This window comes from Streptomyces sp. NPDC058052 (genome assembly GCF_042885515.1).
Lineage (GTDB): Bacteria > Actinomycetota > Actinomycetes > Streptomycetales > Streptomycetaceae > Streptomyces.
Genome location: NZ_JBHVRX010000011.1, coordinates 1 through 113767, shown reverse-complemented (window position 1 = coordinate 113767; position 113767 = coordinate 1). Strand labels below are relative to the sequence as shown.

The 113767-nt window shown below is 74.3% G+C and carries 96 protein-coding genes and 1 riboswitch (1 of these 97 cut by a window edge); of the genes, 64 read left to right on the top strand and 32 right to left on the bottom strand.

Annotated elements, in window-relative coordinates; all coding sequences use genetic code 11:
- The 12 genes from ACFVU3_RS17730 to ACFVU3_RS17675 form a co-directional block, all read left to right on the top strand.
- A protein-coding gene (locus tag ACFVU3_RS17730; protein ID WP_390067104.1) for a dihydroorotase crosses the window boundary here: on the top strand, positions 1-450 show its end. It extends 837 nt beyond the left edge of the window; 450 of the gene's 1287 nt are visible here — the last part of the coding sequence; the start codon falls outside the window, past its left edge; the stop codon is at positions 448-450.
- Positions 447-1019: a hypothetical protein gene (locus ACFVU3_RS17725; protein ID WP_390067102.1), complete on the top strand. Its 573-nt coding sequence runs from the start codon at positions 447-449 to the stop codon at positions 1017-1019. The genes ACFVU3_RS17730 and ACFVU3_RS17725 overlap by 4 nt, the downstream gene beginning before the upstream one ends.
- Entirely contained in the window at positions 1016-2155 is a 1140-nt protein-coding gene (gene carA / locus ACFVU3_RS17720) for a glutamine-hydrolyzing carbamoyl-phosphate synthase small subunit (RefSeq protein WP_390067100.1), read from the top strand. Before ACFVU3_RS17725 ends, carA begins: the two co-directional genes overlap by 4 nt.
- Positions 2148-5456 carry a carbamoyl-phosphate synthase large subunit gene (gene carB, locus ACFVU3_RS17715; RefSeq protein ID WP_390067098.1) on the top strand — a complete coding sequence of 1103 codons (3309 nt, stop codon included), beginning with the start codon at positions 2148-2150 and terminating at the stop codon, positions 5454-5456. Before carA ends, carB begins: the two co-directional genes overlap by 8 nt.
- 55 nt (positions 5457-5511) lie before the next feature.
- A complete protein-coding gene (locus tag ACFVU3_RS17710) occupies positions 5512-6624 on the top strand; it encodes a quinone-dependent dihydroorotate dehydrogenase (RefSeq protein ID WP_390067096.1) in 1113 nt (370 codons plus the stop codon).
- On the top strand, positions 6621-7457 hold the full coding sequence (pyrF, locus tag ACFVU3_RS17705; RefSeq protein WP_390067094.1) for an orotidine-5'-phosphate decarboxylase: 837 nt from the start codon (positions 6621-6623) through the stop codon (positions 7455-7457). Before ACFVU3_RS17710 ends, pyrF begins: the two co-directional genes overlap by 4 nt.
- A gap of 309 nt (positions 7458-7766) precedes the next feature.
- Positions 7767-8090: an integration host factor gene (locus ACFVU3_RS17700; protein WP_014157387.1), complete on the top strand. Its 324-nt coding sequence runs from the start codon at positions 7767-7769 to the stop codon at positions 8088-8090.
- 73 nt (positions 8091-8163) lie between these two features.
- A complete protein-coding gene (gene gmk, locus ACFVU3_RS17695) occupies positions 8164-8727 on the top strand; it encodes a guanylate kinase (protein WP_390067092.1) in 564 nt (187 codons plus the stop codon).
- A gap of 28 nt (positions 8728-8755) precedes the next feature.
- Complete coding sequence (gene rpoZ, locus ACFVU3_RS17690) at positions 8756-9028, top strand: DNA-directed RNA polymerase subunit omega (RefSeq protein ID WP_030810584.1); 273 nt, start codon at positions 8756-8758, stop codon at positions 9026-9028.
- A 119-nt stretch (positions 9029-9147) separates the two neighbouring features.
- The gene (coaBC, locus tag ACFVU3_RS17685) at positions 9148-10362 is read left to right on the top strand and encodes a bifunctional phosphopantothenoylcysteine decarboxylase/phosphopantothenate--cysteine ligase CoaBC (RefSeq protein WP_390067090.1); all 1215 of its coding nucleotides are present in this window, start codon (positions 9148-9150) and stop codon (positions 10360-10362) included.
- A gap of 240 nt (positions 10363-10602) precedes the next feature.
- Positions 10603-11811, top strand: a complete 1209-nt coding sequence (gene metK / locus ACFVU3_RS17680) for a methionine adenosyltransferase (RefSeq protein WP_390067088.1) — start codon at positions 10603-10605, stop codon at positions 11809-11811.
- 94 nt (positions 11812-11905) lie between these two features.
- A complete protein-coding gene (locus ACFVU3_RS17675) occupies positions 11906-14053 on the top strand; it encodes a primosomal protein N' (RefSeq protein WP_390067086.1) in 2148 nt (715 codons plus the stop codon).
- 72 nt (positions 14054-14125) lie between these two features.
- Here ACFVU3_RS17675 and ACFVU3_RS17670 read toward each other — a convergent pair whose 3' ends face one another.
- Entirely contained in the window at positions 14126-14641 is a 516-nt protein-coding gene (locus ACFVU3_RS17670) for a hypothetical protein (RefSeq protein WP_390067085.1), read from the bottom strand.
- A gap of 224 nt (positions 14642-14865) precedes the next feature.
- Here ACFVU3_RS17670 and fmt point away from each other — a divergent pair, with 224 nt between their 5' ends.
- The 7 genes from fmt to ACFVU3_RS17635 all read left to right on the top strand — a co-directional run bounded on the left by fmt (position 14866) and on the right by ACFVU3_RS17635 (position 21814).
- Positions 14866-15798, top strand: a complete 933-nt coding sequence (gene fmt, locus ACFVU3_RS17665; RefSeq protein WP_390067083.1) for a methionyl-tRNA formyltransferase — start codon at positions 14866-14868, stop codon at positions 15796-15798.
- Positions 15799-15885: 87 nt separating this feature from the next.
- A complete protein-coding gene (locus ACFVU3_RS17660) occupies positions 15886-17298 on the top strand; it encodes an RsmB/NOP family class I SAM-dependent RNA methyltransferase (protein ID WP_390067081.1) in 1413 nt (470 codons plus the stop codon).
- Positions 17299-17394: 96 nt separating this feature from the next.
- A complete protein-coding gene (gene rpe / locus ACFVU3_RS17655; protein ID WP_390067079.1) occupies positions 17395-18078 on the top strand; it encodes a ribulose-phosphate 3-epimerase in 684 nt (227 codons plus the stop codon).
- A gap of 121 nt (positions 18079-18199) precedes the next feature.
- Positions 18200-19258, top strand: coding sequence for a sugar-binding transcriptional regulator (locus ACFVU3_RS17650; protein ID WP_390067077.1), 1059 nt, complete (start codon positions 18200-18202; stop codon positions 19256-19258).
- A gap of 237 nt (positions 19259-19495) precedes the next feature.
- On the top strand, positions 19496-19951 hold the full coding sequence (locus ACFVU3_RS17645; protein ID WP_390067075.1) for a ribonuclease domain-containing protein: 456 nt from the start codon (positions 19496-19498) through the stop codon (positions 19949-19951).
- Positions 19938-20306 (top strand): barstar family protein, encoded by a 369-nt coding sequence (locus ACFVU3_RS17640; RefSeq protein ID WP_390067073.1) that lies wholly within the window; start codon positions 19938-19940, stop codon positions 20304-20306. Before ACFVU3_RS17645 ends, ACFVU3_RS17640 begins: the two co-directional genes overlap by 14 nt.
- 65 nt (positions 20307-20371) lie before the next feature.
- Complete coding sequence (locus tag ACFVU3_RS17635) at positions 20372-21814, top strand: GuaB1 family IMP dehydrogenase-related protein (protein ID WP_390067071.1); 1443 nt, start codon at positions 20372-20374, stop codon at positions 21812-21814.
- Between the two features lie 139 nt (positions 21815-21953).
- Here ACFVU3_RS17635 and ACFVU3_RS17630 read toward each other — a convergent pair whose 3' ends face one another.
- Positions 21954-22949, bottom strand: a complete 996-nt coding sequence (locus tag ACFVU3_RS17630; protein ID WP_390067069.1) for a GDSL-type esterase/lipase family protein — start codon at positions 22947-22949, stop codon at positions 21954-21956.
- A 344-nt stretch (positions 22950-23293) separates the two neighbouring features.
- Here ACFVU3_RS17630 and ACFVU3_RS17625 point away from each other — a divergent pair, with 344 nt between their 5' ends.
- Positions 23294-24760 carry an amino acid permease gene (locus ACFVU3_RS17625; RefSeq protein WP_390067067.1) on the top strand — a complete coding sequence of 489 codons (1467 nt, stop codon included), beginning with the start codon at positions 23294-23296 and terminating at the stop codon, positions 24758-24760.
- A gap of 10 nt (positions 24761-24770) precedes the next feature.
- Complete coding sequence (locus ACFVU3_RS17620) at positions 24771-25226, top strand: Lrp/AsnC family transcriptional regulator (protein ID WP_043223665.1); 456 nt, start codon at positions 24771-24773, stop codon at positions 25224-25226.
- Between the two features lie 10 nt (positions 25227-25236).
- Here ACFVU3_RS17620 and ACFVU3_RS17615 read toward each other — a convergent pair whose 3' ends face one another.
- Positions 25237-25785 (bottom strand): Repetin, encoded by a 549-nt coding sequence (locus tag ACFVU3_RS17615; RefSeq protein WP_390067065.1) that lies wholly within the window; start codon positions 25783-25785, stop codon positions 25237-25239.
- A 286-nt stretch (positions 25786-26071) separates the two neighbouring features.
- Here ACFVU3_RS17615 and ACFVU3_RS17610 point away from each other — a divergent pair, with 286 nt between their 5' ends.
- The 3 genes from ACFVU3_RS17610 (at position 26072) to ACFVU3_RS17600 (ending at position 30570) form a co-directional block, all read left to right on the top strand.
- Positions 26072-26878, top strand: coding sequence for a carbon-nitrogen hydrolase family protein (locus ACFVU3_RS17610; protein ID WP_390067063.1), 807 nt, complete (start codon positions 26072-26074; stop codon positions 26876-26878).
- A gap of 53 nt (positions 26879-26931) precedes the next feature.
- A complete protein-coding gene (locus ACFVU3_RS17605) occupies positions 26932-28632 on the top strand; it encodes a flavin monoamine oxidase family protein (protein WP_390067062.1) in 1701 nt (566 codons plus the stop codon).
- 306 nt (positions 28633-28938) lie between these two features.
- Positions 28939-30570: an alpha/beta hydrolase gene (locus ACFVU3_RS17600; RefSeq protein ID WP_390067060.1), complete on the top strand. Its 1632-nt coding sequence runs from the start codon at positions 28939-28941 to the stop codon at positions 30568-30570.
- On the opposite strand, the gene ACFVU3_RS17595 is transcribed toward ACFVU3_RS17600, so the two are convergent.
- The 3 genes from ACFVU3_RS17595 to ACFVU3_RS17585 form a co-directional block, all read right to left on the bottom strand.
- Complete coding sequence (locus ACFVU3_RS17595; protein WP_390067058.1) at positions 30548-31255, bottom strand: DUF5995 family protein; 708 nt, start codon at positions 31253-31255, stop codon at positions 30548-30550. The two genes, ACFVU3_RS17600 and ACFVU3_RS17595, sit on opposite strands and share 23 nt — an antisense overlap.
- A 73-nt stretch (positions 31256-31328) precedes the next feature.
- A complete protein-coding gene (locus ACFVU3_RS17590; protein WP_390067056.1) occupies positions 31329-32735 on the bottom strand; it encodes a uracil-xanthine permease family protein in 1407 nt (468 codons plus the stop codon).
- A 129-nt stretch (positions 32736-32864) separates the two neighbouring features.
- Entirely contained in the window at positions 32865-34085 is a 1221-nt protein-coding gene (locus ACFVU3_RS17585; protein WP_390067054.1) for an MFS transporter, read from the bottom strand.
- 137 nt (positions 34086-34222) lie between these two features.
- On the opposite strand from ACFVU3_RS17585, the gene ACFVU3_RS17580 reads away from it, so the two are divergent.
- Positions 34223-35347 carry an ROK family transcriptional regulator gene (locus ACFVU3_RS17580; protein ID WP_390067052.1) on the top strand — a complete coding sequence of 375 codons (1125 nt, stop codon included), beginning with the start codon at positions 34223-34225 and terminating at the stop codon, positions 35345-35347.
- A 147-nt stretch (positions 35348-35494) separates the two neighbouring features.
- On the opposite strand, the gene ACFVU3_RS17575 is transcribed toward ACFVU3_RS17580, so the two are convergent.
- Positions 35495-37864 (bottom strand): chitinase C-terminal domain-containing protein, encoded by a 2370-nt coding sequence (locus ACFVU3_RS17575; RefSeq protein ID WP_390067050.1) that lies wholly within the window; start codon positions 37862-37864, stop codon positions 35495-35497.
- Between the two features lie 245 nt (positions 37865-38109).
- Positions 38110-38240, top strand: a riboswitch (FMN riboswitch).
- Positions 38241-38415: 175 nt separating this feature from the next.
- On the opposite strand from ACFVU3_RS17575, the gene ribD reads away from it, so the two are divergent.
- From ribD to ACFVU3_RS17525, 10 genes are all read left to right on the top strand, one after another.
- Positions 38416-39501, top strand: a complete 1086-nt coding sequence (ribD, locus tag ACFVU3_RS17570) for a bifunctional diaminohydroxyphosphoribosylaminopyrimidine deaminase/5-amino-6-(5-phosphoribosylamino)uracil reductase RibD (protein WP_390067048.1) — start codon at positions 38416-38418, stop codon at positions 39499-39501.
- A gap of 2 nt (positions 39502-39503) precedes the next feature.
- Positions 39504-40112 carry a riboflavin synthase gene (locus ACFVU3_RS17565; protein ID WP_390067046.1) on the top strand — a complete coding sequence of 203 codons (609 nt, stop codon included), beginning with the start codon at positions 39504-39506 and terminating at the stop codon, positions 40110-40112.
- A gap of 44 nt (positions 40113-40156) precedes the next feature.
- Positions 40157-40744: a nicotinamide riboside transporter PnuC gene (locus tag ACFVU3_RS17560; RefSeq protein ID WP_390067275.1), complete on the top strand. Its 588-nt coding sequence runs from the start codon at positions 40157-40159 to the stop codon at positions 40742-40744.
- Entirely contained in the window at positions 40741-42021 is a 1281-nt protein-coding gene (locus ACFVU3_RS17555) for a bifunctional 3,4-dihydroxy-2-butanone-4-phosphate synthase/GTP cyclohydrolase II (protein WP_390067044.1), read from the top strand. Before ACFVU3_RS17560 ends, ACFVU3_RS17555 begins: the two co-directional genes overlap by 4 nt.
- A 34-nt stretch (positions 42022-42055) precedes the next feature.
- A complete protein-coding gene (gene ribH, locus ACFVU3_RS17550; protein WP_390067043.1) occupies positions 42056-42553 on the top strand; it encodes a 6,7-dimethyl-8-ribityllumazine synthase in 498 nt (165 codons plus the stop codon).
- Between the two features lie 46 nt (positions 42554-42599).
- A complete protein-coding gene (locus tag ACFVU3_RS17545; RefSeq protein WP_385184675.1) occupies positions 42600-42872 on the top strand; it encodes a phosphoribosyl-ATP diphosphatase in 273 nt (90 codons plus the stop codon).
- A gap of 63 nt (positions 42873-42935) precedes the next feature.
- On the top strand, positions 42936-43784 hold the full coding sequence (hisG, locus tag ACFVU3_RS17540; protein WP_390067041.1) for an ATP phosphoribosyltransferase: 849 nt from the start codon (positions 42936-42938) through the stop codon (positions 43782-43784).
- 44 nt (positions 43785-43828) lie between these two features.
- Positions 43829-44281, top strand: coding sequence for a PH domain-containing protein (locus ACFVU3_RS17535; RefSeq protein WP_390067039.1), 453 nt, complete (start codon positions 43829-43831; stop codon positions 44279-44281).
- Positions 44282-44523: 242 nt separating this feature from the next.
- A complete protein-coding gene (locus tag ACFVU3_RS17530) occupies positions 44524-45861 on the top strand; it encodes a hemolysin family protein (RefSeq protein ID WP_390067037.1) in 1338 nt (445 codons plus the stop codon).
- Positions 45858-46913: a hemolysin family protein gene (locus tag ACFVU3_RS17525; protein WP_390067035.1), complete on the top strand. Its 1056-nt coding sequence runs from the start codon at positions 45858-45860 to the stop codon at positions 46911-46913. The genes ACFVU3_RS17530 and ACFVU3_RS17525 overlap by 4 nt, the downstream gene beginning before the upstream one ends.
- Before the next feature lie 7 nt (positions 46914-46920).
- On the opposite strand, the gene ACFVU3_RS17520 is transcribed toward ACFVU3_RS17525, so the two are convergent.
- Together ACFVU3_RS17520 and ACFVU3_RS17515 are read right to left on the bottom strand one after the other, a co-directional pair.
- Positions 46921-48828, bottom strand: a complete 1908-nt coding sequence (locus ACFVU3_RS17520; RefSeq protein ID WP_390067033.1) for an AAA family ATPase — start codon at positions 48826-48828, stop codon at positions 46921-46923.
- Between the two features lie 309 nt (positions 48829-49137).
- Positions 49138-49767 carry a uridine kinase gene (locus ACFVU3_RS17515; protein WP_390067031.1) on the bottom strand — a complete coding sequence of 210 codons (630 nt, stop codon included), beginning with the start codon at positions 49765-49767 and terminating at the stop codon, positions 49138-49140.
- Positions 49768-49948: 181 nt separating this feature from the next.
- Between ACFVU3_RS17515 and ACFVU3_RS17510 the strand changes: the two genes are divergently transcribed.
- Together ACFVU3_RS17510 and ACFVU3_RS17505 are read left to right on the top strand one after the other, a co-directional pair.
- Entirely contained in the window at positions 49949-51316 is a 1368-nt protein-coding gene (locus tag ACFVU3_RS17510) for a peptidase C39 family protein (protein WP_390067029.1), read from the top strand.
- 75 nt (positions 51317-51391) lie between these two features.
- Positions 51392-51550, top strand: coding sequence for an SCO1431 family membrane protein (locus ACFVU3_RS17505; protein WP_390067027.1), 159 nt, complete (start codon positions 51392-51394; stop codon positions 51548-51550).
- A 12-nt stretch (positions 51551-51562) separates the two neighbouring features.
- Here ACFVU3_RS17505 and ACFVU3_RS17500 read toward each other — a convergent pair whose 3' ends face one another.
- Entirely contained in the window at positions 51563-52153 is a 591-nt protein-coding gene (locus ACFVU3_RS17500; protein WP_390067025.1) for a hypothetical protein, read from the bottom strand.
- A gap of 240 nt (positions 52154-52393) precedes the next feature.
- Here ACFVU3_RS17500 and ACFVU3_RS17495 point away from each other — a divergent pair, with 240 nt between their 5' ends.
- A complete protein-coding gene (locus ACFVU3_RS17495; RefSeq protein ID WP_390067273.1) occupies positions 52394-53455 on the top strand; it encodes a hypothetical protein in 1062 nt (353 codons plus the stop codon).
- Positions 53456-53492: 37 nt separating this feature from the next.
- On the top strand, positions 53493-54596 hold the full coding sequence (locus ACFVU3_RS17490) for a phosphotransferase family protein (RefSeq protein WP_390067023.1): 1104 nt from the start codon (positions 53493-53495) through the stop codon (positions 54594-54596).
- 3 nt (positions 54597-54599) lie between these two features.
- Here ACFVU3_RS17490 and ACFVU3_RS17485 read toward each other — a convergent pair whose 3' ends face one another.
- Complete coding sequence (locus tag ACFVU3_RS17485) at positions 54600-54968, bottom strand: hypothetical protein (protein ID WP_390067021.1); 369 nt, start codon at positions 54966-54968, stop codon at positions 54600-54602.
- A 223-nt stretch (positions 54969-55191) separates the two neighbouring features.
- Between ACFVU3_RS17485 and ACFVU3_RS17480 the strand changes: the two genes are divergently transcribed.
- The 4 genes from ACFVU3_RS17480 (at position 55192) to fxsA (ending at position 59265) form a co-directional block, all read left to right on the top strand.
- On the top strand, positions 55192-55632 hold the full coding sequence (locus ACFVU3_RS17480; RefSeq protein ID WP_030493658.1) for an Lrp/AsnC family transcriptional regulator: 441 nt from the start codon (positions 55192-55194) through the stop codon (positions 55630-55632).
- A gap of 97 nt (positions 55633-55729) precedes the next feature.
- On the top strand, positions 55730-57358 hold the full coding sequence (locus ACFVU3_RS17475; protein ID WP_390067020.1) for an amidohydrolase: 1629 nt from the start codon (positions 55730-55732) through the stop codon (positions 57356-57358).
- A gap of 447 nt (positions 57359-57805) precedes the next feature.
- On the top strand, positions 57806-58582 hold the full coding sequence (locus ACFVU3_RS17470; protein ID WP_390067018.1) for a polyprenol monophosphomannose synthase: 777 nt from the start codon (positions 57806-57808) through the stop codon (positions 58580-58582).
- A gap of 86 nt (positions 58583-58668) precedes the next feature.
- Positions 58669-59265, top strand: a complete 597-nt coding sequence (gene fxsA, locus ACFVU3_RS17465) for an FxsA family membrane protein (protein ID WP_390067016.1) — start codon at positions 58669-58671, stop codon at positions 59263-59265.
- A 202-nt stretch (positions 59266-59467) separates the two neighbouring features.
- Here fxsA and ACFVU3_RS17460 read toward each other — a convergent pair whose 3' ends face one another.
- The 4 genes from ACFVU3_RS17460 to ACFVU3_RS17445 form a co-directional block, all read right to left on the bottom strand.
- Positions 59468-59842, bottom strand: coding sequence for an RNA polymerase-binding protein RbpA (locus tag ACFVU3_RS17460; RefSeq protein ID WP_015032218.1), 375 nt, complete (start codon positions 59840-59842; stop codon positions 59468-59470).
- A gap of 255 nt (positions 59843-60097) precedes the next feature.
- The gene (locus ACFVU3_RS17455) at positions 60098-61468 is read right to left on the bottom strand and encodes an MFS transporter (protein ID WP_390067014.1); all 1371 of its coding nucleotides are present in this window, start codon (positions 61466-61468) and stop codon (positions 60098-60100) included.
- Positions 61469-61517: 49 nt separating this feature from the next.
- A complete protein-coding gene (locus ACFVU3_RS17450) occupies positions 61518-62282 on the bottom strand; it encodes a glycerophosphodiester phosphodiesterase (RefSeq protein ID WP_390067012.1) in 765 nt (254 codons plus the stop codon).
- The gene (locus tag ACFVU3_RS17445; RefSeq protein WP_390067010.1) at positions 62279-62947 is read right to left on the bottom strand and encodes a YitT family protein; all 669 of its coding nucleotides are present in this window, start codon (positions 62945-62947) and stop codon (positions 62279-62281) included. The genes ACFVU3_RS17450 and ACFVU3_RS17445 overlap by 4 nt, the downstream gene beginning before the upstream one ends.
- Before the next feature lie 133 nt (positions 62948-63080).
- Here ACFVU3_RS17445 and ACFVU3_RS17440 point away from each other — a divergent pair, with 133 nt between their 5' ends.
- Positions 63081-64580, top strand: a complete 1500-nt coding sequence (locus ACFVU3_RS17440; protein ID WP_390067008.1) for a PLP-dependent aminotransferase family protein — start codon at positions 63081-63083, stop codon at positions 64578-64580.
- A gap of 151 nt (positions 64581-64731) precedes the next feature.
- Here the strand turns inward: ACFVU3_RS17440 and ACFVU3_RS17435 are convergent, their stop codons facing one another.
- Complete coding sequence (locus tag ACFVU3_RS17435; protein ID WP_390067006.1) at positions 64732-66333, bottom strand: hypothetical protein; 1602 nt, start codon at positions 66331-66333, stop codon at positions 64732-64734.
- 37 nt (positions 66334-66370) lie between these two features.
- A complete protein-coding gene (locus ACFVU3_RS17430; protein WP_030493667.1) occupies positions 66371-66565 on the bottom strand; it encodes a hypothetical protein in 195 nt (64 codons plus the stop codon).
- Positions 66566-66924: 359 nt separating this feature from the next.
- On the opposite strand from ACFVU3_RS17430, the gene ACFVU3_RS17425 reads away from it, so the two are divergent.
- From ACFVU3_RS17425 to ACFVU3_RS17400, 6 genes are all read left to right on the top strand, one after another.
- Positions 66925-67317 (top strand): ankyrin repeat domain-containing protein, encoded by a 393-nt coding sequence (locus tag ACFVU3_RS17425; protein ID WP_390067003.1) that lies wholly within the window; start codon positions 66925-66927, stop codon positions 67315-67317.
- 277 nt (positions 67318-67594) lie between these two features.
- Complete coding sequence (locus tag ACFVU3_RS17420; RefSeq protein ID WP_390067001.1) at positions 67595-69094, top strand: HEAT repeat domain-containing protein; 1500 nt, start codon at positions 67595-67597, stop codon at positions 69092-69094.
- Positions 69095-69530: 436 nt separating this feature from the next.
- Positions 69531-70652, top strand: a complete 1122-nt coding sequence (locus ACFVU3_RS17415) for a glycosyltransferase family 4 protein (protein ID WP_390066999.1) — start codon at positions 69531-69533, stop codon at positions 70650-70652.
- Complete coding sequence (locus ACFVU3_RS17410) at positions 70649-71959, top strand: glycosyltransferase (protein WP_390066998.1); 1311 nt, start codon at positions 70649-70651, stop codon at positions 71957-71959. The genes ACFVU3_RS17415 and ACFVU3_RS17410 overlap by 4 nt, the downstream gene beginning before the upstream one ends.
- Positions 71956-72981, top strand: coding sequence for an SGNH/GDSL hydrolase family protein (locus ACFVU3_RS17405; protein ID WP_390066996.1), 1026 nt, complete (start codon positions 71956-71958; stop codon positions 72979-72981). The genes ACFVU3_RS17410 and ACFVU3_RS17405 overlap by 4 nt, the downstream gene beginning before the upstream one ends.
- Positions 72978-76604, top strand: coding sequence for a hydantoinase B/oxoprolinase family protein (locus ACFVU3_RS17400; protein ID WP_390066994.1), 3627 nt, complete (start codon positions 72978-72980; stop codon positions 76602-76604). Before ACFVU3_RS17405 ends, ACFVU3_RS17400 begins: the two co-directional genes overlap by 4 nt.
- On the opposite strand, the gene ACFVU3_RS17395 is transcribed toward ACFVU3_RS17400, so the two are convergent.
- The 4 genes from ACFVU3_RS17395 to ACFVU3_RS17380 all read right to left on the bottom strand — a co-directional run bounded on the left by ACFVU3_RS17395 (position 76591) and on the right by ACFVU3_RS17380 (position 80330).
- Positions 76591-77454: a biotin-dependent carboxyltransferase family protein gene (locus ACFVU3_RS17395; protein WP_390066992.1), complete on the bottom strand. Its 864-nt coding sequence runs from the start codon at positions 77452-77454 to the stop codon at positions 76591-76593. The two genes, ACFVU3_RS17400 and ACFVU3_RS17395, sit on opposite strands and share 14 nt — an antisense overlap.
- Positions 77451-78095, bottom strand: a complete 645-nt coding sequence (locus ACFVU3_RS17390; RefSeq protein WP_390066990.1) for an allophanate hydrolase subunit 1 — start codon at positions 78093-78095, stop codon at positions 77451-77453. The genes ACFVU3_RS17395 and ACFVU3_RS17390 overlap by 4 nt, the downstream gene beginning before the upstream one ends.
- Positions 78092-78856, bottom strand: coding sequence for a LamB/YcsF family protein (locus ACFVU3_RS17385; RefSeq protein ID WP_390066988.1), 765 nt, complete (start codon positions 78854-78856; stop codon positions 78092-78094). The genes ACFVU3_RS17390 and ACFVU3_RS17385 overlap by 4 nt, the downstream gene beginning before the upstream one ends.
- A 193-nt stretch (positions 78857-79049) precedes the next feature.
- Positions 79050-80330 carry an MFS transporter gene (locus ACFVU3_RS17380; RefSeq protein ID WP_390066986.1) on the bottom strand — a complete coding sequence of 427 codons (1281 nt, stop codon included), beginning with the start codon at positions 80328-80330 and terminating at the stop codon, positions 79050-79052.
- 320 nt (positions 80331-80650) lie between these two features.
- Here ACFVU3_RS17380 and ACFVU3_RS17375 point away from each other — a divergent pair, with 320 nt between their 5' ends.
- The 5 genes from ACFVU3_RS17375 to ACFVU3_RS17355 all read left to right on the top strand — a co-directional run bounded on the left by ACFVU3_RS17375 (position 80651) and on the right by ACFVU3_RS17355 (position 89892).
- Complete coding sequence (locus tag ACFVU3_RS17375) at positions 80651-81364, top strand: GntR family transcriptional regulator (protein WP_390066985.1); 714 nt, start codon at positions 80651-80653, stop codon at positions 81362-81364.
- Positions 81365-81515: 151 nt separating this feature from the next.
- Entirely contained in the window at positions 81516-83045 is a 1530-nt protein-coding gene (locus ACFVU3_RS17370; RefSeq protein WP_390066983.1) for a hypothetical protein, read from the top strand.
- Positions 83042-84211 (top strand): hypothetical protein, encoded by a 1170-nt coding sequence (locus ACFVU3_RS17365; RefSeq protein WP_390066981.1) that lies wholly within the window; start codon positions 83042-83044, stop codon positions 84209-84211. The genes ACFVU3_RS17370 and ACFVU3_RS17365 overlap by 4 nt, the downstream gene beginning before the upstream one ends.
- Complete coding sequence (locus ACFVU3_RS17360) at positions 84208-85137, top strand: hypothetical protein (RefSeq protein WP_390066979.1); 930 nt, start codon at positions 84208-84210, stop codon at positions 85135-85137. The genes ACFVU3_RS17365 and ACFVU3_RS17360 overlap by 4 nt, the downstream gene beginning before the upstream one ends.
- An 87-nt stretch (positions 85138-85224) precedes the next feature.
- Complete coding sequence (locus ACFVU3_RS17355; RefSeq protein ID WP_390066977.1) at positions 85225-89892, top strand: hypothetical protein; 4668 nt, start codon at positions 85225-85227, stop codon at positions 89890-89892.
- Positions 89893-89943: 51 nt separating this feature from the next.
- Here the strand turns inward: ACFVU3_RS17355 and ACFVU3_RS17350 are convergent, their stop codons facing one another.
- Positions 89944-90288, bottom strand: coding sequence for a hypothetical protein (locus tag ACFVU3_RS17350; RefSeq protein WP_390066975.1), 345 nt, complete (start codon positions 90286-90288; stop codon positions 89944-89946).
- A 454-nt stretch (positions 90289-90742) separates the two neighbouring features.
- Between ACFVU3_RS17350 and ACFVU3_RS17345 the strand changes: the two genes are divergently transcribed.
- Genes ACFVU3_RS17345 through ACFVU3_RS17330 form a run of 4 tightly spaced genes read left to right on the top strand, consistent with a single transcriptional unit; the run spans position 90743 to position 95138 of the window.
- The gene (locus tag ACFVU3_RS17345; protein ID WP_390066974.1) at positions 90743-93664 is read left to right on the top strand and encodes a nitrate- and nitrite sensing domain-containing protein; all 2922 of its coding nucleotides are present in this window, start codon (positions 90743-90745) and stop codon (positions 93662-93664) included.
- The gene (locus ACFVU3_RS17340; RefSeq protein WP_390066972.1) at positions 93661-94104 is read left to right on the top strand and encodes a roadblock/LC7 domain-containing protein; all 444 of its coding nucleotides are present in this window, start codon (positions 93661-93663) and stop codon (positions 94102-94104) included. The genes ACFVU3_RS17345 and ACFVU3_RS17340 overlap by 4 nt, the downstream gene beginning before the upstream one ends.
- A 10-nt stretch (positions 94105-94114) precedes the next feature.
- Positions 94115-94552, top strand: coding sequence for a DUF742 domain-containing protein (locus ACFVU3_RS17335; protein ID WP_390066970.1), 438 nt, complete (start codon positions 94115-94117; stop codon positions 94550-94552).
- A complete protein-coding gene (locus tag ACFVU3_RS17330; RefSeq protein ID WP_390066968.1) occupies positions 94533-95138 on the top strand; it encodes an ATP/GTP-binding protein in 606 nt (201 codons plus the stop codon). The genes ACFVU3_RS17335 and ACFVU3_RS17330 overlap by 20 nt, the downstream gene beginning before the upstream one ends.
- Before the next feature lie 47 nt (positions 95139-95185).
- Here the strand turns inward: ACFVU3_RS17330 and ACFVU3_RS17325 are convergent, their stop codons facing one another.
- The 3 genes from ACFVU3_RS17325 to ACFVU3_RS17315 all read right to left on the bottom strand — a co-directional run bounded on the left by ACFVU3_RS17325 (position 95186) and on the right by ACFVU3_RS17315 (position 97728).
- Complete coding sequence (locus tag ACFVU3_RS17325) at positions 95186-96373, bottom strand: lipid-transfer protein (protein WP_390066966.1); 1188 nt, start codon at positions 96371-96373, stop codon at positions 95186-95188.
- On the bottom strand, positions 96370-96834 hold the full coding sequence (locus ACFVU3_RS17320; protein WP_390066964.1) for a Zn-ribbon domain-containing OB-fold protein: 465 nt from the start codon (positions 96832-96834) through the stop codon (positions 96370-96372). Before ACFVU3_RS17320 ends, ACFVU3_RS17325 begins: the two co-directional genes overlap by 4 nt.
- 81 nt (positions 96835-96915) lie before the next feature.
- Positions 96916-97728, bottom strand: coding sequence for a M15 family metallopeptidase (locus ACFVU3_RS17315; protein WP_390066963.1), 813 nt, complete (start codon positions 97726-97728; stop codon positions 96916-96918).
- Here ACFVU3_RS17315 and ACFVU3_RS17310 point away from each other — a divergent pair.
- Positions 97727-98308, top strand: a complete 582-nt coding sequence (locus ACFVU3_RS17310) for an NUDIX domain-containing protein (protein ID WP_390066961.1) — start codon at positions 97727-97729, stop codon at positions 98306-98308. The two genes, ACFVU3_RS17315 and ACFVU3_RS17310, sit on opposite strands and share 2 nt — an antisense overlap.
- Positions 98309-98311: 3 nt before the next feature.
- On the opposite strand, the gene ACFVU3_RS17305 is transcribed toward ACFVU3_RS17310, so the two are convergent.
- Positions 98312-99118: a DUF4253 domain-containing protein gene (locus ACFVU3_RS17305; RefSeq protein WP_390066959.1), complete on the bottom strand. Its 807-nt coding sequence runs from the start codon at positions 99116-99118 to the stop codon at positions 98312-98314.
- A 58-nt stretch (positions 99119-99176) separates the two neighbouring features.
- Positions 99177-101528, bottom strand: coding sequence for a glycoside hydrolase family 31 protein (locus ACFVU3_RS17300; RefSeq protein ID WP_390066957.1), 2352 nt, complete (start codon positions 101526-101528; stop codon positions 99177-99179).
- A gap of 213 nt (positions 101529-101741) precedes the next feature.
- On the opposite strand from ACFVU3_RS17300, the gene ACFVU3_RS17295 reads away from it, so the two are divergent.
- On the top strand, positions 101742-103721 hold the full coding sequence (locus tag ACFVU3_RS17295; protein ID WP_390066955.1) for an acetoacetate--CoA ligase: 1980 nt from the start codon (positions 101742-101744) through the stop codon (positions 103719-103721).
- Between the two features lie 51 nt (positions 103722-103772).
- On the opposite strand, the gene ACFVU3_RS17290 is transcribed toward ACFVU3_RS17295, so the two are convergent.
- Both ACFVU3_RS17290 and ACFVU3_RS17285 read right to left on the bottom strand, forming a co-directional pair.
- A complete protein-coding gene (locus ACFVU3_RS17290) occupies positions 103773-104798 on the bottom strand; it encodes a CU044_5270 family protein (protein ID WP_390066953.1) in 1026 nt (341 codons plus the stop codon).
- Positions 104795-105508 carry an RNA polymerase sigma factor gene (locus tag ACFVU3_RS17285; RefSeq protein WP_390066951.1) on the bottom strand — a complete coding sequence of 238 codons (714 nt, stop codon included), beginning with the start codon at positions 105506-105508 and terminating at the stop codon, positions 104795-104797. The genes ACFVU3_RS17290 and ACFVU3_RS17285 overlap by 4 nt, the downstream gene beginning before the upstream one ends.
- A gap of 212 nt (positions 105509-105720) precedes the next feature.
- Here ACFVU3_RS17285 and ACFVU3_RS17280 point away from each other — a divergent pair, with 212 nt between their 5' ends.
- The gene (locus ACFVU3_RS17280) at positions 105721-107346 is read left to right on the top strand and encodes a serine protease (protein ID WP_390066950.1); all 1626 of its coding nucleotides are present in this window, start codon (positions 105721-105723) and stop codon (positions 107344-107346) included.
- 76 nt (positions 107347-107422) lie between these two features.
- Here ACFVU3_RS17280 and ACFVU3_RS17275 read toward each other — a convergent pair whose 3' ends face one another.
- Positions 107423-108742 (bottom strand): aminotransferase class I/II-fold pyridoxal phosphate-dependent enzyme, encoded by a 1320-nt coding sequence (locus ACFVU3_RS17275; RefSeq protein WP_390066948.1) that lies wholly within the window; start codon positions 108740-108742, stop codon positions 107423-107425.
- A 47-nt stretch (positions 108743-108789) separates the two neighbouring features.
- On the opposite strand from ACFVU3_RS17275, the gene ACFVU3_RS17270 reads away from it, so the two are divergent.
- The gene (locus tag ACFVU3_RS17270) at positions 108790-110070 is read left to right on the top strand and encodes an MFS transporter (protein WP_390066947.1); all 1281 of its coding nucleotides are present in this window, start codon (positions 108790-108792) and stop codon (positions 110068-110070) included.
- Between the two features lie 37 nt (positions 110071-110107).
- Positions 110108-111004: a hypothetical protein gene (locus ACFVU3_RS17265; RefSeq protein ID WP_390066945.1), complete on the top strand. Its 897-nt coding sequence runs from the start codon at positions 110108-110110 to the stop codon at positions 111002-111004.
- 76 nt (positions 111005-111080) lie between these two features.
- Here ACFVU3_RS17265 and ptsP read toward each other — a convergent pair whose 3' ends face one another.
- Complete coding sequence (gene ptsP, locus ACFVU3_RS17260) at positions 111081-112751, bottom strand: phosphoenolpyruvate--protein phosphotransferase (protein WP_390066943.1); 1671 nt, start codon at positions 112749-112751, stop codon at positions 111081-111083.
- An 80-nt stretch (positions 112752-112831) separates the two neighbouring features.
- Positions 112832-113281: a PTS glucose transporter subunit IIA gene (locus ACFVU3_RS17255; protein WP_390066941.1), complete on the bottom strand. Its 450-nt coding sequence runs from the start codon at positions 113279-113281 to the stop codon at positions 112832-112834.
- Positions 113282-113767: the final 486 nt, after the last annotated feature.

Below are 113767 nucleotides of genomic sequence, written 5' to 3'. Positions count from 1 at the left end.
CGCACCGAGCGCGACGTGATGGCGCTGCGCGAGGCCCTGGCCGACGGCACGATCGACATCGTCGCCACCGACCACGCCCCGCACCCGCACGAGGACAAGGACTGCGAGTGGGCCGCCGCCGCCATGGGCATGGTCGGCCTGGAGACCGCGCTCTCCGTCGTCCAGCAGACGATGGTGGAGACCGGCCTCCTCGACTGGGCCGGCGTCGCCGACCGGATGTCCGCCGCCCCGGCCCGCATCGGCCGCGCCACCGGCCATGGACGACCCGTCTCGGCTGGTGAGCCCGCGAACCTGGTCCTGGTCGATCCGGCTTACCGTGGGACCGTGGACCCCGCGGACTTCGCCTCCCGCAGCCGCAACACCCCCTACGAGGGCCGTGAGCTGCCGGGTCGCGTCACCCACACCTTCCTGCGGGGCCGGGCAACGGTCATGGACGGGAAGTTGGCGTGACACACCACATCGCAAGCGCGGCCCTCGCCGCGGAGCAGAAGTCGGCGGAAGTGACCGAATGGGCCGGCCGCATCGGCTGGGTCGTCGGACTCCTGCTCTTCGTCGTCCTCGTCTACTGGCTCATGCGCCAGGGCTGGAAGTGGCGCGGCAGCCTCCAGTCGGACCTGCCCGCCCTCCCCGAGGTGCCGGAGACGGCCGGTGAGGCCAAGCTGTCGATGGTCGGCCGCTACCACGGCTCCACCACCGCCGGGCAGTGGCTCGACCGGATCGTCGCCCACGGTCTGGGCACCCGCAGCCGCGCCGAGCTCACGCTCACCGACGCCGGGATCTCGGTCGTCCGCCCCGGGGCGAACGACTTCCTGATCCCCGCCGCCGCCCTGCGCGAGGCCCGCCTCGACAAGGGCATCGCCGGCAAGGTCCTCGCCGAGGGCGGGCTCCTGGTCGTCACCTGGGAGCACGGCGGCACCCTCCTCGACTCCGGCTTCCGCTCCGACCGGGCGGCCGTCCACACGGCCTGGGTCGAGACCATCAACTCCATGATCAACACGACGGAAGGCATCGCACGATGACGACCTCCACAAGGGGAGCCCAGGCTCCCGCCGTACTCGTCCTGGAGGACGGCCGCACCTTCCGCGGCCGCGCCTACGGGGCCGTGGGGGAGACCTTCGGCGAGGCCGTGTTCTCCACCGGCATGACCGGCTACCAGGAGACCCTCACCGACCCGTCGTACGACCGCCAGATCGTCGTGGCGACCGCCCCCCAGATCGGCAACACCGGCTGGAACGACGAGGACGACGAGTCCAGCCGCATCTGGGTCTCCGGCTACGTGGTCCGCGACCCCGCCCGCATCCCGTCGAACTGGCGCGCCAAGCGCAGCCTCGACGACGAGCTGGTCGCCCAGGGCGTCGTCGGCATCTCCGGCATCGACACCCGCGCCCTCACCCGCCACCTGCGCGAGCGCGGCTCCATGCGCGCCGGCGTCTTCTCCGGCGAGGCCCTGGCCCCCGAGGCCGAGCTGGTCGCCCGCGTCCAGGCGCAGCCCCAGATGAAGGGCGCCAGCCTCTACGAGGAGGTCGCCACCAAGGAGCCGTACGTCGTCCCCGCGATCGGCGACAAGAAGTTCACCGTCGCCGCGATCGACCTCGGCATCAAGGGCATGACCCCGCACCGGATGGCCGAGCGCGGCATCGAGGTCCACGTGCTGCCCGCCACCGCCACGATCGAGGACGTGTACGCGGTCGCCCCCGACGGCGTCTTCTTCTCCAACGGTCCGGGCGACCCGGCCACCGCCGACGGCCCGGTCGCGCTCATGACCGCCGTCCTGGAGCGGAAGACCCCGCTCTTCGGCATCTGCTTCGGCAACCAGATCCTCGGCCGCGCGCTCGGCTTCGGCACCTACAAGCTGAAGTACGGCCACCGGGGCATCAACCAGCCCGTCCAGGACCGTACGACCGGCAAGGTCGAGGTCACCGCGCACAACCACGGCTTCGCCGTCGACGCGCCCCTGGACAAGGTCTCCGAGACCCCCTTCGGCCGCGCCGAGGTCTCGCACGTCTGCCTGAACGACAACGTCGTGGAGGGCCTCCAGCTGCTCGACCAGCCGGCCTTCTCCGTCCAGTACCACCCCGAGGCGGCCGCGGGCCCGCACGACGCCGCGTACCTCTTCGACCGCTTCGTGACCCTCATGGAGGCCGAGCGTGCCTAAGCGCACCGATATCCAGTCCGTCCTGGTCATCGGCTCCGGCCCGATCGTCATCGGCCAGGCCGCCGAGTTCGACTACTCCGGCACCCAGGCGTGCCGGGTCCTCAAGTCCGAGGGCCTGCGCGTCATCCTGGTCAACTCCAACCCGGCCACGATCATGACCGACCCGGAGATCGCCGACGCCACCTACGTCGAGCCGATCACCCCCGAGTTCGTCGAGAAGATCATCGCCAAGGAGCGCCCCGACGCCCTCCTGCCCACCCTCGGCGGCCAGACCGCGCTCAACACCGCGATCTCCATGCACGAGCAGGGAGTCCTGGAGAAGTACGGCGTCGAGCTCATCGGCGCCAACGTCGAGGCCATCCACAAGGGCGAGGACCGCGACCTCTTCAAGGGCGTCGTCGAGGCCGTCAAGGGCAAGATCGGCTACGGCGAGTCCGCCCGCTCGGTCATCTGTCACTCCATGGAGGACGTCCTCCAGGGCGTCGACACGCTCGGCGGCTACCCCGTCGTCGTCCGCCCCTCCTTCACCATGGGCGGCGCCGGCTCCGGCTTCGCCCACGACGAGGAGGAGCTGCGCCGCATCGCCGGCCAGGGCCTCACGCTCTCCCCGACCACCGAGGTGCTCCTGGAGGAGTCCATCCTCGGCTGGAAGGAGTACGAGCTGGAGCTCATGCGCGACAAGCACGACAACGTCGTGGTCGTCTGCTCCATCGAGAACTTCGACCCGATGGGCGTCCACACCGGCGACTCCATCACCGTCGCCCCGGCGATGACGCTGACCGACCGCGAGTACCAGCGGCTCCGCGACATCGGCATCGCGATCATCCGCGAGGTCGGCGTCGACACCGGCGGCTGCAACATCCAGTTCGCGGTCGACCCGGTCGACGGCCGGATCATCGTCATCGAGATGAACCCGCGCGTCTCCCGCTCCTCGGCCCTCGCCTCCAAGGCCACCGGCTTCCCGATCGCCAAGATCGCCGCCCGGCTCGCCGTCGGCTACACGCTGGACGAGATCCCGAACGACATCACGGAGAAGACCCCGGCGTCCTTCGAGCCCACGCTCGACTACGTCGTCGTCAAGGCCCCGCGCTTCGCCTTCGAGAAGTTCCCCTCCGCCGACTCCACGCTGACCACGACCATGAAGTCGGTCGGCGAGGCCATGGCCATCGGCCGGAACTTCCCCGAGGCCCTCCAGAAGGCCCTGCGCTCCCTGGAGAAGAAGGGCTCGCAGTTCGCCTTCACCGGCGAGCCCGGCGACAAGGCCGAGCTCCTGCGCGAGGCGGTCCGCCCGACCGACGGCCGCATCAACACCGTCATGCAGGCGATCCGCGCCGGCGCCACCCCCGAGGAGGTCTTCGACGCCACGAGGATCGACCCGTGGTTCGTCGACCAGCTCTTCCTGATCAAGGAGCTCGCCGACGAGCTCGCCGGCGCCGAGAAGCTGGAGCCCGGGCTCCTGGCCGAGGCCAAGCGCCACGGCTTCTCCGACGCCCAGATCGCCGAGATCCGCGGCCTGCGCGAGGACGTCGTCCGCGAGGTCCGGCACGCCCTCGGCGTCCGCCCGGTCTACAAGACGGTCGACACCTGCGCCGCCGAGTTCGCCGCGAGGACGCCGTACTTCTACTCCTCCTACGACGAGGAGTCCGAGGTCGCGCCGCGCGAGAAGCCCGCCGTGATCATCCTCGGCTCCGGCCCGAACCGCATCGGCCAGGGCATCGAGTTCGACTACTCCTGCGTCCACGCCTCCTTCGCCCTGAGCGACGCCGGCTACGAGACCGTGATGGTCAACTGCAACCCCGAGACCGTCTCCACCGACTACGACACCTCCGACCGGCTCTACTTCGAGCCGCTCACCCTGGAGGACGTCCTGGAGATCGTCCACGCCGAGTCCCTCGCGGGCCCGATCGCCGGCGTGGTCGTCCAGCTCGGCGGCCAGACCCCGCTCGGCCTCTCCCAGGCCCTCAAGGACAACGGCGTGCCGGTCGTCGGCACCTCCCCGGAGGCCATCCACGCCGCCGAGGACCGCGGCGCCTTCGGCCGCGTCCTGGAGGAGGCCGGACTGCCGGCCCCCAAGCACGGCACCGCCACCACCTTCGCCGGCGCCAAGAAGATCGCCGACGAGATCGGCTACCCGGTCCTGGTCCGCCCCTCGTACGTGCTCGGCGGCCGCGGCATGGAGATCGTCTACGACGAGGCGCGCCTGGAGTCGTACATCGCCGAGTCCACCGAGATCAGCCCCACCCGGCCGGTCCTGGTCGACCGCTTCCTCGACGACGCGATCGAGATCGACGTCGACGCCCTCTACGACGGCACCGAGCTCTACCTCGGCGGCGTCATGGAGCACATCGAGGAGGCCGGCATCCACTCCGGCGACTCGGCCTGCGCCCTGCCCCCGATCACCCTCGGCGGGTTCGACATCAAGCGGCTGCGCGCCTCCACCGAGGCCATCGCCAAGGGCGTCGGCGTCCGCGGCCTGATCAACATCCAGTTCGCCATGGCCGGCGACATTCTGTACGTGCTGGAGGCGAACCCGCGCGCCTCCCGGACCGTGCCCTTCACCTCCAAGGCCACCGCCGTGCCGCTCGCCAAGGCCGCCGCCCGCATCTCGCTGGGCGCGACCATCGCCGAGCTGCGCGCCGAGGGCCTGCTGCCGAGGACCGGCGACGGCGGCACCCTGCCGCTCGACGCGCCGATCTCCGTCAAGGAGGCCGTGATGCCGTGGTCGCGCTTCCGCGACGTGCACGGCCGCGGCGTGGACACCGTCCTCGGCCCGGAGATGCGCTCCACCGGCGAGGTCATGGGCATCGACGCCGTCTTCGGCACCGCCTACGCCAAGTCGCAGGCCGGCGCCTACGGCCCGCTGCCCACCAAGGGCCGCGCCTTCATCTCGGTCGCCAACCGCGACAAGCGCTCGATGATCTTCCCGGCGCGCGAGCTGGTCGCCCACGGCTTCGAGCTGCTCGCCACCTCCGGCACCGCCGAGGTCCTCAAGCGCAACGGCATCAACGCCACCGTCGTGCGCAAGCTCAGCGAGGGCGAGGGGCCGAACGGCGAGAAGACGATCGTCCAGCTGATCCACGACGGCCAGGTCGACCTGATCGTCAACACCCCGTACGGCACCGGCGGCCGTCTCGACGGCTACGAGATCCGTACGGCGGCGGTGTCCCGCGGCGTCCCGTGCCTCACCACGGTGCAGGCGCTCGCCGCGGCCGTCCAGGGCATCGACGCCCTCAACCACGGCGACGTCGGCGTCCGTTCCCTCCAGGAACACGCCGAACACCTGACCGCGGCCCGCGACTAGCAGCCATCGAGGGGGACACCGGAAACGGTGTCCCCCTCTTCATGAGGACACCACCATGTACAAGCTCTTCTTCCAGCTCGTCTTCAAGCGCATGGACCCCGAGAAGGCCCACTACCTCGCCTTCCGCTGGATCCGGCTCGCGGCCCGCACCCCCGTCCTGCGCACCTTCGTCGCCGCCGTCCTCGCGCCCCGGTACAAGGAGCTGCGCACCGAGGCCCTGGGCCTCCGGATGCACGGCCCCTTCGGCCTCGCCGCCGGCTTCGACAAGAACGCCGTCGCCATCGACGGCATGGCCATGCTCGGCTTCGACCACGTCGAGATCGGCACCGTGACCGGCGAGGCCCAGCCCGGCAACCCCAGGAAGCGGCTCTTCCGCCTCGTCCCGGACCGGGCGCTGATCAACCGCATGGGCTTCAACAACGAGGGCTCCGCGGCCGTCGCCGCCCGCCTCCACGCGCGCGTGCCGGTCTTCAGGACCGTCGTCGGCGTCAACATCGGCAAGACCAAGGTGGTCGAGGAGGCCGACGCGGCCGCCGACTACGTGAAGTCCACCGAGCGCCTCGCCGCCCACGCCGACTACCTCGTCGTCAACGTCTCCTCGCCGAACACCCCCGGCCTGCGCAACCTCCAGGCCACCGAGTCGCTGCGCCCGCTGCTCACCGCCGTCCGCGAGGCCGCCGAACGCACGGTCACCGACCGCCGCGTCCCGCTCCTGGTGAAGATCGCCCCCGACCTCGCCGACGAGGACGTGGACGCCGTCGCCGACCTCGCCGTCGAACTCGGTCTGGACGGCATCATCGCCACCAACACCACCATCGCCCGCGAGGGCCTGGGCCTCTCCTCCGCCCCGGCCCTCGTCCAGGAGACCGGCGGCCTCTCCGGCGCCCCGCTCAAGGAGCGCTCCCTGGAGGTCCTGAGCCGCCTCTACGCGCGCGTGGGGGACCGGATCGTCCTGGTGGGCGTCGGCGGCATCGAGAACGCCGAGGACGCCTGGCAGCGCATCCTCGCCGGCGCCACCCTGATCCAGGGCTACAGCGCCTTCATCTACGAGGGTCCGTTCTACGCCCGGGCGATCCACAAGGGCCTCGCCGCGCGCCTCGCCGCCTCCCCGTACGCCACCCTCGCCGAAGCCGTCGGCGCCGATCACCGAAAGGCCACCACCTCGTGACTCTCTCCTTCGGCACCCGCCTGCGCTCCGCCATGGACGAGCGCGGCCCCCTCTGCGTCGGCATCGACCCGCACGCCTCCCTGCTGGACTCCTGGGGCCTCGCCGACGACGTCGCGGGCCTGGAGCGCTTCACGTACACCGTGGTCGAGGCGCTGGCGGACACCGTCGCCGTCTTCAAGCCGCAGGCCGCCTTCTTCGAGCGCTTCGGCTCGCGCGGCGTCGCCGTCCTGGAGCGGGCCACCGCCGACCTGCGGGCGGCCGGCGGCCTGGTCGTCATGGACGCCAAGCGCGGCGACATCGGCTCCACCATGGCGGCCTACGCCGAGGCGTTCCTGCGCAAGGACTCCCCGCTCTTCTCCGACGCCCTCACGGTCTCGCCGTACCTCGGCTACGGCTCCCTGAAGCCGGCCGTCGACCTGGCCCGGGAGTCCGGAGCCGGCCTCTTCGTCCTCGCGCTGACCTCCAACCCGGAGGGCGGCGAGGTCCAGCGCGCCGTCCGTGAGGACGGCCGGACGATCGGCGCGACCATGCTCGCGCACCTCGCCGAGGAGAACGCGGGGGAGACCCCCATGGGCTCCTTCGGCGCGGTCGTCGGCGCGACCCTGGGCGACCTCTCCACCTTCGACCTCGACATCAACGGCCCGCTGCTCGCCCCGGGCATCGGCGCCCAGGGGGCGACCCCGGCCGACCTCCCGGCCGTCTTCGGGGACGCGGTCCGCAACGTCGTCCCGAACGTCAGCCGGGGCGTGCTGCGCGCCGGACCGGACGCGTCCGCCCTCCGGGACGCGGCGACGCGCTACGCGGACGAGATCCGGGCGGCCGTCGCCGGCTGACCGGGGTCCGCCGCCGCCCCGGCATCCCCGCAGGTGGGAGCCGACGGCGGCCCCCGGACGGCCCAGCGTCGTGCCACTTGACGAAATCTTGGCAGAAATCCGGGTCGTTATGCCGGAAAAGTCCCGGTCGAGCGAGGCTGACCAGGACTTTTCCGCTGTTCTCGCTGACTGGAGCGGCCATGGCCGCTAGTCTCCGGGGCAGAGCAGGCGCCCAACGGTCACGTCGTTGGACGTTGCTCCACTGGTGTGGGTCGACCAGGTCCCTCACCGGTCCGTATCCGACAGATCGACATCCGAGGTGACGTAGGCGTGGCTCTTCCGCCCCTTACCCCTGAACAGCGCGCAGCCGCGCTCGAGAAGGCCGCCGCGGCTCGCCGGGAGCGGGCCGAGGTCAAGAATCGACTCAAGCACTCCGGCGCCTCCCTCCACGAGGTCATCAAGCAGGGCCAGGAGAACGACGTCATCGGCAAGATGAAGGTCTCCGCCCTCCTTGAGTCCCTTCCCGGCGTCGGCAAGGTCCGCGCCAAGCAGATCATGGAGCGTCTCGGCATCTCCGAGAGCCGTCGCGTCCGTGGTCTCGGCTCCAACCAGATCGCCTCCCTGGAGCGCGAGTTCGGCGGCTCCGCCGCCTGACCCGTCGCCCGGTCCGGTGCCCGATCCGGGACACCCGTCCCGGGCACCCCGGCGATACTGGAATAATCGCTGCATGGCAGCAGAGGTACGTCCGCGGCTGACCGTGCTCTCCGGCCCCTCAGGGGTCGGCAAGAGCACGGTCGTCGCTCATATGCGCAAGGTCCACCCCGAGGTCTGGCTCTCCGTGTCGGCCACGACACGAAAGCCCCGCCCCGGCGAGAAGCACGGCGTCCAGTACTTCTTCGTCTCGGACGACGAGTTCGACAAGCTGATCGCCAACGGCGAGCTCCTCGAGTGGGCCGAGTTCGCGGGCAACCGCTACGGCACGCCCCGCAGCGCGGTCGTCGACCGCCTGGAGAAGGGCGAGCCCGTGCTCCTGGAGATCGAGCTCCAGGGCGCGCGCCAGGTGAAGGAGTCCATGGCCGACGCCCGGCTGGTCTTCCTGGCCCCGCCGAGCTGGGAGGAGCTGGTTCGCCGGCTCACCGGCCGCGGCACCGAGTCTCCTGAGGTCATCGAGCGGCGTCTGGCCGCCGCCAAGGTCGAGCTCGCCGCCGAGTCGGAGTTCGACACCACGCTCGTCAACACCTCCGTCGAGGACGTCGCGCGTGAGCTGCTAACGTTGATGCACGTAGTCTGATCTTTTATCCATCTTCGGAAGGTAGAGCGTGTCCTCTTCCATCACCGCGCCCGAGGGCATCATCAACCCGCCGATCGACGAGCTGCTCGAGGCCACTGACTCGAAGTACAGCCTCGTGATCTACGCGGCCAAGCGCGCGCGTCAGATCAACGCGTACTACTCGCAGCTCGGTGAGGGCCTGCTGGAGTACGTGGGTCCCCTCGTCGACACCCACGTCCACGAGAAGCCGCTCTCGATCGCCCTGCGCGAGATCAACGCGGGGCTGCTGACCTCCGAGGCCATCGAGGGCCCCGTTCAGTAGGCGTTGCGTTCGTCACTCCAGGCCCGGCGGTCCTTCCGCCGGGCCTGTGGTGTCTCATGGACTCGGATACTGGAGTCGTAACGCAGCCGAGTACGCGTCCGCGCGCGGGGAGTGAAGCCGTGACCAAGCCGAAGGTCGTTCTGGGCGTGAGCGGCGGCATCGCCGCCTACAAGGCGTGCGAGCTGCTGCGCCGGCTCACCGAGTCGGGCCACGACGTCCGCGTCGTCCCCACCGACTCCGCGCTCCACTTCGTCGGCGCCGCCACCTGGTCCGCGCTCTCCGGCAACCCGGTCTCCACCGAGGTCTGGGACGCCGTCCACGAGGTGCCGCACGTCCGCATCGGCCAGGCCGCCGACCTCGTGGTGGTCGCCCCCGCCACCGCCGACATGCTCGCCAAGGCCGCCCACGGCCTCGCCGACGACCTCCTCACCAACACGCTGCTCACCGCGCGCTGTCCGGTCGTCTTCGCCCCCGCCATGCACACGGAGATGTGGGAGCACCCGGCCACCCAGGAGAACGTGGCCACGCTCCGCCGCCGCGGCGCCGTCGTCATCGAGCCCGCCGTCGGCCGCCTCACCGGCGTCGACACCGGCAAGGGCCGGCTCCCCGACCCCGGCGAGATCTTCGAGGTCTGCCGGAGGATCCTCGCCCGCGGCGTCACCGTGCCCGACCTCGCCGGACGCCATGTCGTGGTGAGCGCCGGCGGCACCCGCGAGCCCCTCGACCCGGTCCGCTACCTGGGCAACCGCTCCTCCGGCAAGCAGGGGTACGCCCTCGCCAAGGCCGCCGCCGCGCGCGGCGCCCGGGTCACCCTCGTCGAGGCCAACACCGGCATGCCCGACCCGGCCGGTGTCGACGTGGTCCACGCCGGCACCGCCCTCCAGCTCCGCGAGGCCGTCCTCAAGGCCGCCGCCGACGCCGACGCGGTCGTCATGGCCGCCGCCGTCGCCGACTTCCGCCCGGCCGCCTACGCCACCGGCAAGATCAAGAAGACGGACGACGGGGGAGCGCCGACCATCGAGCTGGTCCGCAACCCCGACATCCTCGCCGAGCTCTCCGCCGGCCGCGCCCTGCCCGGCCAGGTCGTCGTCGGCTTCGCCGCCGAGACCGACGACGTCCTCGCCAACGGGCGCGCCAAGCTCGCCCGCAAGGGCTGCGACCTCCTCGTCGTCAACGAGGTCGGCGAGCGCAAGACCTTCGGCTCGGAGGAGAACGAGGCCGTGGTCCTCGCCGCCGACGGCACCGAGACCCCGGTCCCGTACGGCCCGAAGGAAGCCCTCGCCGAGACCGTCTGGGACCTGGTCCTGCCCCGCCTGCGGGAGCGCTCCGCCTGACCCGGCGGCGGGCCCGGGGGCGCGCGAAACGCCGGGGCGCGAGTGATCTGCGCCCCATCGGACACCCCCCTCCGGGCCCGTGCGAGGCCGATTCCGCCCGTCCGCGGGTATTCGTCAGGCGAGACACCTGGTCCAAGGTCCGACCTGGCCCGATAGACTGTCCGTGGAACGTCGCGGGGCGCAGCCCCCTGCCGGTCCGCGAAGAGATAGCCAGCAGCCGCTGCAACCCCAGGGAGCGTTGTGTCCCGTCGTCTGTTCACCTCGGAGTCCGTCACCGAGGGACACCCCGACAAGATCGCTGACCAGATCAGCGACACCATCCTCGACGCGCTGCTCCGGGAGGACCCCACCTCCCGCGTCGCCGTCGAGACGCTGATCACCACCGGCCTCGTGCACGTCGCCGGAGAGGTGACCACCAAGGCGTGGGCGGACATCCCCACCCTCGTCCGCAACAAGATCCTCGAGATCGGGTACGACTCCTCGAAGAAGGGCTTCGACGGCGCCTCCTGCGGCGTGTCGGTGTCCATCGGGTCGCAGTCCCCGGACATCGCGCAGGGCGTGGACACCGCGTACGAGAAGCGCGTCGAGGGCGACGAGGACGAGCTGGACAAGCAGGGCGCCGGCGACCAGGGTCTGATGTTCGGCTACGCCTCGGACGAGACCCCCGAGCTGATGCCGCTGCCGATCCACCTCGCGCACCGGCTCTCCCGCCGCCTCACCGAGGTCCGCAAGAACGGGACCATCCCGTACCTGCGCCCCGACGGCAAGACCCAGGTCACCATCGAGTACGACGGCGACAAGGCCGTCCGCCTCGACACGGTCGTCGTCTCCTCGCAGCACGCCTCGGACATCGACCTCGACTCGCTGCTCGCGCCCGACATCCGCGAGTTCGTCGTCGAGCACGTCCTGAAGGAGCTCGTCGAGGACGGCATCAAGCTCGACACCGACGGCTACCGCCTCCTGGTCAACCCGACCGGCCGCTTCGAGATCGGCGGCCCGATGGGCGACGCCGGCCTCACCGGCCGCAAGATCATCATCGACACGTACGGCGGCATGGCCCGCCACGGCGGCGGCGCCTTCTCCGGCAAGGACCCGTCGAAGGTCGACCGCTCGGCCGCCTACGCCATGCGCTGGGTCGCCAAGAACGTGGTCGCCGCGGGCCTCGCCTCCCGCTGCGAGGTCCAGGTCGCCTACGCGATCGGCAAGGCCGAGCCCGTCGGCCTCTTCGTCGAGACCTTCGGCACCCACGCCGTCGAGACCGAGAAGATCGAGAACGCCATCGGCGAGGTCTTCGACCTCCGCCCGGCCGCGATCATCCGCGACCTCGATCTGCTCCGCCCGATCTACTCCCAGACCGCCGCCTACGGCCACTTCGGCCGCGAGCTGCCGGACTTCACCTGGGAGCGCACCGACCGCGTCGACGCCCTGAAGAAGGCCGCCGGCCTGTAAGCGGCAGCACGGCCACGGAAGCCCGGCACCCCCCAGGGGGCGCCGGGCTTCCGCCGTCCGCCCGCTGTCCGAGCCGTCTGGTAGGTATGGGGCTGTGAGCAGCGAGAAGGGGCACGAGGCGGGGGCCGGGGGCGCGGAGGGGCCTGAGCAGCTCGCGCTCATCCGGGAGACCGTGCGGAAGGCGAAGGTGCCGCGGGCCAAGCCGCGGACGTGGCGGGACGCCGCGCTCGCCAAGGAGCTGCCGGTCGCCCGGGTGGTGGTGAACAAGGGGGCGCTCCACCTCGACCAGTTCTTCGACTACGCCGTGCCCGAGGAGCTCGACGCCGTCGCCCGGCCGGGCGTGCGGGTCCGGGTGCGGTTCGGTGCCGGGTCCGGGCAGGTGCGGGGCGGGCGGCGCGAGGGCGGGCGGCTGATCGACGGGTTCCTCGTCGAGCGGCGGGCCGCCTCCGACTACTCCGGGCCGCTCGCCGCCCTCGCCGACGTGGTCTCGCCGGAGCCGGTGCTCGGGCCCGGGCTGCTGGCGCTCTGCCGGGCCGTCGCCGACCGGTACGCGGGCAGCCTCGCCGACGTGCTCCAGCTCGCCGTGCCGCCGCGCAGCGCCGCCGCCGAGCGCCGCCCCTCGCCCGCGCCGCTGCCGCCGCCCCCGCAGCCGTCGCCGGGCACCTGGGGGCGGTACGAGCAGGGGGCGGCGTTCCTGGAGTCGCTGGCGGGCGGCGGAGCGCCCCGGGCCGTCTGGACGGCGCTGCCGGGGCCGCACTGGGCCGAGGAGATCGCCCGCGCGGTCGCCGCCACCCTCGCCTCCGGGCGCGGTGCCCTGGTCGTCGTGCCCGACGGGCGGGCCGTCGGGCGGGTGGACGCGGCGCTGACCGGTGTCCTGGGGGAGGGGCGGCACGCGGTGCTCACCGCCGAGGCCGGGCCCGAGAAGCGGTACGGCCAGTGGCTCGCCGTCCGGCGCGGAGCGGTGCGGGCCGTCGTCGGCACCCGCGCCGCCATGTTCGCGCCGGTCGAGGACCTGGGCCTCGTCGTGATCTGGGACGACGGCGACGGCAGCCACAGCGACCCGCACGCCCCGCAGCCGCACGCCCGCGACGTGCTGCTGCTGCGCGCCGCGCACGACCGGTGCGCCTTCCTCCTCGGCTCCACCGGCTGCACCGTGGAGGCCGCCCAGCTCGTCGAGTCCGGCTGGGCCCGGCCGCTCGCCGCGAGCCGCGAACAGGTCCGCGGGGCCGCGCCCCTCGTCCGTACCGTCGGCGACGACCTCCTCGCGCGGGACGAGGCCGCCCGGGCCGCGCGGCTGCCCTCGCTCGCCTGGGAGACCCTCCGGGACGGGCTGCGCACCGGACCGGTCCTGATCCAGGTGCCCCGGCGGGGGTACGTGCCCCGGCTCGCCTGCCAGCAGTGCCGGACGCCCGCCCGCTGCCGGCACTGCGCCGGGCCGCTGGAGGCCCCCGACCAGCGCGAGCTGCACTGCGGCTGGTGCGGGCGCGAGGCCCCCGCCTGGCACTGCGAGGCGTGCGGCTCCACCCGGCTGCGCGCCCAGGTGGTCGGCGCCCGGAGGACCGCGGAGGAGCTGGGCCGGGCCTTCCCCGCCGTGCCGGTAAGGACCTCAGGCCGCGACCACGTCCTGGACCGGGTCCCGGACCGCCCCGCCCTCGTCGTCTCCACCCCCGGCGCCGAACCGGTCGCCGACGGCGGCTACGCGGCGGCCCTGCTGCTCGACGGCTGGGCGCTGCTCGGCCGCCCCGACCTGCGGGCCGGCGAGGAGGCGCTGCGCCGCTGGATGGACGCGGCCTCGCTGGTGCGGGGACAGTCCGAGGGCGGCACCGTCGTGGTCGTCGCCGAGCCGACGCTCCGGCCCGTGCAGGCCCTCGTCCGCTGGGACCCGGTCGGGCACGCCCAGCGGGAGCTGGCGGAGCGCGCCGAGCTGGGCTTCCCGCCGGTCTCCCGGATGGCCGCGGTCAGCGGGCCGCCCGAGTCGGTGGCGACCTTCCTGGGCGCGGCGGCGCTGCCCATGGACGCGGAGATCCTCGGCCCGGTGCCGCTCCCGGTCGTCCGCCCCGGGGCCGCCCGCAGGCCCGGCGACCCGCCGCCCGGCGAGCAGTGGGACCGCGCCCTGGTCCGGGTCCCGCCCGGCAGCGGCGCGGCCCTCGCCCAGGCCCTCAAGCACGCCCGCGCGAGCCGCCAGGCCCGCGGCACCGGGGACACCGTCCGGATCAGGGTGGACCCGCCGGACATCGGCTGAGCGGCCCGGGCACGACGACGGCCGCCGCCCCCTTCGGCCCGGGGGTGGCGGCCGCTCGTCGGCTCCGCGAGGTCAGCCGTTGCGCGGGCTGGGGAAGACGGGCGAGCGGGGCTCGTCGCGGAGGGTGGCGCTCCCCGAGGTCGGCTGCGGCGGCATCGAACGGGCCGCCGGCACCGACGGGATCGTCCGGGTCACGCCCGGATCGGGGGCGCGCTCCGGCTCCGCCGAGGGCTGCTGGGGCGCCCGGCGGGCACCGTAGCGGCGGTGGACGGCCTGCTTGGTGACCCCGAGCGCGGAGCCCACGGCGTCCCAGGAGAAGCCGAGGGAGCGGTCGAACTCGACGGCGGCGGTCACCAGGGTCTCGACGCTGTCGCGGAGCTCCTGGGCGAGCCGTACGGTGGGGGCGGGCGCGCGGCCGTAGACGACGAAGCCCGTGGACGGGCCGGAGCGGCGAGGGCGGTAGACATTGCCCAGCTGGGCCGTGAGCGTGCGCAGTGCGTCCACCTGCCGCCGGACCCGCTCGATGTCCCGCACCAACAGGTGCAGGCTCGCCCGGGCTTGGGCGTCGTGGGTTGCGTGGTCGGCCATGTGAAAGCCTCTCGAACCGGCGATGGAAGGGCGGGCCGCAGGGGGACGGCGGCCCGATACGGTCAATCTCTCTTGACCAACGCGCCACCGGGAGTTGGGTCACGCTGCGGGGGCGTACACGCATATGCGCGGGGCGCTCGCCGTCGCGTACGCCCCCTCCGTCACTCCCGCCTAGACTGGTGCGTCGCCCGTAACGCCCCCGGACAGACAGGCAGTCGCCACCCATGAAGCTCGTCTTCGCAGGCACCCCCGAGGTCGCCGTCCCCGCCCTGGACGCCCTGCTCGCCTCCGGCCGCCACGAGGTCGCCGCCGTGGTCACCCGGCCGGACGCGCCCGCGGGCCGCGGCCGGCGGCTGGTCGCCAGCCCGGTCGCGCAGCGGGCCGAGGAGGAGGGCATCGAGATCCTGCGGCCCGCGCACCCGCGCGACGAGGACTTCCTCGCCCGGCTGCGCGAGATCGCCCCGGACTGCTGCCCGGTCGTCGCCTACGGCGCGCTGCTGCCCCAGAAGGCCCTCGACATCCCGGCGCACGGCTGGGTCAACCTGCACTTCTCCCTCCTCCCGGCCTGGCGCGGCGCGGCCCCCGTCCAGCACGCGCTGATGGCGGGCGACGAGGTCACCGGCGCCAGCACCTTCCAGATCGAGCGGGGCCTCGACTCCGGCCCCGTCTACGGCGTGATCACCGAGGACATCCGCCCCACCGACACCAGCGGCGACCTGCTCACCCGGCTCGCCTTCGCGGGCGCCGGCCTGCTCTCGGCCACCATGGACGGCATCGAGGACGGCACCCTCAAGGCCGTCCCGCAGCCCCCCGACGGCATCAGCCTCGCGCCCAAGATCGAGGTCGAGGACGCCCACGTCGACTTCGCCGCCCCCGCCCTGCGCGTGGACCGGGTCGTCCGCGGCTGCACCCCGGCCCCCGGCGCCTGGACGGTCTTCCGCGGCGAGCGCCTGAAGCTGATCCAGGTCGCCCCCGTCCCCGATCGCACCGACCTCGCCCCCGGCGAGCTGGCGGCCGGCAAGAACAACGTCCACGCGGGCACCGGCTCGTACGGCGTCGAACTCCTCTGGGTGCAGCCCCAGGGAAAGAAGCCGATGAAGGCGGCCGACTGGGCCCGCGGCGTCCGGATCGCCCCGGGGGAGCGGCTGGGCGTCTGACCGGCGGCCGTCCGCGGGGGACGGGGTGCTCCGGCGGCGACGTAGGCTGGGAGGGTTCGACCCTCTCTTTCCTCACGCGGAGCACCTTTGAGCGAGCAGGCACGTCGCCGTCCCCCCAAGCCCCACCGCCGGCCCAAGAAGGATCCCGTGCGGATGCTCGCCTTCGAGGTGCTCCGGGCGGTCGACGAGCGGGACGCGTACGCCAACCTCGTGCTGCCGCCGCTGCTGCGGAAGGCGCGCGAGAAGGAGGGGTTCGAGGCCCGGGACGCGGCGCTCGCGACCGAGCTGGTCTACGGGACGCTGCGCCGCCAGGGGACGTACGACGCGATCATCGCGGCCTGTGTGGACCGGCCGCTGCGCGAGGTCGACCCGCCGGTCCTCGACGTGCTGTCGCTGGGGGCGCACCAGCTCCTCGGGACGCGGATCCCGCCGCACGCCGCCGTCTCCGCCACGGTCGAGCTGGCCCGCGTGGTGCTGGGCGAGGGCCGCGCGAAGTTCGTCAACGCCGTCCTGCGGAAGATCACGCGGCAGGACATGGGCGCCTGGCTGGCCGAGGTCGCCCCGCCGTACGAGAAGGACGCCGAGGACCACCTCGCCGTCATGCACTCCCACCCCCGCTGGGTGGTCTCCGCGCTCTGGGACGCGCTCGGCGGCGGCCGCGCCGGCATCGAGGAGCTCCTGGAGGCCGACAACGAGCGGCCCGAGGTCACCCTCGTCGCCCGGCCCGGCCGGGCCACCGTCGAGGAACTGGCCGGCGCCGCCGAGACGGAGCCGGGGCGCTGGTCCCCGTACGCCCTGCGGCTCACCGAGGGCGGCGAGCCCGGTGCCATCGAGGCCGTGCGGGACGGGCGGGCCGGCGTCCAGGACGAGGGCAGCCAGCTCGTCGCGATCGCCCTGGCGAACGCGCCCCTGGAGGGCCCCGACACCCGCTGGCTCGACGGCTGCGCCGGCCCCGGCGGCAAGGCCGCCCTCCTCGGCGCGCTGGCCGCCGAGCGCGGCGCCGCCCTGCTCGCCTCCGAGAAGCAGCCGCACCGCGCCCGGCTGGTCGAGCGCGCGCTGGCCGGCAACCCCGGCCCGTACCAGGTCATCGCCGCCGACGGCACCCGTCCGCCGTGGCGCGAGGGCGTCTTCGACCGGGTCCTGGTCGACGTGCCCTGCTCCGGGCTCGGCGCCCTGCGCCGCCGCCCGGAGGCCCGCTGGCGCCGCCGCCCCGAGGACCTGGACGGGTTCGCCCCGCTCCAGCGCGGGCTGCTCACCGAGGCGCTGCGGGCGGTCCGTGTCGGCGGCGTCGTCGGCTACGCGACCTGCTCGCCGCACCTCGCGGAGACCCGGGTGGTCGTGGACGACGTCCTGAAGCGGACCGGCGGCGCCGAGCTGATCGACGCCCGGCCGCTCTTCCCCGGCGTCGACCGGCTCGGCGACGGTCCCGACGTCCAGCTGTGGCCGCATCTGCACGGTACGGACGCCATGTATCTGGCGCTGATCCGCCGGACCGCCTGACGGTTTCCGCTGGTCCGTACCAGTACGTCCGGCGCCGGAACGATCCCGGACCGGTTCGCGGCAAAGAAGTCCCCAAGAACGTGGCAGGCTTGGCACATGGCGCAGATCAATCCCAGCATCCTCTCCGCAGACTTCGCCCGCCTCGCGGACGAGGCCAAGGCCGTCGGCGGCGCCGACTGGCTGCACGTCGACGTCATGGACAACCACTTCGTGCCCAATCTGACGCTGGGCGTGCCGATCGTCGAGTCGCTGAGCCGCGCGACCGACACCCCCCTCGACTGCCACCTGATGATCGAGGACCCGGACCGCTGGGCACCGCAGTACGTCGAGGCCGGCGCCGGCTCGGTCACCTTCCACGTCGAGGCCGCCGCCGCGCCCGTGCGGCTCGCCCGGGAGATCCGTGCCAAGGGCGCCCGGGCCTCCATGGCGCTCAAGCCGGCCACCCCCATCGAGCCCTTCGAAGACCTGCTCCCCGAGCTCGACATGCTGCTCATCATGACCGTGGAGCCCGGCTTCGGCGGCCAGGCGTTCCTCGACATCATGCTGCCCAAGATCCGCCGGACCCGTGAGCTGATCGCCAAGCACGGCCTGGAGCTGTGGCTCCAGGTCGACGGCGGCGTCTCCGAGTCCACCATCGAGCGCTGCGCCGAGGCGGGCGCGGACGTCTTCGTGGCGGGCTCGGCGGTCTACGGGGCGGCCGACCCGGCCGCCGCGGTGGCCGCGCTGCGGGCCCAGGCGGACGCCGCCACGGCCGGTGCCGCGTGGGCATGTGGCCACTGAGCCTCCGGCCGGTGAACGCGGTCCGACGGACCGCCGACAGGACTGATCAAGGCCCGCCGTTTCTGACAGGATGAACAGCGGGTCCAGAGTGTGAACGAACACGGATCGTGGACAGCGGTGCGTGAACAGCAGTGAGGAGATCGCGGTGGCGGGAATGTCGGCGGGACGATCAGCCCTGCGGATGGGCCCCGCGGAGCTGGTGCAGGCGGCGGCCATGGCGCGCCGCTTCTACCTGGAGGGGAAGTCCAAGATCCAGATCGCCGAGGAGTTCGGCGTGAGCCGCTTCAAGGTGGCCCGGGTCCTGGAGACCGCTCTGGAGCGGGATCTCGTACGCATCGAGATCCGGGTACCGGCCGAGCTGGACGCCGAACGCTCCGACGCGCTGCGCGCCCGCTACGGGCTCCGGCACGCGGTCGTGGTGGAGTCCCCGGCGGAGGACGACGAGTCGCCCGACCCGGAGAACCTGGGCGAGGTCGCCGCCGACCTGCTCGGCGAGCTGGTCACCGAGGGCGACGTCCTCGGCCTGGCCTGGGGCCGTTCGACCATCCACATGGCGGCCGCCCTCGACCGGCTGCCGCCCTGCACGGTCGTGCAGCTCACCGGGGTGTACGACGCCGGGACCGCCGAGCGCGGCTCGGTCGAGGCGGTCCGGCGCGCCGCCCAGGTCTCCGGCGGCGAGGCCCACCCCATCTACGCGCCCATGCTGCTGCCGGACCCGGCCACGGCCGCCGCCCTGCGCAGCCAGACCGGCATCGCCCGGGCCTTCGAGTACTTCGACAAGGTCACCGTCGCCTGCGTCTCCATCGGCTCCTGGGAGCCGGGCATCTCCACCGTCCACGACATGCTGTCCGAGGAGGAGCGCGCCCACTACGCCTCCCTGGGCGTGGCCGCCGAGATGTCCGCGCACCTCTTCGACGCCGAGGGCCGCCGGGTCGGGCGGGACCTGGGCGAGCGGTGCATCACGGTCGAGGCGGACCGGCTGCGCCGGATCCCCGAGGTCGTCGCCATCGCGGGCGGCCAGCGCAAGGCGGCGGCGATCGGCGCGGTGCTCCGCTCCGGTCTCGTCACCAGCCTGGTCACCGACCGCTCGGCCGCCGACTACCTGCTCACCGAGTTCAGCCCGGGCACGCGCCCGGCGCTCGACCGGAAGGACCCGGACACGGGCACCGAGGTCCGCTGACGACACCGGAGGGCGCCTGCCGTGCACACGGCCGGCGCCCTCCGGCGTACCCGGGGGCGGCGCCCCGGGCGGGTCCCCAGACGCCCCAGATGTCCACGGGTGGGTCCCCAGGCGCCCGGGCGTCCCGGGCGGGGCTTCGGGCGTCCCGGGCGGGGCTTCGGGCGCCCCGGGCCGGGGCTTCGGGCGCCCCGGGCGCGTCCCCCGGCGGCTCGCGGCGGGCGGTGACAGCATCGGGGCATGATCGCTCGCTGCGTCCGGCTGGGCCTCGCCCTCCTGGCCGGGCTGTCCCTGCTCCTCACCGGCTGCTCCGCCGGGACGGGCACGCCCACCGCCACCGCCGCCCCGTCCCGCACCGCCACGGCCGCCGCCCCGGCCCCCTCGGCCACCGCGTCGCGCGCCTCCGGCCTGCCCACCGTGCGCGAGGCGGAGCTGCCGCCCCAGGCGCGCGAGACCCTCCGGCTGATCCGCGCCGGCGGGCCCTTCCCGTACGCCAGGGACGGCGCCGTCTTCTCCAACTTCGAGCGGATCCTGCCGCGCCGGAAGCGCGGCTACTACCACGAGTACACCGTCCGCACCCCCGGGGAGCGGGACCGCGGGGCCCGCCGCGTCGTCACCGGCGGCGCGGGGGAGAGGTACTACACCGACGACCACTACGAGAGCTTCCGGGAGGTGGTCCCGGATGGCACTCGATGACGCCGTCGTCCTCGACCTGCACGGGGTCACGGAGAAGACCGCCTTCATGGACCGCTGCGTCCGGGCCCTGCCGCTGCCCGTCTGGTTCGGGCGCAACTGGGACGCCCTCGCCGACTGCCTCGCCGATCTGCGCGCACCCATGGCGATCGTGGTGACCGGCTGGCACGCTTATGCGGAGGCCGAACCCGACGACTGGGCCCTCGCGCAGGAGGTCTTCTCCGCGGCGGCCCGCACCAGTCGTCAGGGCCTCGCGGTCCTCCTCTCGCTCGGTGGTTGGGAGGATCGCACAAGCACCCCCGCGCAAGGCTCGGACGATCCGCCCGCACCGTCCCGCGCACCCGGCGTGGGAGAATGAACTACGTGCTTTTTCCCCTGGCTGAAATGCCTAGGGGCCGATCCGAACGACTGGGATGTCAGCACGTGCGTTTCCTCAATGACGTCAAGCCGCCGTACGACCTCACGTACGACGATGTGTTCATGGTGCCGAGCCGGTCGGCCGTCGGCTCCCGACAGGCCGTGGACCTCTCCGCGCCGGACGGCACCGGCACGACGATCCCGCTGGTCGTCGCCAACATGACCGCGATCGCCGGCCGCCGCATGGCCGAGACCGTCGCCCGCCGGGGCGGCCTCGTCGTCATCCCCCAGGACATTCCGATCGAGGTCGTCACCGAGGTCATCTCCTGGGTGAAGGGCCGCCACCTGGTCCTCGACACCCCCATCGTGCTGGAGCCGCACCAGACCGTCGCCGACGCCCTCGCCCTGCTGCCCAAGCGGGCCCACGAGGCCGGTGTCGTCGTCGACGAGCACCGCCGCCCCGTCGGCGTCGTCACCGACGCCGACCTGACGGGCGTCGACCGCTTCACCCAGCTCTCCGAGGTCATGTCCAAGGACCTCCTCCTGCTGGACGCGGACATCGACCCCCGCGAGGCGTTCAACACCCTCGACGGCGCCAACCGCCGCTACGCCCCCGCCGTGGACGCGGACGGCAAGCTGGCCGGCATCCTCACCCGCAAGGGCGCCCTGCGGGCCACCCTGTACACCCCGGCCGTGGACGCGGACGGCAAGCTGCGGATCGCCGCCGCCGTCGGCATCAACGGCGACGTGGCCGGCAAGGCCAAGCTGCTCCTCGACGCGGGCGTCGACACGCTCGTCATCGACACCGCCCACGGGCACCAGGAGTCGATGATCTCCGCCATCCGGACGGTCCGGGCGCTCGACCCGCGGGTCCCGATCGTCGCGGGCAACATCGTCGCCGCCGAGGGCGTCAAGGACCTCATCGAGGCCGGTGCCGACATCATCAAGGTCGGCGTGGGCCCCGGTGCCATGTGCACGACCCGCATGATGACCGGTGTCGGCCGCCCGCAGTTCTCGGCCGTCCTGGAGTGCGCCGCCGAGGCGAAGAAGTACGGCAAGCACGTCTGGGCCGACGGTGGCGTCCGGCACCCGCGCGACGTCGCCATGGCGCTCGCCGCCGGCGCGTCCAACGTGATGATCGGCTCCTGGTTCGCCGGGACCTACGAGTCCCCCGGCGACCTCCAGACGGACGCGCAGGGCCGCGCCTACAAGGAGTCCTTCGGCATGGCGTCCGCCCGCGCCGTCCGCAACCGGACCTCCGACGAGTCCTCCTACGACCGCGCCCGCAAGGCGCTCTTCGAGGAGGGCATCTCGACCTCGCGGATGTTCCTCGACCCGTCCCGCCCGGGCGTCGAGGACCTGATCGACTCGATCATCGCCGGTGTCCGCTCCTCCTGCACCTACGCCGGTGCGGGCTCGCTCGCCGAGTTCGAGGAGAAGGCCGTCGTGGGCATCCAGTCCGCCGCCGGCTACGCGGAGGGCAAGCCGCTGCACGCCAGCTGGAGCTGACCTCCGGCACCGGCTGAGCCGACCCCTGGCGCTGGCTGAGCCGACGGCCGGAGCCGCCTGATCGCCGCCCGTGCGAGAGCCCCCGGGAGCACCGCTCCCGGGGGCTCCGTCGTCCCCCAGGCCCCCGCCGTGCCGTCCGTCAGCCGGCCGGCAGCGCCCCGGAGGTGCGCAGCGCGGCGGCCACCGCCCGCGCCATCCGGGCGTGCCCCTCGTCGTTCGGGTGGAGCCCGTCGGCCAGGTGCTCCGGACCCAGGAGCGGACGCCCGGGGAGCAGCAGGAGGCGGGGATCGTCCGCCGCGAGGTCGCGGACCGCCCGCTCCATGGCCCGCCGCAGCTCCGTGAGGGTCGCGCCGAGGGCGTTGCGGGTGTGCTCGGCGGCGGGGCGCAGCACGGGCGAGACGAGGAGCAGCGGTGTCCGGGGGTGTCCCCGCCGGATCAGGCCCACATAGGCCCGTACCGTCGCGTGCAGCCACTCCGGGGTCGCGGGGGCCCGGTCCCAGCAGTTGGTGCCGAACGCGAGGGTGATCAGCTCGCCCGGCAGCCGGGACAGCTGCTCCGCCAGGGGCAGTTCACCGCGCGCCCCGCCCGCGTATCCGAGGTTGACCGGATCGAGCCCCAGCGCGCGCCCGGCGACCGCGGGCCAGGAGTGGGCGGGCCGGGTGGACCACCAGCCCTCGGTGATCGAGTCGCCCTGGACCAGCCAGCGGGGCCGTCGGGGGGCGGGGGAGAGGGCCCCGTCCACGGCGCGCAGGGCGTGCACGACGGGCGCCTGGGCCTCGGGCGGGTGGACGGTGAACTCTCCGCCGCCCGGCGGGAGCCGGAGCCGTACGGTGGCCTCCGCCGCCGGTTCCGCGAAGACCTCCGCGAGACATCGCGGGCCCTGCCAGAGCGCGAACGCGTGCCGCAGCGACCGCAGCGCGTCGCCGGCCGGCGGAACGGCCGCCCGGTACCGCAGCTCCACCGCCGTCGTGCCCGGCGCGGCCAGGAACTCCACCCGCACCCCGATCGGCAGCGCGGCCCGCTCCGCGATGTCCCACGGCAGGCGTTCCAGGTCGGCGGGGTCGGCCCGGACGGGCCGGTCGCCGTCCCGCCATGCCGTGCCCCGCAGAAAGGGTTCGGGCTCCAGCCAGCTCACACGGCACCTCCGATCGGCCGCGTGCAGGGTCGTCCACGGGGGCCGAGGAGTCAAGGCGCACGCGCCGGATCCGACCCGTCCCCGATGTGTCGATTCATGCGGGGGCGCGCAATGTTTCCCCGTCCGCGCCCGAAGTGCGCAATGATCATCTGCCACTGCGCAACAACACTGCATTACGGATGCGAAGCGGAGCGCTAGGCTCATCCCTCGTACCAGGAGTGGCGGGGACCGCCTGCTCGGCGGACTTCCTGCCCCCGTGGGCTGCTTCGGCATGCCCGCGCACCCGGAACGCGTCCGTCGCCGTCCCCGTCCCACCCGACAGGCAGCGATAAGGAGCCTCCGCAGTGCTGGATCACGGCGCAGCCCCACCGGTCGAGGACACGACCGCCCGCAAGACCACCGTCCTGACCTCCCTCACCCGCCGCAAGCCGGTGGAACGCCTGGTCGCGGAGGGTGGTCAGGGTGAGGGCGGCAGCCTCCGCCGCTCGCTCTCCATGTGGCAGCTGACCATGATCAGCATCGGTGCCACCCTCGGCACCGGCATCTTCGTCGTCCTCGGCGAGGCGGTCCCCGAGGCCGGCCCGGCCGTGACGCTCGCGTTCGTCTTCGCCGGTCTCACCGCGCTCTTCTCGGCGCTCTCGTACGCCGAGCTGGCGGGCACCATCCCCGTCGCGGGCTCCTCCTACTCGTATGCGTACGCAACGATGGGTGAGCTCGTCGCCTGGGTGTGCGGCTGGTGCCTGATGCTGGAGTACGGCGTCTCGGTCGCCGCCGTGGCCGTCGGCTGGGGCGAGTACCTGAACGAGCTGCTCGACGGCACGATCGGCGTCACGCTTCCGGACGCGCTCAGCGCGCCGCCCGGCGACGGCGGCGTCTTCAACCTGCCGGCGCTGATAGTCGTCGTCCTCGCGATGCTGTTCCTGCTCGGCGGCGCCAAGGAGTCGGCCCGCGCGAACACGATCATGGTCGTGGTGAAGATCGCCGCCCTGGTGCTCTTCTGCGCCGTCGGCTTCATGGGCTTCACGTCGGGCAACTACGCGGACTTCATGCCGCTCGGCATCGGGAGCGTCGGCGCCGCCGGCGCCATCCTCTTCTTCTCGTACATCGGCTTCGACGCCGCCTCCACGGCCGGCGAGGAGGCCAAGAACCCCAAGCGCGACCTGCCCCGGGCGATCATGCTCTCGCTCGTCATCGTCACCGCGCTGTACGTCCTCGTCGCGGCCGTCGCCGTCGGCGCCTGGGACTGGAAGAAGTTCGCGGGCACGGACGCCACGCTCGCCGCGATCATGAACGACGTCACCGGCCAGAGCTTCTGGGGCACCCTGCTCGCCGCCGGCGCCGTGATCTCCATCGCCAGCGTGGTCCTCACCGTCCTCTACGGCCAGACCCGCATCCTCTTCGCGATGTCCCGCGACGGCCTCGTGCCCAAGGTCTTCGGCAAGGTCGACGCGAAGACCGGCACCCCGCGCACCAACACCCTCATCGTCTCGCTGCTCTGCGGCGGCCTCGCGGCCGTCGTCCCGCTCGGCGAGCTGGTCAACGCCACCAGCATCGGCACGCTCTTCGCGTTCGCCCTGGTCAACGTCGCCGTCGTGGTGCTCCGCTTCACCCGCCCCGACATGGAGCGCTCCTTCAAGGTCCCGTTCGGCCCGGTCTTCGCCGTCCTCGGCTTCCTCTGCTGCGGATACAGCATGTACAGCCTCGACCTGATCACCTGGGTGTACTTCGGTGCCTGGATGGCCGTGGGCCTCGTGTTCTACTTCCTGTACGGCATGCGCCGCTCCCGACTGGCCACCGACGCAGAGAAGTGACCCACCCGTAGTGCGACTCAACGACCTCGACGAACGCATCGTCCACGCCCTCGCGGAGGACGCCCGCCGCAGCTACGCCGACATCGGCTCGCTCGTCGGTCTCTCCGCGCCCGCGGTGAAACGGCGCGTGGACCGGCTCCGGGCCGAGGGCGCCATCACCGGCTTCACCGTACGGGTGGACCCGGCGGCGCTCGGCTGGGAGACGGAGGGGTTCGTCGAGATCTTCTGCCGCCACAACACCTCGCCGGACGACATCCGGCGGGGTCTGGAGCGGTATCCGGAGGTGGTGTCCGCGTCGACCGTCACAGGCGACGCGGACGCCGTCGTGCAGGTCTTCGCCTCCGACATGCGCCACTTCGAGCGCGTCCTGGAGCGGATCGCGGGCGAGCCCTTCGTGGAGCGCACCAAGTCCGTCCTGGTGCTCTCCCCGCTGCTGCGGCGCTTCTCCTCGGGCTCGCCCGCCTGACCTGACGGGACTACCGCTGGTACGGGGGCTCCCACGGGACCACGTCGAAGTCGCCCGTCCCGGCCTTCACCGTCTCGAACGGGGCCGAGCTCAGGCACGGCGGGACCTTCAGGTTCGTGTCGCGCCCCACCCAGCTGTACCCGAGGCGGTCCTGCCCGCCCAGGTCGTGCACCGTGACGCCGACCCGCTTCTTGCGCAGCTCCTTGACGTCGGTGTCGAAGACCACCCCCGTCACCACGGCGACCTTGCCGCCGGTGACCAGGCAGTCCACCTTCGCCACCGCGTAGCCCCCCTTCCCCTGCGTGTAGTGGCTGTACCGGAACGTGCCGGTCGCCGCCTGCGGGTCCGCCCGGTTCTCGTGCGCCAGGTGAGCGTCGAAGCTGAAGGTGATGTCGTCGTCGGCCGGCGCGGGCCGGAACAGCTTGGCCGTGCCGGTCAGCGCGGCGGCCTCGCGAGGACCCTCCGCCGGCGCGGGCGACGAGGCGGTGGCGGCGCTCGTGGCTCCGGCGCCGATCAGCAGGGCGGCGACGGCGGCGGCGATCTTCGTACGGCGGTTCATGGCGGTCCTTCCGGCAGGTCGATCGGACGCCCACCACTCTTCCGCCCGGGCCCCGCCCGGTCGTCGCGCCGGCGGACGATCCGGGGGTACGCCGCCGGTCGCGGAGCGCGTACGCCCCCGGTCTGACCGCCGCGCAACGAATCGCCGCTCAGGTCGTACATCGCGCAACGGTTCGACGGTCGGTCCGCAACGGTCCCGTCTTGTCCGGGCAGAGCCCGGAACCGTACCGTTTTGGACGTCTCCCGGAGACACCCCTCCCTCCCCTCCGCCCCCACGAGGACTCACCATGCCCGCGTTGCGCACCGCCCTGCTCCAGAGCTCCGGCCGGCTCGGTGACGTGACCGCCAATCTGCGGATCCTCGACGAGGCCGCCGGACGGGCCGCGGCCGCCGGGGCGGGCCTGCTGCTCGCCCCCGAGCTCTTCCTCACCGGCTACGCCATCGGCGCCGACATCGCCCGCCTGGCCGAGCCGGCCGACGGCCCCTCCGCCCGCGCGGTCGCGGAGATCGCCGCCCGCCACGGCCTGGCCGTCGGCTACGGCTACCCGGAGCGCGACACCGAGCGGCACGGCGTCATCTACAACGCCGCCGCGCTCTTCGGCGCCGACGGCGCCCCGCTCGCGCACTACCGCAAGACCCACCTCTTCGGCGACTTCGAGCTGAAGTGGTTCACCCCGGGCGACCAGCCCCTGGTCCAGGCCCGCGTCGGCGACCTCACCGTCGGCCTGATGATCTGCTACGACGTCGAGTTCCCCGAGAACGTGCGGGCGCAGGCGCTGGCCGGCACCGACCTCCTCCTCGTGCCGACCGCCCTCATGCACCCCGCCGAGATCGTCCCCGAGTCGGTGGTCCCGGTGCGCGCCTTCGAGAACCAGCTCTACATCGCGTACGCCAACCGCGCCGGCTCCGAGGGCGACTTCGAGTTCGTCGGCCTCTCGGTCCTCGCCGGCCCCGACGGCACCGCCCGGGCCCGCGCCGGCCGGGGCGAGGACCTGGTGATCGGCGACGCCGACACGGCCTTCCTGGCGGCCTCCCGCGCGGAGAACCCGTACCTCCGCGACCGCAGGCCCGGCCTCTACGGCTCCCTCGTCTGAGCCGCCCCCTCCGCTTCCTCCCACCCGCTTTCCGTGCAAGGAGTCCGTACCCCATGACGTCCACCGTGCCCAACGCCGTCGAGCACGCCGACGAGCAGCAGCCGCCGATCACCATGTTCGGCCCGGACTTCCCGTACGCCTACGACGACTTCCTGGCCCACCCGGCCGGCCTCGGCCAGATACCCGCGACCGAGCACGGCGCCGAGGTCGCGGTCGTCGGCGGCGGCCTGTCCGGCATCATCGCCGCGTACGAGCTGATGAAGATGGGCCTCAAGCCCGTCGTCTACGAGGCCGACCAGATCGGCGGCCGGCTCCGCACGGTCGGCTTCGAGGGCCCGGAGACCGAGGGGCTGACGGCGGAGATGGGCGCCATGCGCTTCCCGCCCTCCTCCACCGCCCTCCAGCACTACATCGACCTCGTCGGCCTCACGACGTCGCCGTTCCCGAACCCGCTGGCCGAGGCCACCCCCTCGACCGTCGTCGACCTCAAGGGCGAGTCGCACTACGCGGAGACCGTCGACGACCTCCCGCAGGTCTACCGCGACGTCGCCGCCGCCTGGAACAAGTGCCTCGACGAGGGCGCCGACTTCTCCGACATGAACCGCGCCATGCGCGAGCGGGACGTCCCGCGCATCCGCGAGATCTGGGCGAAGCTCGTCGAGAAGCTCGACAACCAGACCTTCTACGGCTTCCTCTGCGAGTCCGAGGCGTTCAAGTCCTTCCGGCACCGCGAGATCTTCGGCCAGGTCGGCTTCGGCACGGGCGGCTGGGACACTGACTTCCCCAACTCCATCCTGGAGATCCTCCGGGTCGTCTACACCGAGGCCGACGACCACCACCGCGGCATCGTCGGCGGCTCGCAGCAGCTGCCGCTGCGCCTGTGGGAGCGCGAGCCGGAGAAGATCATCCACTGGGCCCAGGGCACCTCGCTGGCCTCCCTGCACGAGGGCGGCCTGCCGAAGCCCGCCGTCACCCGGCTGAACCGCACCGCGGGCAACCGGATCACCGTCACCGACGCCTCCGGCGACATCCGCACCTACCAGGCGGCGATCTTCACCGCCCAGTCCTGGATGCTGCTCTCCAAGATCGCCTGCGACGACTCGCTCTTCCCGATCGACCACTGGACGGCGATCGAGCGCACCCACTACATGGAGTCCTCGAAGCTGTTCGTGCCGGTGGACCGGCCGTTCTGGCTGGACAAGGACGAGGAGACGGGCCGGGACGTCATGTCGATGACGCTCACCGACCGGATGACCCGCGGCACGTACCTCCTGGACGACGGCCCGGACAAGCCGGCCGTCATCTGCCTCTCGTACACGTGGTGCGACGACAGCCTGAAGTGGCTGCCGCTCTCCGCGAACGAGCGGATGGAGGTCATGCTGAAGTCGCTCGGCGAGATCTACCCGAAGGTCGACATCCGGAAGCACATCATCGGCAACCCGGTGACGGTCTCCTGGGAGAACGAGCCCTACTTCATGGGCGCCTTCAAGGCCAACCTGCCGGGCCACTACCGCTACCAGCGGCGCCTCTTCACCCACTTCATGCAGGACCGCCTCCCCGAGGACAAGCGCGGCATCTTCCTCGCCGGCGACGACATCTCGTGGACGGCCGGCTGGGCCGAGGGCGCGGTGCAGACGGCGCTCAACGCGGTCTGGGGCGTGATGCACCACTTCGGCGGCGCGACCGACGGCACCAACCCGGGCCCGGGCGACGTCTACGAGGAGATCGCCCCGGTCGAGCTGCCGGAGGACTGAGCCCCTCCGCGTGCGAGCCGCCCCCCGGCGGGGATCCGACCCCGGAGGGGGGGCGGCCCGGTGCGCCCCCTTCTCGTACGCGTACGGCTTCGCCGGCCGTGCCGTGCCGTGCCGTGCCGCGCGCGTCCGCCGCAGCCGTACGGGCCACGCGCCCAGCGCCGTACGGGGTCTTCTCGCGGATCGCGCAGGCATGTCCCACGCCCCGGCGGGGGTCCGGCCGCAGGATGGCGGCGGCCGGGGGACCCGGCCGGTGCCGTGCCCGCCGGACCGGGGCGGCACCCCGCCTTCCGTCCGGGGGACACGACGATGACCTCACCGACCAGAGCCGGCACGCTCCTGGCGGCCGCCCTGACCGCCGTCGCCTGCGCGGTCTCCGCCCCGGGCGCGGCCCTCACCCCGCCCCCCGGCGCCCCGGCGGTCCCGCGCGACGGAGCCTCCGCCCCGACGGCCTCGGACCACGGCCGCTCCGCCCCGACGGCCGACGGCACCGGCCGCTCCGTCCCGACGGTCCCGGACCACGGCCGTCCCGCACCGGCGGCCGGCCGCACCGGCCCCGCGGCGGTACCCCGGCTCACCGACCCGCGCCCCTGCCCCGGCCAGGCCGACGTGACCTGTGCCGACCTGGCCGTACCGCTGGACCGCACGGGGGCCGTGCCCGGCACCCTCACCCTGCGCACCGCCGTCCTGGGCCCGGCCGACGCGCCCGGGGGAACCCTGCTCCTCCTCACCGGCGGACCCGGCCAGCCCGGCGTCCCGTTCGTGCGGCGGATCCGCGACCGGCTCCCGAAGGCCCTCGCCCGGTACCGGCTCGTGATGATCGACCAGCGCGGCACCGGGGAGGCCGCCCTCGACTGCCCCGCGCTCCAGAAGGAGGTCGGCAGCAGCGACACCGTGGCCCCCAGCCGCGGCGCCGTCACCGCCTGCGCCGATGCCCTCGGCGCGCGGCGGAACTTCTTCACCACCGCCGACACCGTCGCCGACCTGGAGGACCTGCGACGCGCCCTCGGGGCCGGCTCCTGGACGCTCGACGGCGTCTCCTACGGCACGTTCACCGCCGGGCAGTACGCCCTCACCCACCCGCGGCGGGTGCGCGGCCTCGTCCTCGACTCCGTGGTCCCGCTCGACGGCGCGGGCGTGCTGTACGAGGACGCCCTCGGCCACTCCGCCACGGTGCTGCGCACCGCCTGCCGCGAGCAGCGCTGCGGCTTCGACCCGGCCCGCGACCTGGCGGCGGTCGTCCGCCGCGACGGCAACGGCGCCGGCGTCTTCCACCTGCTCGTCATCGCGAGCATCGTCGACCCGAAGCTCGACGACCCCCGCCTCGGCGTCCTGGACGCCCTGCACGCCTCCGCCACCGGTGACCGGTCGCGCCTCGACGCCCTCGTCGCCGAGTTCTCCGCGCCGTCCGGCGAGCCCCCCTCGGAGTTCAGCTCCGGGCTGCACGCGGCGACGCTCTGCGCCGACTCGCGCTGGCCCTGGGGCGACGCCTCCGCTCCGGCCGGGGGACGCGAGGAGGCCCTGGAGCGGGCGGTGCGGAAGATCGAGCCGTCGCGGGTCTGGCCCTTCCCGCGGGAGACCGCGGGAGCCCAGGGCATTCCGCGGACCTGCCTGCCCTGGCCGGCCTCGCGCCCGAACCGCCCGGCGCCCCGCTCCACCCTGACCATGCCGGTGCTGCTCCTCGCCGGCGACCGGGACCTGTCGACGCCGGTGCGGTGGGCCCGTGACCTCGCCGCCGCGACCCCGGGCGCCGAACTCGTCGTCCTCGAAGGGGCAGGTCACTCCACCCAGAGCCGCAGCGAGGCCGGAGCCCGCGCGGCCGAGGAGTTCCTGCTGCGCCGGCTCCCCGGCGGGAGCTCCCGCGGGCCGGCCGGTGCCCTCACGGGCGGACCGGGGTCTCACGGGCCCACCGGTGCCCTCACGGGCGGGCGAGCGGGGTGAGCAGCATCCGCCCGACCAGCCCGACCGAGAGGTCGAGCCGCTCGGTGAACTCGCCCGCGAGGCCGGGCAGGGCCCGCAGCTGCCACAGCGAGCGGGCGGCGAGCCAGGCGCCGTCACGGGCCCGGTCCAGGCTCCAGCAGCCGAGCAGATGCGTCAGCGGGTCCGCGATCTCCAGGAGGTCCGGGCCCGGCATCAGTTCCTCGCGGATCCGCTCCTCCAGGAGGACGAGGACGTCGCCGACCCGGTCGAACTCGTCCTCCAGGTCCGCCGGACCGCACTCCAGGGTGTGGCAGGCGTCGACGACGGCGAGCGCCAGGTCGTGCCCGATGTGGGCGTTGATCCCGGCGAGCGCGAACTGGAGCGGGGTCACGCCGGGGTGGCGGCGGTAGTGGAAGAGGGGCCGCCAGCAGGCCGGGCCGGGGCCGCCGGCCGCGTGGGCGTCGACGGCGGCGAGGTACCGCTCGGCGAAGCGCACGTCCAGCGTGGTGGCCGCCCGCCGGTCCTCGAAGGTGCCCGCCTCGATGGCGTGGCCGATCTCCTCGGTGACGGTCAGGTACACCCGGTTGAAGACGGCGACCCCGTCGGCCGGGTGCCAGGCCGCCCGCAGCGACCGCATCCGGTCCACCACGGGGTCGACCGCCACGAACTGCCCGATCCGTTCATCCGTCCACTGGGTCTGCGCCATGGGGGCAGACTCCCAGCCGCCGGGCCCGGGAGGGAGTCCGCCGGGCCCGGCTTCGCCGGAACGGGCGAATACCTCAGTTCTTCGCCGTGTCGCCGGAGTCCTTCTCGTACGAGCTGGTGCCGGAGTCCAGGAGCGGCTCCTGCGCGGCGGGGGAGTCCTTCAGGTGCGCCGGGGCGAAGGCGCGCAGCACGTGGTAGCCGGTGATGACGACGATGGTGCCGAGGGCGATGCCGCCGAGCTCGAAGGTGTCGGTGAAGGTCAGCTTCACGCCGCCGACGCCGATGATGATGCCGGCGGCGGCCGGGACCAGGTTGAGCGGGTTGCGCAGGTCGACCTTGGCGTTGATCCAGATCTGGGCGCCGAGCAGGCCGATCATGCCGTAGAGGATGACGGTGATGCCGCCGAGGACGCCGCCGGGGATGGCGGCGACGACCGCGCCGAACTTGGGGCACAGGCCGAAGAGCAGCGCGAAGCCGGCGGCAGCCCAGTAGGCGGCCGTGGAGTAGACGCGGGTGGCGGCCATGACGCCGATGTTCTCGGAGTACGTGGTGTTCGGCGGGCCGCCCAGCGAGGTGGACAGCATGGAGGCGGCGCCGTCGGCGGCGATCGCGGTGCCCAGCTTGTCGTCGAGGTTGTCGCCGGTCATCTCGCCGACGGCCTTGACGTGGCCGGCGTTCTCGGCGATCAGGGCGATGACGACGGGGAGGGCGACGAGGATCGCGGACCACTCGAAGCTGGGGCCGTGGAAGGACGGCAGCCCGATCCAGTCGGCCTGGCCCACGCCGGAGAGGTCGAGCCGCCAGTGGTCCTCGACCTCGCCCGCGGGGGACATCGAGTGGATCTTGCCGAAGACCAGGTCGAAGACCCAGGAGATCGCGTAGCCGAAGATCAGGCCGAGGAAGATCGCGATCCGGGACCAGAAGCCGCGCAGACAGACCACGGCGAGACCGGTGAAGAGCATCACCAGGAGCGCCGTCCACTGGTCCTGCGGCCAGTAGGTGGAGGCGGTCACCGGCGCCAGGTTGAAGCCGATCAGCATGACGACGGCGCCGGTCACGATCGGCGGCATCGCCGCGTGGATGATCCGGGCGCCGAACTTCCGCACCGCGAGACCGGCGAGGAAGAGCACCGCGCCGACGACGAGGACGGCGCCGGTGACGGTGGCGCTGCTGCCGCCGGAGGCGCGGATCGCGGCGGCCACGCCGACGAAGGAGAGCGAGCAGCCGAGGTACGAGGGGACCGTGCCCCGGGTCGCGAGCAGGAAGATGACCGTGGCGAAGCCGGACATCATGATCGCGAGGTTCGGGTCGAGACCCATCAGTACCGGGGCGACGAAACTCGCTCCGAACATGGCGACCACGTGCTGTGCGCCGAGACCGACGGTGCGGGGCCAGGACAGCCGCTCGTCGGGGCGGACGACGGCCCCGGGGGCGGGTGTTCTCCCGTCCCCGTGCAGGGTCCAGCGCACGCCGAGGTTCATGAGGTCGCTCCCGTTCTCCGGATCCGGCGGCCGTGTCGGGCCGTCGTGTCAGGGCCGTAAAAGATCAGCCACATGGTATGCGCCGGAACCGGGCGGGGGAGGGGGCGGTCGCACCCCCTCGGGGCGGGCTCAGCCGACCGGGCCCGCGCTCTTCGCCGCGTCGCTTCCGGAGGGCGCCGCCGCCGTCGCGCGCGGGGCCGTCCGCAGCACGCCCGCGCCGAGGACCAGACCGAAGGCGAGCGCGGTGACCAGGCCGAACGAGAACAGCAGCGAGGTGGCGTCGGCGATCCCGCCGATCGCGGACGGGGCGACCAGGCCGGAGGTGTACGTGATGGTGGCGACGCCCGCGATGGCCTGGCTCGGGTTCGGGCCGGAGCGCGCGGCGGCGGCGAAGGCGAGCGGCACGACGACCGCGACCCCGAGGCCGATCAGTCCGAATCCGGCCATCGCCACGGCGGCGTGCGGGGCGGTCACGAGCATCACCCCGCCCAGGGTGGCGGCCACGCCCCCGACCCGTACCGTGCGGACCGCGCCGAAGCGGTCCACGATCCGGTCGCCGGCCAGCCGGGCCACGGCCATGGTGAGCGCGAAGGCGGTGGTGGAGGCGGCGGCGAGACCGGCCGAGCCGCCCAGCTCGTCGCGGAGGTAGACGGCCGACCAGTCGAGGCTGGCGCCCTCGGCGAAGACCGCGCAGAAGCCGATCGCGCCGATCACCAGGGCGGACCTGGGCGGCAGCGCGAAGCGCGGCGGTGCCTCTTCCTCCTCGGCGGGCGCCGGGTCCAGGACGCCCTGGCAGAGGGCGAGTCCGAGCGCGGTCAGGACGAGCGCGCCGATCAGGTGGTGGAGCCGGGCGTCCGTGCCGAGGTGGGCGAAGACGGTGCCGGCCGCCGAGCCGATCAGCGCGCCCACGCTCCACATGCCGTGCAGGCTGGACATGATGGAGCGGCCGAGCCGGTTCTCGGTCTCGACGCCGAGCGCGTTCATCGCCACGTCGGACATGCCCGCCGTGGCGCCGTACACGAAGAGGACCGCGCACAGGCCCCAGATGTTCGGGGCGAGCGAGGGCAGGGTGAGGGAGAGCGTCCAGAGCGCGAGCAGGCCGCGCAGCGCGGTGCGGGCGCCGAAGCGGTGGCTGATCCGGCCGGCGAGCGGCATCGCGAGCGAGGCGCCGAGCGCGGGGAAGGCGAGCGCGAGCCCGAGCTGGCCCGCGCTGACCCCCGCGTGCTCCTGGATCCAGGGGATCCGGGTGGCGAAGCTGCCGGTCACGGCGCCGTGGACGCAGAAGACGGCGGCGACGGCGAAGCGGGCCCGCCGGAGCCGTTCGGAGCTGAGGACGGTCTCCGCCGCCATGGGTCCTCCCCGGGATTGCGTTGCGCGAGTGGGATGGTGTCGGTGTCCGATGCCGCGCCGTAAACTATCAGGAACCCTGCCTGATAAATAGTGGTCCGGAGCGAGGAGGGCGGGGAAGCGTCTGAGAGGATCACCGCATGGCCGCATCCCCGAGCACCGCCCGGGCCATCAACGACCGGCTCGCCCTGCGCCTGCTCCAGGACGAGGGTCCGTTGACGGCAGCCCAGCTCAAGACCCTCACCGGACTCTCCCGGCCCACCGTCGCGGACCTCGTCGAGCGGCTGAGCGGCTCGGGTCTGGTGCACGTCGTCGGGGAGGCCGGCGCCGAGCGCCGGGGCCCCAACGCCAAGCTGTACGGACTCGTCGCCGACCGCGCCCACCTCGCCGCGCTCGACGTCCGCACCCGCTCCGTCGCGGTCACCGTCACGGACCTGCTCGGCACCCCGCTCGCCGAGGCCACCGTCCCGGTCGGCGAGGACGCCGGCACCGGACCCGCCGTCGAGAAGGCGGTCGCCCTCCTGGAGCGCACCGCGGAGGAGGCGGGCGTCGAGCGGCTGCACTCCGTGGCCGTCGGCGCCCCCGGCCTCATCGACCCGGCCACCGGCGAGCTGCGCGACTCCACCGGACTGCCCGCCTGGCACCGGCGGCTCGTCGCCGTCCTCCAGGACCGGCTCCCGGCCCATGTGCTCGTCGAGAACGAGACCAACCTCGCCGCCGTCGCCGAACTGCGCGAGGGCGCGGCCCGGGACCGCGAGGACTTCGTCCTGCTCTGGCTCGGCCAGGGGGTGGGCGCCGCCGTCGTCCTCGGCGGACGGCTGCGCCGGGGCGCCTCCGGCGGCGCGGGCGAGATCGGCTTCCTGCCGGTGCCCGGCACCTCCGGGCTGCCCTCCGCCACCGGCTGCGACGGCGGCTTCCACGAGCTGGTGAGCACCGGCGCCGTCGAGGCCCTGGCCGCCGAGCACGGCCTCGACCCGGGCGGCGCGCTCGCCTCCGGCCACGCCCCGTTCCTGGACGCCTACGCCCGCCGGCTCGCCGTCGGGGCGGCGGCCGTCGCCGCCGTCCTGGACCCGGGCTGCGTGGTCCTCGCCGGAGAGACCGGCCACCAGGGCGGGCCCGGACTGGCCGCCCGCGTCGAGGCGGAGCTGGCCGCGCTCTCCCCGCTGCGCACCGAGGTCCGCGCCACGACCCTCGGCGACGCGGCCGTCCTGCGCGGCGCGCTGCTGCGGGCCCGGGACGCGGCACAGGACGCGCTCTTCCCCTGACGGGGCCCGCCGGGCGGGCCCCGCCCGGCGGGGTCCGGGAGACGCGACCGCGCCGCGCCCCGGACAGGGGGGCGCGGCGCGGAGGACGGGGCCCGGCGGCGGCCAAGGGCCGTAGACCGCCGCCGGGGGTATTTCAGGGGTGGTGCGTCAGCAGGCGCCGAGGTCCTGCCAGACCCCCCAGTCGCCGGTCGTGCCGGGCGCCTCGTTCTGCGTCCACCACTTGGCCTTGTACGTGCGGCCGTTGTGGGAGACCTCGTTGCCCGCGTTGTAGACCTGGCCGGCCACGTACGCCGGGGCGGTGCAGCCGGTGGGCGGCGTCGTCGGCGGGGTGGTCGGGGGCGTGGTCGGCGGGGTCGTCGGCGGCGTGGTGGGCGGGGTGGTCGGCGGGGTGGTGCCCGTGCCGGGCTCCACGACCGTCGTGCCGCGCGCCAGGTCGCCGGCGAGGGCGTACGTGGTGCCGTTGATGTTCACCGTCCAGTTGGAGGGGGTGGACACCGGCAGGTAGTAGTTGAACGCGAGGTCGATCGTGGCGCCCGGGGCGAGGGTCTGCCAGGCCGGGAGCTTCAGGGAGACCCGGTGGAAGTCGCCCTTCAGGCCGCCCACGTTGGAGCCCGTGTGGTCGCTGCTGATGACCTTGGTGCCGAAGCCGGACTGGTCGGAGGCGTTGGCCGGGGCCGAGGTGCCGTAGTCGAACTGGAACTCCGTGCCGCCGGGCAGCGTGGTGTTCGTCCGGTTGGTGATCTTGACCTTGGGGGTGAGCGGGTAGTTCGAGTCGCCGAGCTTGAACTCGGTGAAGGCGGTCTCGATGTTCACGGCCTGGGCCGGCAGCGCCTTGTTGGACTTCTTGGCGCCGTACGGGGTGGCGGCCTTGAACTTGTCGTACATCAGCGAGGTGAGCGTGGAGCCCATCTCGTACTGGCCCTTGGTGGCGTTCCAGCCGTAGTCGCCGGCCAGCTCCCAGATCATCGCGCCGCCGACGCCGCGGTCGACCACGTAGTCGGCCTTGGTGCCCACGGACTGCTCGTCCTCGGTGGAGAGGAAGACCTTCTTCTCGGCGTTCCACAGCCACGGCGCGACCAGGGTCGAGTCGTACTTGCGGGCGTAGGTGCCGGTCAGGGTGGTGTTCGCGGGGAAGCCGTACTGGGTGACGTAGTCGCCGACGATCCCCTTCTCGAGGTTCTTGGCGTGCCACATCGGGTTGGAGCCGGCGGGCGACTCCTTGCCCGCGGTGTCCTTGTCGTGCCACAGGTTGTCGATGCCGACGGCACCGTCACCGCACTTGGTCAGGCCGGCGCCGGCCGGGCAGGTGGCCGCGGTGGCCTTGCCCCAGAGGCCGTCGGTGCCGCCCTGCACGTTCTTGTGGCCGCGGGTGTAGTAGGGCAGGCCGATGTTGATGCGGCCGGCCGGCATGGAGCCGCGGAAGTAGTGGTAGGCCCAGTCGGTGTTGAGGTAGCCGATGCCGCCGTACTGGGAGGAGCCGTAGACGTTGGCGGCGGCGAGCTCGCCGTCCTTGCCGTCGTCGAAGAGCGAGGCGTTCGGACCGACGTACTCGTTCCAGGCGCCGTGCAGGTCGTACGACATGATGTTGACGTAGTCCAGGTACTTCTGGACCTGGAAGGTCTCCATGCCGCGCAGCAGGTAGCCGGAGGAGGGGGCGGCGACGGTCAGCAGGTAGTGCTTGCCGTCGGCGGCGCCGGCCGTGTCCAGCTTCTCGCGCAGCGACTTCATGAGGGCCGCGTAGCCCTGCACGAGGCCGGCGCGGCGCGCGTTGGCGAGGGTGAAGTCGAGCGGGTTGCCCGCGTCCTTCATCGTGGTCGGGTACTCGTAGTCGATGTCGACGCCGTTGAACCCGTACTTGCGGATGAAGTCGACCGCCGAGGTGGCGAAGGTGTCGATGCCGGCCTGGTTGACCGAGCCGTCGGCGTTGGTGGCCATCGAGTAGAAGCCGCCGGAGTTCACCCGGTCGCCGTTGTCGGCGAAGTAGCCGCCGGTCTCGGCCCAGCCGCCGACGGAGATCAGCGTCTTGACGTTCGGGTGCTGCTTCTTGAACTTGTTCAGCAGGTTGAAGTGGCCCTTGTAGGCGAAGCCCGGGTCCATCTCCGCGCCGGCGACGCCGGGCCAGGTCATGCCGGTGGCGGCGTTGTTCGGGCCGTCCGTGCCGACCGAGAGCTTGTTGTCGCCGCCGATGTGCCCGAAGGCGTAGTTGATGTGGGTGATCTTGTCCCACGGGATGTTGTTGGCGAGGTAGGCGGGCTCGCCGTTCTTTCCGGTGCGCCAGCCCGTGAAGTAGCCGATGATGCGGCGCTGGTGGTCGGCGCCCATCTTCTCGCGGCCCTCGGTGTCGTAGACCGAGCAGTAGGGGACGTCGACGCCGGGCGTCTTGTACAGGCCGTCGGGGCGACAGGACTCGTTGTCGGCGGCGTACGAGACGCCTCCGGCGAGCGAGCTGAGCAGCAGGCCGGTGACGGCGGCACCGGACGCGAGCAGCGACGCTCTCTTGGTCGTGGGGGACAGCACGATCTGGTCCTCCTCAGGGAGGTCAAAGAAACACGCAACGAACAAGGGGGTGGTACGTGTTCGGCCCGTGATGTGCGCACACCGGCGGGCCGTGCCTCGGAGGTGACACGGACATTAAGAGGACTAGACCAGTGCGTCAATAGGTCTGGACCAACGGGAAATTCCGTGGGACCGTGTGAGTCATCGCACAGGGGTCGTGTGCATGCCCGTTGACAGCGCGTGGCACACTGGCCCTGTATCAGCAGCAGCGCACTCCGGGGTCGGTGTAATTCCGAACCGGCGGTATAGTCCGCGACCCGTCCGCAAGCCAGCGGCCGGTTGACCAGGTGAGATTCCTGGACCGACGGTGAAAGTCCGGATGGGAGGCAGTGCGCGGCGGGCGACCCCTGACAGGGGTGTGCCGGCCGTACGTCCGCTGGTGGCCGCGTTCCGCGTCGGCGCACCCGTGGACCTCCGGCCGTACCGGCACACCCTCTGCGCAGCCGTCGTACCCGCTCTCTGTCGTCATCGACAGGCCCCGGAGTCCGTGCCCGAAGAGGCAGGAGGACCCGGTGGACCGGCAGGCCGACATCACCGCCATGCGACGCGCCGTGGAGCTCGCCGCCCGCGGACTCGGCGCCACCAGCCCCAACCCCGTCGTCGGCTGCGTCGTCACCGACGCCTCCGGCCACGTCGTCGGCGAGGGCTGGCACCAGCGCGCCGGAGGCCCCCACGCCGAGATCCACGCCCTGCGCGCGGCCGGCGTCCTGGCCCGCGGCGGCACCGCCTACGTCACCCTCGAACCCTGCAACCACACCGGCCGCACCGGCCCGTGCGCCCAGGCCCTGATCGAGGCCGGGATCAGCCGGGTCGTGTACGCGGTCGGCGACCCGAACCCGCAGGCCACGGGCGGTGCCGACACCCTCCGCGCCGCCGGGGTCGAGGTCGGGCAGGGGCTCCTGGAGGACGAGGCCGAGGCAGGCAACCTCGCCTGGCTCACCTCCGTCCGCACCGGCCGCCCCTTCGTCCGCTGGAAGTACGCCGCCACCCTCGACGGCCGGATCGCCGCCGCCGACGGCACCTCCCGCTGGATCAGCTCCGCCGACTCCCGCGCCGACGTGCACCGGCTGCGCGCCGAGGCCGACGCGGTCCTGGTCGGCGGCGGGACGCTGCGCGCGGACGACCCGCACCTCGCCGTCCGCGGCATCGAGGGCGCCACCCAGCCGCTGCGGGTCGCCCTCGACACCCACGCCCAGCTGCTCCCCACCGCCCGGATCCTCGACGACGCCGCGCCCACCCTGCTGGTCGTCGGCGAGGACGCCGACACCCGGCACCTGCCCGGCGTCGAGCTGCTGCGGCTGCCCCTGCGCGACGGCCGCATCGGCGTGCACGAGCTGCTGGACGGGCTGTACGCGCGCGGCATCCGTTCCCTCCTCCTCGAAGGCGGCCCCACCCTGGCGGGCGCCTTCGTCGCCGGGGGCGCCGTCGACCAGGTCGTCGGCTACCTCGCCCCGGTCCTCCTGGGCGCGGGCCCCACCGCGCTCGCCGACGCCGGAATCACCACCCTCACGCGCGCGCTGCGTCTCGACATCACCGAGACCGCGCACATCGGATCCGACATCCGCATCACCGCCGTCCCGACCCTCAAGGGAGCCTGACCGTGTTCACCGGAATCGTCGAAGAGCTGGGCGAAGTCGTCGCCGTCGAGGAACTGCCGGACGCCTCCCGCTTCCGCCTCCGCGGCCCCGTGGTCACCGAGGGCGCCCGCCACGGCGACTCCATCGCCGTCAACGGCGTCTGCCTGACAGTGGTCGAGACCGGTGACGGCGAGTTCACCGCCGACGTCATGGCCGAGACCCTCAAGCGCTCCTCCCTCGGAGCCCTGGAGCCCGGCTCCCGGGTCAACCTGGAGCGCCCCATGGCCGTCGGCGGCCGGCTCGGCGGCCACATCGTCCAGGGCCACGTGGACGGCACCGGCACGATCCTGGAGCGGACCCCCTCCGAGCACTGGGAGCTCGTCCGGGTCGGCCTGCCCGCCCACCTCTCCCGCTACGTCGTCGAGAAGGGCTCCATCACCGTCGACGGCGTCAGCCTCACCGTGGTCGAGGTCGGCGACGACTGGTTCACCATCAGCCTCATCCCCACCACGCTCGCCCTGACCACGCTGGGGCACAAGCAGCCCGGCGCCCCGGTCAACCTCGAAGTGGACGTCATCGCCAAGTACGTCGAGCGGCTGCTCGGCACGGACGCACGGGAGAACGTCAAGTGAACTGGCTCAACTCCGAGGCGTTCACCGTCTTCGGCCAGCACATCATGTGGTCCGACATGATCGGCAACACGATCGGCCTCATAGCCCTGGCCCTCGGCTGGCGCCGTTCCATCCTCACCTGGCCCGCCCAGCTCCTCTCCGGCCTGATCCTCGTCGGCGCCTACGCCTCCGCGAACCTCGCCGGCGGCGTCGGCAAGCAGCTCCTCGTCATCGGCGTCGCGGCCTGGGGCTGGTGGCAGTGGAACCGCGGGAAGCAGCAGGCTCAGGACGGCTCCATCGCCGTCCGCTTCGCCACCTGGAAGGAGCGCGGGATCCTCGCGGGCGGCGCCGTCCTCGGCACCCTCGCCGTCGGCGGGCTCTTCACCCTCTACCCGTCGCTCTCCTGGAGCCCGTGGGCCGACGCGTACATCTTCGTCGGCACCCTCGTCGCGATGGTCGCCCAGGCCCGCGGCCTGGTCGAGTTCTGGTTCGCCTGGCTCCTCGTCGACCTCGTCGGCGTCCCGCTCGCCTTCAGCAGCGGCCTCGCCTTCTCCGGCCTGGTCTACGTCGTCTACTTCGCCCTCGTCCTGTGGGGCATGCGCGACTGGTGGCTCCGGTCCCGCACCCCCGTCCTCGAAGGAGCCCCCGCATGAACACCGTGCCGTCCGTCTGGGACACCGAGGACCTCGCCCTCGACCCCGTCGAGCAGGCGATCCGCGACATCGCCGCCGGCCGCCCGGTGGTCGTCGTCGACGACGAGGACCGCGAGAACGAGGGCGACCTCGTCATCGCCGCCGAGAAGGCCACCCCCGAGGTCGTCGCCTTCATGATGAGCGAGTGCCGCGGCCTCGTCTGCGCCCCCATGGAGCACGACGAACTGGAGCGGCTCCACCTCCCGCAGATGGTCGAGAACAACACCGAGTCGATGCGGACGGCCTTCACCGTCTCCGTCGACGCGAGCCCCGAGCACGGCGTCACCACCGGCATCTCCGCCGCCGACCGCGCCACCACCCTCCGGATGCTCGCGAGCGGCCGCCACGAGCCCTCCGACTTCGTCCGCCCCGGCCACATCTTCCCGCTGCGGGCCCGCGAGGGCGGCGTCCTCGCCCGCCCCGGCCACACCGAGGCCGCGGTCGACCTGGCCCGCCTCGCGGGCCTCCGCCCGGCCGGCGCGATCGTCGAGATCGCCGGCGAGGACGGCGTGATGCTCCGCCTCCCGGAGCTCGTCCCCTTCGCCCGCAAGCACGGCCTGACGATCATCTCCATCGAGGACCTGATCGCCTACCGCCGCTCCGCCGAGCCCACCGTCCGCCGCGAGGCCGAGGTCCACCTCCCCACCGCGCACGGCGAGTTCACCGCGTACGGCTACCGCTCCACCGTGGACGGCGTCGAGCACGTCGCCCTCGTCCACGGCGAGATCGGCGACGGCGAGGACGTCCTCGTCCGGGTCCACTCCGAGTGCCTCACGGGCGACGTCTTCCACTCGCTGCGCTGCGACTGCGGCCCCCAGCTCCAGGCGTCCATGGAGCGCATCCAGGAGGCCGGCCGCGGTGTCGTCGTCTACCTCCGCGGCCACGAGGGACGCGGCATCGGGCTGCTGTCCAAGCTGCGCGCGTACGAGCTCCAGGAGCGCGGCCGCGACACCCTCGACGCCAACCTCGAACTCGGCCTGCCCGCCGACGCCCGCGACTACGCGGCCGGCGCGCGGATCCTCGCCGACCTCGGCGTCCGCAGCCTCACGCTGATGACGAACAACCCCGACAAGGTCGACGCCCTCACCCGGCACGGCCTCGCCGTCGCGGGCCGCGAGCCGATGCCCGTCACGGCCGGCGAGCACAACCTCCGCTACCTGACCACCAAGCGGGACCGGATGGGCCACGACCTGCCCTGGCTCGACGGCTCCCCGGCCCCCACCTGCGGCAACCAGTAACACCGATCGTCTTACGCACCCAGCAAGGAGAACCATGAGCGGCAAGGGCGCACCCGTCCTCAGCGTGAAGAACTGCGGCGACCTGCGGGTCGCGGTCGTCGCGGCCCAGTGGCACGAGAAGATCATGGACGGCCTGGTGGACGGCGCCCTGCGCGCCCTGTCCGAACTCGGCATCGACGAGCCCACCCTGCTCCGCGTCCCCGGCAGCTTCGAGCTCCCGGTCGTGGCGAAGGTCCTCGCGGAGCGCGGCTACGACGCGATCGTCGCCCTCGGCGTGGTCATCCGCGGCGGCACCCCCCACTTCGACTACGTGTGCCAGGGCGTCACCCAGGGCCTGGTGCAGGTGTCGATCGACACCGGAGTGCCCGTCGGCTTCGGCGTGCTGACCTGTGACGACGAGGAGCAGGCCCTGGACCGCGCCGGCCTGGAGGGGTCGAACGAGGACAAGGGGCACGAAGCGGTCACCGCCGCCGTCGCCACCGCCACCGTCCTCCGGACGGTCAGCGAGCCCTGGCGTCAGTCCACGGACTGAACCCTGGCGACGTGGCCCCCGGGTGAACCCGTACTCTAAGGACATCATGGCGAACAAAACCTTCGAAGAGCTCTTCACCGAGCTCCAGCTCAAGGCCGCCAACGGCGACCCCAGCACCTCCCGCACCGCGGAACTGGTCGGCAAGGGCGTCCATGCCATCGGCAAGAAGGTCGTCGAAGAGGCCGCCGAGGTCTGGATGGCCGCCGAGTACGAGGGCAAGGAAGCGGCCGCCGAGGAGATCTCGCAGCTGCTGTACCACGTCCAGGTGATGATGGTCGCCCGCGGGATCTCCCTCGACGACGTCTACTCCCACCTCTGACCCGACCGGCCCCGAGCACACCCCCCGTCTCCCGCCACTCCCACGCAAAGGAAGCCCACACCCATGCTGCGCATCGCCGTCCCGAACAAGGGTTCCCTCTCCGGACCTGCGTCGGCCATGCTCCATGAGGCCGGCTACCGCCAGCGCAAGGAGTCCAAGGAACTGGTGGTCATCGACCCCGACAACGAGGTCGAGTTCTTCTACCTGCGGCCGAAGGACATCGCCATCTACGTGGCCTCCGGGAAGCTGGACATCGGCATCACCGGCCGTGACCTGCTCCTGGACTCCGGCGCCAGCGCCGAGGAGATCCTGGCGCTGAACTTCGGCCGCTCCACCTTCCGTTACGCCACCCGCCCGGGCACCGCCGCCGGTCCGGAGGACTTCGGCGGCATGACGATCGCCACCTCCTACGAGGGCATCGTCGCCAAGCACCTCGCCGACCAGGGCATCGACGCCTCCGTCGTCCACCTGGACGGCGCCGTCGAGACCGCGATCCAGCTGGGCGTCGCCCAGATCATCGCCGACGTCGTCGAGACCGGCACCAGCCTGCGCAACGCCGGCCTGGAGGTCATCGGCGAGCCGATCCTGAAGTCCGAGGCGATCGTCGTCCGCCGCCACGGCGCCGAGACCGACCACCCGCAGGTCCAGCAGTTCCTGCGCCGTCTCCAGGGCGTCCTGGTCGCGCGCAGCTACGTGATGATGGACTACGACTGCCGCGCCGAGCACCTGGAGCAGGCCGTCGCCCTCACCCCGGGCCTGGAGTCGCCGACCGTCTCCCCGCTGCACAACGAGGGCTGGGTCGCCGTCCGCGCGATGGTCCCCGCCAAGGAGGCGCAGCGGATCATGGACGACCTGTACGAGATCGGTGCCCGCGCGATCCTCACCACCGCGATCCACGCCTGCCGTCTCTGACGGCGCCCCGGCACCCGTACAGTCCAAGGCACCGAGGAACCCCGATGTCCGAGTCGTCCACGCCCGCCCTCCCGGTCACCTTCCGGCCGGGCCGCACCCGCGCCGTCCTGCTGACCGTGGGCGTCGCCATGTTCACGGCGATCAGCGCGGTGGCGCTGATGCTGGAACGGCTCGGGCCGGGGGAGCGGGCCAGCTTCGTCTTCACCGGCGCCCTCTTCCTCGGCGTCCTGGTGATGCTGAGCCGTCCCAAGGTCGTCGCCGACAGCGAGGGCGTCACGGTCGTCAACATCACCCGCACCCGGCGCCTCGCCTGGGCGGAGATCCTCCGCGTCAACCTGCGTCCCGGCGACCCCTGGGTCTTCCTCGACCTCAGCGACGGCACGAGCCTCCCCGCCCTCGGCATCCAGCCGGGCATCGCGAAGGAGTCCGCGATCCGCGACGCCCGCGCCCTGCGGGCCCTCGCGGACAGCCGCGGCACGGGCGTCGAGACCGCCTGAACCCGGCGCGGGGCGTCGGGGAGAACCCGGATCCGTCCCCCATCCGGGGCGTCCCCCCTGCCACGCGGGGCGTCCGCGTGACTACTCTGGAGGCGGTGGTGCCGAGCGCACCACCGCCTCGCGTGTGCAGGGCCGCCGCCGGCGGCCGGCGAGGCCACCCTTCGACCCGAGGAGTGACTCCCTCCGGCAATGGACGGATCGTCCGGTAGTACCTGCGCCGCCCCCTCGTCCGAGGCGGCGGCATGATCGTCTCTCTGCTGCTCCTCCTGGCAGCCTTCCTCCTGATCCTCGCCAACGGCTTCTTCGTCGCCGCCGAGTTCGGTCTCGTGACCGTCGAGCGCGCGGAGGCCGAGCGGGCCGCGGCCGCCGGTGACCGGCGCGCCCGTACCGTCGTCTCGGCGCTGCGCGAGCTGTCCTTCCAGCTCTCCGGGACCCAGCTCGGCATCACCCTCACCTCGCTCGTCGTCGGCATGCTCGCCGAGCCCGCGCTCGCCTCGCTGCTGCGCGCCCCGCTGACCGCCACCGGGCTCCCCCCGGGCGCCGTCTCCGGCGTCGCCGTGGTGATCGGCATGCTGTTCGCCTCGGCCCTGCAGATGGTCGTCGGCGAGCTGGTCCCCAAGAACTGGGCGGTCTCCCGGCCGCTCCAGGTCGCCCGCTTCGTCGCCGCCCCGCAGCGCCGCTTCTCGGCCGTCTTCCGGCCGGTGATCGCCCTGCTCAACCGGGTGGCGAACGGGCTCGTCCGCGCCCTGGGCGTCGAGCCCACCGACGAGCTGGACTCGGTCCGCACCCCCGGCGAGCTGGTGTCGCTCGCCCGTCACTCGGCCCGCGCCGGCGCCCTCGAACAGGACACCGCCGACCTCTTCGTACGGACCCTGTCCCTCGGCGGTCTCACCGCCGAGCAGGTCATGACCCCGCGCGTGAAGGTCAGCGCCCTCCAGTGGGACGCCACCGCGGCCGACGTCCTCAACCTCACCCGCGCCACCGGCCTCTCGCGCTTCCCCGTCTACCGGGACCGCATCGACGAGGTCGTCGGGATGGTCCACCTCAAGGACGCGCTCGCCGTCGCCCCCGCCGCCCGCCCGAGGACCTCGGTCGGCCGGATCGCCGTCCCGCCGCTTCTCGTCCCCGAGTCGCTGCCCGTCCAGGCCCTCCTGGAGCGGCTGCGCCGCGAGCAGCCGATCGCCGTCGTCGTCGACGAGTACGGCGGCACGGCCGGCGTGGTCACCCTGGAGGACATCGTGGAGGAGCTCGTCGGCGAGGTCCGCGACGAGCACGACCCCGCGGCCGACGCCCGCCCCGAGCTCGCCGCCGCGCCCGCCGAGGACGGCCGCCCCGCCTGGGAGGCCGACGGCTCCTGCCGGGTCCACACCCTGCGCCGGATAGGTCTCGACGTGCCGGACGGCCCGTACGAGACCGTCGCCGGGCTCGTCGCCGACCTCCTCGGCCGGATCCCGGCCCCCGGCGACCGGGCCGAACTGCCCGGCTGGCGGCTCTCGGTGCGCCGTGTGGACCGCTTCCGCGCCGAGCGGGTCCGGATCGTGCGCACCGCCCCGGTGCCGATGGCGGAGGCGGCCCGATGAGCACCCTCCAGCTCCTCCTCGCTCTGTTCCTGGTCCTGGCCAACGGCTTCTTCGTCGGCGCCGAGTTCGCGCTCGTCTCCGTCCGCCGCAGCCAGATCGAGCCGATCGGCGGCGCCCGCGCCGGCCAGGTGCTGTACGGCCTGGAGAACCTGCCGCAGATGATGGCCGCCGCCCAGTTCGGCATCACCGTCTGCTCGCTCACGCTCGGCGCGGTCGCCGAACCGACCGTCGCCCACCTCCTGGAACCGGCCTTCCACTCCCTCGGCGTCCCGGCCGGGCTCATCCACCCGCTCGGTTACGTGATCGCCCTCGCCGTGGTCGTCTTCCTCCACCTCGTCATCGGCGAGATGGTCCCGAAGAACCTCGCGATGGCGGCGCCCGAGCGGACCGCGCTCCTGCTCGCCCCCGCCCTGGTCGGCTTCGCCCGGTTCTGCCGGCCCGTGACGGCCGCGCTGGGCGCCTGCTCGCGGCTGGTCCTGCGGGCCTTCAAGGTCGAGCCGAAGGACGAGGTCGAGGCCGTCTTCACCAGCGCCCAGCTCGGCCGGCTCGTCGAGGACGCCGGGCAGGCCGGACTCCTCGACCCGGCCGAGCAGGAGCGCCTGGAGGACGCCCTGGAGCTGGGCAGCCGCCCGGTCACCGACGTCCTCATCCCGGCCGCCGGGCTCGTCACCGTCCCGCCGTCGGTCACCCCGCGCGAGATCGAGGAGCTGACCGTACGGACCGGCTACTCGCGCTTCCCGGTCCGCGGCGAGGGCCGTCACCAGGCCGTCTTCATGGGCTTCGTGCACGTGAAGGACGTCCTGGACGTGGACGAGCGGGAGCGGGCGGTGCCGCAGCAGCTGTGGCGCCCGATGGCGACGCTCCGCGCGGAGCTGCCGCTCGACGACGCCCTCACCGTGATGCGCAGGGCGGCGACCCATCTCGCGCAGGTCGCCGACGCCTCCGGCCGGGTCCTGGGCCTCGTCGCCCTGGAGGACGTCCTGGAGACGCTGGTGGGCGAGGTCCGCGACCCCGCGCACCGGCTGAGCCCGGCCCCGGCCCCGGTGGCGTAGCAGCGGCTCAGAACGGGGGGTCCTGCTGCGGGCCGCGGTCTCTCGGACCGCGGCCCGACAGGACCTCCCCGTACGCCTGCATGAGGTCCCCGAGCCGCAGGGTGGCCAGGTCGTCGCGGGTGAGCGCGCCCGGGTAGCCGGAGAGCCGCAGGTCCCGGTAGGCGCAGGACTTCTCGTAGAGCGTGCGCAGGAAACGGCCGTTGCCGAGCTCGTCGATCCAGCCCTGCTCGACCACGTGGGCGCTGATCGAGCGCAGCTCCTCCAGCGCCTCCTCGTCCCAGCCGTCGCCGTTCGCGGCGGCCAGCACCTCGCCGATCGAGGTCAGTTCGAGCGGCCGGTAGGACGGGAAGTCGACGCGGGTGGTGAAGCGGGAGGAGAGCCCGGGGTTGGCGGCGAGCAGCCGGTCCATGCCCTCCGGGTAGCCGGCCAGGATGACCACGAGGTGGTCCCGGTTGTCCTCGGCCCGTTTCAGCAGCACCTGGAGGGCCTCGTCGCCGTAGGCGTCGCCCTTGCTGTAGCCCGAGTTGGAGAGCGCGTACGCCTCGTCGACGAAGAGCACCCCGCCGACCGCCGAGTCGATCAGCTCGTTCGCCTTCACCGCCGTCTGGCCGAGGAACTCGCCGACCAGATCGGCCCGCTGGGCCTCGACCAGATGGTCGCCGCCGAGCAGGCCGAGCGCGTAGAAGACCCGGCCCAGGATCCGGGCCACCGTCGTCTTGCCGGTGCCGGACGGGCCGGAGAAGACGAAGTGCCGCTTCGGCGGCTGCACCGGAAGCCCCTGGCCGGCCCGCAGCCGGGCCATCTCCAGCTGCGCCGAGAGCGCCTTGACCTGCCGCTTCACCGGCTCCATCCCGACCATGCCCTCCAGCTCGGCGAGGGCCTCGGCGAGCAGCACCGGGTCGGTCGGTCCGGCCGGGAAGCGCGGCGGTCCGGGCTGCGCGGGCACCGGCGAGCTGTGCCGTACGACCTCCGGGGGCGCGGGCGGCACCGGGTCGGGGGAGCGGCGCAGTCCGTCGCCGCCGAGGACACCGGGCTCCGTCTCGGGGCCGACGGCGGTGTCGGTGCCGTCCTGGCCGGGGCCGACACCCACCGGGCCGAGGGCGACGGCGGCGAGGCCGGCCTGCTCGTCCATGCCGTCGAGCCCGTCGAAGCCGTCGTACTCGGCGATGGCGGCGAGCCGGGCGGCGGTGTCCATGAAGGCCGGGTCGACGCGGTGCACCGCGCGGTAGAGGGGGAGTGCGGCGGCGCTGCGGCCGGTGCCCTCGTGGGCGCGGGCGAGCCAGTAGCGCAGCTCCTTGCGCTGCGGCTGCTCGCTGCGGCAGCGCATCAGCGCCGCCGACAGCAGCGGCTCGGCCTGCCCGTACATCTCCAGCCGCACCCGGGCCATGCCGCCGAAGAGACCGGCCTCGATGCCGAGCAGCGGGTCGTCGACGAGGGGTTCGGTGTGCCGGACCAGCTGTTCCCAGTCCTTGACCAGGTAGGCGCGGCAGGCGTGCAGGAAGCGGACCTGCGGGTCGGTGTCGACCGGCGGGAGTTCCGCGAGCGCCCGGTCGAGCTCCGGCACGTGCCGTCCGTCGAGCCAGTGGGAGGCGTGGGCGAGCAGCAGGTCGCGCGGGCTCTCCAGCACCGGCTGGACCCACCAGCCGAGCCAGTACCAGGAGTTGAGGGTGCGGCGGTGCCGGGCGCGCTGTTCGCCGAAGCGCTCGCGGTTGCGGTACATGCGCAACAGCGCGGCCGTCGTGTCCACCCGGAGCGCGTGCAGCCCCAGCCAGGCGTCCGCCATGCCGGGATCGATCCTGACCGCCGCGCGGAACTCCTCCTCGGCCTGCGGATAGGCGCCCATCGTGTAGGCGTCCACTCCGCGCAGCCAGGCGAGTTCGGCGGGGGCCTGCGCGCCCTGCGTGCCGATGTCCATCGGGTCCCCCACAACCGTCGGCGTATGGACGGGATTTGACCGCACCTGCGGGCATCGTACCTGCGCAGGGGTGGTGCGCTTAAGGAGAAGCGCAAGATCCGGAATCGGTGACCCTGGGTGAGCGAGAGGGGTCGGAAGCCGTCCGGGAAGGGGTGCGGAGGGCAGAACGAAGCCCCCGATCACGGGGGAACAACCGGGGGCTTCGTGTCTGCGGCGGCTGTCGAAAAGCCGCACATTGAGAACGTAAGACCTGTACGCCCCCGGGGTCAAGCGCAGTTGAGGCACTTGCGGAAGCGGAATTCCAGGGCTTCAGTCCACCGCCATCACGCCGTCACGGTGCGTGATGATCTGGTCCGGGCCCGCTGTCACAGCAGGCCCGGGGAGCCAGTCGTAGCCCTCGTCCCGCTCCCGTACCAGGGTGTCGGCGAAGGGCCGCGACGGGTCTTCGGCGAAATGGCGAGTCTCCGCCATCACCCAGCCGTCCCAGAACTCCGCCTGCTCCGGTCCGTCCCGGTGCCGGCCCCGCTCCCAGGACGCCCCGGCCGGCCGCTCCATCCACAGCAGCCACGCCAGGTGCGGACGCAGCTCCCGCCGCCCGGATCCCACGCCCTCCACCAGCACCACCGGCGCCGGGGGCAGCGCGCGGGCGGGCCCGAAGCGCCGCAGGATCCAGTCGTACGGGTGGTAGCGCGCGGTCGCGCCGCGCTCCAGCGGCTCCAGGACCTGCTCCCGCAGCCGGCCGGTCCAGGCGAAGAGCTCGTCGTGGGTGGCGAGGTCGTCGAGGCGCAGGACAGGCGCGCCGCCGAGCGCGGCGGAGAGCCGCCCGGCGAGGGTGGACTTGCCGGAGCCGGCGTGGCCGTCGACCGCGACCAGCCGGACGGGTCCGAGCGAGGGCGGCAGCCGGCGCAGCGCGCGGGCCGCGCGGTCGAGGTCGTCCATGCGGCCAGCGTAGGTCAGGGGCCCCGCCGCAGGTCAGCGAGGTACCGCCGCCAGTGGTCTCTACCCATGTCGATGACGGCGACGCGGGCCGAAGTGCTGGCGGAGGCCCCTTCCAGCCGGGATAGTGGGCCCGCGCAGCCCCGCCCGATCGCCGTTCCGTCCTCGACTGGGGGTCCTCGCCATGCCCGGATCAGCCTCACGCCGGACCGTCCTCGCCGCAGCGCTCGCGGCCGCCGCGGGCACCGCCGCGGCCGGAGCCGTACCGGCCTCGGCGTCCGCACCCGGAAGCGCGGAGGGGGACGCCGGCCACCGGGCCCCCGGCACCGTCGCCAACCGCTTCTGGTCCACCTTCACCGACTGGCGGTCCGGGGACGCCGAGGGCACCCGGGCGGTCGCCGGGCACCGTCCGGGCCTGGTCCTGGACGCCCCCCTGGGCCGTACCGACTACACCGACCCGCACACCGGGATCACCTCCGCCTGGGAGTACGCCCGCTGGACCTCGCCCGCGCACGCCCCGGCGGTGCCGGCCACCGAGGTGATCGCCTCCTGGAACGCCCGCACCCCGGCCGGCACCTGGCTCCAGGTCGAACTGTCCGGCACGTACACGGACGGCACGGCCACCCCGTGGTTCGTGATGGGCCGGTGGGCCTCCGGCGACGCCGACATCCGGCGGACCTCGGTGGACGACCAGACCGACGGCCGGAGCAGCGTCTGGACGGACACCTTCGGGATCGACGACCCGGCGAGCGGCCTCCGGCTGGCCGCGTACCGGCTGCGCCTCACCCTCTACCGCCGCCCGGGCACCACCCTCACCCCGACCGTCTGGCGGCTGGGCGCGATGGCCTCGGACGTCCCCGACCGGTTCACGGTCCCGGCCTCGGTGCCCGGTCCCGCCCGCGAGCTGGTCGTCCCCCGCTACTCGCAGAACACCCACGTCGGCCAGTACCCCGAGTACGACAACGGCGGCGAGGCGTGGTGCAGCCCGACCTCCTCGCAGATGATCGTCGAGTATTGGGGGCGGCGCCCCTCCGCCGCCGAGCTGGCCTGGGTGAACCCGGACTACGCCGACCCGCAGGTCTGCCACGCGGCCCGCCACACCTTCGACCACCAGTACCAGGGCTGCGGGAACTGGCCCTTCAACGCCGCCTACGCGGCCGCCTACCCGGACCTGAACGCCGTGGTGACCCGGCTCCGCTCGCTCACCGACCTGGAGGCCCTGATCGGGGCCGGCATCCCCGCCATCACGTCCCAGTCCTTCCGCAAGGAGGAGCTGACCGGCGCCGGCTACGGCACCTCCGGCCACCTCATGACGGTGATCGGCTTCACCGCCGACGGCGACGTGATCGCCAACGACCCGGCCTCCCCGACCAACGAGGCCGTCCGCCGGGTCTACCTCCGCCGCGAGTGGGAGAACATCTGGCTCCGGACCAAGCGGTACAACGCGAGCGGGAAAGTGGTGTCCGGCACAGGCGGGGTCTGCTACCTGTACTTCCCCGACCGGCCGACTTCCGCGCAGCGCAAGGCGCTTCAGGCCGTCGGCGTGCTCTGAGCCGTCCGGGGGCGGGCCGGGGGTGTGAGGGACGTCTCTGGTCCGGGGTCGTCCCCGTGCCTCATGGTGGTGGCCATGAGCGCCACCACCACCTTCGCCGGCCGTCTCCTCACGCGCACGCGCACGGGCGGTCCCGAGGACGACGACCGGGGTCCCCGGCTGCTGGAGCACGTGCTCGGCTGGACCCTCGTCGTCCTCCTCGCCGTCCTGGTCACCCGCGCGGGTCTCATGTGACCCGGCGGGCGGTCAGCGCGGGTCGCCCCGCGCGACCAGGATCCCGCTGACCCGCACGGTCCGGTCGGCCCAGACGGGCCCCGCGGCGAGCCGTGTCCACTCGGCGTCCCTGCGTCCGGGCAGGGTGCGTCCCTGGCTGGCCCAGAGCGAGTACAGCGCCTGGTAGATCGGCGGGTCCGGGTGGACCTGCACGGGCACCGGGGCGGGCAGCGGCGCCGACACGGGCGTGGGCGGCGACGCCGGCACGGGCGTGGGCGCGGGGAGTGCCGCGGGCATCGGGACGACGGTCGTGGGCGTGGGCGCGGGGAGTGCCGCGGGCATCGGGACGACGGCGGTGGGCGTGGGCGCGGGGGCGGGCGCGGGCGCGACGGCCGACGGCGCGGGGACCGACGGCGCGGGGACCGGCAGGGGTGCGGCGGCCGGGTGCGGGGCCGGCCCGGGTGTCTCTTCGGGAGCCGTGGCCTGCGCGGGGAGCGGTGCCGGCGGGGCGCCGCCGGGGGTGGCGGGCGCCTCCGGAACCCATTGAGGAACCGATTCTTCACCGCGCGGTTCGGTCTGCCGGTGCCGACCGACTCCGCTGGGTGTGGAGTACAGCGTGGTCATGCCCGGACCAACGCGCCCCGGGCCCGCCGGGTCACCGCCGGACGGATTCGGGCGACAGTTCGCCCCTTACCCGCCGCCCCTCCGGGGACGCCTCCCGCCCCGAGTCCCGCGCACGCCTCTGGTCCTCGTCGCGGCACCTGACGTACCGTCAGATCCTCTTCGAGGACCAGGAGGTCAGCCGTGGACGACGACCGGCCCGTCGCGCTCGACGAATACCCCGTGCACCAGGCCCCGCTGTCGATGAAGCACCACGTCAGCGGCGACCGGAACGTCTACGACCGCTGCATCTTCCACGTCTTCGACCACGCCGGCCGCGCCCTGCTCGTCGCGGGGCTCGGCGTCTACCCCAACACCGGGGTCGTCGACGCCTACGCGACCCTGCGCACCGGCGACCGGATGCACGCCGTCCGCGCCTCCGACGCGCTCGGCGACGACCGGATGCGCCTGGAGGTCGGCCCGCTCCGGATCACCGTCGACGAACCCCTCCGGCGGTTCACCCTGAGCTGCTCCGCCGACCCGGCCGACCCCGACGGGCTCTCCTTCGAGCTGACCTGGACCGCCGACTTCCCGGCCCTCTGGGAACCGCACCACCTCCAGCGCACCGGCGGCCGGCTCACCCTCGAAGGCCGCCGCTTCGTCCAGGCCGGACGCTGCGCGGGCACGATCCGGGCCGGCGGCGAGCGGTTCGAGGTCACGGCGGGGGAGTGGACCGGCACCCGCGACCGCAGCTGGGGCGTGCGCCCCATTCCCGGCGAGGAGCCCGGCCGCGCCGCCGAGGCGCGCCCCGAGGGCTTCCACTGGCTCTGGATCCCCATGCGCTTCGAGGACCGCTTCCTCATGGTCGTCGCGCAGGAGGACGCCGACGGCTACCGCACCCTCAACCAGGCCCAGCTCGTCCGCGACGGACTGCGGGACGTCCAGCTCGGCTGGCCCCGCACCGAGATCGCGTACCGGCCCGGCACCCGGCACCCCGAGAGCGCCGTGGTCCACCTCACCGACCCCGGCGGCAAGCCCCTGGAGATCGGCGTCGAGATCCTCGCGTCCTCCCCGCTCGCCGTCGGCGCCGGCTACCCGCCCGCCGGCGACTGGCAGCACGGCACCTGGCGGGGCCGGGACTGGACGGACCGGCGGGTCTACGACCTCTCCGACCCGGCCGCCCACCCCCTCGCCGCCTACGGCGTCACCGACCACTCGGCCCGCTTCACCCTCGACGGCCGCACCGGCCACGGCATCTTCGAGCACGGCACCTTCGGCCGCCACGACCCCAGCGGCTTCACGGACTTCACCTCCACCGCCCGCTGAGCCCGCTCGTTCCGCGTCCCGTCGCCGAGGAGGACCCATGGCCACCGCACCCCGCCCCCGCACCACGACCCGCGATCCCGAGGAGCTGGCCGCCCGGCTGACGGCCTGGCTCGACGGCAGGCTGCCCGGAGCGACCGTCTCCGGCCTCGCCGTGCCCGGCTCGAACGGCATGTCCAGCGAGACCCTGCTGTTCGATCTGGAGCACCCGGACGCCCCCGTGCGCGGCTGCGCGCTGCGGCTGGCGGCCGACCCGGCCGCGTACACGGTGTTCCCGGTGTACGACATGGCCCGGCAGCACCGTGTGATGGCGCTGGTCGCCGAGCACAGCGACGTGCCCGTCCCGCGCGTGCTGTGGCTGGAGGAGGACCCGGAACCGCTCGGCGCCCCCTTCTTCGTGATGGCCCGCGCGGAGGGCCGGGTGCCGCCGGACGTCATGCCGTACACGTACGAGGGGAACTGGTTGCACGCGGCCACGGACGCCCAGCGTGCCGCCCTGGAGGCGGAGTCGGTCGCCGTGCTGGCCCGGCTGCACGACCAGGTGCCGGTGAAGGAGGCGGAGTTCCTGCTCCCGGACGGCGCGGGGAGCCCGCTGCGCCGTCACGTCGACGCCCAACGCGCCTATTACGCCTGGGTGGTGGAGGGGCTCGCGCCCTCACCGCTCATCGAGGCCGCCTTCGCGCGCCTGGAGGAGCTGTGGCCGGACGACGAGGGGCCGGCGGTCCTCTGCTGGGGCGACGCCCGGATCGGGAACATCGTCTACGACGGCTTCGCCCCGGCCGCCGTCCTCGACTGGGAGATGGCGGCCTGCGCGCCCCGTGAGGTCGATCTCGGCTGGACCGTCTACCTGCACCGCTTCTTCCAGGACCTGACGGTGGGTTTCGGCCAGCCCGGTCTGCCCGGCTTCCTGCGCCGCGAGGCGGTCGAGCGGCGGTACGCCGAACTCACCGGGCACGTCCCGCGGGCGATGGAGTTCCACACGCTGTACGCGGCGCTGCGGCACGCGATCGTGATGCTGAGGATCGCGTACCGCCAGGCGTACTTCGGCGAGGTCGAGGTCCCCGGGGACCCCGACCGGCTCATCCTGCACCACGCCACCCTTGCGGCGATGGTGCGCGGAAGCTACTGGGCCGACGTGGACTGAGGCTCAGGCCGCGCGGCGCAGCTGCGCCGCGCGGATCGGCTGCGAGCCGGGGCCGCCGATGTGCGAGAACGGCTGCGTCCGCCAGTCGAGGCCCTGGGGCAGCGTCAGGAGCAGGGCGGTGTCCTGCTCCTGCACGCCGGCGCCGTCGTCGGCGGAGTGCGCCTCGGCGGCGGACCGGCCGGTGCCGGCACAGACCGTGAGGGTGAAGGGGTTCCACGGCGACGGGCACAGCGCGTGCTCGGGCAGCGCGTCCTCGTCGGCCAGGAGGGCGATCGGCTGATCGCACTCCGGGCAGATCACACGGAACATCTCGAACGTGTCGTACGCGTCGAACTCGTCGGACGGTTCGACGGAATCAACGGGCTCCAGCATGGAGTACTCCCCCTCGGACAGGTCGGCCGATACTGTGCGGCCGAACCACAGCAAGCCCTTCCCATGCGGAACTCCGCATAACCGTGAGCCGCCTTCCGATGCCCGGCCCAAACCTGTGGCGTTCGTCACATGCCCGGCGCAGGTGCCCCGCGACCGCCCAAAGCGGTGCATACGGCCCGCTCACGGCTGGGCCCGGGACCCTTCGGCGCAATAGGGTCGGCGCATGGAGGAGCTGGATCGTCAGATCGTGGAGTTGCTCGTCAAGGACGGACGTATGAGCTACACCGACCTGGGCAAGGCCACCGGCCTGTCCACGTCGGCGGTGCATCAGCGCGTCCGCCGCCTGGAGCAGCGCGGTGTCATCCGCGGCTATGCCGCCGTCGTCGACCCCGAGGCGGTGGGCCTGCCGCTGACCGCCTTCATCTCGGTCAAACCCTTCGACCCCAGCGCCCCCGACGACACCCCCGACCGGCTCGCCGACATCCCCGAGATCGAGGCGTGCCACAGCGTCGCGGGCGACGAGAACTACATCCTCAAGGTCCGGGTCGCCACCCCGCTGGAGCTGGAGCACCTCCTCAGCCGCATCCGCTCGCAGGCGCACGTCTCCAGCCGCACCACCGTCGTCCTGTCCACCCCGTACGAGGCCAGGCCGCCGCGGATCTGAGCCGTCCCTTCCGGATCGGGCCGGGCTCGACCGGCGGGTCGTGGTGAGTCCGTGGCCCACCGGCGGTGGGCCGTCGGACAGGCCCTAGCCTGGTCGTATGAGCGAAAGCCTGAATTCCGGCGAACACCGCACCGTGCTCCTGCGCGGCGGAGAAGTCCACAGCCCCGCCGACCCCTTCGCCACCGCCATGGTGGTGGAGCGTGGTCACATCGCCTGGGTGGGGGAGGAAGGCGCCGCCGACGCCTTCGCCTCCGGCGTGGACGAGGTGATCGACCTGGAGGGCGCGCTCGTCACCCCGGCCTTCGTGGACGCCCACGTCCACACCACGGCCACCGGCTTCGCGCTCACCGGCCTCGACCTGTCCGCCGCCGCCTCGCTCGCCGAGGCGGCGGAGCTGATCCGCGCCCACGCCGCCGACCGCCCCGAGGACCGCATCCTCATCGGGCACGGCTGGGACGCCTCCCGCTGGCCCGAGCGGCGCCCGCTCACGCGCGAGGAGCTGGACGGCCTCACCGGCGGCCGCCCGCTCTACCTCACCCGGATCGACGTCCACTCCGCCGTCGTGACCACCGCGCTGCTCGACCTCGTCCCCGGCGTACGGGAGCTGGACGGCTTCCACGACGGGCGCGCGCCCCTCACCGGGGACGCCCACCACGCCGTGCGCGACGCCGCCTTCGCCGCCGTCTCCCCGCGCCAGCGCGCCGAGGCCCAGCGCGCCGCCCGCGCCCACGCCGCCTCGCTCGGCATCGGCACCCTCCACGAGTGCGGCGGGCCGCGGATCTCCTCCGAGGACGACTTCACCGGTCTGCTGGACCTCGCGCGCGACGAGCCCGGCCCCCGCGTGGTCGGCTACTGGGCCGACCTCGACATCGAGCGGGCCCGCGCGCTGGGCGCCCTCGGCGCGGCCGGCGACCTCTTCGCCGACGGCTCCCTGGGCTCGCACACCGCCTGCCTCCACGAGCCGTACGCGGACTCCGCCGGCCACACCGGCTCCGCCCACCTGGACGCCGGGGCGATCGCCGCCCACGTCGTGGCCTGCACCGAGGCGGGCCTCCAGGCCGGCTTCCACGCCATCGGCGACGCCGCCGTGACCGCCGTCGTGGAGGGTGTGCGGGCCGCCGCGGAGAAGCTCGGCCTGGCCCGGATCCGGGCCGCCCGGCACCGCGTCGAGCACGCCGAGATGCTCACCCCCGAGACGGTCGCCGCCTTCGCGGAGCTCGGTCTCACCGCCTCCGTCCAGCCCGCCTTCGACGCCCTGTGGGGCGGCGACGAGGGCATGTACGCCGAGCGCCTCGGCGTGGAGCGGGCCCGTGCCCTCAACCCGTACGCGGCCCTGCTGCGCGCCGGTGTGCCGCTCGCCTTCGGTTCGGACAGTCCGGTCACCCCGCTCGACCCGTGGGGGACCGTGCGGGCCGCCGCCTTCCACCGCACCCCCGAGCACCGGATCTCGGTCCGGGCCGCCTTCACGGCGCACACGCGCGGCGGCTGGCGCGCGGTCGGCCGGGACGACGCCGGCACCCTCGTGCCGGGCGCCCCCGCCGACTACGCGATCTGGCGGACCGGCGACCTGGTGGTCCAGGCGCCCGACGACCGGGTGGCCCGCTGGTCCACCGACCCCCGCTCCGGAACGCCCGGTCTGCCCGATCTGTCCCCGGGGGCCGAGCTCCCCGTCTGCCTGCGGACCGTGGTGTACGGACAGACGGTTTTCGTACGGCCGAACGAGTGATGTCCGGTTGACGACCCCCCGGATGTACGCACCACGGGTTCCTCCCCCACCTGCGGATCTTCCGGCCCGGCCTGCGGTTTCTCGGGAACCCCGCAGGTCAAACGGGTGTTGACAGCCGACCGTGAGGGCCCGGTAGGTTCTTCCGCGTCCACCACAGGACGTCCGACCGGACCACACCTCCTCGCCGGCGCCGACCGCCGCCCGCGCCTCGGCCGCGAGGGAAGGTTTCGCCGGCGGAAGGTGCGACCCGGGTGGGGCCCGGACGTTCAGTAGACAACGGCCTTCGGCCGATCCGCAGCCAGCGGGTCCCGGGTCGGACCGAAGGACGTCTGGCCCCGCACCGCACCCCTCCCGTGTCCGCGTCGCATCTCTCACACCCCGCAGGACCAGACCACGCCGGAGACCTCGCTAAGGTGGGGGCCTGTGTCTGTATCCGAAGGGGCAGTAGTGAACGACGGTGGCGTGAGGCGTTACGGCCCGCTCGGCAAGGCTTTGGTGATCATTCCGACCTACAACGAGGCGGACAACATCAGGCCGATCGTCGCGCGCGTACGGGAGGCCGTGCCGGAGGCGCACATCCTCGTCGCCGACGACAACAGCCCCGACGGCACGGGCAAGTTCGCCGACGAGATCGCGGCCGAGGACGACCACGTCCACGTCCTGCACCGCAAGGGCAAGGAAGGGCTCGGCGCCGCCTACCTGGCCGGCTTCCGCTGGGGCATCGACCACGGCTTCGACGTCCTCGTCGAGATGGACGCCGACGGCTCCCACCAGCCCGAGGAGCTGCCCCGGCTGCTCACCGCGCTCAAGGGCGCCGACCTGGTCCTGGGCTCCCGCTGGGTGCCGGGCGGCCGGATCGTGAACTGGCCGAAGTCCCGCGAGTTCATCTCCCGCGGCGGCAGCCTCTACTCCCGCGTGATGCTCGACGTCCCGATCCGTGACGTCACCGGCGGCTACCGCGCCTTCCGCAAGGAGACGCTGGAGGGCCTGGGCCTGGAGGACGTGGCCTCGGCCGGATACTGCTTCCAGGTCGACCTCGCCCGCCGCGCCGTCGCCGCCGGCTTCCACGTCGTGGAGGTCCCCATCACCTTCGTCGAGCGCGAGGTCGGCGACTCCAAGATGAGCCGCGACATCCTCGTCGAGGCCCTCTGGCGCGTCACCGGCTGGGGCCTCACCGCCCGTGCCGAGAAGGTCACCAAGCTCCTCGGCCGCAAGCGCGGCTGACCCCCCGGCCCGGACCCGCCCCCGCGCGGTCCGGGCTGATCCTTTCCTTACGACGTTCCTGCGGCGCGCCAGGCACACTGGACCGCATGACGACCGGCGCACCGCCCCCTCACGCCCCCAAGCGCTCCCGCGCGCGCACCCTCCTCCCGCTCGGCCTCGCGGCCTGGCTGGTCCTGGAGATCTGGCTGCTCACCGTCGTGGCGAACGCGACGGGCGGGCTGACCGTGCTGCTGCTCCTCGTCGGCGGTGCCGTCCTCGGCGCCACCGTCGTCAAGCGGGCCGGCCGCCGGGCCTTCGCCAACCTCTCCTCCACCTTCCAGCAGGCCCAGGCCGCCGCGCAGAGCGGCACGGTCCCGAGCGAGGCCGACCGGAAGGGCGCCGAGGACCGCAACGGCTTCCTGATGCTGGGCGGCCTGCTCCTGATGATCCCCGGCCTGATCTCCGACGCCGTCGGCCTCCTGCTGCTCGTGCCCCCGGTCCGCTCGGCCCTCGGGCGCGCCGCGGAGAAGGCCGTCGAGCGCCGGATGGCCGCCGCGCCCCCCGGAAGCCTCCAGGACGCCTTCCAGCAGGCCCGTATCCACCGCCCGGACGGGAAGGTGGTCCAGGGCGAGGTGATCCGCGACGGCGCGCCCCGCGGCCCCTACGGCCCCGCCGAGGACCGGCGTCCGCCCCTGACCCCCTGAGCCGTCGTGGCGTGCGGGGCTCCGGCCCCGTACGCCCCCGGGTGCGCCCCTCGGCCGGAACGGGCGACGAGCCGGGTGCGCCCCTCGGCCGGAACGGGTGACGAGGTGCGTCGTCGAAGGGGCCGGGGAACGCGCGACGCCGAGGGGCCCGGTACACGGATCGTGTACCGGGCCCCTCGGCGTTGCTCTGCCGTGCCGTCCGTCAGGCGGACTTGCGGCTGTCGCGCGGATGCACCGCGATGTTCATGGCGCCGGAACGCAGGACGGCCAGCCTCTCGGCGAGGACCTCCTCCAGCTCCTCGCGGGTACGCCGCTCCATGAGCATGTCCCAGTGCGTACGCGCAGGCTTGCCCTTCTTCTCCTCGGGTCCGTCGCCGTCCACCAGGAGAGCCTGGATTCCGCAGACCTTGCATTCCCACTCCGGCGGAATTTCCGCCTCCACCGAGAAGGGCATCTCAAAACGATGGCCCTTCTCGCATGCGTACTCCACGGCCTGGCGCGGAGCCAGATCGATGCCGCGGTCGGTCTCGTAGCTGGTCACCACGAGGCGCGTGCCGCGAAGAGCTCGCTCACTCATGAATCGTGCCTCCCGGGCTTGTCGCCCACAGGACAGGTGTCGCTGTCGTCGTCATCCGGTCAACGTCCGGTCGGCGAGAAAGATTCCCGTTCCGGGTAATGCGTCGCCCGTCGTGCCGCCCCTTGTTGTACCCACCAGTGCCCGTTTTGTCACATCTGGCGGCAGATGTGACACGGCGCCTTCACCAAAGCAGCACGCAGTAACGGTCCGCCTGGCAGGCCAAACGCGTACACTACCGGCCTTTCACTTCCGCGTCTAAATTCGCTCGGGTACGACATTGCCCGCCTCCCGTGCCGCCTCGCGAACCGGCACGCGCGCGAGCAGGACGAAACCGGCCACGAAGAAGATCACCAGAGAGATGATGGCAGCTCGATAGCTTCCGGTCAGCTGGTTCACGAGCCCGAACACCAGTGGGCCCAGCCAGCTCAGGCCCCGGTCGCTCAGCTCGTACGCCGAGAAGTACTCCGCCTCCTTGCCCTCCGGCACCGTGTGGGAGAAGAGCGAGCGCGACAGCGCCTGGGTTCCGCCCATCACCAGGCCGATGGCGGCCGCCAGGCAGTAGAAGAAGACCGGAGCCCCGGCGGGCAGGAGGTAGCCCGCCATCAGGATGAGGGTCCACACCACGAGGGCCCCCAGGATCGTCCGCTTGGCCCCGTGCGTCCGGGCGATTCGGCCCATCGCGAGCGCGCCGGCCACCGCCAGCACCTGCACCAGCAGGACCGCCGTGATGAGCGTCGTCTGCTCCAGGCCCAGCTCGTTCTTGCCGAAGACGGCCGCCTGCGAGATCACCGTCTGGACGCCGTCGTTGTAGACCAGGTAGGCGAGGAGGAAGGCGAGCGTCTTCGGGTGGTTGCGCATGTCCACGAGCGTCGCCCGCAGCTGGCGCCAGCCGGCTCCCACCGCCCCCGACGGGGCCCCCGTCGCCGCCGGCGGCGGCATGTGCCGGTCGCGCAGTCTCCGCAGCGGGATCAGGGCGAAGGCGCCCCACCAGAGCCCCGCGGACGCCAGGCAGATCCGGACCGCCTCGCCCTCCTCCAGGCCGAAGGACGCGTGGTTCGTGTACAGGACCAGGTCGAGCACCAGGACCAGCGCGCCCGAGGTGTAGCCGAAGGCCCAGCCGCGCGAGGAGACGGCGTCCCGCTCCTCCGGCCCGGAGATCTGCGGCAGGTAGGAGTTGTAGAGCATCATCGACACGGCCAGCGCCGCGTTCGCCACGATCAGCAGGAAGGCGCCCAGCAGGTAGCGGTCGTCCTTCAGGAAGAACATGCCGGTCGTCGCGCCCGCGCCGATGTAGGCCGCCGCCGCGAGCAGCGGCTTCTTCCGCCCCTGCCGGTCGGCCGCCGCGCTCACCAGCGGCATCGCGATGATCGCCACCACGAGGGACGCCGACACCGCGTAGGCGAAGAGCGAGTCGACGTGCACCGGGATGCCGAGGGGGCGGACGTACTTCCCGCCGTCGGCCGCCGCACTCGCCAGCGAGTTCAGGTACGGCCCCAGGAACACGGTCACGACGCTGGTCGAGTAGACCGAGCAGGCGAAGTCGTAGAAGTACCAGCCGCGCTGCTCCCGTCTGCGCTCGGCCGGATCGGTGATGGGTCCCTCAGGACCGGTCGTCTCGGCGGTCACGGCCGCACGCCCCCTCGCTCGTCCCCGTCCCCGGGACGCCCGCTCGGCCTCAGGTCCATGCCCCACGGGCGGTGAGGACCTCGCGGAGCGTCTCCAGATGATCGGTCATGATGCCATCGACCCCCAGGTCGAGGAGAGAGTCCATGCGCTCCGGATCGTTCACGGTCCACACGTGGACCTGGAGCCCGCGCGCGTGCGCCTCCCGGACGAAGCGGCGGTCCACCACGCGGATGCCGCCCTGCGTCTCCGGCACCTGCGCGGCGACCGCCCCGGCCCGCAGCGGGGCCGGGATGCCGAACGACCGCATCCGCAGGGCCGCGACGCCGGTCACGCCGTACGAGGTGGCCAGCCGCGGGCCCGCGAGGCGCTGGGCCCGGGCCACTCGGGCCTCGGTGAAGGAACCGACCAGGACCCGGTCCCAGGCGTCGGTGCGGGCGATGAGGTCCACCAGCGGGGCGAGCGCCGACTCGGTCTTGAGGTCCACGTTCCAGCGGGCCTCGGGGAACTCCTGGAGCAGGTCCTCGAAGAGCGGCAGCGGCTCCTTGCCGGCCACCCGCGCCTCCCGGACTGCCGCCCACGGCAGGTCGCGGATCTGGCCCGAGACGTCCGTCACCCGGTCCAGGGTGGCGTCGTGGAAGGCGACGAGCACGCCGTCGGCGGTGGTGTGCACATCGGTCTCGAAATAGCGGTAGCCCGCCGCGGCGGCGCGGCGGAAGGCGGCCGCGGTGTTCTCCAGGCCGTCCGCCGTGCCGCCGCGGTGGGCGAAGGGCAGCGGGAGCGGGTGGTCGAGGTAGGGGTGGCGTACGCGAGTCACCGCCGCAGTATGGCCCCTTCCGGTGACTCCGCGGCGACCGCGGTGCCGACGGCGTCCGGCTCGGGGACGGCGAAGAGGCGCAGGAAGAACTGGGCGAGCGGGCCGATCGACAGCGCGTAGAGGACCGTGCCGACGCCCACCGAGCCGCCGAGCAGGAAGCCGGTGGTGACGACCGCGATCTCGATCAGGGTGCGGGTCAGCCGGATCGACCGGCCGGTCAGCCGGTGCAGCCCGGTCATCAGGCCGTCGCGCGGACCCGGGCCGAAGCGGGCCGCGATGTACAGGCCGGTCGCCACGCCGTTCAGCACGATGCCCAGCGCCAGCAGGGCGATCCGGACCGGCAGGCCGTGGACGTCCGGGAGCAGCGCCAGCGTGCCGTCCATCGCCAGGCCGATCATGAACACGTTCGACACCGTGCCCAGGCCCGGCCGCTGCCGGATCGGGATCCACAGCAGCAGCACGACGGCGCCGACGATGATCGACACCACCCCGATCGTCAGCCCCGTCCGCTCGGCCAGGCCCTGGTGGAGCACGCCCCACGGTTCCAGGCCGAGCCCCGCCCGGACCAGCAGCGCCGAGCTGATCCCGTACAGGGTCAGACCGGCGTAGAGCTGGACGAGCCGGCGGGTCAGATGCCGGCCGCGCGAGCCGGAGGCGATGGACATGGACGTGCCCCCCTGGGGTGGTGATGGCAGTGGATCGCGGCCCGGTGTGGTGACGGTGGACCGACTCATGACACTCTGTGGCGGGAGAACGGATGCCAACCATGGCCAATTCGAGGAAGGTGGACTGATTTCCATGGCTCAGTGGACTTCGGCCGTCGGGGCCGCCCAGCTCGCGCGGCAGCTCCAGGCCCAGCAGCCCCGTCCCGCGGGCCCCGGCACCCGGAAGCCGCCCGCCTACCGCGCCCTCGCCGACGGCATCCGCCTGCTCGTCCTGGAGGGCCGGGTGCCGGTCGCCGCCCGGCTGCCCGCCGAGCGCGAACTCGCCCTCGCCCTCACCGTCAGCCGCACCACCGTGGCCGCCGCCTACGAGGCGCTGCGCACCGAGGGCTTCCTGGAGTCCCGGCGCGGCGCCGGCAGCTGGACCGCCGTCCCGGCCGGCAATCCGCTGCCCGCGCGCGGTCTGGAGCCGCTCCCGCCGGAGACCCTCGGCTCCCTCATCGACCTCGGCTGCGCCGCGCTGCCCGCCCCCGAGCCCTGGCTGACCCGGAGCGTCCAGGGGGCCCTGGAGGAGCTGCCGCCGTACGCGCACACCCACGGCGACTACCCGGCCGGGCTCCCCGCGCTGCGTGCCATGCTGGCCGAGCGCTACACCGCCCGCGGCATCCCGACCATGCCCGAGCAGATCATGGTCACCACCGGCGCGATGGGCGCCATCGACGCCATCTGCCATCTCTTCGCCGGGCGCGGCGAGCGGATCGCCGTCGAGTCCCCCTCGTACGCCAACATCCTCCAGCTCATGCGGGAGGCGGGCGCCCGGCTGGTCCCCGTCGCCATGTCGGAGGGGCTCGGCAGCTGGGACCTCGGCCGCTGGCGCCAGGTGCTGCGCGACGCCGCGCCCCGCCTCGCGTACGTGGTCGCCGACTTCCACAACCCGACCGGCGCCCTCGCCGACGAGGACCAGCGGCGGCGGCTCGTGGAGGCGGCCCGCGCGGCCGGCACGGTCCTCGTCGTCGACGAGACCATGGCCGAGCTCCACCTCGACGACGACGTGGACATGCCCCGCCCGGTCTGCGCCTTCGACCCGGCCGGCTCCACCGTCCTCACCGTCGGTTCGGCCAGCAAGGCGTTCTGGGCCGGGATGCGCATCGGCTGGGTCCGCGCCGCGCCCGACGTCATCCGCTCCCTGGTCGCCGCCCGTGCCTACGCCGACCTGGGCACCCCCGTCCTGGAGCAGCTCGGCGTCAACTGGCTGATGCGCACCGGCGGGTGGGAGGAGGCGGTCGGTCTGCGCCGGGCACAGGCCCGGGAGAACCGCGACGCGCTCGTGTCCGCGGTCCGCAGGGAGCTGCCGGAGTGGGAGTTCGAGGTGCCCAAGGGCGGACTGACGCTCTGGGTGCGCACCGGCGGGCTCTCCGGCTCCCGGCTGGCCGAGGCGGGCGAGCGGGTCGGCGTCCGGGTGCCGTCGGGCCCCCGCTTCGGCGTCGACGGCGCCTTCGAGGGGTACATCCGGCTCCCCTTCACCGTCGGTGGCCCGGTCGCCGACGAGGCGGCGAGCCGGCTCGCCGCGGCGGCCCGGCTGGTGGAGTCGGGCCTGGGCGGGGGAGTGGAGCCGCCCCGGACGTTCGTGGCCTGACCGCAGGCCGCCCCGGACGCTCTTGCCCTTTGAACTCCCCCGCACGCGCGGGGGACGTCAGGGGTCTCCCGCGCGCGGGAGACACGGCGAAGGCCGGTACCGACCCGTGAGGCTCGGTACCGGCCTTCGCCGTTCGGACGTCCGGGCGCCGTCAGCCCTCCGCCGGGACCGGTGCGTGGCGGGGGACGGGGCCGGGGGTCGGCTCGGCCGCCGCCTCCGGGACCTTCTCCAGGGCCACCGTCGCCGCCGCCCGCCGCTCCGGCAGCAGGTCGAGGACGGCCTGCCGGTCGGTGTCGCCGACGGCGTCGTCGTACGGGTCGGGGGTCGCCGGCACCTGGAGCCGGAGCACCTCTCCGGTGCCGAGGCGGACGTAGCCGCGGCCCGGCGGGACCTGCGGGGTCGGGGTGGTGTGCGGCGCGGCGCCCAGCACCGCGGCGATCTGCTCGGGGGAGGCCGGACCGAGCACCACGCGGGCGCGGGTGTGCGCGCGCACCCCCTCGTGCAGCCCGTCGGCCGTGTCGAACTGCTCCGCCACCACCACCGTCACCTGCGCCGCCCGGCCGTGCCGCAGCGGCACCTGGAGCAGCTCCTGGGGGTCGGGGCGGCCCTCCGATGCGGCCAGGTGGCCGAGGACGCCGGGGCGGTCGAGGAGGATCCACAGCGGGCGGCGGGTGTCCGCCGGGGCCGGCTGTCCGGCCTGCCGCGCGCGGTTGGCGGAGATCAGCCGCCGCTCGGTCTCGTGGGAGGCCCGTTCCAGGCTCTCCAGGGCGCCGGACAGCTCGCTCTCCACGCCGAGGACGCCGTCGCGGCCGACCAGGCAGGCGTACTCGCCCGCGCCCGCGCCGTCCACGATCAGCACGTCGCCGTGTTCGAGGGCCTGGAGGGCGAGGGAGCGCAGCAGGGTGGTGGTGCCGCTGCCGGGCTGGCCGACGGCGAGCAGATGCGGCTCGGTGGAACGGGGGCCGGTGCGCCAGACGACGGCGGGCGCGTCCTCGGAGCCGTCCGCCGAGACGACCGGGACGGTCCGCTGCACGGCGTCGGCGTCGGTGAAGCCGAGCACGGTCTCGCCCGGGGCGGTGACGAACCGCTGGGCGGCGATGGTGGTCGGGAGGGCGGGCAGCACGTGCATGGCGAGCCGGTTGCCCTCCTCGTCCCAGTCGAACTGATACTCGCGGCCGCGGCCGGACTTGGCGTGGAGCAGCTGCTCGATGCGGGCGCGGGAGGCGGCCTCGCCGTCCGGGAAGTACGGCGGGTAGGAGATCCGCAGCCGGGTCGGGCGGCCGTTCTCGTCGAAGGTGGGGTCGGCGAAGGCCCGGCTCCAGTCGCCGCCGTGGGCGAAGAGCGGTTCGGGGTCCTCGGGGACGGAGAAGTACGGCACCAGGGCCTCGTACAGGCCCTTCAGCCGGGCGATCTCCGTCTCGTCGGGGCCGGTCTTCACGACCGGTTTCTCACGCCCCTTCCACGCGGCGGCGCCCATGAGCGCGACGAGCGCGAGCAGCGGCCCGTACGGCACGAGGGCGACGACCAGGACGCAGGCCGCGACCAGGAACAGCGTGGGACCGCGCCGCTCCTTGGGGGTCGCGGCCCACTTGGCGCGCGCGGTCGCGGCCAGCTTCCGCAGACCACGGGAGACCGTGATCAGCGGGTGGAGCACGTCGGTGGCGCTGTCGGCGGCCGACCGCGCGATCTCTCGGCTGCGCGCGAGCTGCACGCTGCCGTTGCTCAGAATGCGGGGGAGTGGTCGCCGGGCCACGTCGTACTCCTGGAGTGGTGGAAGGGGGTGAGAGGCGTCAGAACTTGATTCCGCCCAGCAGGCCGGCCAGGCTCTGGCCGCCCGCGGTGATGCTCGGAGCGATGGCGGTGCCCGCCAGGTAGAAGCCGAAGAGCGCGCAGACGAGCGCGTGCGAGGCCTTGAGGCCGTCCTTCTTGAAGAACAGGAAGCAGATGATGCCGAGCAGGACGACGCCTGAGATGGACAGGATCATGGGGTGTTCTCCTGGTTGAGGGGACAGTCACGATGAGTCCTTCCAGGTTCACGGCAAGTATCTATGTGACTAAAGGTGCATTCAGGTGAATGGCGGGCGTTTTCACTTGACCGGCGGACGGTGATCGCCGTCCCGGGTGGCGAAACCGCCGAAGTGGGGTAAGGGGGCACCGAGGGGTGCTGGTCACGGCCGGTGGACGGAGTGATCCTTGCCTCGGCCGGACGCGGCCATGTCACCGCGCGGGCAGTACCCTGTCGATTCACTCGTACGGCCGCGCTTGCCGTGCGCGGGTCAAGGGCAGGCGGTTCCGGGCGACACGCGCGCGGGACGCAGGCGGAGCACGGAAGGCGGTTGTGAAGATGAGCGAGACCCCGGACCCCGAGGTCGTCGAGCTGGCGTCGAAGGTCTTCGACCTCGCGCGCACCGGCGACGCCGGAGCCCTCGCCTCCTACGTCGACGCGGGCGTCCCCGTGAACCTCACCAACGACCGGGGCGACTCCCTCCTCATGCTCGCCGCCTACCACGGCCACGCCGCGGCGGTCACCGCCCTCCTGGAGCGCGGCGCCGACGCCGACCGCGCCAACGACCGCGGCCAGACCCCGCTCGCCGGCGCCGTCTTCAAGGGCGAGGGCGCGGTCGTCCGTGCCCTCCTGGCCGGCGGCGCGAATCCGGAGTCCGGCACTCCGTCCGCCGTGGACACCGCCCGCATGTTCGGCAAGGCCGAACTCCTGGAGCTCTTCGCCACCCGGTGAACGAGGGCTGAACCCCAGGTGGGAGCGGTGTCGTAAATGTGGTCGCGGCGGTGGAAACGGTCGGTCATCATGACGACAAGCCCGGCCGTCCGACCGGGCCACGGACGAGAGGCAGAGGAAGATGAGCAGCGCGCACAAGCGACGTCGTACGACGGACGGCCCGACATGTTGTCCCGCGGCCTACTAGGGCGGCCACCGCGCGGACGGGCCCAGCGCCCGACCCGGTCCACCCCGGTCCACCCCGTCGTGTCGACAGCTTGATGTGAGGCGTCTTCCCATGTTCGAACCAGCCATAGCGCCGAGCGGCACCCTGCTCGGTCTGCTGCAGAGGGGCCGCGGCGACGGCACCCTGCACGCCCTCGCCGCCCCCCGTGCCGAGGCCCTGGAGGCCCTCGACCGGTGCGTGCTCGCCGACCCCCGCCACGACTGGCGGGTCGAGAACCGCTCCCTCTACTACGCCCGGCTCTACCTCGACCTCCACGGAGGTCTGGAGGCCATCGAGGCGCACCTCTTCGCGCCCGAGGACCTCCTCGACACCGAGGAGCACCGCACCGGGCTAGCCCTCGCCGTCCTCGGCCACCTGGCCTCCTACGGCCGCCACGACGCCCTGCTCCTGCTCCGGCGCTACGCGGCCACCGGCGCCAACTGGGCCTGGGCGCTCGACGAGCTCGCCCTCCGCGACGACGACGCCGGCCTGCGCTCCCTCGCCGAGCCCGTCCTCGCCCGCTTCCCGCAGGACGCGGCCGGCGACGCCGAGCTGGCCAGCACCGTCCGCGACGCCTTCGAGCCCCGCCCCTGGCGCCTGTGGGCCGAGGACCAGCGCGACGCCGTCGGCGCCCGCGTCCGCGCCGCCCAGGAACACGGTTCCTTCGACCGCTGGCAGCGCCAGATGCGTCCCACCGGCCCGCGCCCCGGCTGGAGCGTGCGCGCCGTCCTCGACTGGGCCCAGGAGGGGTACGAGCGCGGCGCCGACCTCGCCGGACCCGCCGCCCGCTGCCTGGCCGCCGTGGCCGGCCCCGAGGACCGTCCCGAGCTGCTCGCCGCCGGCCGCGCCGGCGCCCCCGGCGCGCGTGCCGCCGTCCTGCACCACCTGGCCGCCGGCCGGGACCCCGCCGTCCTCGATCTCGTCGAGGCCGCCGCCGACGGAGTGCACCCCCTCGACCGCACGGCCGCCGCCGAAGCGTCCGGACAGGGCGACCCGTACGGCGACGTCCCCGGGGCCGTCGACCGCGACGCCCTGCACGTCGCCCGGGCCGCCGTCACCGCCTACCTCCGCATGTGCGGCGAGGACGCCGTCGCCCGCGCCCGTGCCTGGGCCGGGCGCCCCGACCCCCTCGGCGCGGCCGCCGGCGAACTCCTCGCCGCGCGCGGCGAGGACCGGGACGCGGAGCTCGTCCTCGGCGCCCTGCGCACCGCCATCCGCGCCGCCGGGACCGACGCGCCCGCGCTCGGCGCCCTCGTCGACGGCGCCGGACGCCTCGGCATCGCCTGCGCGGCCCCCGTGCTGCGCCACGTCTACCGGGAGACGGCCTCCTCCCAGCTGCGCGGCCGCACGGCCCGCGCCCTCGCGGCCACCGACCCCTGCTTCGCGAGCGGCTTCGCCGTCGAGTGCCTCTGGGACTGCGAGGAGACGACCCGCGAGATCGCGGCCCAGCACGCCGAGACGGCCGACGTCCGGGTCGCCGAGCGATTGCGCCGTCTCGCCGCCGACCCGGCCGAGGAGGTCGAGGTCCAGACGGCGGTCCGCAACCGCATCGGGCCCGACCTCCAGGTCTGACCCGGCCCCACACCGCCTCCGCCCGGGGTGGCGCGGCCCGCGGCGGCACCCCCGCCGATCGTGGCCCCGCCCCGGGACCGGACGGCCGGCCTCCGGCACGGCCAGGGCACACACGGCGTCACCGGCTCGACGCCGGGAGGGTACGGGCCGCGCCGGCTCCCCCGGGTGGGTGAGAGCCGCCCGGGCCCGGACTCCAGGCGAGTACGGGTTCCACCGGCCCGGCCCCGGGCGGGTACGGCGGGCACCGCCTGGGCCCCGGGACCGGGCCCCTCACCGGCGCCCGGCCCGGCGCCGACGGAGCACGAGCCCGCGCGCGGCGTCGGCGCGGGGACCGGAACCGCGCCGGGCTGCCGGGGCGGGAAAAGCTCACGGGACGTTCCCCCGGCGTCCAGATCCACGTCGGCGGGGACACGTCGAGCGCGACGAGAACACCCGTATGCGTGTCGTCATCGTCACCGAATCCTTTCCCCCCGACATCAACGGTGTGGCGCACTGCGCCCTCCAGACCGCGCGCCACCTCGTCCGCCGGGGCCACCAGCCCCTCGTGATCGCCCCGGCCGTCCCCGACCCCACCGCCGACGCCGACGCGCCGTGCCCGGTGGTCCGCGTCCCCTCCCTGCCCCTGCCCGGCTACGCCCAGGTCCGGGTCGCCCTCCCCAGCCGCCGCGTCGCCGCGGCCATCGCCGCCCACCGCGCCGACCTCGTCCACCTGGCCGGGCCCTTCGTCCTCGGCGTCCGCGCCATGGCCGCCGCCACCCGCCTCCGGGTGCCGACCGTCGCCGTCTACCAGACCGACCTCGCCGGCTACGCCCGCACCTACGTCGGCACCGGGGAGGCCACCGCCTGGCGCCGGCTCCGCGCCGTCCACGGCGCCGCCGACCGCACCCTCGCCCCGTCCCGGGCCGCCCGCCGCGACCTGGAGGCCCACGGCATCGCCCGCGTACGGCTCTGGGGCCGGGGCGTCGACACCACCCGCTTCCACCCCGGCCGCCGGGACCCGGACCTGCGCCGCGCCCTCGCCCCCGACGGCGCGCTGCTCGTCGGGTACGTCGGCCGCCTCGCCCCGGAGAAGCGCGTGGACCTCCTCGCCGCCACCGACGGACTCCCCGGGGTCCGGCTCGTGGTCGTCGGGGACGGACCCAGCGGCCCCGCGCTCCGCGACCGCCTCCCGGGCGCCCACTTCCTCGGCCGCCGCACCGGCGACGACCTGGCCCGGATCTTCGCCTCGCTCGACGTCTTCGCCCACACCGGCCCGTACGAGACCTTCTGCCAGACCGTCCAGGAGGCGATGGCCAGCGGACTGCCGGTCATCGCCCCGGCCGCCGGCGGACCGCTCGATCTCGTCGCCCACCGCCGCACCGGCCTCCTCGTCCCGCCGGAGGACCCCCTCGCCCTCCGCGAGGCCGTCACCGCCCTCGCCGCCGCCCCCGGACTGCGCGCCGCCTACGGAAGGGCCGGGCGGGCCGACGTCGAGGGCCGCACCTGGGAAGCCCTCGGCGACGAACTCATCGGCCACTACCTGGAAGTCCTGCGCGAGCGGACGGCGGTGGCGGCGTGAACGGGCGGAGCCACCCGGCCACCCCCGCCGGAACCCCGCAGGGCCGAGGAAACGGCGGCTCCACGCGCGCGTACCGCGCCTCGTACGGCCGCGAGGGCCTGCGCATCGTCCGGCTGGCGAACTTCGTCACCCCCACCTCGGGCGGCCTGCGCACCGCGCTCGACCGGCTCGGCCGCGGCTATCGCGAGGCCGGCCACGACCCCGTCCTGATCGTCCCCGGCGCCACCGCCACCGACGAGCCGGCCGCACAGGGCCGGGTCGTCACCCTGCCCGGCCCCGAACTCCCCGGCACCGGCGGCTACCGGGTCCTCGCCGACCGGCGCCGGCTCGCCGGGCTCCTCGACCGGCTGGCCCCCGACCGGATCGAGGTCTCCGACCGCACCACCCTGCGCTGGACGGGGGAGTGGGCCCGCCGCGCCCGCGTCCCCGCCGTGATGGTCTCCCACGAGACCGCCGACGGCGTCCTGCGCACCTGGGGCGTCCCCGCCCCGCTCGCCGCCCGCGCCGCCGACCGGCTCAACCGCCGCACCGCCTGGGCCTACGGCCGGATCGTGTGCACCACGGCCTGGGCGGAGGAGGAGTTCCTCCGGGTCGGCGCCCGCAACGTCGTACGGGCTCCGCTCGGCGTCGACCTGGAGCGCTGCCGGCCCGGCCGGCGCGACCCCGCGGTGCGGGCCGGATACGCGGAGGGCGCCGGCGTCCTGCTGGTGCTCTGCTCCCGCCTCTCCGTGGAGAAGAGGCCCGGCACGGCTCTGGACGCCCTCGCCGGGCTGCGGGACGCCGGCGTGCCGGCCCGGCTGGTGGTCGCCGGCGACGGTCCGCTGCGGCCCGGCCTGGAGCGGCGGGCCCGGGAGCGGGGCCTGCCCGTCCGGTTCCTCGGCCACGTCGCCGACCGGGAGGCCCTCGCCGATCTCCAGGCCGCCGCAGACCTCTGCCTGGCCCCCGGCCCCGCCGAGACCTTCGGGCTCTCCGCCCTGGAGGCCCTGGCCTGCGGGACACCGGCCGTCGTCAGCGCCTCCTCGGCGCTCCCCGAGGTCGTCGGCACGGCCGGGGCGGCGGCCGCCGACACCCCTGCGGCCTTCGCCGACGCGGCGCGCGGACTCCTCGCGCTCCCGGAGGCCGCACGCAGGGCCGCCGCACGCGCGCGTGCCGAACGCTTCTCCTGGGACCGCTCGGTGGCCGCCTTCCTCCGCGCCCACGAGGCGACCGCGCCGCCGGAGTCCGTCACGGCTCCCGCTCCGACCGTCGCGGACTCCGGCACCGCCGCCGTGGGGGACCCGGCCCGGCCGCAGGAGGTCGGCGGATGACCCTGACCGGGGGAGACCGGCGGACGCCCCCGGGCTGCGGCGGTCTCGTCCCGGTCCAGGGAGCCGGCCGGGAGGCGGGCCCGTCGCGCGAGGCCGACGCGCGTGCGGGGGCGGGCCCGCGTCCCGAGGCCGACGCCCGCGGGGAGGCGGGCCCGTATCCCGGGGTTCCCGCCCGCGCGGAGGCCGTGCCGCTGCGGTTCGTCGTGCTCGGGGACTCCTTCAGCGAGGGGGTCGGGGACCGGGCGGGCGGCGCGTGGCGCGGGTGGGCCGCGCTCCTCGCCGACGGGCTCGCCGGGCCCGGGCAGCGCCTGGAGTTCGTCAACCTCGCCGTCAGCGGCGCGCTCAGCGCCGACGTCGCCGAGGACCAGACGCCGCGCGCGGTGGCCCTCGAGCCGCACCTCGCCTCCGTCGTGGTCGGCGTCAACGACACCCTGCGGCACACCTTCGACATCGGGCTGTTCGCCGGCCGCCTGGACCGGGCCCTCACCGCGCTCGACGCGGCCGGAGCCGTACTCCTGACCGCCTGCCTGCCCGACCCGGGACGGATGCTGGGTCTGCCGGGGCCGCTGGCCCGCCCGCTCGCCCGCCGGAGGCGGTCCGTGAACGCGGTGGTCCACGCCCTGTCGGCCCGGCACGACGCCGTCCACCTCCACCTCGCCGAACCGGCGTGGACCACCGACCGGGCGCTGTGGAGCGCCGACCGGCTCCATCCCGGCGAGCGCGGCCACCGCGCGGTCGCCGCGGCCTACCACCGGCTCCTCGCCGAGCGCGGGCTCGCCCAGGGGCCCGCGCCGTCCCCGGACGCGTCCGAACCGCCGCCCACGCGCGCGGAGACCGCCCTCTGGCTCGCGACCGCCGGCACCGGCTGGGTGCTGCGCCGCAGCCGCGACCTGCTGCCGCAGCTCCTGCTGCTCGCCGGGGAGGAACTCCTCCATCACGCCGACGGCGGCGGCACCGGCCCGCTCGACGCGCGCGCCGAGACCGCCCTCTCCGAGGCCCTCGCGGCGACAATGGGGGGATGAGCGGGCGCTGGGAGTTCTGGATCGACCGGGGCGGCACCTTCACCGACGTCGTGGGGCGGCGCCCCGACGGGCGGCTCGTGACCCGCAAGGTCCTCTCCCACGACCCGGCCCGCCGCCAGGACGCCGCCGTGGCCGGCATCCGGCGGCTGATGGGGCTCGGCCCCGGGGACCCCGTCCCCGCCGACCGGATCGCCGTCGTCAAGATGGGCACCACCGTCGCCACCAACGCCCTCCTCGAACGGCGCGGCGAACCCACCCTCCTGCTGATCACCGAGGGCTTCCGCGACGCCCTGCGGATCGCCTACCAGAACCGGCCGCGCCTCTTCGACCGGCACATCGTGCTCCCGGAGGCCGTGTACGCGCGCGTGGCCGAGGTCCCCGAGCGGGTGGACGCCCGGGGCACGGTCGTCCGGCCCCTCGACGAGGACGCCGTCGCCGCCGCGCTCGCCGCCGCCCACCGGGACGGCCTCCGCTCCGCCGCCGTCGTCCTCATGCACGGCTACCGCCACCCGGACCACGAACTGCGGATCGCGGCCGCGGCCCGGGCCGCCGGTTTCACCCAGGTCAGCTGCTCCCACGAGGTCAGCCCGCTGATCAAGCTCGTCCCGCGCGGCGACACCACCGTCGTCGACGCCTACCTCTCGCCGGTACTGCGCCGCTACGTCGACGAGGTCGCCGCCGAACTCGCCGGGATCCGCCTGATGTTCATGCAGTCCAACGGCGGACTCCGGGAGGCCGCCCACTTCCGGGGCAAGGACGCCGTCCTCTCCGGGCCCGCGGGCGGCGTCGTCGGCATGGCCCGCACCTCCGCCCAGGCCGGACACGACCGGGTCATCGGCTTCGACATGGGCGGCACGTCCACGGACGTGTCCCACTACGCGGGGACCTTCGAGCGTGAACTCGGTTCACAGGTCGCCGGGGTGCGGATGCGGGCACCCATGATGAGCATCCACACCGTCGCCGCCGGCGGCGGCTCCGTCCTCCACTACGACGGGCGCCGCTACCGCGTCGGACCCGACTCGGCGGGTGCCGTCCCCGGGCCCGCCTGCTACCGGCGCGGCGGCCCGCTCACCGTCACCGACGCCCAGGTGATGCTCGGCCGCATCCAGCCCGCCCACTTCCCCGCCGTCTTCGGCCCGCACGGCGACGAACCCCTCGACGCCGGAGTCGTCCGCGAGCGGTTCACGGCCCTGGCCGAGGAGGTCGGCGGCGGCCGCACCCCCGAGGAGGTCGCGGCCGGCTTCCTGCGCATCGCCGTCCTCGACATGGCCAACGCCGTCAAGAAGATCTCCGTCCAGCGCGGCCACGACGTCACCCGCTACGCCCTCACCTGCTTCGGCGGCGCCGGCGGCCAGCACGCCTGCGCCGTCGCCGACGCCCTCGGCGTCGACACCGTCCTCGTCCCGCCGCTCGCCGGCGTCCTCTCCGCCTACGGCATCGGCCTCGCCGACGCCACCGCCCTGCGCGAACGGTCCGTCGAGGCCCCGCTCGACGCACCCGGCACCCCCGCGCGCGTGACCGCCGTCGCCACGGAACTCGCCGACCGCACCCGCGCCGAACTCCGCGCCGACGGCCTCCCCGACACCGCGATCACCACCCACGCGCGCGTACTCCTCCGCTACGCGGGCACCGACGCGAGCCGCCCCGTCGACCTCGGCCCCGCCGCCGCCATGGCCGCCGCCTTCACCGCCGACCACCGCGCCCGCTACGCCTTCACCATGGACAAGCCGCTCGTCGTGGAGGCCATCACCGTCGAGGCCGTCGGCACCGCCGGCCCCCACGGCCCCCTCCACCTCGCCGCCGGCGCCCGCACCGGCCCGCTCGTCCCCCGCGCCACCGTCCGCACCCACGACGGCGCCACCGCCTCCGACACCCCGCTCCACCGCCGCGAGGACCTGCGCCCGGGCGACACCGTCGACGGGCCCGCGATCCTCGCCGAGGACGACGCCACCACCGTCGTCGACCCCGGCTGGCGGGCCACCGCCGGCCCCTCCGGCCACCTCCTGCTCACCCGCGCCGTCCCGCGCCCCGCCCGCACCGCCGCCGGCACCGACGTGGACCCGGTCCTGCTGGAGGTCTTCCACAACCTCTTCATGGCCATCGCCGAGCAGATGGGCGTCCGTCTGGAGAACACCGCCCACTCCGTCAACATCAAGGAACGGCTCGACTTCTCCTGCGCGCTCTTCGACGCCGAGGGCAACCTCGTCGCCAACGCCCCCCACATCCCCGTCCACCTCGGCTCCATGGGCGAATCCATCAAGGAGGTCCTGCGCCGCCGCGCCGGCGACCTCCGGCCCGGTGACGTCTACGCCGTCAACGACCCCTACCACGGCGGCACGCACCTGCCCGACGTCACCGTCGTCACCCCCGTCTTCGACGACGGGGGGCGCACGCTCCGCTTCCTCGTCGCCTCCCGCGGCCACCACGCCGAGATCGGCGGCATCACCCCCGGCTCCATGCCCGCCTTCAGTCGCACCGTCGACGAGGAGGGCGTCCGCTTCGACAACTGGCTCCTCGTCCGCGACGGCAGGCTCCGCGAGGCCGAGACCCGCGCACTCCTCACCGGCGCCCCGTACCCCTCCCGCGACCCCGACACCAACCTCGCCGACCTGCGCGCCCAGATCGCCGCCAACGAGAAGGGCATCGAGGAACTCCGCGGAGCGGTGGCCGAGTTCGGCCTGGACGCCGTACAGGCGTACATGAGCCACGTGCGGGCCAACGCGGAGGAGTCCGTCCGCCGGATCGTCGCGCGCCTCCGCGACGGCACCCACCGGTACGAGACCGACACCGGCGCCGTCATCCAGGTCGCCGTCCGCGTCGACCGCGAACGGCGCTCCGCCGTCCTCGACTTCACCGGCACCTCGCCCCAGCTGCCCGGCAACGCCAACGCCCCCACGGCGGTCGTCATGGCCGCCGTCCTGTACGTCTTCCGCACCCTCGTCGACGAGGACATCCCGCTCAACAGCGGCTGCCTGGAGCCCCTGGAGATCCGCGTCCCGCCCGGCTCCATGCTCGCCCCCGAACCGCCGGCCGCCACCGTCGCGGGGAACGTCGAGACCTCCCAGGCCGTCACCGGAGCCCTCTACGCGGCCCTCGGCGTCCAGGCCGAGGGCTCCGGCACCATGAACAACCTCACCTTCGGCGACGACCGCGTCCAGTACTACGAGACCGTCGCCAGCGGATCCGGCGCGGGCGACGGCTTCGACGGCGCCGACGCCGTCCAGACCCACATGACCAACTCCCGCCTCACCGACCCCGAGATCCTGGAGTGGCGCCACCCCGTCCGCGTCGACGCCTTCGCCGTCCGCGAGGGCAGCGGCGGCCGGGGCCGCTGGCACGGCGGCGACGGCGTGGAACGGCGGCTGCGGTTCCTGGAGCCGATGACGGTCACCCTCCTCACCGGCCACCGCCGCGTCCCCCCGTACGGGATGGCGGGCGGCGCCCCGGGCGCGCTCGGCGAGAACCTCGTCGAACGCGCCGACGGCACCGTGGAGACCCTCGGCGGCGCCGCGACCACCGAGGTCGGCCCCGGCGACGTGCTCGTCCTGCGCACCCCCGGCGGCGGGGGCTACGGCACCCCGCCGCAGGAGGGGCACGGGCCCGGGGGAGTCAGGGCGCCGTGACGAAGCGGACCGGCGTCCCCGGCGCGGCCTGCGCGGCCGCCCCCAGGTCGGCCTCCCGCACCACCGCCACCACCGGATAGCCGCCGGTCGTCGGATGGTCGGCGAGGAAGACCACCGGCCTCCCGTCCGGGGGCACCTGCACCGCCCCCAGGACCATGCCCTCGCTGGGCAGCTCCCCGGGCCGGGCGCGCTCCAGGGCGGGCCCGTCGAGCCGCAGCCCGATCCGGTTGCTCGCCGCGGAGACCAGGTACGCGCGCGTGGTCAGGGCCGTGAGCGCCCCACCGGTGAACCAGTCGTCGCGCGGCCCGAGCCGGACCCGCAGGACGAGTTCGTCCGGCGGGCCCGGCCAGGGGGGAGCGTCGACCGACCCCCGTACGGCCGTGGCCGCCCCCAGCGGCAGCACGGTCCCGTCCGCCAGCGGCGCCGGGCCCAGCCCGGACAGCAGGTCGGTGGAGCGGCTGCCGAGCACCGGATCGACGGCGATCCCGCCGCCGATCGCCACGTACGAGCGCAGCCCGCGCACGGCCTGACCGACCTCCAGGAGCGCCCCGGCCTGGACCCGCACCGCCGTGCCCCAGGGGAGCGGTCGGCCGTCGGCCCGCAGCGGACAGGGCGCGCCGCCCACCGCCACGGTCACCGCGCTCCGGGGGCGCAGGGCGCAGCCGGTCACGGTCGTCTCCAGGACCGCGGCCCCCTCGTCGTTGCCGACCAGCCGGTTGGCCAGCCCGGCGGCGGCCGGGTCCAGGGCGCCGGAGCGGGGCACGCCGAGGTGCGCGTACCCGGGTCGCCCCAGGTCCTGCACGGTGGTCAGGGCACCCGCCCGGACCACGGCGACGGCACGGTCGTTCACCGGCCGGCCCCCGTCCCCGGGAGGGCGTCCGGCGCGGGCGTGAACCGCACGCGCGTGCCGGGGGAGAAGAGCGCCGCCGGCTCGCGCCCGGTGTCCCACAGGACCACGTCCGTGGTCCCGATCAGCTGCCAGCCGCCCGGCGAGGAGCGCGGGTACACGCCCGTGTACGGCCCGGCAAGCGCCACCGCTCCGGCCGGTACCGCCGTGCGGGGCGTCGCCCGGCGCGGCACCTCGTACCGCGCGCCGAGCCCCGTGAGGTAGCCGAAGCCGGGAGCGAAGCCGCAGAACGCCACCCGGAACTCGGCCGAGGAGTGGATCCGTACCGCCTCGGCGGCCGACACCCCCCACCGGGCGGCCACCTCGGCCAGATCCGGCCCGTCGTACCGGACCCGGACCTCCACGACCTCGCCCACGCGCGCGTGCCCCGGCCGGAGTTCCCAGCCCGGCAGCTCGGCCGCGAGCCGCGCCGGCTCGGCCACACCGTCGAGCAGCACCGTCCGCGCGGCCGGCACGATCTCCCGTACGCCGGTCAGCGCGCCCGCCGCACGGCGCCGCAGCAGCTCCGCGTGGAACGCCTCGGCGGCCGCGCCGTCGGCCAGTTCGACCAGGAGGGCGCGCTCGCCCACCCGCAGCACCCTCACGCGAAGGCCCCCACCGCGACCCCGGCGGACTCCAGCCCGGCCCGGACGCGCCGGGCCAGCTCCACCGCGCCGGGGGTGTCCCCGTGCAGACAGAGCGATCGCGCCCGCACGGGCACGACCGTCCCGCAGTGCGCGGTCACCGTCCCCGCGCGGACGAGGGCCACCGACCGCTCGACCACCGTGTCCGGGTCATGCACGACGGCGCCCTCCCGCCCCCGCGGCAGCAGCGAGCCGTCGGCCCGGTAGGCGCGGTCGCCGAACGCCTCGGCGACCGCCGGGAGCCCCGCCCGCTCCGCAGCCTCGTGCAGCCGGGAACCCGGCAGCCCGAGCACCGGCAGCCCGCCGCCCGCCAGCAGTACCCCGTCGACGACCGCCGCCGCCTGCTCCGCGTCCCGCACCACCCGGTTGTAGAGCGCGCCGTGCGGCTTCACGTACGCCACCCGGGAGCCCGCCGCGCGGGCGAAGACCTCCAGGGCCCCGATCTGGTACGCCACCTCGGCGGCCAGCTCCGCGGCGGGCACGTCCATGGCGCGCCGCCCGAAGCCGGCCAGGTCCCGGTAGGAGACCTGGGCCCCGATCCGTACCCCCCGCTCGGCGGCGAGCGCGCACACCCGCCGCATGGTGACCGCGTCCCCCGCGTGGAAGCCGCAGGCCACGTTGGCGCTGGTGACGACGGAGAGCAGCCGCTCGTCGTCGGTCAGCGTCCAGCGGCCGAAGCCCTCGCCGAGATCGGCGTTCAGGTCGATCGAGACCCCGCTCATGATGGTGCTGTTCCCTTCGCTGGTGCTGTGGTGCTGTGGTGCTGTGGTGCTGTGGTGCTGTGGTGCTGTGGTGCGGTCGGGCGGAGGCGGTACGCGCGCGGGGGAGGCGGTTCTCAGACGGTGACGTCCGGGACCGGGCACGGCTTCGGATCGCGGGTGCGGAGGACGGTGGCCCCCGGGAGGCCGACGCCGTTCACCGGAACTCCTTCCCGCGCGTCTCCGGCAGGCCGAGCAGCGCCAGCACGGCGAGCCCGTACCCCACCGCGCCGAAGATCAGGGCCCCGCCGACGCCCCAGCTCTCGGAGAGGAAGCCGACCAGGGTGGGGAAGATCGCGCCGACCGCGCGCCCGGTGTTGTACGTGAGCCCCTGTCCGGTGCCGCGCACCGGCGTCGGGTACAGCTCGGCGAGGAAGGAGCCGAAGCCGCTGAAGATGGCCGACATGCAGAAGCCGAGCGGGAAGCCGAGGACCAGGAGGAGGGTGTTCGCGCCCGCCGGGATCTGGGTGTACGCGATCACCGACGCCGCCGACAGGACGGCGAAGAGCGCGATGTTCCGCTTCCGGCCGATCCGGTCCGTCAGATGGCCTCCCGTCAGGTAGCCGATGAAGGCGCCCGAGATCAGCAGCGTCAGGTAGCCGCCGGTCCCGACGACGGTCAGCCCGCGCTCGGTCTTGAGGAAGGTCGGCACCCAGGTGGCGAGGGTGTAGTAGCCGCCCTGCACGCCCGTGGAGAGCAGGGTCGCGAAGAGGGTGACGCGCAGCAGCCCCGGCCGGAAGACCGCCCGGAGCGACCCCCGCTCGGTGCTCGCCTCGCGGGCCGCGGCCGCCTGCGGGGCGTCCTCCACGTGCCGCCGGACCCAGACCACGAGCAGCGCCGGCAGCGCACCGGTCCAGAACAGGATCCGCCAGGCCAGGTCCGCCTCGAAGAACTGGAAGACCAGGGTGTAGACGATCACCGCGAGGGCCCAGCCCGCCGCCCACGCCGACTGCACGGCGCCGAGCGTACGGCCCCGGTGCCGGGCGGAGGCGTACTCGGCGACCAGGATCGCCCCGACCGCCCACTCGCCGCCGAACCCGAGGCCCTGGAGCGCCCGGAAGACCAGCAGGGTCTCGTAGTTCGGCGCGAAGCCGCAGAGCACGGTGAAGAGCGCGTAGGTGATCACCGTGATCATCAGGGCCTTGACGCGGCCGACCCGGTCGGCGAGGACCCCGGCGAGCGCGCCGCCCACCGCCGAGACCACCAGGGTCACCGTGGTGAGCAGTCCGGTCTGGCCCTTGTCGAGGTTGAAGTAGGCGGCGATCGCCACCATCGACAGCGGCAGGGTGAAGAAGTCGTAGGAATCCAGGGCGTAGCCGCCGAAGGCTCCGCCGAAGGCGCGCCGTCCGCGCGGGCCGAGGGCGCGCAGCCAGCCGAACGGGCCCGTGGTGTCGGGCCCGTCGTCCTGGGAGTGCCGCCGGGTCTGTGTCGTGCTCATCTGCACCTCGCAGTTGGGGGAGGCGTGCCTGAGAGACGTACGAGAGGCCGTGCGTGTGCGTGCTGGTTCCGTGGTGCCGAGTGCCTGGTTCCGTCGTGCCGGACGCCGGACGCCGGACGCCGGACGCCGGACGCCGTGTGGCGGGTGCCGACGCGCCGGCGGGTACCGGCGCGTGGTCCGGTGGTGACCGTGTGCGGTGGCGCCAAGGTAGGGGATTGTTCAACGATTCGACAAGGGGCCTGTTGTCCGGGATCCGTTTCTGCGATTGACTCGGCGGCTGGACGACGACGGGGCCGACCGCCCCGCAAGGAAGGGGGACCGTGGACGCGAGCGGCACCGGGACGACCGGGGGACTGGCGGACGACCGCGCGCTGCTCGGGCGCACCAGCACGGCGGAGCGGGTCGCGGACATCCTGCGCACCCGCATCGCCGAAGGCTTCTTCCCGCCCGGCACCCGGCTCTCCGAGGAGAGCATCGGCGGCGCCCTCGGGGTGTCCCGCAACACCCTGCGCGAGGCGTTCCGGCTCCTGACCCACGAGCGGCTGCTCGTCCACGAGCTCAACCGCGGGGTCTTCGTCCGCGTCCTCGCCGTGGACGACGTCGAGGACATCTACCGCACCCGACGGCTCGTCGAGTGCGCCGTCGTACGGGGCCTCGGCCATCCGCCCTTCCCGGTGGACGGCCTCGCCGCCGCCGTCGCCGAGGGCGAGGCCGCCGCCGGGGCCGGCGACTGGCGCGGGGTCTCCACCGCCAACATCCACTTCCACCGCGAACTCGTCGCCCTCGCCGGCAGCGCCCGTACCGACGAGCTCATGCGCGGCGTCCTCGCCGAACTCCGGCTCGCCTTCCACGTCGTGGACGACCCCCGGGCCCTCCACGAGCCCTACCTCGTCCGCAACAAGGAGATCCTGGACGCCCTGCGGACGGGGGAGCGGGCCGCCGCCGAACGGCTCCTCGCCCGCTACCTCGACGACTCCATCGACCGCGTGGCGGCCGCCTACGCCCGCGCCGTGGACGAACCGGCCGAGGAGTAGGGCCCCGCCGGAGGATCGGCGTCCGGCCGTGGAGCCCCAGGGAGGGCCCCGTCCGGCCGCGCCGGCGGAGGGTACCGCCCCGGGCGGGGCGGGGGCGGTGGTTTCTGCGCCGTTTCGACCCATGTCAGTGCGAGGACCTACTCTGTGCACCGTGACTTCGCCTGCCTCGACGGACCTCGCTCCGCCCCAGCTCAGCGCGGGGCCGCGCCCCGCGCAGGGGCCGGCCGCCGACGAAGGGCTCGCGCGGCGCCTGCGCGCGCTCGCCTGCACGGCGCCGCTGCACGACCTGGACGCGCGCAAGGCCAACCTCGCCGGCGAGTACACGGTCTACGCGATGGCCGAGGTCGCGCTCGCCGCGATCGACCTCGTCACCCTCCACATGGACTTCGACACCGGCGCCGACCACGACCAGGTCGTCGCCCGGCTGCTGCCCCGCGTCGCCGCCCAGGCCCCGCGGCGCCCCGCCGCCGAGCACGAGCGCGTCGCCCGCTGGGTGCTGGAGAACCTGATCAACGTCGGCAGCGTCGACCGGGGCTTCCGCGCCGTGTACGGCACCTTCGGCACCGACGGCGTGTACGTCCGCCGGGACTACGACTTCAAGCTCATCGAGGAGGTCCCCGGGTACGGCGGGACCGTCTGCCTCCGGACCACCGACGAGGCCGTCAACGTGCTCGTCGGCGCCCTCGACACCGACGTCACCAGCGCCCAGATCGCCGCCGAGGTGAAGCTGGAGGTCCTCATCAGCCGGGGCCGCCTCGCCGACGCGCAGCTCGCCGCCGAGCAGGCCCGCTACCGCACCGTCCAGTACGCCGAGACCCTCCGCAGGACCCTGGAGGCCACCCGGCGCAACGTGCGCGCGGTGGACTGGCTCAACAGCGTCCCCGACATGATCGCCGAGGCGCTCGACCATGTCGCCGACCGCTACCGCCACGAGAACGCGATCCTGACCAACATCCGCAAGGCGCGCGACGAGGCCGAGGACCAGGAGCACAAGCGGCGGGCCGCCGAGCTGGTCGACATAGTCAAGGACTGCATCCGCCGCCACACCCAGCTCCAGTCCCGGCTCCTGGAGGCCGGGCCGCTGTTCCGCGCCGAGCAGGACCGGCAGGCGTTCGCCACCCCCACCCGGTACACCGGCCTGGACCTGTACGGGCAGCTCGTCGCGCCCGTGCTGCCGCTCCCCGTCGAGCGGGCCACCCGGGTCACCGACGCCTTCTTCGCGCACGGCACCGGCCTGCGCACCCCCGGCTCGGTCCGCCTCGGAGACCTCGTCGACCTGCTGCTCACCCCGCCGGTCGAGCGCGAGCACCTCGGCGCGGAGATGCCCGAGCCGGACCTGATCGCGACCCCCGACGACTCCCGCTTCAGCGAGCGCCAGCTCGCGGACGCGCTCGCCCTGCTGGACCTGGAGCACGACGCCCCGCGCCGGCTCTCCGGGCTGCTCGCCGACGCCCGTGCCACCGGCGGCGAGGACCTCGCCTACCTGGTGGCGCTGCTCGCCGTCCACGCGGCCAGCCCGCCGGTCGGCACCGCCTACCGCCAGGGCGAGGAGCGCCTGCTCTTCGCCGTGGACGACGGCACCCCGCTCGACGACCCCGGCTTCGGAGGCGCCGACCTCATCGTCGGGACGGCGCTCCTCGACGCCGTCGGCATGGCCGCCGACCGTACGGAGGCGACGTGACATACGTCTCCGACGCGACCCCGCCCGCCCCCGGTACCGGCCAGGACCCCCGTCCGCCCCGCCGCCCCGCGCGGGCCACGCGCGCGTGGCTCCCCCAGCCCGCGCCCCCGCTCGCACCCCCCTCGGAGCCGTCCCCCGCGGGCCCCGCCACGGAGCCGACCGAGGCCGAGAGCACCACGGAGCCGTCCCGGACCGCCCCGGAGCCGTCCCAGGCCGACGCGACCCCGCCCGCCCCCGCGCGGCTCGCCCCTGCCCCCACGCAGCCCGCTCCTGCCCCCGCGCGGCCCGCCCCGGCCGCCACGCAGCCGCACCGGCCCGTCGTGGCGCCCGCCGAGGCCGCCATGACGGGCCTCTGGACGGCCGACGCCCCGCAGCCCGCCCCAGGCGCCCCGCAGCCGAACTCGGCCCCCGCGCGGCCCGCCCCGGCCGCCGCAGCGACGCCCTCGACCACCACCGAGCCGACGCAGGCCACCACCGAGCCGACGCGGCCCGTCACGGACCCCGACGCGTCCGTCGCCGGGCTGTACCCGCTCGCCACACCGGTGCCGGTAGCCGTACCGGCCCCGTCGTCGCCGGCCGAGGCCCTCGCCGGGCCGTTCCGTCCCGTCACCCCCGCGGCACCGGTGACCCCGCTGCCCGAGGTCCGCCCCGCCACCGTCCCGGCACCGCCGGCCGAGCCGGCCCCGCCGGTGCCGGCCCCGCTCTCCGGGGCCCGCCCCGTCGCGCACCCCGTACAGCCCGCCCCGCAGGCACCCGCGGCACCGTCGTCCCCGCTCTCCGGGAGCGGCTCCGCCACCGCACCGGCCGGGCCCTTCCCGGCGCCCACCGCCCCCGGCCCGCGCCTGCTGGCCCCCTTCGTGGACTCGCCCGTCGTCGGCGCGGGGACGTCCGGCACCGGCGGACCGGCGGCGGACGGTGGGCCGGGGGACCGGCCCCGCCTCGGGGCCGTGTCCCTGCCGCGGACGCCCCGGGCCGCCGCGCGGCGCCGGGACCTGCCCATGGTCCGCGCCGTACGGCTCGGGGGCGCCCGGCAGGAGCCGTCGCCCGCACCCGGTGAGGCGCCCGCGCCGCCCGCCGCCGTCACCCCCGTGCCGCTGCCCCTGCCCCGGGCCGCCGGCACCGCAGCCGTACCGAACGAGAGCCGCACCGAGGAGCCCCAGCCGTGAGCGACAACGCCGTCCAGCACACCGAGGACGCCGGGTACACGGACGCGTGGAGCGAGCAGGAGTCCCCCCGGCCCCCGGCCTCCGCCCCCACCGCCTCCGCGCATGCCGTCACCCCCGCGGACGCCGCCGACGCCGCGCGGCTCGTCTCCTTCGGGCTCCAGCCCAAGCTGCTGCCCGCGCGCGACGCCGAGTACGCCGAACTGCTCCGCCGCTACCAGGAGGACCCGGCCTTCGCCCGGCTCGCCGACGCCGTCGCGACCGGCCTCGGCCTGATCGTCCTGGAGGTCTCCCCGCGCGCGGGCATGGCCGTCACGGCCGGCGAGGACTCCGTCTTCGCCGTCCGCATGGGCGACTACGCCCGCCGCGCCAACACCGACTCCGCCGACCGCTTCCTGCACGGCCTCGCCCACCTCGCCGTCGCCGCCATGGCCTTCCCGCGTCCCGAGGACCTCGCCGACGACGGGTACATCGGGCGTCTCACCGTCAACGGCGTGGACTCCTTCGTCCGCCAGGCGTGCCTCCGCCTGGAGCAGCGCGCCGAGGAGGAGGGCGAGAACACCGACCCGGCCTCCGACGCCCCCGGCCTGGAGTCCGCCTGGCGCGTCTACTCCCGCCGCTCCACCACCGGCGCGACCAAGGACGCCCGCCGCCTCGCCGGCTCCACCACCGGCATCGTCGCCAAGGCCGTCGCCTTCCTCACCGACTCCGGCTTCCTCCAGCGCACCGGCGACGAGAACGGCGGCTCGTACCGCACCACCGCCCGCTACCAGCTCCAGGTCCGCGACATGGCCGGCTCCGCCGCCCTGACCGAACTCCTCGACCTCGGGATCGTCCCCGTCACCGACGGCACCGCCACCCTCGTCCCGCCGCCCGAGGGCGACGACCTGGACCTCGCCGCCGACGCCGGCCTGCCCTTCCACGCGTAATCCCGCCGCACCCCGCCCCGGCGCGCGGCCGCACCCCGCCCCGCGCCACCGAACTTCCCGAGCACGAGAGCACGAGAGTCCCTCGCCATGTACGAGCTGTCCCGGGTCCGCCTTTACTCCATCGGCCCCGCCGGCGCCCGCTACGCCGACACCGTCCTGGACCTGCGCGGCGTCGGCGCCCCCGTGCCGAACCCCGCCCCCACCCAGGCGGAGTTCTTCGAGGAGGAGCCCGTCGGTCCGCCGCGCCGCCCCGCCCCCGCGGGCGTGCTCTTCCTGGAGAACGGCGGCGGCAAGTCCGTCCTCCTCAAGCTCATCTTCTCGGTGATGCTCCCGGGCCACCGCAACACCCTCGGCGGCGCCAGCTCCGGCGTGCTCCGCAAGTTCCTGCTCGCCGACGACTGCGGACACGTCGCCCTGGAGTGGCAGCACACCCTCACCGGCGAACTCGTCGTCGTCGGCAAGGTCAGCGAGTGGCGCGGCCGCCAGGTCTCCAACGACCCGCGGAAGTTCGCCGAGGCGTGGTACTCCTTCCGCCCCGGCCCCGGCCTCAGCCTGGACAACCTGCCGGTCGCCGAGGCGACCTCCGTCCGCCCCTCCGCCGAGGGCGCCTCCGGCGCCTCCGGCCGGCGCCGCACCATGAAGGGCTTCCGCGACGCCCTCACCGAGGCCGGCAAGGCGTACCCGCACCTCGAGGTGGTGTGGGAGGAGATCCACGACCGCTGGAACGAGCACCTCGGCGACCTCGGCCTCGACCCCGAACTCTTCCGCTACCAGCGTGAGATGAACGCCGACGAGGGCGAGGCCGCCGGCCTCTTCGCGGTCAAGAAGGACTCCGACTTCACCGACCTCCTCCTGCGCGCGGTCACCGACACCCGCGACACCGACGGCCTCGCCGACCTCGTCGGCGGCTTCGGCAACAAGCTCGGCCGCCGCGCCGAGCTCACCGCCGAACGCGAGTTCACCGCCGGTTCGGTCGACCTCCTCACCCGCATCGTGGACGCGGCCGGGACCAGGTCCCGCGCGCGCGAGGTGCACGCCGCCGCCGAACGCCGCACCCGGACCCTCGCCCGCCGGCTCTCCGGCCGCGCCGGAGGCGAGCGGGAGCGCGCCGCCGAACTGGCCCAGCAGGTCACCTCCGCGGGCCACGCCGTCTCCGAGGCCGAGACGGCCCGCGAGCGCAGCGCCCTCATCGCCGCCGAACTCGCCTACCGGCACGCCTCCCTGGCGCTCGCCGCGGCCGAGAAGGGCGCCGCCTCCCAGCGCCGCGAGCTCCTCGAGGCCCGCACCCTGCACTCCGCCTGGCAGGCCGCCGAGTCGGTGCTCCGCCACCGCGCCGCCGGCGACCGCTCCGCGCGCGTGGCCGCCGCCATCCGCGAGGCCGAGCGCGACGCCGCCCCCGCCCTCGCCGCCCGCGCCGAGGCCGCCGCCGGCCTCGTCCGCGCCCTCGCCGCCGCCGCGGAGGAGGGCGAGCGGCACGCCGCCGAGGAGGAGGAGCGGTCCACCGCCCTCCAGGAGGTTGGCGAGGCCGCCCACCGGGACGCCACCGTCGCCGCCACCGAGGCCCAGCGGGCCCGCAGCGAGGCCGGCCACCTGCGCCAGCGCCTCGCCGAGGTCGAGCAGGAGACCGCCGAGGCCGTACGGGCCGGCTGGCTCGACGACTCCGCGCCCGACGCCGACCCGGCCCGCGCCGCCCTCGCCGCCGCGGACGCCGAGAAGACCACCGTCGCCGCCTGGGACGCCGCCCGCGAGGTCGCCCGCACCGCGAGCGACCGGGCCCGTGAGACCGCCGCCGCCGAGTCCCGCGCCGAACTCGCCGCCGCCCGCGCGGCCGACGCCGCAGAGGCCGCGGGCAACGCCTACGACGCCGAGCGCCGCGCCGCCGAGGCGCTGGCCGCCGAGGAACGCCTCGCCGAACTCCTCGGCCTGCCCGGCTCCGGCTCCCCGCTGCCCGGCCAGCGCGCCGCCCGGACGGCCGACACCCGCGACGGGGACGACGCCCCGGCGGCCGGCGAGCCCGACGCCCAGGCGCCGCTCTCCGTCACCGACTTCGACCGCTACGCAGAGGAGCTGCGCCGGCTGCTCGACGGGGCCGTCTCCTCCGCGGAGCGCCAGCTCTTCGACCTGCGCACGGCCGCCGCCGACGACTCCCGGATCCTCGGCGCCCTCGGCGACGGCGGCCTGCTGCCGCCCGGCCCGGACGTCCTCGCCACCGTCGAGTTCCTCGGCGAGCACGGCATCCCCGCCCTCCCCGGCTGGCGCTACCTCGCCCAGTCCGTCGACCCCGCCGACCACGCGCGCGTGCTCGCCGCCCGGCCCGAGCTCGTCGACGGCGTCGTCATCACCGACCCCGTCTCGTACGGGCGCGCCCGCGAGGCCCTCGGCTCGGCGGCCCTGCTGCCCCGCTCCGCCGTCGCCGTCGGCACCGCCGCCGCCCTCCTCGCCCCCGCACCGGCCCAGGAGGCCGGCGAGGACACCGGCGTCTTCCTCGTACCGCCGAACCCGGCCATGCACGACGAGCACGCCGCCGACGAGGAGCGGCAGGCGCTCCGCGCGCGTGCCGCCGCCCGCGACGAGGAGATCCGCGCCCTGGCCGCCCGGCTCGCCGGCGACCGCGCCCTCGCCGCCCGGATCGGCGCCTGGCGCGCCGACTGCCCGCCCGGCATGCTCGCCGAGCTCGCGGCCGTCGCCGCCACCGCCCGCGAGACCGCCGAGACCGCGGGCCGGGCCCTCGACGAGGCCCGGGCCGCGCACGCGGAGGCCGAGGAGACCGCGGCCGAGGCCCTCGCGGTCCGCGACGAGCGCCAGGAGGCCGCCCAGCGCGCCCGCCGCGTCGCCGACGCCCTCGCCGGGCTCGCCTTCCGGCTCCGCGAGCGCTCCGCCTGGCAGGCCAAGCTCCGCGAACTCGCCGACGACGCCGCCGAGTCCGAGGCCCGCGCCCAGACCTGCCTGGAGCGCGCGCGGGCCGCCGACGAGGACCGCCGGGCCGCCCAGCGGGCCGCCGACGACGCCCACCGCACCGCCCGCGCGCTGCGCGCCGAGCGCGCCGAGATCGCCGGCGCCCCCGAGCAGCTGCCGGAGGCGGACGCCGACGCGCCCCGCGCCGCCCTCCCCACCCTCCGTGAGGCGTACCGGGCCGCCTCCCAGGTCTACGAGAAGGTCGGCGTGGGCGCCGACCTGCGCGCCGAGCAGGCCCGGGCCGAGAGCGACGAGTCCGCCGCCCTCGCCGAACTGGACCGGCTCACCAACAAGGTCCGCACCCGCGCCGAGCAGCTCCTGGAGTCGACCGACGGCGCCGACGGCCCGTCCCGGCAGGCCGCCGCGGCCCGTGCCGAGTCCCTGGTGCAGATGCTGGAGTCCCGCGCCTCCGAGGCGAGCGAGAAGCTCGGCCGGCTCCGCGGCGAGGCCGAGCGGCTGGCCCCGGAGGACGCCGGGGCCCACACCGAGCTGCCGGAGGAGCTGGTCCCGGCCGACGCCGACCGGGCGCAGGCCCTGCTGCGTACCGCGAGCGCCGAACTGGCCGCCCGCAGCGACGCCCTGGAGGCGGCCCGCGCCGCCCACGCCGGGCTGCTGCGCGACCACCGGGCCGCCGAGGACGCCGCCGGCGGTTTCGACGAGACCGCCGCGCTCCTGCGCGACCTGCTGCGCGACCACGCGGAGGAGGAGCAGGAGGAGCAGGAGCCGTACCCGGGCACCCTGGAGGAGGCGCGGAGCACGGCCGGCGAGGCGCGGCGGGCGCTGCGTTCCTGCACCGCCGAACTCTCGGCCGCCGACGCTTCGGTGCGCGAGGCGAGCGACATCCTCGTCCGGCACGCCAACGCGACGCGCTACGAGCAGGTCCGTACCCCGGCCCGCCAACAGATCCGCGAACTGCCCGCCTCCGCGCTGCCCGAGCACGCCGCCAAGTGGGCCGAGGCGTTCGCGCCCCGCCTCCGCGTCCTCACCGACGAGCTGGCCCAGCTGGAGCGGAACCGCGACTCGATCGTGGACCGGCTGCGCGGCCTCGTGGAGACCTCGCTCGCCACGCTCCGCTCCGCCCAGCGCCTCTCCCGGCTCCCGGAGGGCCTCGGTGAGTGGTCCGGCCAGGAGTTCCTGCGGATCCGCTTCGAGGAGCCGGACCAGGCCACGCTCACCGAGCGGCTCGGCGAGGTCGTCGACGAGGCGACCCGCGCCGCCGTGAGGAAGAACTCCGACCTGCGCCGCGACGGCATGTCGCTGCTGCTGCGGGGGGTGCAGGCGGCGCTCGAACCCAAGGGCATCGCCGTCGAGATCCTCAAGCCGGACGCGGTGCTGCGCGCCGAGCGGGTGCCCGTCGGGCAGATGGGCGACGTCTTCTCCGGCGGCCAGCTGCTCACCGCGGCCATCGCTCTGTACTGCACGATGGCGGCGCTGCGCTCCAACGACCGGGGCCGGGACAAGCACCGGCACGCGGGCACGCTCTTCCTCGACAACCCGATCGGCCGGGCCAACGCCACGTATCTGCTGGAGCTCCAGCGGGCCGTGTCGGACGCGCTCGGCGTGCAGCTGCTGTACACCACGGGTCTGTTCGACACCACGGCGCTCGCCGAGTTCCCGCTCGTGATCCGGCTGCGCAACGACGCCGACCTGCGGGCCGGCCTGAAGTACATCAGCGTCGAGGAGCACCTGCGCCCGGGCCTGCCGCAGCCGGCCGGGGAGGGCGAGACGATCCACGGCGAGATCACGGCGACCCGGATGTTCCGCCGCCACCAGGACGGGGAACCTCCGGCCGCCCCGTAGGCGCGACGAAGGCCCGGCCCCTCACGGGCCGGGCCTTCATCCTGTCCGGGATCAGGCGACCCGTTCCTCCGGGACCCGTTCCCGCCGCGCCTGGTAGGCGGTGCTGCTCGGCTCGGAGACCACGCCGTTGCGCTGCCGCCAGACCTGGCGGGTGATCCAGATGTCCAGCACGCTCCAGGTGGCCACCACCGTCGCGACCACGGCCGCGATCGTCATCGGATAGGCCAGCCAGGAGCCCGTGACCGAGGTCAGGAACGCGACGAGGGCCAGGATGATCGTCACCGAGGTGATCATCACCGCCCGCACCGCCGCGTTCCGCACCGGGTCCGGCATCCTCCGCAGTCCGCGGTCGTCCTCCACCCACAACTGACGCGCGGTCCGCGTCTCGTCATCCATGTCCTGTCACTCCCCACCGCACGACGCTCCCAGGGGTGGCTGCCCGGTTCGCACGGTTCTACACGGCCTGCGCGGCCGGCCGGTGAGCCGTCCGTCCCAGGACAGCGCGTTCCCCCGTACTTCATGACGCTCTGGACAGGGAAAAGGTTTCCCCAATTCACCCGACATCGCGAGCGGAACGAACGATTCCAGCCATTGCGCCCAGGACGGGAAAACGTGCCGGGTCACGTGTCCTGCACCACAGTGGCCGATCCGAACTCCTGGAATACCAGGACATCTCATGATCAACGCTCACTCGACAGGCTGAAAATCGCCCAGACACACCTTCGAGATGGTCGCGATGCAGTAGTAGGCTCACGCCGCCGTTTGTTGAAACCGAAGGTTGACGCGCCGTGTTGACGCGGCGACGCCGTTCGAGGGACCTCCGTGGCCGGGGGCCGTACTGGGGGAGGCCATGCGCTTTCGCGGGAAGTCCATCCGCCGGAAGATCGTGGCGCTGCTCCTCGTACCGCTCGTCTCCCTCACCGGCCTCTGGGGTTTCTCCACCGTCCTCACCGGACGCGAGGCCGACCAGCTCCTCGACGTCGGCTACATCGTCGACAAGGTCGGCTACCCCATCGAGGACACGGCCCGGGTCATCCAGCTCGAACGCCGCCAGTCCCTCGTCTACCTCGCCGACCCGCGCGGCTCCGAGGCCCTCACCCAGCTGCGCGAGGCCCGCCTCGCCACCGACCGGCAGATGGCCCGCATCCGCGCCAACGCCGAGGACCCCGGCGTCCGCGAGGAGATGCGCCCGGTCACCACCCAGAAGCTCAACTCGCTCCTCGCCGCCTTCGAGGAGATCACCTCCCTGCGCCGCTCCATCGAGAAGCGCAGCATCGGCCGGCTCCAGGCGCTGGAGTTCTACAACCGGCTCGTCGACCCCTGCTACAGCTTCCTCGTCACCCTCCACGCGCTGGAGAACGTCGAGATGGACAAGCAGGGCCGTGCCCTCGTCGGCATCACCCGGGCCCGTGAACTCCTCTCCCGAGAGGACGCCCTCGTCCTCTCCGCCCTCGTCGCCGACCGCGTCACCGCCCAGGAGATCCGCGCCGTCTCCGACCTGGTCGCCGTCCGCAAGCAGTTCTACGAGGTCAACCTCGAACTCCTCCCCGCCGCCGAGCGGCAGCGCTACGAGCAGTACTGGCGCAGCCCCGAGACCTCGGCCCTGCGCACCGCCGAGGAGGCGTTCGTCAAGGAGGGCCCGACCGAGCGTCCGCGGTCCGTCACCGCCGCCTACTGGCAGGACGAGGCCAGCCCCGTCCTGGACGAGCTCGCCCGCGCGAACACCGCCGCCGGCGACCGCTACCAGGACCGCGTCCAGCCCGCCGCGTACAGCGTCCTGCTCAAGGCCGGCGTCGCCGGAGTCCTCGGCTTCCTCGCCCTGCTCGCCTCCGTCGGCATCTCGGTCCGGGTCGGCCGCTCCCTCGTCCGCGACCTCCGCCGCCTCCAGAAGGAGTCCCAGGAGGTCTCCGGCGTCCGGCTGCCCAGCGTCATGCGCCGCCTCGCCGCCGGCGAGCACGTCGACGTCGAGACCGAGGTCCCGCACCTCAAGTACGGCGCGGACGAGGTCGGCCAGGTCGGCCAGGCCCTCAACACGCTCCAGCGCGCCGCCGTCGAGGCCGCCGTCAAGCAGGCCGAGCTGCGCCGCGGGGTCTCCGAGGTCTTCGTCAACCTCGCCCGCCGCAACCAGGTGCTGCTCCACCGCCAGCTCACCCTCCTCGACACCATGGAGCGGCGCACCGAGGACACCGAGGAGCTCGCCGACCTCTTCCGCCTCGACCACCTCACCACCCGCATGCGCCGCCACGCCGAGGGCCTGGTGATCCTCTCCGGCGCCGCCCCCTCCCGCCAGTGGCGCAAGCCCGTGCAGCTGATGGACGTGGTCCGGGCCGCCGTCGCCGAGGTCGAGGACTACGAGCGCGTCGAGGTCCGCCGGCTGCCCCGGCTCGGCGTCGGCGGCCCCGCCGTCGCCGACCTCACCCACCTCATCGCCGAACTCCTCGAGAACGCCACCGTGTTCTCGCCCCCGCACACCGCCGTCCAGGTGCTCGGCGAGCGCGTCGCCAACGGCTTCACCCTGGAGATCCACGACCGCGGCCTCGGCATGAGCCCCGACGTCCTGCTCGACGCCAACCTGCGGCTCGCCGAGACCCCCGAGTTCGAGCTCTCCGACACCGACCGGCTCGGCCTCTTCGTGGTCAGCCGCCTCGCCCAGCGCCAGAACGTCCGCGTCTCGCTCCAGACCTCCCCGTACGGCGGCACCACCGCGGTCGTCTTCCTCCCGGCCGCCCTGCTCACCGACGCTCCCGAGACCCAGGGCGCGGGCTTCCGCCTCGACCGCGAGACGCTGGACCCGCGCACGTCCGAGGGCGACGACCGGACCGCCTCCGGCGCGTCCCTGACGGCCTCCGGGACGGCCGCCGGCGCGCTCGGCGACGGCCCCCTGCCGCAGCGGCGGCCCGCCCTCGCGCGCGTGCCCGACCTGGCGGACGGGACGGGCCCGGCGCTCCGGGGCGCCGCCGACGGACCGTTCGACGCGGTCGCGGGCCGGACGCCGGAGCGCCCTCTGGACGGCCCGGTCGAGCTGGAGCCGCCGTTCGGCCCCGAGGACATCGACACCCTCCTCGACCGCTCCGCCGACCTCCTCGACAGCGACAGCGAGCGCGGCGGCCTCTTCCGCCCCCAGCGCCGCCGTCCCGGCCTCGCCCCGGCCGGCGAGCAGCACCAGCAGGCCCCCGACCAGGCCGGCGGCCACGGCGGGGACGAGCCCGCCGGCGACGGCGCCCAGGGCCCGGTGCCGCTGCCGCGCCGCCGCCAGCCGACCCTGGTCGTCGACCACGGGCGCCGGCTCGACGAGCCGGGCCGCGCCCACCCCGCCCCCGGCGACCGCCGGGTGCCCCCGCGCGCCACCGGCCCCATGCTCGTCCCCGTACGCCCGGAGGGCACCGACGCCCGTACGGCTCCGGCCCCGCCGGCGCCCGCCCAGGACCCGCCGGCCCCGGCCACCGCGCCGTTCTCCGCGCCGGCCGACGGACCCGGCCGGGCGCCCTCCGCCGACCCCGCCGCGCGGATCGACGGGCTCCCGCGCCGCGTGCGCCAGGCGAGCCTCGTGCCGCAGCTGCGCGATCCCGAGCACCCGGCCGGCACCGCGCCCGACACCGGTCCGCCGCCCGCCGGCCCGGCCTCCGCCGAGGGCGACTTCGAGCGCGACGCCGAGGAGGTGCGTGCCCGGATGGCCGCCATGCAGCGCGGCTGGCAGCGCGGACGCCGGGACGGCACCGGACCGGACGACACCACAGCACACGGAACGACACCCGAGGGGGACGGTCGATGACCGCACCGAACGCCGCAGCAAGCTCCAGCAGCCCCGTCCACGGCGACGGCGAACTGAACTGGCTCCTGGACGAGCTGGTGGGCCGCGTCGCCGCCATCCGCAAGGCCCTGGTGCTGTCCAGCGACGGCCTGCCCACCGGCGCGTCGAAGGACCTGAGCCGTGAGGACGGCGAGCACCTCGCCGCCGTCGCCTCGGGCTTCCACAGCCTCGCCAAGGGCGTCGGCCGCCACTTCGAGGCGGGCAGGGTCCGGCAGACCGTGGTCGAGCTGGAGGACGCCTTCCTCTTCGTGACCGCCGCGGGCGACGGCAGCTGCCTCGCCGTCCTCGCCGACGCCGACTCCGACGTCGGCCAGGTCGCCTACGAGATGACCCTCATGGTCAAGCGGGTCGGCACCCACCTCGGCACGGCCCCCCGGACCGGTCTGTCCACGGGAGGGTGAGCCGCCCCGTATGAGCGACGCAGCCGAGCGCGGCGGGCCCGGCCGGGAGACCCCCGGCCGGGCGACCGCCGCCCCCCACCACTGGTACGACGACGAGGCGGGACCGGTCGTCCGTCCGTACGCGATGACCCGCGGCCGGACGAGCGCCGCCGGCCGCCACCGGCTCGACCTCATCGCCGTGGTGGTCCCCGAGCCCGCCGCCGACGACCCCGGGCGCGACCAGTCGCTCTCCCCGGAACACGTGGAGATCGTCGAACGCTGTTCCGAGCAGCCCCAGTCGATCGCCGAGCTCGCCGCCGGACTCGACCTCCCCGTCGGGGTGGTCCGCGTCCTGGTCGGCGACCTCGTCGACGAGGAACTCGTCCACGTGACCCGCCCCGTTCCGCCGGCCCAGCTGCCGGACGTGAGCATCCTCCGCGAGGTGATCAATGGCCTTCGGGCGCTCTAGCCGCATGAAGACCCCCGTCGAGCCGGTGACGCTGAAGATCCTGGTGGCGGGCGGCTTCGGGGTCGGCAAGACGACACTGGTCGGCACGGTCAGCGAGATCCGGCCGCTGCGGACCGAGGAGGTCCTCACCGAGGCCGGCCGTCCCGTGGACGACCTGCACGGCGTCGAGGCCAAGACGACCACCACGGTCGCCATGGACTTCGGCCGGATCACCCTCCGCGAGGACCTCGTCCTGTACCTGTTCGGCACCCCCGGACAGGACCGCTTCTGGTTCCTCTGGGACGAGCTGGCACAGGGCGCGCTCGGCGCGATCGTGCTCGCCGACACCCGCCGCCTGGAGGACAGCTTCGCCGCCATCGACTACTTCGAGCGGCGCGGGATCCCCTTCACGGTGGCCGTCAACTGCTTCGAGGGCGCGCGCCGCTACCCGACGGAGACCGTGCGGGCGGCGCTCGACCTCGACCCCGAGGTCGAGCTGGTGATGTGCGACGCCCGCGACCGCGAGTCGGTCAAGAGCGTCCTCGTCGCCGTCGTCGAGCACGCCCTCGTCCTCGCCGACCGGGGCCACGAACCCGTGGCCACCTGAGCGGTACGGCCCCGGCCGCCCTCCGCCTCCCGGACGGGACCCAGGGCTCAGCGGACCGCCACCACCGCCGATCCGTGCCCGAACAGGCCCTGATTGGCGGTGATCCCGGCCCGCGCCCCCGGCACCTGCCGGTCGCCGGCCGTGCCCCGCAGCTGCCAGGTCAGCTCGCACACCTGGGCGATCGCCTGCGCGGGCACGGCCTCCCCGAAGGAGGCCAGCCCGCCGCTCGCGTTCACCGGCAGCGCGCCGCCGAGCCGGGTCACCCCGTCCCGGAGCAGCTTGGCGCCCTCGCCGCGCCCGCACAGGCCGATGTCCTCGTACCACTCCAGTTCCAGGGCCGTGGACAGGTCGTACACCTCGGCCAGCGACAGGTCCTCCGGTCCGAGCCCCGCCTCCTCGTACGCCGCGCGGGCGATGGAGGCACGGAAGGCGTGCGGCGCCGGCGCGAGCGCGGTGGTCGAGTCGGTCGCGATGTCGGGCAGGTCGAGCACCGTCCTCGGGTAGGTGGGGGAGACCGTCGACACCGCGCGGATCCGCACCGGGTCCGGGTGCCCGTGCCGGCGCGCGAAGTCGAGACTGGACAGCACCAGCGCCGCGCCGCCGTCGGAGGTGGCGCAGATGTCGAGCAGCCGCAGCGGATCGGCGACGACGGCCGAGGCGGCGACCTCGTCGGACGTGACGGCCTTCCGGTAGCGCGCCAGGGGGTTGAGCGCCCCCGCCGCCGCGTTCTTCACCTTGACCTGGGCGAAGTCCTCGGGGGTGTCCCCGTACAGGGCCATCCGGCGGCGGGCGTAGAGCGCGAAGTACGCGGGGTTGGTGGCGCCGAGGATCCGGAACCGCAGCCAGTCGGGATCGTCGGGCCGCTCCCCGCCGGCCGGCGCGAAGAAGCCCTTGGGCGTGGCGTCCGCGCCGACGACGAGGACCGCGTCGGCGAGCCCGGCCAGGATCTGGGCCCGGGCCGCGCCGACGGCCTGGGCCCCGGAGGCGCAGGCCGCGTAGACGCTGGTCACGCGTGCGCCCTGCCAGCCGAGGGCCTGTGCGAAGGTCGCCCCGGCCACGTACCCCGGATAGCCGCACCGGACGGTGTCGGCCCCGACGACGGAGCCGATGTCCCGCCACTCCACCCCCGCGTCGGCGAGCGCGGCGCGGGCGGCGGCGGTCCCGTACGAGACGAAGCTCCGCCCCCACTTGCCCCAGGGGTGCATCCCGGCCCCGATGACGGCGATGTCGCTCACGCGCCCTCCTCCGTCTCCACGGGCCGCCACCGCCAGGTGGTCCAGACGTGGTCGGCGTCCTCGTTCAGCACCCCGGGCACCACCTCGACCTCCGTCCCGACCGCGAGGTCCGCGGTCCGCACCCCGGGAGCCGCCTGGCCGAGCACCACCATCCCCTCCGCGGCCAGTTCGACCGCGACGAGGACGGAGGGCTCCCAGGGCACGTCCGGGTCGGAGACGTACGGGGCGGGCGGCCGGTAGCGCCCGTCCGTGTACGACCACACCCGCCCGCGCGGCGGGAGCGGCAGCTCGTCGAGCGTGCCTCCGCCCGCGCAGCCCGGGTTGCGGCAGTGGTCGTCCTCGCGCGGGAAGAAGACCGCCGCGCAGGCCGAGCACCGGGTGGCGAGGAGCCGGAACTCCCCGTCCGGGACCGTGTCGTCGGTGAACCAGCCTTCCACCACCGGCCTGCGCGTCGGTGTCATCTCCGGGACCTCCCAGCGATCTGACGATGTGTCAGAAGTCTGGTGCCGAGTCTGGCACGGGCCTCACGGACGGGGAAGACGTCAGTGCCCGGCCACCGACCTGCGCGCCACCGGGAAGTCGAAGAACGTCGACGGGAACGGCTCCGGCTTGAACGTGAAGTGCCACCACTCCTCCGGCAGGTTCACGAAACCCTCCGCCTCCAGCACGCCCTTCAGGAGCTGCCGGTTCGCCCGCTGCGCACCCGTGATCCGCGGATCGGCGGTGTGCGAGAGCGTGTCGAAGCAGTCGTACCCGGTCCCCATGTCCACCGAACTGTCCGGGAACCGCTCCTCCCGGGGCCCGCTGCACGACGTCAGCTCCTCGCCCGGCACGTACGCGCGCGTGGGCGCCGCCGGCAGCCGCACGACCGTCAGGTCCACCGTCGAGCCCCGGCTGTGCCCGGACTTCTCCGCGATGTAACCGTCCGCGAACAACCGCTCCTTCTCCACCAGCGGATAGAACTCCGCCTTCATCCGCTCGTCCGCCAGGTCCTCCGCCCAGCGCACGAAGTGGTCCACCGCTCGCTGCGGCCGGTAGCAGTCGTACACCTTCAGCGTGTACCCCCGGGCCAGCAGCCGCGTCTGCGCCCGGCGCAGCGCCTCGGCCGCGGGCCGCGTCAGCACGCACAGCGGCTGCCGGTAGCCGTCGATCGGCTCTCCCACGAAGTTGTGCGCCGTCGTGTACCGCATCTCCTGAAGGATCGTCCGGTCCACCGAGTCCAGCGCCACGAACTCCCGCGGCGCCTTCGGCTCGGGCACGGCGACGGCGGGGGAGGCGGCGGCCCCCGCACAGGCGAGCAGGGCGGCCGCGCCCGTGACGGCGAGGGTACGGAAGGCAGAGGCAAGTCCAGTCATGCGCACCGGGTCTACCAGTTCCGCCCCCGCCGGGAAACCCCCGTCGCGTACGGTCCCCCCCGTGACCGACACCGTGCCCGTCCTCCATTCCCACTGCTCGGCCTGCGGCGCCCCCTACGCGGCCGGCACCACCACCTGGCCCCGCACCTGCCCCGTCTGCGCCACCACCGCCTACCGCAACCCCCTCCCCGTCGCCGTCGCCCTCCTGCCCGTCACCTCCCCCCGGGGCACCGGCCTCCTCGCCATCACCCGGGCCATCCACCCCGGCCACGGCGGCACCGCGCTCCCCGGCGGCTTCATCGACCACGGCGAGGACTGGCGCACCGCCGTCGTCCGCGAACTCCGCGAGGAGACCGGCCTGGACGCCGACCCCGGCTCCCTCCGCCTCGCCGACGTCCTGTCCTCCGCCGACCACCTCCTGGTCTTCGGACTGCTCCCGCCCGTCGAGGCCGGCACCCTCACCCCCTTCACCCCGACCCCGGAGACCTCCGGCCGCATCGTGGTCCCGGAACCGCGCGAACTGGTCTTCCCCCTCCACACCGAGGCCATGAGGAAGTGGTTCGCGGGCGCGTACGGCTGACCCTCAGTCCCACCAGAAGGTCCACGCGTCCGCCCCCACCAGGTGCTCCGCGTACGCCCTGAGGTCCGCGCAGTGCCCCTGCCACACGTTGTCCGGGCAGAAGGCGAAGTGCTCGGCCGCGATCGGCAGCGCCTCCTCCAGGGTGGCCGGGGGAGCGGCGACGGAGAGCCGCAGGGTGTCGAACCCGACCGCGAACACCCGCGCCCCGAAGCGCCGTTCCCAGTCGGCGACGACCGCGGCGATCCGACCTGTGTCGTTCTCGTGGTTGGCCGGCCCCGACCAGCCCACGAGGGCGAGCGCCTCCGCCCCGGAGGCGGCCTCGACCAGCCCCAGGCGCGCGTCGGTCCCGAAGGACAGGAACACCTCCGCGGTCTCCGCGGCGTGCCCTCCGGGATCCTCCGAGGGCGTCCGGCCGGGCGCGAGCCCCGGCCAGACCGCCCCGTAGGGGGCGGTGACGGCGAGCCGCTCCTCGGCGGAGAGAGGGTCGTCCTCCTCGTCGACCGAGGTGCACCCCTCCCACCACGCCGCGAGGAGGGCCGCCGGATCGTGCCCGGCGGGACGGGACGACCCCTCCGGGTACAGCTCGCCCGACGCCCACGGCCGGAAGTCCCGCTGCCCCTGCAGCGGTTCGAGCAGCAGCGGCCACAGTCCCGTCCGCGCGTGCACGGCCCGTATCCGTCCCCACGACCCGAACGGCGCGGGCCCGTCGCTCAACCACAACGGCTGTGTCGCGCCGTCCCCTTCGCCGGCCGTCACCATGCGGCCGGCGGGAAGCGGGATGTCCTCGTCCGTGAGGGATTCCAGATGCATGTCCCGCATGCTAGGCGGAGGGTCCGACAACGCCGTCGCCGTCACGAGCCGCCCGCCCTCACACCCCGCCCCGCACCCGCACCGGCAGACCCGCCTCCACCGGCCCCTCGTCCGTCACCCGCTCCACCACGACCCGGTCCTCCACGAGCCGCGACTGGTAGCGCTCGATCTCCGCCGGCTCCCAGCCGTCGCCGCCGTCCCGGACGACCAGCCCGCCGCCCGTCCGGCCCGCCGCCGGCGCCCACACCTCCAGCGCGAGCCCGCCGTCCTCGCCCCGCACCGGCAGGACCGCGCCCGCCCGGGCCAGCACGGGCACGCGCGCGAGGGGCGCGTCGAGGAGCACCTGGCCCGGGCCCTCGTACGCCTCGCCGGTCGCCGTGTCGTACCAGCGGCCGCGCGGCAGCCGCACCGCCCGCCGGTCCGCGCCCCGGTGCAGCACGGGCGCCACCAGCAGGGCGTCGCCGAGCAGGAAGGAGTCGTCGCACTCCCGCAGGACCCGGTCCTCCGGCGTCCCCCACCACACCGGCCGCACATAGGGCGCGCCCGTCATCCGCGCGAGCCGGGACAGCGTCACGAAGTACGGGTGCAGGCGCTCGCGTTCGGCCAGCGCCACGCGCGCGTGCTCCAGCACCTCCGGGCCGAACTCCCACGGCTCCCGCCGCCCCGCGTCCAGCGCCGCGTGCGTCCGGAACAGCGGCAGCCAGGCACCCAGCTGGTACCAGCGCAGGAACAGCTCCGGCGACGGACTCCCGTCGAAACCGCCCACGTCCGGCCCCGAGTACGGCACCCCGCACAGCCCCAGCCCCAGGACCAGCGCCAGCGAGGCCCGCAGCCCCGGCCACCCGGTGGCCACGTCGCCGGACCAGGTGCCCCCGTACCGCTGCATCCCCGCCCATCCCGAGCGCGTGAACAGGAAGGGCCGCTCCTCGGGCCGCAGCCGCCGCAGACCCTCGTGGCCGGCCCGGGCCATCAGCAGCCCGTACACGTTGTGCGCCTCCCGGTGGTCGCCGCCCCGCCCGTCCAGGCGGTGCCGGGCCGACCGGGGGAGCGTCGGGTCACCGAAGGGCGCGAAGGACACCGGCTCGTTCATGTCGTGCCACACGCCCGAGAAGCCCTGCCGGAGCCGCTCCTCGTACAGGCCGCCCCACCACTCCCGTACCGCCGGATCCGTGAAGTCCGGGAAGGCGCACTCCCCGGGCCACACCACCCCCCGCACCTCCTCGCCCCGCGCGTCCCGCACGTACGCCCCGGCCGCACGCCCCTCCTCGTAGAGCACGTTCCCCGGTTCCGCCGCGACCGCCGGGTCCACGATCGACACCAGCCGCACCCCCTGCCCGCGCAGCTCCTTCGCCAGCCCCGGCAGATCGGGGAACCGCTCCCGGTCCACCGTGAACACCCGGTGCCCGTCGAAGTGGTCGATGTCCAGATGGACCGCCGACAGCGGCAGCCCCCGCTCCCGGTACCCGGCCACCACCCGCCGCACCTCCGCCGCGCTGCCGAACCCCCAGCGCGCGTGCTGCGGCCCCAGCGCCCACGCGGGCGGCAGCGCCGGCGCCCCGGTCAGCGCGGCCCAGTTGTGCAGCACGCGCGCGGGGGTCCCGACCACCACCCAGCACCGCAGCGGCCCGCCCTCCATCCGCACCTCGCTGGTGCCCGGCCGGTCGTGCCCCGACCCGGCCCCCTCCTCGCCCTCCGCGAGCGTCACCCGCCCGTCCCAGGTGTTGTCGTGGAAGGCCAGATGCGTGCCCGCGTCCGCGACCACGAACTGCACCGGCATCGTGATGTACAGCGGATCGTCGCCCGGCCCGAACCGCCCCTTCGGATCCGTGTTCCACAGCCGGTACGAGCCGTCCCGCAGCCGCGGCCCCGCCGCCCGCCCGCCCAGCCCGAAGAACCGCGCGTCCGCCGGCACCTCGGCCCGCTGCGTCCACCGCGACGGCCCCCCGGCCACCGGCTCCCACCACCGCGGCGGCAGATCGCGCCGCAGCATCACCCCGCCCGGCGTACGGATCTCCACCGCCCCGTGCCGCGAGACCGCCACCGTCACCCGCTCCGACACCACCCGCCAGCCGCCGTCCGTGTCCGGCTCCAGGACCGCCCGGGGGTCCGGCTCGGGCGCCGGGCCCGCCAGCGCGTACGACGGCTCCGGGCCCGCCCCGTCCCACCCCCAGAACACCGTGCCGCCCGCCGACACGCACACCCGCAGCGAGGACCGGGCGAACCGCACGATCCCCCCGCCCGGCAGCGCCTCCGCCCCGTCCGCGAGCCCCGGCACCCGGGCCCGTTCCGCCCCCCGCGGCGGCAGCCCCGCCGCGTCCGCCCGCCGCTGCCGCCACGCCGCCCGTACCGTCCTGAGCCCCTGCACCGAACCGAACACCCTCACCGAACGCACCAGTCCACGACCGTCCATGGGGGTCACACTGCCACCCACCAGCGGCGTTGTGAGCCGCGTTCAACTGCCGTTCACCCATGGTGGGAGCACATGTTCAACCGGCCGACCACGGGCGGGCTGCCCTGGTGCGAAAGCCGCTCCCATGGCATCGTCCTGTCAGCCGCGTCACGCGCACACCCCCGCACGTGCGCGCGACACACGCCGACCCGCGTACAGCCAGGGAGCCACCCGATGACATCTGCGCCGACCGAGCCGACCGAGCCGCTCTGGCAGCCGGACGAGGAGCGCATCGCCCACGCCGCCGTCACCCGCTTCCAGGCGTGGGCCGCCGAGCGCCACGGAGCACCCGCGGAGGGCGGGTACCCGGCGCTGCACCGCTGGTCCGTCGACGAGCTGGAGACGTTCTGGCAGGCCGTCGCCGAATGGTTCGACGTCCGCTTCTCCACCCCCTACGCGCGCGTGCTGGGCGACCGCTCCATGCCGGGCGCCGACTGGTTCCCCGGCGCCACCCTCAACTACGCCGAGCACGCCCTGCGCGCCGCCGAGGAGCGCCCCGAGGACACCGCGCTCCTCCACGTGGACGAGACCCACGACCCCGCCCCGACCACCTGGGCCGAACTCCGCCGCCAGGTCGGCTCGCTCGCCGCCGAGCTGCGCGCCCTCGGCGTCCGCCCCGGCGACCGCGTCAGCGGCTACCTGCCGAACGTGCCCCAGGCCGTCGTCGCCCTGCTCGCCACCGCCGCCGTCGGCGGCGTCTGGACCTCCTGCGCCCCCGACTTCGGCGCCCGCTCCGTCCTCGACCGCTTCCAGCAGGTCGAGCCGGTCGTCCTCTTCACCGTCGACGGCTACCGCTACGGCGGCAAGCAGCACGACCGCCGCGACACCGTCGCCGAGCTCCGCGCCGAGCTTCCCACCCTCCGCGCCGTCGTCCACATCCCGCTCCTCGGCACCCCGGCCCCCGAGGGCGCCCTCGACTGGGCCGACCTGGTCGCCGCCGACGTGGAGCCGGTCTTCGAGCGGGTGCCGTTCGCCCACCCCCTGTGGGTCCTGTACTCGTCCGGTACGACGGGACTGCCGAAGGCCATCGTCCAGTCCCAGGGCGGCATCCTCGTCGAGCACCTCAAGCAGCTGGGCCTCCACTGCGACCTGGGCCCCGAGGACGTCTTCTTCTGGTACACGTCCACCGGCTGGATGATGTGGAACTTCCTGGTCTCCGGCCTCCTCACCGGCACCACCGTCGTCCTGTACGACGGCAGCCCGGGCTACCCGGACACCGGCGCCCAGTGGCGCGTCGCCGAGCGCACCGGCGCCACCCTCTACGGCACCTCCGCCGCCTACGTGATGGCCTGCGCCAAGGCCGACGTGCACCCGGGACGCGACTTCGACCTGTCCGCCGTGAAGTGCGTCGCCACCACCGGCTCCCCGCTGCCGCCCGACGGCTTCCGGTGGCTCCACGACGAGGTCCGCGAGGACCTGTGGATCGCCAGCGTCAGCGGCGGCACCGACGTCTGCTCCTGCTTCGCCGGAGCCGTCCCCACGCTGCCCGTGCACATCGGCGAGCTCCAGGCCGCCGGCCTCGGCACCGACCTCCAGTCCTGGGACCCGTCCGGCAAGCCCGTCGTCGGCGAGGTCGGCGAGCTCGTCGTCACCAACCCCATGCCGTCCATGCCGATCCACTTCTGGAACGACCCCGACGGCAGCCGCTACCGCGACAGCTACTTCGAGATGTTCCCCGGCGCGTGGCGGCACGGCGACTGGATCACGATCACCGACCACGGCTCGGTCGTCATCCACGGCCGCTCCGACTCCACCCTCAACCGCCAGGGCGTCCGGATGGGAAGCGCCGATATCTACGAGGCCGTGGAACGGCTCCCCGAGATCCGGGAGTCCCTCGTCATCGGCCTGGAGGAACCGGACGGCGGCTACTGGATGCCCCTCTTCGTCCACCTCGCCGACGGCGTGACCCTGGACGACGAGCTCACCGCCCGGATCAGGAGCACCATCCGCGGCGAGCTGTCGCCCCGCCACGTCCCCGACGAGATCATCGAGGTCCCGGGCGTCCCGCACACCCTCACCGGCAAGCGCATCGAGGTCCCGGTCAAGCGCCTCCTCCAGGGCACCCCCCTGGAGAAGGCCGTCAACGCGGGCTCGGTCGACAACCTCGACCTCCTGCGCTTCTACGAGTCCCTCGCGGCCTCCCGCCGCGCCTGACGCGCGGAAGGGGTGCCCCATGGCGGGGCGCCCCTCCACGACGGGACCGGCTCAGCCGGGCAGCTGACCCGCGCGTGCCACGGCCGCCTTGGCGAGCACCGCCGTCTGGCTGAGCACCGTACCGGCGGGCCCGGCGTCCGAGGCGGTCACGAGCACGGTCCGCTCCCCGAGGAAGGCGGACGTCGACCGGTCGAAGACCCACTGGGTCCGCTCGCCGCCGGCGGTACGGGCGACGGCCACGCCCTCCCGGCCGGCCGCGTCCCGCGCCGACTCCACCGTCACGACGCCCGGGATCCGCGCGGCCGCCTCGAACAGCGCCGCCGTCACCTCCGGCGGCGCCCAGGTCTCGGCCAGCAGCGTCCCGATCGCCGTGAACGCCCGCTGGTCCGCGTCCCCGCCACCGGTACGGGTCTGCTCCCGCACCAGCCGCAGCAGCGCCCCGGGGTCCGTCGGCAGCCCCGCCACGAAGGCGTGCGTCGGAGCGGTCACCGACGGCTCCTCCGGTTCCAGGAACGTCTTCCGGGGCTCGGCACCCCGATGCTCCAGCTCGTACACGGGCAGCCGCGGCGACAGCTCCTCGTCGGCCGCCCCCTCCTCCCGCAGCAGCCCGGCCCGGCTCCCGTCCGCCGACAGCCACACCTGCCGCCGGTGCACGGGTTCCACGACCGCGGCCCCGCCGCCGGCCGGACGCCCGGCCCGGGACACCAGGCTCTCGACGTACACGTACTGCTCCGGCCGCGCGTCCGGCGCGGGCGCGGCGGCGGCGGCGAGCGCGGCCCGCGAGAGCACCGCCGAGGCACCCTCGGCCCGCACCGCCGGGCGCTGGTCGCGCGGCTCCGGGGGAGCGGCGACGAGCACCGCCCCGGCGGCGATGCCGCACACCACGGCGGGCACGGCGAACCGCACCGCCTTCCGGGTCCACCACACCGCCGGGCGCGAGGGCCGCGCCGCGGCCATCAGGGTCCGCCGCAGCTCCCGCTCCCGCTCGGGCGCGAACTCCGGCACGGCGGGCGGGGGCAGCAGCTCCGTCAGCTCGGCGCGCAGCGCGTCCTGAGGACGGGGATCGATGTCGTTCATGCCGGCTTCTCCGGTGAGGTTCGGGGGACGAGGACGGTACGGCCCGCGCTCACGGGCAGGGGGGCGCCGGACACGGCGGTGGGCGGGGCCGTGCGAGGGGCGACGGGGGAGGCGGCGTGCTCCGGGACGGGACCCGGGCCGCCGGCGTCCGGGCGCCGGCCGCGTCCGCGCCGTCCGGAACGCAGCTCCGCCTCGGCGAGCGCCCGCAGCCGTTCCCTGGCCCGCGAGAGCCGGGACCGCACCGTGCCGACGGGGATGCCCAGCGCCTCGCCCGCCGTCGCGTAGTCGAGCCCGGCCCACACGACGAGCCCGAAGACCTCCCGCTCGCGGCGCCGGAGCCGGCCGAGGGCCACCCGCGCCGCCCGGAGCCGTTCCTCGTCGGCGAGCCGCGCCGCCACCGCGTCGCTGAAGTCCGGCAGCACCCCGCGGTCGGGCATCCGCGCCAGCGCCGCGTCGCGCCGCCGCGCCTCCCGCGCGGCCCCGCGCAGCACGTTCGTCGCGATGCCGAGCAGCCACGGCCTGAGGCTGTCGCCCTCGGCGTGGACCTTGCCCCGGCAGCGCCACGCCTCCAGGAAGGTCGCGGACACGGCGTCCTCGGCGGCGGCCCGGTCGCCGCACATGCGGTACGCGTACTGGAAGAGCACCCGTGCGTGCGCGTCGTACGCCTCACCGAGCGCGGAGGGATCCCCGGCCCGGAAACGTTCTCTCATCTCTTGTTCCACACCGGGTACTGACCGCCGGTTCGCCCGGGTTCCCGTGACCCGCGCCACACCACCCGCCCCCTGTGTCCCAGGTCACGGGAACTCCGCCCGTCCCCGGGCCAGTTCCCTGCATGAGCGAGAACACGACGCCGCGATCCGTGCCCCAGGCCATCGGATCCCCTGTCCAGAAGACTGGTTCCCACCTCCAGAAGACTGGATCCATGATCCGGAATCCTGGATCCACGAGCCAGGACACACCCGCCGCGATCCGGACCGACGGGCCCCGGATCCGTCCCGCCCTCCCCGCCCTCGCCCTCGTCGCCGCCCTCACGGCCGCGGCCTTCACCGCCCCGCCCGCGGCCCCGGCGTCCGCGGCGCAGAACGAGACGGTCACCCTGACCGTCCGCCACCTCGACCGCACGGGCGCCCCGACCGATGCCTACGCGACCCACGTGACCGGCATCTCCGGGCCGGGCGAGGACGTCAGGGAATCGCCCCACGACCCCTCCGGCACCCTCACCCTCCGCCTTCCCAAGGGCCGTTACCTCCTCGACTCGGAGGTGTACCCCCTGCACCAGGGCGCCGGCACCGACTGGCTCGTCCAGCCCCGCCTCGACCTCGACCGCGACACGACCGTCACCATCGACCCCCGCACCACGTCGGCCGTCGACGTGCGCCCGCCCGAAGCGGGTGCCCAGCCCCGGCACGCCATGTCGTTCGTCGAGGTCAGCCACGGCGGACAGACCCGTTCCGTCAACCTGATGTCCTCGGCGGCGGGCCTGCGCGTGGCCCACCTCGGCCCCGCCGCCGAACCCGGCTCCGTGACGGCCACGTTCGACGGCTACTGGATCGGCGAGCGGTCCGACTACGGCCTCGGCTACCGCTTCACCTCCGGCCACGCCCTCACCGGCTTCGTCCGCAGGCCCACCGCCGGAGACCTGGCCACCCTCAAGGCCGCCGCGGCCGACCGGGACGGCGCCGGCGGCGTCGGCGTGGCCGCGATCCAGCCGTCCGAGGGCACCACCGTCGGCCTCACCAGCGAGCTCGTCCGTCCCGGCACCGCGACCTTCCACGTCACCCCCGAACGCGGCACCTGGGACCTCTCGTACAGCACCCCCGGCACGCCCGGGGCACGGCCCAACCTGTACGAGGCGCGGGACCTCCAGGTCCGCCCCGGCGCCACCACCACCCACACCTTCGACAACGACGTTCGCGGTCCTGCCCTCGACACCACCCCCGACGCGCCGCCCGCGCTCGTCCGCGACGGCGACCGGATCGCCCTCGACCTGCCGCTGCTGGCCGACGGCGAGGGCCACGCCCCCTCCGACCCGGTCTTCCGCTCGGCCGCCACGACCCTCCACCGCGACGGCGTCCTCGTCGGCACCCACCGGGGCACTCCGGGCCGGGCCGTCTTCCCGCTCAACACCCCGGACCCGGCCCGCTACCGGCTCACCGCCACCGCCCTGCACGGCACGGGCACGACCGCGGGCCGCACCACCGCCGTCTGGACCTTCGACTCCGCCGCGACCGCGGCCCCGACCGCGCTCCCGCTGAGCGTCGTCCGCTTCACCCCGCGGCTCGCCCTCGACGGCACCGCGCCCGCCGGGACGGCGGTCCGCGTCCCGGTCACGGTCCAGGGCCCCGCCGGCGGGCCGGGCCCGCGGTCCCTCCAGGTCCGGGTCTCCGTCGACGGCGGCGCCACCTGGACCGAGGCGCCGGTCACCGACGGCGCCGTCGAGATCCGCAACCCCGCGCCCGGGGGCACGGTCTCGCTGCGCGCCACCCTCACCGACACCGGGGGCAACACCCTCGACCAGACCCTCGGCAACGCCTACCGCACCCGCTGACCACCCACCCACGCGCGCGTGAGCCCGCCGCCCGGCCGTTCCCCGGCCCGGGCGGCGGGCTCACGCCGTCCGGGCCTCATCCCCCGTACGTCGCCTGCGCGTCCCCGAGCACCTGCGCGAAGTCCGCCGCCAGCCGCTCCGCCGCCTCCGGCAGGAGCATGGACGTGGTGATCCGTACGGCGGGCGGAGCGTCGATCCGGAACCGGGCTCCCGCCGCCACCCACCAGCCGTGCGTCCGGAGCCCGTTGACCACCGCGGACTCGTCCCGCACCGGCACCCACACGTTCAGGCCCCCGGCCCCGACCGCGCGGATCCCGCGCGCGCCGAGCGCGTCGATCAGCGCCCCCCGCCGCTCGGCGTACGCGGCCTCCCCCCGCGCGACGAGCCGTGCCACCTCCGGATCGGAGAACAGGCGGACCACGGTCTCCTGGAGCACGTGGCTGACCCAGCCTGAGGTCATCAGCATCCGGCCGTCGTGCCGGGCGAGCGTCACCGCGTCACCCGTCAGCCCGGCCCACCGCAGGTCCACGCCCAGCCGCTTCGAGACGGTGCGCACCTGCGCCCACCGGGCCGGTCCGAGCGCGGCCACGCTGGGCGCCGGCGGCGCGTCGAGCTCGGCGAGATAGTCGTCCTCGATCACGAGGACCTCGGGGAACTCCCGGAAGAGCTCAGCCAGTTCGTCCCGCCGCGCGGGAGTGAGCGAGGCCCCGGTGGGGCACTGTGCGCGGGGGCTGAAGACGACCGCCCGCACCCCGGCCCGCAGCGCGGTCCGCACCGCGTCCGGCGTGATGCCCTCGCCGTCGACGGCCACCGGCACCATCCGCAGCCCCAGCGCGGGCACCAGGTCCAGAAGATGGTGGAATCCGGGATCCTCGACGGCCACGGCGTCCCCGGGCCGCAGCTCCACGGAGAGCAGCCGGGCGATGCAGTCGAGCGCTCCGTGCGCGAAGGTCACCCGCTCCGCCGGCACCCCGTCCCGCCGGAACCACGCGCGGGTCAGCTCCTCCAGGGCGGCGAGCCGGGGCGCGGCCCGGTGCGAGCCGTAGACCGGCCGGACGTCGCCCGGCGGGTGGAGCACCGGCAGGAAGGCGGGATCGGGCAGGCCGCTCGCCAGGTCCGTCAGTCCCTCCGGCATCCGGGGAGGGCGCCGGGACGCCACCGAAGGCTCCTCCGCCACGACCGTCCCGCCCCGGCCGCGGGTCACCACGAGCCCGCGCCCGCGCAGCTCCTTGTAGGCGGTCGCCACCGTGCCGGGACTGACCCCCAGGTCGTCCGCCAGCTTGCGTACGGGAGGCAGTGCGTCGCCCGGGGCGAGTTCGCCCTCGGCCACGCCGCGTTCGACGGACGCGGCAATCCCCTTGGCCGTCGTTCCCTCAATGGAATATTGTGTTGCCACGTTCCAAATTATGTATCGATACATAACTCGCGTCAAGGGGGAATCGCGTGAGCCGCCCGTCCTCGTGGCACCGCACCGCACTCGACCGCATCCCCGGAGGCCGTGACGGCCGCCGGATGCTCGTCGTCAGCATCATCGACAAGACGGGCACCGGCCTCTGGGCCGGCTGCACCGCCCTCTACTTCACCTACGTCTCCGGGCTGAGCCTCGCCCAGGTCGGCCTCCTCATGACGGTCTCCGGAGGCGTCGGCATCGCCGGAGCCCCGCTCGCCGGCCTCCTCGCCGACCGCTTCCCCCTCGTCCGCGTCATCGCCGCCACCCAACTCATGCGCGGAGCCACCCTCCTCGCCCTCCTCACCACCGACCACGTCCTCCTCCTCACCCTCTACTCCGCCCTCGGCGCCCTCCCCGACCGTGCCGGCAGCGTCCTCATCAAGCTGTACGCCGCCCGCCAGGCGGGCACCGAACGCGTCCGCTACCAGGCCATCCAGCGCACCACCGTCAACATCGGCTGGTCCATCGGAGGACTCGGAGCCGCGGCCGCCCTCGCCACCGGCTCCGCCCAGGCGTACACCTACCTCCTGGTCGGCAACGTCCTCTCCTACCTGGCCATCGCCGTCCTCACCCTCCGCTGCGCCGAGCCCCCCGCCCCGTCCCGCGTCGCCGCCACCGGCGCCGACGCCCCCCGCGCCAAGCCCGCCGGCCCGTGGCGCGACCGCACCTTCCTCGGCTACACCGCCACCGACGCGGCGCTCTACCTCGACGACACGATCCTCCAGGTGGCCATCCCCCTCTGGATCGTCCACGCCACCGACGCCCCCGTCGGCCTCGCCCCGCTCCTCCTCGTCCTCAACACCGTCCTCGTCGTCCTCTTCCAGGTCCCCCTCGCCCGCTTCGCGACCACCACCCCCGCCGCCCGCCGTCTCCTCGTCCCGATCGGCGGCCTGTTCGTCATCGGCACGCTCGCCCTCGCCGCCTCCGCCGCCGGCGGGCGCGCCCTCGCCATCACCGCGCTCGTCGTCGCCGTCGTCGCCCTCACCTTCGCCGAGATCGTCCACGCCACCTCCTCGTGGGAGCTCTCCGTCGCCCTCGCGCCGGCCGACGCCCAGGGCGCCTACCTCGGCGTCCACGGCCTCGCCCAGTCCACCCAGCGCTTCGCCGGCCCCCTCCTCGTCACCGGCGTCATGACCGTCGGCCCCCTCGCCTGGCCCCTGCTCGGCCTCGCCCTCGTCGGAGCCGCCGCGGCCCAGCACCGCCTCATCCGCGACCGCGTCGCACCCGCCCAGCCATCACTGTCAGTGGCGAAGGTTACGGTGAGTGAGCACTGATCGACCGTGATCGGAGCGCCACACCCGAGGGGGAGCCATGACGACCACCACCACGACCCGCCTCCGCCGCGCCCTGCGCCGCGAGATCCCCAGCACCGTCGGTCTCCTCGCCGACGAGCAGGACTTCGCGGCCATGCGCCGCTACCGCACCTTCGCCTTCGACGACCACTCCACCTACCTCAAGGAGGTCGAGGCCCTCCTCAAATCCCTCGCCCGCCAAGGCACCCACACCACCGTGGCCCTCTTCGACCCCGACGAATACGTTTCCTACTGCGCCGAGACCGGCCTCGACCCCGACCACCCCACCAGCCGCTGCCGCTTCACCGACCACCTCGCCACCGCCGGCGCCCGCGTCACCTACACGGGACAGCCCCTCACCGTCCTCCTCCCGGAGCTCGCCGACACGGCCGTCCGCCGGGCCACCTGGGAGTACGCCACCACGGTCCTCGCCACCGCCGGAGACTGCCCCGACTGCGGCGCGGACCTCGGGCGCGACGCCTTCGACCGCGCCACCCGCCTGCTCCTCGGCCTCCTCGACGGCGCGGGGACGGGCACCCACCACCTCGTCTGCAGCGTCCCCGCCGCCGACGACCACCTGCTCGCCGTCCTCCACACGACCCGGGACGAGCACGGCACCAGCCACCACGACCCCACCGCCGCCACCGAGTTCACCGCCGTGCTCGCCGCCGGGATCGTCCTCGCCTCCCCGGGCGGACTCGTCCTGCGCGCCACCCGCCCCGGCCGCCCCGACCGGCTCCACGGCTGGCGCCTCGCCGACGGCACCCTCAGCCCCCTCACCGAGGCCGAGGTCTTCGCCGCCTACTGCACCGACGCGCGCACCGGCGAACCCCTTCCCCCGGAGCACGGCGTCGACCACCGCGCCGGCTTCCCCCTCGGCCCCGGCCCCCACGAGCACCGGCCGGGCGGCCACTGACCCCGGACACGACGGAGGGGCTTCCCGCCACCAGGTGACGGGAAGCCCCTCCGGACCACGCGCTACGACTCCGGGATCACTCCCCGGACAGCACCGCCTGCGCGGCCAGCCGCGCCTCGTGCGCCGTGTCCGCGGCACGCGCCGCGGACGCCGCGCGCTCGCACTGCGCGAGCGTGTACTTCGCCAGCGTCGCCCGCACGTACGGGATCGACGCCGCGCCCATCGACAGGGAGGTGACCCCCAGACCGGTCAGCACGCAGGCGAGCAGCGGATCCGAGGCCGCCTCGCCACAGACACCACAGCTCTTGCCCTCGGCCTTGGCCGCCTCGGCGGACAGCGCCACGAGGTCGAGCAGCGCCGGCTGCCACGGGTCCTGGAGCCGGGACACCGCACCGACCTGACGGTCGGCGGCGAAGGTGTACTGCGCCAGGTCGTTGGTGCCCAGCGACAGGAACTCGACCTCCTGGAGGATCGAGCGGGCCCGGAGCGCGGCGGACGGAATCTCCACCATCGCGCCGAACTTCGCGCGCAGCCCCGCCTCGCGGCACGCGTCGGCGAACGCCTTCGCGTCCGTCCGGTCGGCCACCATCGGCGCCATGACCTCCAGGTACACCGGCAGCCCCTCGGACGCCTTCGCCAGCGCGGTGAGCTGCGTCCGCAGCACCTCCGGGTGGTCGAGCAGCGACCGCAGACCGCGCACGCCGAGCGCCGGGTTCGGCTCGTCGACGGGCGTCAGGAAGTCGAGCGGCTTGTCGGCGCCGGCGTCGAGCACCCGCACGACCACACGGCCCTCGGGGAACGCCTCCAGCACCTTGCGGTACGCCTCGACCTGCTTCTCCTCGGACGGCGCCTTCTTGCTGTCGTCCAGGAAGAGGAACTCCGTACGGAACAGACCGACGCCCTCGGCGCCCGCCTCCACCGCGGCCGGCACGTCGGCCGGACCGCCGACGTTGGCGAGCAGCGGCACCTTGTGCCCGTCCGAGGTGGCGCCGGGGCCGCTCGACGCGGACAGCGCGGCCTTCCGCTGCTCGGCGGCCTTCGTCAGCGTCGCCTTCTTCTCCTCGCTCGGCTCCACGAAGATCTCACCGGTGGAACCGTCCACCGCGATCTGCGTGCCCTCGGCCAGCTCACCGGCGCCGGGCAGCGCCACCACGGCCGGCACCCCGAGGGCGCGCGCCAGGATGGCGCTGTGGCTGGTCGGCCCGCCCTCCTCGGTCACGAACCCCAGCACCAGCGCCGGGTCGAGCAGCGCCGTGTCGGCCGGCGCCAGGTCGCGGGCGATGAGCACGTACGGCTCGTCGCTGTCCGGGACGCCGGGCATCGGCACGCCGAGCAGCCGCGCGACGATCCGGTTCCGCACGTCGTCCAGGTCGGCCACCCGCCCAGCCATGTACTCGCCGGCACCCGCCAACAGCTCGCGGTAGTGCGAGAAGGCGTCGTAGATACCGCGCTCGGCCGTGCTGCCGACCGCGATCCTGCGGTCGACGTCGGCGATAAGCTCCGGGTCCTGGGCGATCATCGCCTGGGCCTCCAGCACCGCCTGGGCCTCACCGCCGGCCAGATTGCCGCGCGCGATCAGGTCCGCGGCCACGGCCTCCACCGCCTGACGGGCGCGCCCCTGTTCGCGCTCCGCCTCCTCGGCGGGAATCTGCTTGGCGGGCGGCTCGAGAACCGCCGTACCCATGTGCCGCACCTGGCCGATCGCCACTCCGTGGCTGACCCCGACGCCTCGCAGCGTTGTCTCCATCTCACCTGTCTCCGATAGAGCGGCGGCCGGTGCCGCCGCGTTGAATGCGTACTCGCGGCCGTCCTGACGACGGACCGGGCTCAGCTCCAGTCGAAGAGCTGGTCGCCGGCCTTCACGTCGCCGTCCTCGCGGACGTCGGAGAGCGAGTCGGCCGTGGCCTCGAGGGCGACGACGGGACAGATGGGGGACTTGCCGGCGGCCTCGACCTCGGCGGGGTTCCACCGCACGACGGCCTGGCCGCGCGACACGGTGTCCCCCTTGTTGACGAGCAGCTCGAAGCCCTGGCCGTTGAGCTGGACGGTGTCGATGCCGAGGTGCGTCAGCACCCCGTGTCCCTCGCCGTCCACGACGACGAAGGCGTGCGGGTGCATGGAGACGATGACCCCGTCGATGGGGGAGACCGCCTCGGAGGGCTCACGTACGGGGTCGATGGCGGTGCCGGGCCCGACCATGGCGCCGGAGAAGACCGGGTCGGGAACGTTGGCGAGACCGATGGCGCGTCCAGCAAGTGGCGACGTCACGGTTGTCATGGGAAGCCTCCCAGGGGCGGAGATCGTGTGGCGCCGCCACACCTGTCCTGGGCGGCGCGTACTGTTCAGAAGCGTAAGTCATAAGAAGTCCCAGTTCCGCACGAGACGTACCAGTTGGCGGACCTAGGGACTACCGGAAACGATTTGCCTCTACTGACGGTGGGATGTACTGTCGTACTCCTGCCTGACCCCAACGCGGCTTTGAGTCGTGGGTCGGCAGCACCATCAAGCCAGATCCTAGCCCCAGTGGTCTACACCTCTGCCTGCCCCGGTTCCTTCCGGAGAGCGCGGGGGAGTGGTCAGGGGGACGGAGAAAGCCTGGTAATGTTTCAACCCGCCGGAAGGCCCCGGGAAAAACAATTCGGGACCGGAAAGCACCGAGGAAATCGGGTCGGAAAGATCTGATAGAGTCGGAAACGAAGGAAGCGCCCGGAGGGCCTGGAAACAGGAACGAAGGAAGCGTCCGCACCTTGAGAACTCAACAGC

What these genes read in the sequence shown, in the direction of transcription:
- carA (WP_390067100.1), top strand. Translation starts at nt 1,016, where the DNA reads ATGACGACCTCCACAAGGGGAGCCCAGGCTCCCGCCGTACTCGTCCTG.
- ACFVU3_RS17710 (WP_390067096.1), top strand. Translation starts at nt 5,512, where the DNA reads ATGTACAAGCTCTTCTTCCAGCTCGTCTTCAAGCGCATGGACCCCGAG.
- gmk (WP_390067092.1), top strand. Translation starts at nt 8,164, where the DNA reads ATGGCAGCAGAGGTACGTCCGCGGCTGACCGTGCTCTCCGGCCCCTCA.
- ACFVU3_RS17670 (WP_390067085.1), bottom strand. Translation starts at nt 14,641, where the DNA reads ATGGCCGACCACGCAACCCACGACGCCCAAGCCCGGGCGAGCCTGCAC.
- fmt (WP_390067083.1), top strand. Translation starts at nt 14,866, where the DNA reads ATGAAGCTCGTCTTCGCAGGCACCCCCGAGGTCGCCGTCCCCGCCCTG.
- rpe (WP_390067079.1), top strand. Translation starts at nt 17,395, where the DNA reads ATGGCGCAGATCAATCCCAGCATCCTCTCCGCAGACTTCGCCCGCCTC.
- ACFVU3_RS17645 (WP_390067075.1), top strand. Translation starts at nt 19,496, where the DNA reads ATGATCGCTCGCTGCGTCCGGCTGGGCCTCGCCCTCCTGGCCGGGCTG.
- ACFVU3_RS17640 (WP_390067073.1), top strand. Translation starts at nt 19,938, where the DNA reads ATGGCACTCGATGACGCCGTCGTCCTCGACCTGCACGGGGTCACGGAG.
- ACFVU3_RS17615 (WP_390067065.1), bottom strand. Translation starts at nt 25,785, where the DNA reads ATGAACCGCCGTACGAAGATCGCCGCCGCCGTCGCCGCCCTGCTGATC.
- ACFVU3_RS17610 (WP_390067063.1), top strand. Translation starts at nt 26,072, where the DNA reads ATGCCCGCGTTGCGCACCGCCCTGCTCCAGAGCTCCGGCCGGCTCGGT.
- ACFVU3_RS17605 (WP_390067062.1), top strand. Translation starts at nt 26,932, where the DNA reads ATGACGTCCACCGTGCCCAACGCCGTCGAGCACGCCGACGAGCAGCAG.
- ACFVU3_RS17600 (WP_390067060.1), top strand. Translation starts at nt 28,939, where the DNA reads ATGACCTCACCGACCAGAGCCGGCACGCTCCTGGCGGCCGCCCTGACC.
- ACFVU3_RS17595 (WP_390067058.1), bottom strand. Translation starts at nt 31,255, where the DNA reads ATGGCGCAGACCCAGTGGACGGATGAACGGATCGGGCAGTTCGTGGCG.
- ACFVU3_RS17590 (WP_390067056.1), bottom strand. Translation starts at nt 32,735, where the DNA reads ATGAACCTCGGCGTGCGCTGGACCCTGCACGGGGACGGGAGAACACCC.
- ACFVU3_RS17585 (WP_390067054.1), bottom strand. Translation starts at nt 34,085, where the DNA reads ATGGCGGCGGAGACCGTCCTCAGCTCCGAACGGCTCCGGCGGGCCCGC.
- ACFVU3_RS17580 (WP_390067052.1), top strand. Translation starts at nt 34,223, where the DNA reads ATGGCCGCATCCCCGAGCACCGCCCGGGCCATCAACGACCGGCTCGCC.
- ACFVU3_RS17560 (WP_390067275.1), top strand. Translation starts at nt 40,157, where the DNA reads ATGTGGTCCGACATGATCGGCAACACGATCGGCCTCATAGCCCTGGCC.
- ACFVU3_RS17555 (WP_390067044.1), top strand. Translation starts at nt 40,741, where the DNA reads ATGAACACCGTGCCGTCCGTCTGGGACACCGAGGACCTCGCCCTCGAC.
- ribH (WP_390067043.1), top strand. Translation starts at nt 42,056, where the DNA reads ATGAGCGGCAAGGGCGCACCCGTCCTCAGCGTGAAGAACTGCGGCGAC.
- ACFVU3_RS17545 (WP_385184675.1), top strand. Translation starts at nt 42,600, where the DNA reads ATGGCGAACAAAACCTTCGAAGAGCTCTTCACCGAGCTCCAGCTCAAG.
- hisG (WP_390067041.1), top strand. Translation starts at nt 42,936, where the DNA reads ATGCTGCGCATCGCCGTCCCGAACAAGGGTTCCCTCTCCGGACCTGCG.
- ACFVU3_RS17535 (WP_390067039.1), top strand. Translation starts at nt 43,829, where the DNA reads ATGTCCGAGTCGTCCACGCCCGCCCTCCCGGTCACCTTCCGGCCGGGC.
- ACFVU3_RS17530 (WP_390067037.1), top strand. Translation starts at nt 44,524, where the DNA reads ATGATCGTCTCTCTGCTGCTCCTCCTGGCAGCCTTCCTCCTGATCCTC.
- ACFVU3_RS17525 (WP_390067035.1), top strand. Translation starts at nt 45,858, where the DNA reads ATGAGCACCCTCCAGCTCCTCCTCGCTCTGTTCCTGGTCCTGGCCAAC.
- ACFVU3_RS17520 (WP_390067033.1), bottom strand. Translation starts at nt 48,828, where the DNA reads ATGGACATCGGCACGCAGGGCGCGCAGGCCCCCGCCGAACTCGCCTGG.
- ACFVU3_RS17515 (WP_390067031.1), bottom strand. Translation starts at nt 49,767, where the DNA reads ATGGACGACCTCGACCGCGCGGCCCGCGCGCTGCGCCGGCTGCCGCCC.
- ACFVU3_RS17510 (WP_390067029.1), top strand. Translation starts at nt 49,949, where the DNA reads ATGCCCGGATCAGCCTCACGCCGGACCGTCCTCGCCGCAGCGCTCGCG.
- ACFVU3_RS17505 (WP_390067027.1), top strand. Translation starts at nt 51,392, where the DNA reads ATGAGCGCCACCACCACCTTCGCCGGCCGTCTCCTCACGCGCACGCGC.
- ACFVU3_RS17500 (WP_390067025.1), bottom strand. Translation starts at nt 52,153, where the DNA reads ATGACCACGCTGTACTCCACACCCAGCGGAGTCGGTCGGCACCGGCAG.
- ACFVU3_RS17495 (WP_390067273.1), top strand. Translation starts at nt 52,394, where the DNA reads ATGAAGCACCACGTCAGCGGCGACCGGAACGTCTACGACCGCTGCATC.
- ACFVU3_RS17490 (WP_390067023.1), top strand. Translation starts at nt 53,493, where the DNA reads ATGGCCACCGCACCCCGCCCCCGCACCACGACCCGCGATCCCGAGGAG.
- ACFVU3_RS17485 (WP_390067021.1), bottom strand. Translation starts at nt 54,968, where the DNA reads ATGCTGGAGCCCGTTGATTCCGTCGAACCGTCCGACGAGTTCGACGCG.
- ACFVU3_RS17480 (WP_030493658.1), top strand. Translation starts at nt 55,192, where the DNA reads ATGGAGGAGCTGGATCGTCAGATCGTGGAGTTGCTCGTCAAGGACGGA.
- ACFVU3_RS17475 (WP_390067020.1), top strand. Translation starts at nt 55,730, where the DNA reads ATGAGCGAAAGCCTGAATTCCGGCGAACACCGCACCGTGCTCCTGCGC.
- fxsA (WP_390067016.1), top strand. Translation starts at nt 58,669, where the DNA reads ATGACGACCGGCGCACCGCCCCCTCACGCCCCCAAGCGCTCCCGCGCG.
- ACFVU3_RS17460 (WP_015032218.1), bottom strand. Translation starts at nt 59,842, where the DNA reads ATGAGTGAGCGAGCTCTTCGCGGCACGCGCCTCGTGGTGACCAGCTAC.
- ACFVU3_RS17445 (WP_390067010.1), bottom strand. Translation starts at nt 62,947, where the DNA reads ATGTCCATCGCCTCCGGCTCGCGCGGCCGGCATCTGACCCGCCGGCTC.
- ACFVU3_RS17440 (WP_390067008.1), top strand. Translation starts at nt 63,081, where the DNA reads ATGGCTCAGTGGACTTCGGCCGTCGGGGCCGCCCAGCTCGCGCGGCAG.
- ACFVU3_RS17430 (WP_030493667.1), bottom strand. Translation starts at nt 66,565, where the DNA reads ATGATCCTGTCCATCTCAGGCGTCGTCCTGCTCGGCATCATCTGCTTC.
- ACFVU3_RS17425 (WP_390067003.1), top strand. Translation starts at nt 66,925, where the DNA reads ATGAGCGAGACCCCGGACCCCGAGGTCGTCGAGCTGGCGTCGAAGGTC.
- ACFVU3_RS17420 (WP_390067001.1), top strand. Translation starts at nt 67,595, where the DNA reads ATGTTCGAACCAGCCATAGCGCCGAGCGGCACCCTGCTCGGTCTGCTG.
- ACFVU3_RS17415 (WP_390066999.1), top strand. Translation starts at nt 69,531, where the DNA reads ATGCGTGTCGTCATCGTCACCGAATCCTTTCCCCCCGACATCAACGGT.
- ACFVU3_RS17405 (WP_390066996.1), top strand. Translation starts at nt 71,956, where the DNA reads ATGACCCTGACCGGGGGAGACCGGCGGACGCCCCCGGGCTGCGGCGGT.
- ACFVU3_RS17400 (WP_390066994.1), top strand. Translation starts at nt 72,978, where the DNA reads ATGAGCGGGCGCTGGGAGTTCTGGATCGACCGGGGCGGCACCTTCACC.
- ACFVU3_RS17385 (WP_390066988.1), bottom strand. Translation starts at nt 78,856, where the DNA reads ATGAGCGGGGTCTCGATCGACCTGAACGCCGATCTCGGCGAGGGCTTC.
- ACFVU3_RS17380 (WP_390066986.1), bottom strand. Translation starts at nt 80,330, where the DNA reads ATGAGCACGACACAGACCCGGCGGCACTCCCAGGACGACGGGCCCGAC.
- ACFVU3_RS17355 (WP_390066977.1), top strand. Translation starts at nt 85,225, where the DNA reads ATGTACGAGCTGTCCCGGGTCCGCCTTTACTCCATCGGCCCCGCCGGC.
- ACFVU3_RS17350 (WP_390066975.1), bottom strand. Translation starts at nt 90,288, where the DNA reads ATGGATGACGAGACGCGGACCGCGCGTCAGTTGTGGGTGGAGGACGAC.
- ACFVU3_RS17345 (WP_390066974.1), top strand. Translation starts at nt 90,743, where the DNA reads ATGCGCTTTCGCGGGAAGTCCATCCGCCGGAAGATCGTGGCGCTGCTC.
- ACFVU3_RS17340 (WP_390066972.1), top strand. Translation starts at nt 93,661, where the DNA reads ATGACCGCACCGAACGCCGCAGCAAGCTCCAGCAGCCCCGTCCACGGC.
- ACFVU3_RS17335 (WP_390066970.1), top strand. Translation starts at nt 94,115, where the DNA reads ATGAGCGACGCAGCCGAGCGCGGCGGGCCCGGCCGGGAGACCCCCGGC.
- ACFVU3_RS17330 (WP_390066968.1), top strand. Translation starts at nt 94,533, where the DNA reads ATGGCCTTCGGGCGCTCTAGCCGCATGAAGACCCCCGTCGAGCCGGTG.
- ACFVU3_RS17320 (WP_390066964.1), bottom strand. Translation starts at nt 96,834, where the DNA reads ATGACACCGACGCGCAGGCCGGTGGTGGAAGGCTGGTTCACCGACGAC.
- ACFVU3_RS17310 (WP_390066961.1), top strand. Translation starts at nt 97,727, where the DNA reads ATGCGCACCGGGTCTACCAGTTCCGCCCCCGCCGGGAAACCCCCGTCG.
- ACFVU3_RS17315 (WP_390066963.1), bottom strand. Translation starts at nt 97,728, where the DNA reads ATGACTGGACTTGCCTCTGCCTTCCGTACCCTCGCCGTCACGGGCGCG.
- ACFVU3_RS17305 (WP_390066959.1), bottom strand. Translation starts at nt 99,118, where the DNA reads ATGCATCTGGAATCCCTCACGGACGAGGACATCCCGCTTCCCGCCGGC.
- ACFVU3_RS17300 (WP_390066957.1), bottom strand. Translation starts at nt 101,528, where the DNA reads ATGGACGGTCGTGGACTGGTGCGTTCGGTGAGGGTGTTCGGTTCGGTG.
- ACFVU3_RS17295 (WP_390066955.1), top strand. Translation starts at nt 101,742, where the DNA reads ATGACATCTGCGCCGACCGAGCCGACCGAGCCGCTCTGGCAGCCGGAC.
- ACFVU3_RS17290 (WP_390066953.1), bottom strand. Translation starts at nt 104,798, where the DNA reads ATGAACGACATCGATCCCCGTCCTCAGGACGCGCTGCGCGCCGAGCTG.
- ACFVU3_RS17285 (WP_390066951.1), bottom strand. Translation starts at nt 105,508, where the DNA reads ATGAGAGAACGTTTCCGGGCCGGGGATCCCTCCGCGCTCGGTGAGGCG.
- ACFVU3_RS17280 (WP_390066950.1), top strand. Translation starts at nt 105,721, where the DNA reads ATGATCCGGAATCCTGGATCCACGAGCCAGGACACACCCGCCGCGATC.
- ACFVU3_RS17265 (WP_390066945.1), top strand. Translation starts at nt 110,108, where the DNA reads ATGACGACCACCACCACGACCCGCCTCCGCCGCGCCCTGCGCCGCGAG.
- ptsP (WP_390066943.1), bottom strand. Translation starts at nt 112,751, where the DNA reads ATGGAGACAACGCTGCGAGGCGTCGGGGTCAGCCACGGAGTGGCGATC.
- ACFVU3_RS17255 (WP_390066941.1), bottom strand. Translation starts at nt 113,281, where the DNA reads ATGACAACCGTGACGTCGCCACTTGCTGGACGCGCCATCGGTCTCGCC.